Below are 115,343 nucleotides of genomic sequence, written 5' to 3' on the forward strand. Positions count from 1 at the left end.
GGTGCTTCGGTCTACATCGTCGCGTTCAATCAGGAGGAGGGCAGACCCGGGCTGCCATTCAGCGAGATCGGAGCATTCCTCGGTCGTCTGTCCTATTCGCTCTATCTTTGGCACTGGCCGGTTTTCGTCCTCGGCAGGGCCGCGCTGCCGCTGGATGTTGCGACCTCAGCCGCCGCTACGGCTGGACTCCTACTGTGCTCGCTGCTGCTGGCCTATTTCTCCTATGTCATCGTCGAGCGGCCGGCGCGCGCGCGAACCGTGTGGGTCGGCGTGCGTGGCTCACCGGTGATCGCGGGCGTTGCCGCCGTCCTGGTTGCGGTCGGAGTTCACGGCGTCGCGCATGACGGCTACGCCGATCGCTTCCCGCAATCACAGGCGCGAATGCTCCGGTACGATTCCCGGACGATGGAGCCGTTCTATCGGGCGCATAGCTGCTTCTTGCAGCCCGATGAGCCGGCATCGGCCTACGATTTCGAGGCGTGCCTGAAGCCGGCTGCAAACAAGCGCAACATTCTGCTCGCCGGCGACAGCCTTGCCGCGCATTATGCCTGGGCGTTGCGCAGCTACCTATCGTCCGATGCCTACCATCTTCTGCAGCTCACGTCAGGGGGCTGCCCGCCGTTTGTCGAGCTCAAGCTGCGCAACTCGCGAAACTGTAACGACGTCAATCAGCTGCTACGCGATCAGATCAGGGCGCACCGCTTTGACGCCATCATTCTTTCCGGCAATTGGCGCGCCTATCTCGAAACTTATGGCCAGCCCGCCGCACGGCGCGTCGACGGTTATTTGAACGCGCTGCTGGCGGTCGCTCAGGAAACGGGAGTTCCAGTTCTGCTCCTCGGTCCCTCGATCGAGTTTCCAGCTCCCTTGGCGTCGACGTTGTTCAACCATGAGCAGACGCACGTCCCGATCGGCAATTCGCTGATGCCGAAAGATGCGTCGTTCGAGGCGGACGATCGTCTGCGAGAGATCGCCCGCGCGTATCCGCTCGTTCAATACGTTTCCATTCTCGGCACGATTTGCAGCAAGAGGCGTTGTCCGCTGACGATCGACGCGGAAACACCGATCGTTTGGGATACCATCCATTTCACCCCGGAAGGCTCGAGGTTCGTCGTCTCGCAACTCGCTCCGCAACTGGATGCATTCTTGCAGAGACTGGAGCAGCCCTCCGGGGCCGGGACGAACGAGATCCTGGCGGGTGACGGCCCGACGGCAACCCGGAACCCCGCTCCGTCCCGGATTCAATGATGGGAAGCGACCGAGCACGGGACCTGCGGGAGCCATGAACTTCGGCGAGTGTCGTGCGTTCCCCTGCCGTTGATGTCGGACGTTGCCTTCGCGCGGCCGTGAAAGTGGTCCAACGTCATCGGTTTCTCAAGCCGTTCGGGACGACACACATGAATCCGATCATCAAGGCGATGGCAGTGCTTGCGTGCGCCGCCTGCTGGAGCACCGCCGCGACAGCCCAATCGGTGCGCTGGAACACCTACAGGATCCCGGAGACCGGCACCTCGCTCGACATTCCGGTCTCGATCTTCAGGGACACGGCGGGCCAACCCGAGGGCTACGGCCAACGCTTCCAGACTGCCGACGGCCGCGCCAATCTGACCGTGCAGTCGATATCCAACAACGCGCAGGAGTCACCTGCGCGGTTCCTCGCCAGGAAGAACCCGCCGCCGAACATCCAATACAAGCGCGTCACCTCGCGCTTCTTCGCGGTGTCGAGCTATAAGGGCGACTACGTCTGGTACAATCGCTGCAACTTCGTTGGGGGCTATGTGCACTGCGTGCTGATCAACTATCCCCGGGCCTGGGAACGCGATTGGGACGGCATCGTCACCCGTATCAGCCTGTCGCTGAACCGGAGCTGAGCGGGGCGCCTTTAACGAAGTCTTCGGCTGGCGGCTTTGATCCACCTCAATGATGCCGTCGGGCTCCTCTGAATAAGCTTCGGCTTCATTTCAGCCGCCGCTTACAGACGAGCCAGCCCTACATGGCCGCAGCGTCCTTCACCGTACGGGCCCAAAGCGCCAGCGCGATCGCCACCATCAGGTGCCGCAGCGCGCAGGACGCGCTGCTTACGGCCAACGCCTATCTGCGTCTCGGCGCCGCCTGCGTCAGCATTGAAACGCCGGGCGGACAAAGCATGAGCCCGGATCGGCTCGATGCGTTGCTCAACGAGGCCGGTGGGCGCATCGGCTTGTGAAGCCGGACGGTCCAGCGGCCACCAATTTTCCCTGACGTGATCGTGGCGCCTGCGGAGTGGGCTTCTGAGAGCCTGTCCAGGTCAGGACGAGGACGCCTCCATGCGGTCGTCGGGCAGCGCCGTCGGCCACGAGACGTCCGAGATGTAGGGGCCGTACAAAACGTCCTGGCGCCGCTGGTAGATGATCGTGAGGGCGACAACGGCAATGAAACAGATTGCGGTCAAAATGGCCAATTCAAACATGATGCAACTCCATCGCCCCAGACGTGGCGGATGAAGGGCGCCGGCGTCAAATGGAAGCCGGCGTTAAGCTGAAGAGGAAAGCTTAATGCGCGCGGATCATCCTGCGTCGCAGGCTGCAGGCGAACATCTAAAGCAGAACCGCTGGGCCCGCGCGGCGGAATCGCGGATCGCGAGTCCTGCCGTTTGGCGCGTACTACTCAGCGACGGTCGATTGATCGGTATCGAGCTCCGGAAACAATGCCCGGCAGCTCAGGCAATAGGACTCGAAAATGAAGCTCAGCAACGTGGACATCGGTAACCCCCATCAGTCGACGTGATGCTCGGCAACATGCCGGGGGTCTGTTTCAAGACGACTTCGTGCGCCCAGCGAAGTGGTTTCGATCGGAGCCAGGAAAGCTTCGCGGTCATAGGACATGGGCGCGCGCACGCTCCTGAAGATGAAGTTGTTGCAATAGTCCTTCCGCTTCCAGAACCATTCGCCATCGGCGCGCTGATGGATTTCCGGGTCGAAGGCAGACAACGGAAGCAATCTCCCGCGGCTCAGGAATTGGCCCTGATAGCCGAGACCCCGCAGGAACAAGAATGTCTCCTTCACCCTGTCGAGCGTCGCCAGGCGGCGGTCGCACTCGACCACGATCAACGGCCGGCATCGGCGCAAGGTGCGCTCGGCGCCGCGCAGCACGTCGAGTTCGGCGCCCTCGACGTCGATCTTGATCGCAGAGACGTTTCCGGTGTCAGGGAGATAGTCGTCCAGCGACGTCGTCTGCACCTGGATCGCCCTCGAGGTCTCGGCGGGCCGGAGCAGCGAGGCCCCGGGCTGATGCCCCTCGGGAACGAACAGGGTTTTCCTGCTGGAGCACGAATAGACGGCGCGCGGTTCGACCACGACATTGTCGAGCGAGAACCGGGAACAGAGCCGCGCCAATCGCTCGGCAAGATCCGGCTGGGGCTCGAAGGCGACGACCCGCCCCGGCGCCGACCACCGTGCCAGCCAGTAGAGAAAACTGCCCTTGTTGGCGCCGATGTCGCAAACGATGTCGCCGCGCCGGATGTGACGCCGCAACTCGGACAGCTCCGTCTTGTGGTCGCGGAATCGGGACCGCAGGATTCTGACCAGAAACCGGGATGCCTCATGCTTCGCCAACCGAGCCTCCCAACGCCATGGCCACGCGCCCGGCAAACGAAGGCAAGCCTAGTGGCGCACGCCCTGTCGCTCACGGCGATGCTTCGAAATGAACGAGCGGCGGGGCGCCACGATGGCGCTGGCGTGGCGATTGGCGATCCCAGCAGGACTCGAACCTGCAACCCGCGGAGTAGAAATCCGCTACTCTATCCAGTTGAGCTATGGGACCGTCGTCGCGAGACGAGCATCGCCAGGTGACCATCCCAAGATGAACGTCCGGAGGATGAGCGTCATGGGATGGGTGCCGGAGGGCGACGTCCGGCCAGCGCGCTTTCCATAGCACGGGTCATATGAAAAATCTTCCGTTTCGCCAAGAGCGGCCGAACCCGACGGAGGCCCGGGGAGACCAAGCGGAGGCGGAGGTGGGTCTATCGCCCCATTTGCGCGTCAGCGGCGTCGGATCAGCGGCCGCCGCGGCTTGTCTGTATGCCATGTCCCGTGAATTGCACGTCGATGAACAGATTTTCCTGTCGTATTTGCATGCCGATGATCGCGCCTGCGACGGGCCGCTCAGCGGTCCACTGCAACCTTTGCCATCAGTCCGTCACCATTTCGCGTCCATTCTCGCCACGAATCGGCCAAACACGGACATCCCTCCGCGTGTCCCGAACAGCCGCCGAAATCGCCGTCCAAGGAGCTGCCCCATGATCGGTCTGGTCCGCGCCGCCGTCCTCTGCGCCATCATGGCGCTCGGTCTTGCTTCTGCCCACGCCGCCGACAAGGCGTTCAAGCGCGACGACCTGGCGGATGCCGCAATCAAGCTGGAGGCGCAGATCAAGAGCGAGGCGGGGGCGGTGAACAAGCCGCTGGCGACCTTGCGCACGGACGCCGACGCGGCGCTTCGCCGGAACGACCTGCGCACCGGGCTGCAGATCCTCGGGCAGATCGCCACCGCGGCGCCGGATGATTCCGGCAACTGGCTGCGGCTGGCGCGCACTGTGTTGAACCAGATCAAGCCGGCCAACTCGTCGGAGCAGACTTTCCTGCTCGAGCGCGCCTCGACGGCGGCCTACATCGCCTATCAGCGCGCCGGCAATGCCGGGGAGGAGGCCGACGCGCTCGCGGTGCTCGGAAAGACCATGGCCGAGCGCAAGCTGTGGCGTCCGGCGCTGGATACGCTCAGGATGTCGCTCGAGCTCCGTGAGGTCGCCGACGTCCGCGGCCAGTATGAGCGGATGCGCGACGAGCACGGCTTCAGGCTGCTCGACTATACCGTGGATTCGGACTCGGCGAGCCCGCGCGCCTGCTTCCAGTTCTCCGAGGATCTGGCCAAGCGCACCGACTTTTCGCCCTTCGTGGCACAGGCCGGCAATGACAAGCCGGCGCTGACCTCGGAGGACAAGCAGCTCTGCGTCGAGGGACTCAAGCATGGCGAGCGCTACAACATCAATCTGCGCGCCGGCCTGCCCTCTAGCGTCAAGGAGAGCCTGCCGAAATCGGCCGAGTTCAATATCTATGTCCGCGACCGCAAGCCGTTCGTGCGCTTCACCGGCAAGGCCTATGTGCTGCCGCGCACCGGGCAGAAGGGCATTCCGCTGGTCAGCGTCAACACGCCCGCGGTCAATATCAACGTGTTCCGGATCGGCGACCGCAACCTGATCAACACCGTCATCGACAGCGACTTCCAGCGTCCGCTGTCGAGCTACCAGCTCACCGATCTCGGCAACGAGCGCGGCATGAAGGTGTGGAGCGGCGAGCTGTCGACCGCGATGACCCTGAACCAGGACGTCACCACTGCCTTCCCGGTCGACCAGGCGCTGAGCGACATGCAGCCGGGCGTCTATGTGATGACGGCCGCGCCGAAGGGCCCGACCAGCGGCAACAGTGACGAGGACAGCGGCGGCCAGCTCGCGACGCAATGGTTCATCGTCTCCGATCTCGGCGTCGCCGCGTTCTCCGGCAATGACGGCATTCACGTGTTCGTCAATTCGCTGGCCTCGACCGATCCGGTCGCGCGCGCCGAGGTGCGGCTGGTGGCACGCAACAACGAGATCCTGGCGACGCGCAAGACCGACGACGCCGGCCACGTGCTGTTCGAGACGGGCCTGGCGCGTGGCGAGGGGGGGCTGTCGCCGGCGATGCTGACCGTATCGGGCGAGAAGACCGACTATGCCTTCCTCAGCCTGAAGACGTCCGCCTTCGACCTGTCCGATCGCGGCGTCGCCGGGCGCGAGGCGCCCACGGGGCCCGACGCTTTCGTCTATTCCGAGCGCGGCGTCTACCGCTCCAACGAGACGGTCTACCTCACCGCGCTGCTGCGCGACGGCAAGGGCAACGCCATGACCGGCACGCCGCTGACGCTCGTCGTCGAGCGTCCCGATGGCGTCGAGTTCCGCCGCGCCGTGCTGCCGGATCAGGGCGCCGGCGGCCGTTCGTTCAGCGTGGCGCTAAACTCGGCAGTGCCGACCGGGACCTATCGCGTCCGCGCCTTCACCGATCCGAAGGGGACGGCGGTCGGCGAGACCACGTTCATGGTCGAGGACTACGTCCCCGAGCGGCTGGAATTCGACTTGTCCTCCAAGGACAAGCAGATCAAGGCTGAGACTCCGGTGGAGGTGAAGGTCGACGGCCATTTCCTCTATGGTGCGCCGGCCTCCGGCCTGCAGCTTGAAGGCGACCTGCTGGTGACCACGGCCTCGGAGCGGCCGGGCTTCCTCGGCTATCAGTTCGGCGTCGCCGACGAGGAGAGCGCCTCCAACGAGCGCACGCCGATCGAGGGGCTGCCCGAGACCGACGACAAGGGCGCGGCGACCTTCCCGGTCAGCCTGCCGAAGCCGCCGTCGTCGAGCCGGCCGCAGGAGGCGCAGATCTTCGTGCGCATGGCCGAGACCGGCGGCCGCGCCGTCGAGCGCAAGCTGGTGCTCCCCGTGGCGCCCAAGGCGGCGCAGATCGGCATCAAGCCGTCGTTTTCCGGCAAGAGTGTCGGCGAGGGCGACAAGGCCGAGTTCGAAATCGTGTTCGTCTCGCCCGAGGGGAAGACGCTAGCGCGCAATGGCCTGCGCTATGAGCTCCTGAAGATCGAGTCGCGCTATCAATGGTACCGGCAGAACTCCTATTGGGAGTATGAGCCGGTGAAGTCGACCAAACGCGTCGGTGACGGCGACGTCGCAATCGCCGCCAACAAGCCGGCGCGGCTGAGCTTCCAGCCGGAGGCCGGACGCTATCGGCTCGACGTCAAGTCGGCCGAGGCCGACGGTCCGGTGACGTCGCTGCAGTTCGACGTCGGCTGGTACACCGAGGGCAGCGCCGATACGCCTGACCTCCTGGAGACCTCGCTCGACAAGCCGCAGTACCAGTCGGGCGACACCATGGTGGTGACGGTGAATGCGCGCACCGCTGGCAAGCTCACGGTCAACGTGCTTGGCGACCGGCTGCTGACGACGCAGACCACCGAGGTCAAGGAAGGCACCAACCAGGTCAAGCTCGCGGTCGGCAGGGACTGGGGCACGGGCGCCTATGTCGTGACGACCTTGCGCCGTCCGCTCGATGCGGCCGCGCAGCGTATGCCGGGCCGCGCGCTCGGCGTTGCCTGGTTCGGCATCGACAAGTCGGCGCGCACGTTGAATGTCGCGCTGACACCTCCGGCACTGGTGCGGCCGGGCTCGGCGTTGAAGATCCCGGTCAAGATCGGCGGCCTCAATCCCGGCGAGGACGCCAAGATCGTCATCGCGGCGGTCGATGTCGGCATTCTCAACCTCACCAACTATAAGCCGCCCGCGCCGGACGAGTATTATCTCGGCCAGCGCCAGCTCTCGGCCGAGATCCGCGATCTCTATGGCCAGCTGATCGACGGCATGCAGGGCACGCGCGGCCAGATCCGGTCCGGCGGTGACTCCGGCGGCGCCGAGCTGCAGGGCTCGCCGCCGACGCAGAAACCGCTGGCGCTGTATTCGGGCATCGTCACCGTCGGACCGGACGGCACGGCTGAGGTCAGCTTCGACATTCCGGAGTTCGCGGGCACGGCGCGCGTGATGGCGGTGGCGTGGAGCGCGACCAAGGTCGGCCGTGCCAACATCGATGTCACCGTGCGCGATCCCGTGGTGTTGACCGCGACCTTGCCGCGCTTCCTGCTGTCGGGCGACCGCGGCACGCTGTCATTCGACGTCGACAATGTCGAGGGCGCGCCCGGAGACTATGTCGTGGCCGTGAAGGCGAGCGGTCCGGTGAAGGTCTCCGGAAATGCCAATGTGACGTTGAAGCTCGCGGCCAAGCAGCGGGGCTCATCGACCCTGCCGCTGGACGCCTCGGGCACCGGCACGGCGCAGCTCGACGTCGACATCAAGGGGCCGAACGGGCTGAGCCTCGCGCGGCATTATCAGCTCGACGTCAAGCCGGCGACGCAGGTGCTGGCGCGGCGCTCGATCCGGACGCTGGCCAAGGGCGAGAGCCTGACGCTGACGTCGGACATGTTCTCCGACCTCGTGGCGGGCACCGGCACGGTGTCGCTGTCGGCGGGACTGTCGACCGCGCTCGACGCGGCGACGATCCTCAAGGCGCTCGACCGCTACCCGCACGGCTGCTCGGAGCAGATCACCAGCCGGGCGATGCCGCTGCTCTATGTCAATGAGCTCGCGGCCGGCGCGCATCTGGCGATGGACACCGAGGTCGATCAGCGCATCCGCGACTCGATCGATCGCTTGCTGGCGCGGCAGGGCTCGAACGGCTCGTTCGGCCTCTGGTCAGCCGGCGGCGATGATCCCTGGCTCGACGCCTACGTGACGGACTTCCTGACCCGCGCCCGCGAAAAGGGCTTTGCGGTGCCCGACGTGCTGTTCAAGAGCGCGCTGGATCGCGTCAGGAACTCGGTGGTCAATGCCGAGGAGCCGGAGAAGACAGGAGGCCGCGATCTTGCCTATGGCCTCTACGTGCTGGCGCGCAACGGCGCGGCGCCGATCGGCGACCTGCGCTATCTCGCCGACACCAAGCTCGGCAATCTGGCAACTCCAATTGCCAAGGCGCAACTCGCCGCCGCGCTCGCGCTGGTCGGCGATCGCGCCCGCGCCGAGCGGGTCTATGGTGCCGCAGCCGACAGCCTCGCGCCGAAGCCGGTGCTGGTGTTCGGCCGCACCGACTACGGCTCCGACCTGCGCGATGCCGCGGCGCTGGTGTCGCTGGCGGGCGAGGGCAATGCGCCGCGCGCGACGCTGACGCAGGCGGTGGCCCGCGTCGAGGCCGCGCGCGGGCTGACGCCCTACACCTCGACGCAGGAAAATGCGTGGATGGTGCTGGCGGCGCGGGCGCTCGCCAAGGAGACCTTGACGCTCGACGTGAACGGCCAGGCGGTGAAGCAGGCGCTGTACCGTAGCTACAAGGCGGCTGAGCTCTCAGGCCAGCCGCTGAAGATCACCAATACCGGCGATGCGCCGGTGCAGGCGGTGGTCTCGGTGTCCGGCTCGCCGCTGACGCCGGAGCCCGCGGCGTCCAACGGCTTCAAGATCGAGCGCGGCTACTACACGCTCGACGGCAAGCCGGCGGATATCAGAACCGCGAAGCAGAACGACCGTTTCGCTGTCGTGCTGAAGGTCACCGAGGCCAAGCCGGAATATGGGCACATCATGGTGTCGGACTATCTGCCGGCGGGGCTGGAGATCGACAATCCGCATCTGGTGTCGTCGGGAGACAGCGGAACGCTCGACTGGATCGAGGACGGCCAGGAACCGGTCAATACCGAGTTCCGCGACGACCGCTTCACCGCCGCGCTCGACCGCGCCGCGGATTCCAAGTCCGTGTTCACGGTCGCTTACGTCGTGCGCGCGGTGTCGCCCGGCAAATACGTGCTGCCGCAGGCCTATGTCGAGGACATGTACAATCCGTCGCGCTATGGTCGGACCGGGACGGGGTCCGTGGAGGTCCGCGCGGCGAAATGAGCGAGGCTGGAACGAGCGGTGATGGGCGCAGGACGGAGCCACATACTCCGTCATGCCCGGGCTTGTCCCGGGCACCCACGCTGCCTCCGCACGACGTGGATGGCCGGGACAAGCCCGGCCATGACGGGAGGAGGGGGCGGGGCGTCAAACGGCTGTTGGTGTGTACGCTCCTGTCGATCGTTGCAATCGTTCTCGCACTCACCGCCTACGCCATCTCCCTCGGCCCGCTGCCGTTGCGCGAGGCCGAGGCGCTGTCCACCACCGTCGTCGACCGCCACGGCAAGCTCTTGCGCGCCTATGCGATGGCGGACGGGCGCTGGCGGCTGCCGGTCAGCGCGAAGAAGGACGTCGATCCGACCTATCTGAAGCTGCTGTTCGCCTATGAGGACCAGCGCTTCTACGACCACCACGGCGTCGATCCACGCGCGCTGGCGCGGGCCGCGATCCAACTCGGCTCGCATGGCCATATCGTCTCCGGCGGCTCGACCATCACGATGCAGCTGGCGCGGCTGCTGGAGCCGCGACGGCAGCGTTCGCTGCACGCCAAGCTCAGGCAGATCGTGCGCGCGCTCGAGCTCGAGCATCAGAAGAGCAAGGACGAGATCCTTGATCTTTATCTGACGCTCGCGCCCTATGGCGGCAATCTCGAAGGCATCCGCGCCGCCTCGATCGCATATTTCGGCAAGGAGCCGAAGCGGCTGTCGCTGGCAGAAGCGGCCCTCTTGGTGGCGCTGCCGCAGTCACCGGAGACGCGCCGGCTCGACCGCCATCCCGAGGCCGCTCGACGCGGCCGGGACCGCGTGCTCGACCGCATGGTGTCGGAGAACGTGATCTCCGCCGAGGACGCGGCGCAGGCGAAGGCGCAAGCCGTGCCTACCTTCCGCAAGCCGATGCCGATCCTGGCGCCGCATGCCGCCGACCAGGCCTCGGCGGCCGTCAAGGGTCAGCCGATGATCCGCCTTACGCTGGATGCCTCGCTGCAGAAGGTGCTGGAGCCGCTGGCGCGCGATCGCGCCATCGCATTGGGACCAAACGTCTCGGTCGGCATCATCGTGGTCGACAATGACAGCGGCGACGTGCTCGCCCATGTCGGATCGGCCGACTATTTCGACGAGAAGCGGGCAGGGCAGGTCGACATGACTCGCGCGGTGCGCTCGCCCGGCTCGACCTTGAAGCCGTTCATCTACGGGCTCGCCTTCGAGGACGGCTTCGTGCACCCGGAGAGCCTGATCGAGGACCGCCCGGTGCGCTTCGGCTCCTATGCGCCGGAGAATTTCGACATGACGTTCCAGGGCACGGTGCCGGTGCGCAAGGCGCTGCAACTGTCGCTGAACGTACCGGCGATCGTGCTGCTGGACCGCGTCGGCGCCAGCCGGCTGTCGTCGCGGCTGAAGCAGGCGGGCGGCAATCTGGTGCTGCCGAAGGACGAGGCCCCGGGCCTCGCCATGGGCCTTGGCGGCGTCGGTGTGACCCTGCAGGACCTCGCCCAGCTCTATACCGGCTTTCCGCGGCTCGGCACCACCAGGCCGCTGCGCGAGATCATGACGGCTGACGGTGCGCAGGATAACGCCCGCGAGCCGATGCGGCTGATGGACTCGGCGGCCGCCTGGCAGGTCGGCAACGTGCTGCTGGGGACGCCGCCGCCGGAAAACGCAGCCCGGAACCGGATCGCCTTCAAGACCGGCACCAGCTACGGCTATCGTGACGCCTGGTCGGTCGGCTTCGACGGCCGCATCACGATCGGCGTTTGGGTCGGCCGGCCCGATGGTGCGCCGGTGCCCGGCCTGATCGGCCGCGTCGCCGCGGCGCCGATCCTGTTCGACGCTTTTGCCCGCAGCGGCAAGCTGCCGGCGACACTGCCAAAGGCGCCCAAAGGGGCGCTTGTCGCCAGCAATTCAAAGTTGCCAATGCCCCTTCGCCGGTTCCGGCCGGTCGGGGAATTGGTGCGGACCGGCGCAGAGCAGGCGCCGCACATTCAGTTCCCGCTGAACGGCTCCCGGATCGATGTCGACCGATCCGCGGGACGCGAGGCGTCGGTGATGCCGGTGAAAGTGTCCGGGGGCGTGCTGCCGCTGACCATGCTGGTCAATGGACTGGCCGTCGGCGAGATCGACGGCCGGCGCCAGCGCCTGATCGATCCGCCCGGGCCGGGCTTTGCCCGCCTCACCGTGATCGATGCCACGGGCGCTGCGGACACAGTTGTGGTCAGAATCCAGTGAGGGTTCGCTAAGCGGTTGTCGGCATGGCGGTTTCAGCGTATTCGGAACCCCATGGTCGAGACCTATGCCCGCCCCCGTTTTGGAGAGCCGCGCGAGCCGAAGAACCTGGTCAATCCAGGCAATCGGCTGGTGCGGATGATCGATGCCGTCACCGTGAGCCACACCAGGGCGGTGGCGTTCCTGCTCGTCTGCGGGCTGCTGTTGTTCCTGCCGGGCTTCTTCACCATCCCGCCGATCGATCGTGACGAGGCGCGCTTCGCCCAGGCGACCAAGCAGATGGTCGAGAGCGGCGATTATGTCGACATCCGCTTCCAGGACGACGTGCGCTACAAGAAGCCAGTCGGCATCTACTGGTTGCAATCGGCTGCGGTCGAGACGGCGTCGGCGATCGGGCTGCCGCGTGCGCAGCTCCGCATCTGGGTCTACCGCATTCCCTCGCTGATCGGCGCGATCGGCGCGGTGCTGCTGACCTATTGGACCGCGCTCTCCTTCGTGACACGGCGCGGCGCGGTGTTCTCCGCCCTGCTGATGTGCTGCTCGGTCCTGCTTGGGGTGGAAGCCCGGCTCGCCAAGACCGACGCGATGCTGCTGTTCACCGTGGTGGCCGCGATGGGCGCGCTGGCGCGCGTCTATCTGTCGTGGCAGCGCGGCGAGGATCCGGTGCATCCGCCGTGGGGACCGCCTGCGATCTTCTGGACGGCGCTCGCCGGCGGCATCCTGATCAAGGGCCCGCTGATCCTGATGTTCGCAGGACTGACGATCTTGGCTTTGGCGATCATGGATCGCGGCGCCGGCTGGCTGTCGCGTCTGCGCCCTCTGTGGGGGCTGATGTGGATGCTGGTGCTGGTGCTGCCCTGGTTCGTGCTGATCTTCCTGCGCGCCGGCGACACCTTCTTTGCCGATTCCGTCGGCGGCGACATGCTGAGCAAGATCGGCGCCCAGGAGTCGCATGGCGCACCGCCGGGACTTTATCTGCTGCTGCTGTTCATCACCTTCTGGCCGGGCGCGCCGCTGGCCGCAATGGCAGCCCCCGCGGTGTGGCGCGCGCGGCGCGAGCCCGGGGCGCAGTTCCTCCTGGCCTGGCTGGTGCCGTCCTGGATCGTTTTCGAGGCGGTGCTGACCAAGCTGCCGCACTACGTGCTGCCGCTGTATCCGGCGATCGCCATCCTGACCGTGGGCGCGCTGGAGCGGCGGGTGCTGTCGCGCTCGTGGCTGCGCCGCGGCGCCGCCTGGTGGTTCGCGATTCCCGCCATCACCTCGGTGGTGGCCGTGATCGGCGCCATCATCGTGACGCACCAGCCGGTGTTCCTGGCCTGGCCATTCGTGGCGGCGTCGCTGATCTTCGGCCTGTTCGCCTGGTGGCTCTATGACGACGGCCGTGCCGAGCGCTCGCTCTTGAATGCCGGCGTGGCGGCGATGTTCCTGGCGTTCGTGGTGTATGGCGCCGTGCTGCCGGCGCTGACGCCGCTTTTTCCCAGCGCGGAGATTGCGCGCGCGCTGCGCAACGTGGTCTGCGTCGGGCCAAAGGCGGCAGCGGCAGGTTTCCACGAGCCGAGCCTGGTGTTCATGACGGGAACCTCGACCCAGCTCACCGACGGCTCGGGGGCGGCCGACTTCCTCAACCAGGGCACGTGCCGCTTCGCGCTTGTCGAGCAGCGCACCGAGCGGGCGTTCGTGCAGCGCGCCGAGGCGATCGGGCTGCGCTACAACGTCGCCAAGCGGATCGACGGCTACAACATCTCGCAGGGCCGCCCGGTCTCGATCGCGATCTATCGCTCGGAGGGCACCGAATAGATGTCGGCGCCCGACACCTCTCCGTCTTCCTCAGGCTATGTCTCGCAGCTCGCGCTGGTCGGCAAATTCTCGCTGGGACGGCTGGTGCGCCGGCCTCAGACGGCGCCCGATGCAGCAAGCCGGCAGCGTCTGTGGCGCGAACTTCTCCTGCTGATTGGCATCGGTTTGGGCGCGATCGTGATCCTGATGGTTGCCTTCGATGCCTATGAGATCGGGTTGATGCCCGCCCGCGGCACCCCCAGCATGTGGCCATGGCGCATCGTCACCGAGTTCGGCCAGGATGAATACGTGCTGGGTCTGCTGGCAGTCGGCGTCATCGTGACGATCCTGATCGCGCCGCTATGGCCCGAGGCCACGCGCAGCCGCCTGCTGAATTTCGCCACCCACGTTCAGTACGCCTTCTTCGCGGTGCTGGGCTCGGTGCTCGTGGCTCAGGTGCTGAAATACATCATCGGCCGCGGCCGCCCCTTCGTCGGCGGCAAGGCGAATGCCTTCAACTTCGACCCGTTCAACGGCACACCTGCCTATTTCAGCATGCCCTCCGCGCATGCGGTGACGGCCTTCGCGCTGGCCTTCGCCGTTGCCGCCGTCTGGCCGCGATGGCGCGTTCCCGCGTTCATCTATGCCGTCGTGATCGCCCTGAGCCGGCTGGTGCTGCTGGCCCATCATCCAAGCGATGTGGTCGCCGGCGCCGTGGTCGGATTGGCCTGCGCCATGCTGGTCCGCTACTGGTTCGCAGCCCGGCGGCTGGGTTTCCGCCTGGGCAAGGACGGCCAAATCGTACCGCGCTAAAGGGGTTGATAGGCGGCCCCAAGCCCCATAAGAAGCCTCCGCCGCAGCGCCCGGGGCAGCAACCGGTCCAGTCACGCCATTACGAGTTCTCATCTTGTCGACCGAAACCCCCGTTGCCGTCTCCATCGTCGTTCCCGTGCGCAACGAGGCCGGCAATATCGTTCCGCTGATCACCGAGATCGCGGCGGCGCTCGATGGTCTGTGGTCCTACGAGATCATCTACGTCAACGATGGCTCGACCGATGACACCGCGCAGCGGCTCGCCGAGGAAATGGCACGGCGGCCGAACCTGCGTGTGCTGCAGCATGAGAAATCGACCGGCCAATCGGCTGCGGTTCGTAGCGGCATCCGCGCGGCCCATGGCGCCATGGTGGCCACGCTGGATGGCGATGGCCAGAACAATCCCGCGTTCTTGCCCGACCTCATTGCCGCGCTCGAAAAGGGCGGTGCAGGCGTCGGCCTCGTCGCAGGGCAGCGCGTCGGCCGCAAGGATACCGGCTTCAAGAAGCTACAGTCGCGGCTGGCCAACAAGATCCGCAATGCGGTGCTGCATGACGGCACCCGCGATACCGGCTGCGGCCTCAAGGCGGTCCGTCGCGACGTGTTCCTGATGATGCCGTATTTCGATGGTCTGCACCGCTTCCTTCCCGCCCTGGTGCGGCGCGAGGGCTACGACATCGCCTATATCGACGTGATCGATCGTCCCCGGCATTCGGGCGTGTCGAACTACGGGTTCTTCGACCGGCTGTGGATCGGGATCATGGATCTCGCCGGCGTGTGGTGGCTGATCCGCCGCAAGAAGCCGACGCCGGTTGCGATCGAGGTGAAGTCATGCTGATTCAATTCGGGCAGGCGTTCAGCAACTATCTCTATGACATCTTCGTCGCCAGATTCGATTTCTGGCTGGTGTTCGGCCTTGCCGCCCAGCTGGCCTTCGCCGCGCGCTTCCTTGTGCAGTGGATCGCCAGCGAGCGCGCGGGCAAGAGCGTGGTGCCGATCGCCTTCTGGTTCTTCTCGATCGGGGGAGGGCTGATGACGCTGATCTACGGTCTCGTGAAGCGCGAGCCGGTCATCATCTTCGGCCAGCTGCTGTCGAACATCATCTACGTCCGCAACGTGATGTTGATCTTCAAGAACCGCCAGCGGGAATCCCAGACGCTGAGCAATTGATCGGGGCCGTCTTCAGGTTCACAGGGCGGATGTTCGCTGGCGCAGGACAGGTATTGCCTCTCCCATCGCAGTTCGCGCCCAGCTCTCTCCGCGCCGAAGGCGCTTCGGCCCCGGCGCGGGCATGCGGAACAACCGGTTCGTAGCGCCGTCCTACGCTCAGCGCGGCAGCGGCTTTGCAGAGGATGCGGGCAGGGCGACGGTGGCCCCGCTGTCTGCCGCCTCGCTGCGGCGGCTGGCCGCTTCGCCGGCCGCGTCCAGGACGGGATAGGCGACCGAGCAGATGTGGGAGTGGATACGCCTGAGGTCACGCAGCACGTCGAGATGCAGTGAGGTGGTTTCGAGCGTCTCCGAGCGGCCCTCGCGCAGACGTTCGAGGTGCCGCTCGGTCGCGCCGAGCTCTGCGTTGCGGAGCTCGGCTTTCTGATCGAGCAGTTGGTGGGCTTGCTGCGCATCGCCGGACATGAAGATGCCGAACGCGACGCGGAGCGCCTCCATGATCTGGCGGTGAAAGGCCTGCAGCTCGTCGGCGCCCTCCGCAGAGAACTGGAACCTGCGCTTGATCTTCTTGGTCGCGAGCTCGCTCAGGTTCTTGTCGATGATGTCGCCGATGTGTTCGAGGTTGATCGCGAAGGAGATGATCTCCATCGCGCGCTTGCCCTCACGGTCGTCCAGGCTGCCCCGCGTCAGCTTGGTGATGTAGAGCTTGATGGCTTCGTCGAGCCGGTCGACGACATTGTCCGCGCGTGACACCTGATCCACGAGGCCACGGTCGTTGGTCATCATCGCGGTCATGACATTGCGCAACATGGTCTCGACCAGATCGCCCATTCGCAGCGCCTCGCGCGCGGCGTCCGCAAGCGCCAGCGACGGTGTCTCCAGCGCGGTCTCGTCGAGATAGCGCGGTTTGGCCGGATCGACCTCCGCCGGGCGGTCGGGGAACAGGCTGACGAGCAGCTTCTCCATGACGCCGAGCAGGCCGATGAACACCACGGCCGTGCCGAGATTGAAAGCCATGTGGAACTGGGCCGTCAGCTTCGACAGATCGGGCTGAAATTGCTGCAATTGCGCTGCGAGCGGATGCAGGAACGGCGCGATCAGCGCGACTCCGATGACACGGTTGAGGAGATTGCCGACGGGCAGGCGATAGCTCGCCGGGTTGTCACGGCGCGCGCCCTCGAACACCGGATTGACGGCGCTGCCGAGATTGGCGCCAAGCACGAGCGCCAACGCGGCATCGGCCGTGATGAAGTGCGCATAGGCCAGCGACATCACCAGCAGCACGCTGGCGACGCTGGAATGCACGATCCAGGTGACGACGGCGCCGAAGATGATGCACAGCGTGACATCGGCCGTGATCGCCTGCATGAACACGCGCATCGCCGGCGCTTCTTCAGCGGGCGCCAGGGTGTCGATCAGGATGTGCAGCGACAGCAGCATCAGGCCGAGGCCAATCGACACCCGCCCCAGGTCCTTGATGCGCGATCGCGGCCCGCTGCGGAACGCCACCAGGCCGAGCACGAACAGGATGGGGGCGACCGCCGCCACGTTGAACGACAGGACCTGCACGATCAGCGTGGTGCCGATATTGGCGCCGAGCATGATCGCCAGCGCCGGGATCAGGCCGACCAGGCCTTCCGCCGCGAAGGAGGTCGTGATCAGCGCGGTCGCCGTGCTGCTCTGGAGCAGAGCGGTCAGACCGAGTCCGGCGGCGAGCGCGCTGAAGCGGTTACGCAGCGCCCGCGATAGCAGCAGCCGGAGATCCGGGCCGAAGGCGCGAAGAATGCCGCTGTGGACCATGTGAAGGCCCCACAGCAGCAACGCCACGCCGCCCATCAGATCGAGCAGAACCATGATTTCCGTTCGTTCCAGCTTTCCTTGCCGCGCAGGCTACCCCCAATCGGCGGGACATCAACGCCAATTTGTCAGCCCAGGCTGCCCGATCGCGCGACGCTCCGCTTGCTGCGGGCGTGCTTAAGCTGCGTTGAACGCCGCAAAGCCTCGGTCGAGATCCTCCTTGAGATCCTCTACATTCTCCAGGCCAATATGCAGACGCAGCGTGGGGCCGCCGGGCGCCCAGGTGGTGGCCGTGCGATAGCTCGCGCAGTCGAACGGAATCGCCAGGCTCTCGAAGCCGCCCCAGGAATAGCCCATTCCGAACAGCGTCAGCGTGTCGAGCATCGCATCAACCGCGGCTTGCGGCTTTGGTTGCAGCACGATGCTGAACAGGCCGGAGGCGCCGGTGAAGTCCCGCTTCCAGATCGCATGCCCCGGATGGCTCTCCAGCGCAGGATGCAGGACCTCGATCACCTCGGGGCGGGCGGCGAGCCAGCGTGCCATCTCCAGGCCGGACCGATGATGCTGCGCCAGCCGCACGCCGAGCGTCCGCACGCCGCGCAGCGCCAGGAAGACGTCGTCCGGCCCGGCGCAGACGCCGAGCAGGCGGATGCCTTCGGAGATCAGCGGCCACGCCTTCGCATTGGCCGAAATCGTCCCGAACATGATGTCGGAGTGGCCGCCGATATATTTGGTGGCCGCCTGCATGCTGACGTCGACGCCCTGGTCGAGGGAGCGGTGGTAGAGCGGCGTCGCCCAGGTGTTGTCGTCGATGACGAGTGCGCCATGCGCATGCGCAACCGCCGCAATGGCGGGGATGTCCGGCATTTCGAACGACTGCGAGCCGGGCGCCTCGACCACTACCGCGCGTGTATTTGGTTTGAGCAGTTGCTCAATTCCTGTGCCGATCAATGGGTCGAAATAGGTCGTCTCGACGCCGTAGCGCGCCAGCATGCCGTTGCAGAAATTGCGGGTCGGGCGATAGATGCTGTCGCAGACCAGCACGTGGTCGCCGGCCTTGAGCACCGACAGCAGGGTCGTCGAGATCGCCCCGAGACCTGACGGCGCGATGCCGACGCCGGCGCATTGCGGGCCCTCCAACGCCATCAGCGCCTGCTGCAACGCCTTCGTGGTCGGCGTGCCGTGGCGGCCATATTGGAATTCGCCGCGGTGTGCATGCAGATCTTCAGCCGTTGGATACAGGACCGTCGACCCATGAACGACCGGAGGATTCACGAATCCGTGCTGCGCTTTCGTGTCCCGCCCCGCCGTGACCAGCCGTGTCTCGACGTTTTGTCGCACCGCCGCGGCGGGGTCGTTCGATAATGCCATTCGCGTGTCTTTTCTCTTTGAACCTGCCGGGAAAGCTGAAAATCAGGCCGCACTGCGGTCGTTAATAACAGAATGCAGAACAGGCCCGTCAACCCCTTGACCCGGACCGCCAGTCGTTCTGTGATGCCGGCGCAATTCGATCGCTGCACGTTGAGGGGCTTGCCGCGATTCCCGCTTCATCTCGCATGCACGGCTCCGTTGTGCATTGCGTGCGCCATATTCTTGGTATGGCGTTTGCAAAGGCGGATTCAGGTCGGCCCCATCTTCGCGCTGAGATTTCATCGCTCCCCAAGGACGACCGCGAAAGGCTGTATTTATGAAACGCGTCACTCTGGCTCTCACTCTTGCTCTCGCCCCGATGCTGGCGAGCGTCGGCGCCCAGGCCGAAACGCTCAAGACCGTCAAGGATCGCGGCATGCTCGCCTGCGGCGTCAGCCAGGGCCTGCCCGGTTTCTCGAACCCGGACGACAAGGGCAACTGGACCGGGCTCGACGTCGACGTCTGCCGCGCCATTGCCGCCGCGATCTTCAACGATCCGACCAAGGTCAAGTTCGTGCCGCTCTCCGCCAAGGATCGCTTCACCGCGCTGCAATCGGGCGAAGTCGACGTGCTGTCGCGCAACACCACCTGGACCCTGTCGCGTGACACCTCGCTCGGCGCGAACTTCGCCGGAATTACCTATTATGACGGCCAGGGCTTCATGGTGAAGAAGGCCCTCAAGGTCAACTCGGCGCTGGAGCTGAACAGCGCTTCGGTTTGCGTGCAGACTGGCACCACGACCGAGCAAAACCTCGCCGACTACTTCAAGGCCAACAAGATGAAGTACGAGGTGATCGCGTTCGCCGGCGCCGACGAGACCGTGAAAGCCTATGAATCCGGCCGCTGCGACGTGTTCACCACCGACGTCTCCGGCCTCTATGCCGAGCGCCTGAAGCTCTCCAATCCGGCCGACCATGTTGTGCTGCCCGAGGTGATCTCGAAGGAACCGCTCGGCCCAATGGTGCGCCACGGCGACGACCAGTGGTTCGACATCGTGAAGTGGACGTTGTTCGGGCTGATCACGGCCGAGGAAATGGGCGTCACCCAGGCGAACGTGGACGAGATGGCCAAGTCGGACAAGCCTGATTTCAAGCGCGCCTTCGGCACCGATGGCAATCTCGGCGAGCAGCTCGGCCTCACCAAGGACTGGTTCTCCCGGATCGTGAAAGCGGTCGGAAACTACGGCGAGATGTATGACCGCAACGTCGGCGCGGGCTCCAAGCTGCAGATCGCGCGCGGTCTGAACCAGCTCTGGAACAAGGGCGGCCTGCAGTACGCGCCGCCGATCCGCTGATCACTGCACGATAGCGGGGCTGCGGCGAATGAGTATCGAAGCGAGGTTACCGCCTGCGCAATATGGGCTTCGGCTGAAGCGCATGCTGGGTGGCAAGGCAGGATGGAACGGCATCATCCTGCAGATCCTGTTCGTCGCAGTCCTGGTGTGGGTTGGCTACGAGATCGTGGCCAACGCACGCAGCAACCTCGCCGCCCAGCGCATCACGTCGGGCTTCGGTTTCCTCAACAACACGGCCGGCTTCGACGTCAACCAGACCCTGATCAGCTACTCCGGCTCCGACAGCTACAGTCGCGTGCTGATCGTCGGCGTGCTGAACACGCTGCTGGTCTCCGTCATAGGTATCGTGCTGGCGACCATCCTTGGCTTTCTGGTTGCGCTTGGCCGCTTGTCACCGAACGCATTGCTGTCGCGAGTCTCCGGCGCCTATGTCGAGCTGATCCGCAACCTGCCGCTGCTGTTTCAGATCCTGTTCTGGTATCTTGCGGTGTTGGCGGCTCTGCCCGGACCGCGACAGAGCATCTCTCTTTTCTCGACCTTCTTTCTCAACAACCGCGGCTTCATCGTTCCGCGCCCGATTGAGGAGCCCGGCTTCATGCCGTTCGTGATCGCGCTCGGTGTGGCGATCGTGGTCTCGGTCGGTCTGCACCATTACGCGCGGCGCGAGCTGTTCCTCCGCGGCCATGTGATGCGGATCTGGCCCTGGGTGCTGGGGCTGCTGATCGGCCTGCCGCTGATTGCAGCGCTCGTGTTCGGCGTGCCGATTTCGTTCGAGGTACCGGCGCTCAAGGGATTCAACTTCGCCGGCGGTTCGCGCATCATTCCAGAGCTCGTCGCGCTGACCCTGGCGCTGACCATGTACACGGCGTCGTTCATCGCCGAGGTCGTGCGCGCCGGCATTCTCTCGGTCCACAAAGGACAGATGGAAGCGGGGCTCTCGCTTGGACTGAGCCGTGGCACCGTGCTGCGCTTGATCGTCGTGCCGCAGGCGCTTCGCGTCATCCTGCCGCCGCTGACGAACCAGTATTTGAACCTGACCAAGAACTCCTCGCTCGCGGTCGCTATCGGTTATCCCGATCTCGTGTCGGTGTTCGCGGGCACGACGATGAGCCAGACGGGTCAGGCCATCGAGATCATCGGAATCACGATGGGCGTCTATCTGGCGCTGTCGCTGATCACGAGCGCGATGATGAGCTTCTACAGCTGGCGGCTTGGGAAGAGACTTGGCGCATGAAGAGACTTGGCGCATGACCGACATCACGGCCTCAACCTTCATCCGTCAGGACATGGCCGGAGAACGCCCGGCGCCCATCAAGACGACGGGTTTCGTCGGCTTCGTCCGCACGAGGCTGTTGAACTCGCCGACCAATATCCTGCTCACGCTGGTGAGCGCGCTGTTGATCTGGTTCACCGTGATCCCGGCGGTCAAGTTCCTGCTGGTCGACGCGGTGTGGGTCGGCAAGGACCGCGAAGCATGCCTGGCGCAGAACGCCGGCCATCCGGTCGGCGCCTGTTGGCCCTACATTTCGGCGAAGTTCGGCCAGTTCATGTACGGCTTCTACCCGGAGGCCGACCGCTGGCGCGTCAATCTGACCTATGTGCTGGCGGTGGTGCTGCTGGTGCCGCTGCTGATTCCGCGCCTGCCTGCCAAAGGATTGAACGCGGGCCTGTTCTTCTTCGCGCTGCCGGTGGTCGCGTTCTTCCTGCTCTATGGCGGTGGGCTGGAGGGCTTCGGCGTGAGCTGGACCACAGGCGCCCTCCAGGTGTTCGTCGAGAGCATCGATACGGCCGGCAACGCGCTGATGCGCGCCGGCGACAACGTGCCGGTGGTCGGCATGCTGCTGTGGCTGCTCGGCAAGCTGGTCGTTCTGATCGGAACGCTCGCATCGCTCGTGATCTGGCCACTGGTCTGGATCCGCAACGAACTGCAGCAATCTCACCAGCCCGTGTGGAATGATCTCGCGCTCTCGGCGATCATTGTCACCGCGCTGGTGTTCATCGTCGGCGGCGGGAGCAGGGCGCTGCGCAGCGTCATCGCCACGGCCGCGACCTTCGCTGGCATTGCCGTCGTCATTGCGATCATGGGCCTCGATCGCGGCGGCCTTCCCATCGTCGACACAAGGCTGTGGGGCGGAATGCTGGTGACGCTGGTCGTCTCGGTGATCGGCATCGTTGCGTCGATGCCGATCGGCATTGCGCTGGCGCTCGGCCGCCGCTCGACCATTCCACTGATCCGCATCTTTTCGATCGCCTTCATCGAACTGGTGCGCGGCGTGCCGCTGATCACCGTGCTGTTCTTCGCCACCTACATGCTGCCGCTGTTCCTGCCCGGCAATGCCAGGGTCGATGGCCTGGTACGGGCGCTGATCGGCGTTGCGCTGTTCTCCGGCGCCTACATGGCCGAGGTGATCCGCGGCGGTCTGCAGGCCATTCCGCGCGGCCAGGCGGAGGCGTCGAGCGCGCTCGGCCTGTCCTGGTGGAAGACGACGAGCTTCATCGTGCTGCCGCAGGCGCTGCGCCACGTGATCCCCGGCATCGTCAACAGCTTCATCTCGCTGTTCAAGGACACCTCGCTGGTGTCCATCGTGGCGCTGTTCGACCTGCTCGGCAGCCTCAAGGCCTCGTTTGCCGATCCGGTCTGGGCGACGCCGACCACGGCCTTCACCGGCTTTGCCTTCACGGGGCTGATCTACTTCGCCTTCTGCTTCGGCATGTCACGCTACTCCCTGCTGGTCGAGCGCCGCGTCAACGCGCACCGGCGCCATTGAGCCAGAGATCATCGAGAGATCCATGACTGCAAATTCGATCGTCAGCATTTCCGCCCTCAACAAGTGGTACGGCGAATTCCACGTCTTGCGCGACATCAATCTCTCGGTCGGGAAGGGTGAGCGCATCGTGATCTGCGGGCCTTCGGGCTCAGGCAAGTCGACCTTGATCCGCTGCATCAACGCGCTCGAGGAATTCCAGGAGGGCGAGATCAATGTCGACGGCATCGACCTCGGTCCGAACCTCAAGCGCGTGGACGAGGTTCGCCGCGAGGTCGGCATGGTGTTCCAGAGCTTCAACCTGTTTCCGCACCTGACCGTGCTGGAGAACTGCACCCTGGCGCCGATCTGGGTGCGCAACATCCCGCAGAAGGAAGCCGAGGCGACCGCGATGAAGTTCCTGGAGCGGGTCAAGATCCCGCATCAGGCGCAGAAATACCCGGGCCAGATGTCGGGCGGTCAGCAGCAGCGTGTCGCCATCGCGCGCGCGCTGACGATGAACCCCAAGGTCATGCTGTTCGACGAGCCGACCTCGGCGCTCGATCCGGAGATGGTGAAGGAGGTGCTCGACACCATGGTCGATCTCGCGAAGGAGGGCATGACCATGCTGGTCGTGACCCACGAGATGGGCTTCGCGCGCGAGGTCGCCAACCGCGTCGTGTTCATGGACGCCGGCCAGATCATCGAATCGAACACGCCGCAGGAGTTCTTCGCCAATCCGCAGCATGCGCGCAGCAAGCTGTTCCTGAGCCAGATCCTGCGGCATTGATGGCGGCGAATAGGGAGATGCGAATAGCGAATAGAGTTCGTTTCTCGTTCGCTACTCGCCTTTCGCGTCCTACATGAACGGCGGCTTGATCCCGCTGCGCTTCTCGAGCCAAGCCGGCACCGGCAGGTTCTTCGAACGCATGAACTCTGGATTGTACAGCTTCGACTGATAGCGCGTGCCGGAGTCGCACAGGATGGTCACGATGGTGTGGCCGGGGCCGAGCTTCCGGGCGAGCTGCACCGCGCCGGCGACGTTGACGCCGGTCGAGCCGCCCAGGCACAGGCCTTCATGCTGCACGAGGTCGTAGATCGTGTTGACGGCATCCTCGTCGGACACCAGGAACGCGTCGTCGACCTTGGCGGTCTCGATCACGGGCGTCACGCGACCGATGCCGATGCCTTCGGTGATGGAGTCGCCGGGCGTCGACTTGACGACGCCGTTCTTGAACCATTCGTACATGGCGAAGCCGTGCGGATCGGCGCAGGCGGTGACGATATCCTTGTTCCTGTCCTTCAAATAGCGGCTGGTGCCGGCAATCGTGCCGCCGGTGCCGACCGCGCAGATGAAGCCGTCGACCTTGCCGTTGGTCTGCTCCCAGATCTCGGGTCCCGTGGACTCATAATGCGCCTTGGCGTTGTCGAGGTTGTTCCACTGGTCGGCGAACAGCACGCCGTTCGGCTCGGTCTTGCGCAGTTCGTCGGCGAGCCTGCGGCCGACATGCTGATAGTTGTTGGGATTGCTGAACGGCAACGCCGGCACCTCGACCAGCTCCGCGCCGCACAGCCGTAGCATGTCCTTCTTTTCCTGGCTCTGCGTCTCCGGAATCACGATCAGCGTGCGATAACCGCGCGCGCTGGCGACCACGGCCAGACCGATGCCGGTGTTGCCGGCAGTGGCCTCCACCACGAGGCCGCCCGGCTTGAGATCGCCACGTCTCTCGGCCTCCAGGATCATCCACTTGCCGGCACGGTCCTTGACCGACTGGCCCGGGTTCATGAACTCGGCCTTGCCGAGAATGGTGCAGCCCGTCGCCTCCGAGGCGCGCTTGAGCTTGATCAGCGGCGTATTGCCGATCGCCGCGACGACGTCGTTATGAATGGTCATTTTGCAGATACCGTAGGAGTTTCCTCGAGCACACTTAAGAGGACCCTAGCCTGATATCCAGGGGAGCGTAAGCCGGCTGGATCAGCCCCCTGATTTCGCAAAGACCACCTGGCGAACATCGATGTTCCCAGAGAGGAAACCTGCTTCGCAGTAGGACAGATAATATTCCCAGAGCCGCCTGAAGCGCTCGTCGAATCCGGCGGGCGTGAGGTCAGGCCAAGCCTCTCGGAAGTTATTTCGCCAGATCGCCAGCGTCCTGGCATAATCTTCCCCGAAGATGCGCTCGCGGATGACGGGTATGCCAAAGCGGTCGCCGAGCGACTTCAGGATCTGCGGTGTTGGCAACATGCCCCCCGGGAAAACGTAGCGCTGGATGAAGTCGACCTCGCGGCGATAGTGCTGGAACAGGCTGTCCTGGATGGTAATGGCCTGGACACCGGCCAGTCCGCCCGGCAGCAGACGGTCTCGCAGTTGCGAGAAATACTTCGGCCAGAACTGCTCGCCGACCGCCTCGATCATCTCGATCGAGGCGATACGGTCGTAGCGGTCGCGCTCGTCGCGATAGTCCTGCAGGCGGATCTCGACTTTCTCGGCGAGCCCGGCCTCGTGGATGCGGCGCTGTGCAAAATCGCGTTGCTGCTGGCTGATCGTCAGCCCAACGACCTTGGTGCCGAACGTCTTGGCGGCATATTCGGCAAAGCCGCCCCAGCCGCAGCCGATCTCGAGCAGCTTCTGCCCGGGCTTGAGATCGATCGCCTCGGCCAGCCGCTTGTACTTGTTGGTCTGCGCAGCGGTGAGGTCGGTGGTGTGCTCCTCGAACAAGGCCGAGGAATAGGTCATGCTCGGATCGAGCCAGGCCGAGTAGAACGAATTCCCGATGTCGTAATGGGCGTAGATGTTGCGCTTCGCCTGACGTTTGGTGTTGCGGTTGAACCAGTGCCGGACCAGCTGGGCAAACCGGATCAGCGGCTTGTCTTCCAGCATCGACTGCAGCAGGTGCTGGTTGACGCAGAACAGATAGAGAAACTGCGTCAGGTCCGGCGTATCCCAGTCGCCGTTCAGATAGGCTTCGGCGATGCCGATGTCGCCGCCATTGAGAAGGCGCGATGCGAAGCCGTAATTGGCCAGGATCATTGCGGCGGCCGGCCCGGGCTCAACGCCGCCGAGCCGGATCACCCGTCCGTCCGGCAGGGTCACGTCGAGCGTGCCTTTTCGCAACCGCGATCCGAAGCCGAGGGCAAGGCGGGGCAGGCGGGGAAGATCGGCAAGCACCTTGTCGATGGTATCAGGGGTGACTGGGATGACGTCCGGCATGGCAGGTCCACTCACGCAAACGGCTCCAGCCCACGTCCCCGTCGGCTGGCCGGTGTGGCACCTGTGCGGGCAGGGAATCACGGACGCAGAGCGAGCCGGCCGTTTCCGGTCAGCGTCGTGATATATAAGCGTGGCTGCCGTTCCCCGCCAAGCCGGTATTGGTTCCAGGGCCTGCAATGATTTCGCCGCGCGGCACGAGCCGGACGCCTTTGGCCCACAGCCGCAGTGCCTCCCAATGGATCGCGGCGAAGATTTTGACAGTCACCAGCGGGAGCGAGACGAAGGCAGCGAGCAGGGAGCCGGACGTCAGCCCGCGACGACGGCCGGAGAAGGTTGCAGCGAGCAGGGGACCGTCGGCGCCAGTTTCCAGAATCCGCAACTTGACCTCGTCGCCCGGCGGCATGATGCGGAAATGGTAGCGCATCGCCATGTCGATGAACGGCGAGACGTAGAAGGTCTTGTCCTGCGTCTGGCGCAGCCCTGCCGCGGACAGCTCATTGGGCCTGACCGGCAGCACATAGGGCTTGATCTCGCCGAAGGTGTTGCGGACCTCGTAGATCATCAGCGCCAGGGTGCCGTTGCTGCGATAACAGAAATAGACCGACAGCGGATTGAACACGTAGCCGAGCAGCCGCGGATAGCACAGCAGCAGCACGCGTCCGCCGCTGAGATCGATCCCCTGATCCGCCGCACAGGTCTGCGCATAGGCCAGCAGCGACGAGCCGTCGCGCGGACCATGGTCGGCCTCGTGGAAGCTGTAGAGCGCGCGCCGATTGACCCCGAACAGCGGTGTCTGCCGGTCCGCCTGGTCGAGCCGGCCGAGATCGATCAGCAGGCTCATCACGCGATACTGGAATCGATGCGTGGTCGGCCGCATGCGGGCATGCATGACATCTCCGACATAGAGCGCGGCCGCTTCCGTTCGATCATCCGGTCCCGAGTGATCCATGCCCATATCGCGCCTATTCCGCAGCCTCGGCGAGCTCGGTTGGAAACCCGCGCCATGGCACGCTCGCGCCGAGCGCCTCTGCCACGGCGAGACCCGAGCGCAGCCCGTCCTCATGGAAGCCATAGCCGGTCCAGGCCCCGCAGAACCAAGTATGGCGCTGCCCCTGAATCGCTGCCAGACGCTTCTGCGCCGCAAAGGCGGCAGCCGTATATTGTGGGTGCTCACAGATATATTTGCCAAAGGTTAGCTCCGGAGCCGGAGCGAAGGGTGGGTTGAGGCTGACGAACAGCGGCCTGGCGTCGTCGATGTCCTGCAGGTTGTTCATCCAATAGGTGACGGCGACATCGTTCATGGGAACGCCCTCACGCTGCCAGCGCAGGAAATTCCACGAAGCCCAGGCGCGGCGGCGCTTCGGCATCAGCCTGCTGTCACGGTGCAGATAGATCGTGTTGGGCGAATATTTGATCGCACCGAGGATGCCGCGCTCCCGCTCGTCCGCGTCGGCGAGCATCGACAAAGCCTGGTCGCTGTGAGCGGCAATCACCACATGATCGTAGCTGTCCCGACGCCCGCTGCTATCTTGAACGATGACGCCGTGGGCGGTGCGTTCGATGCGGGTCACAGCGCTGCCGAGCCTGATCTGGTTGCGGAAGCTTGACGTGAGCTTCTCCACGTAGCGGCGGCTGCCGCCCTTGACGGTGCGCCAGACCGGGCGGTCATATTGCAGCAACCTGTGATTGCTGAAGAACGCGACGAAGTTCTCGGCCGGAAAGTCCAGCATCTCGGATGCCGGGGCCGACCAGATTGCGGCCCCCATCGGCGCCAGATAGTCGGTGAGCAGTCGCGGCGCGAAATGGTTGCGCCGGAAATAGTCCCCGAGCGTCAGGCCATGCAGGCGGCCGGCCTTGAAGTCCGCTGTACTCTTTTCATTGAAGGTCAGGATGTCCCTGAGCATCCAGAGATAGGATGTCGACAGCAGGTTGCTCGGCTGCGCGAACAGCCCCTTGGCGGTGTCGAGCCAGGTGTTTCCGCCACCTTTCCATTCGAAGCGACCGGCATCCGCGGTGACGGCAAAGCTCATGCTGCTGTCGACCGTCTCGACCCCCAGATGATCGAACAAGGCGGTGAGCTCAGGATAGTTCAGCTCGTTGTAGACGATGAAGCCGATGTCGACGGAGACCGGAGCGCCGTCATAGTCGATCGTCACGGTGTGGCTGTGGCCGCCCGGACGGAGATCGCGCTCGTAGACGGTGATCGGATAACGCTTCGCCAGGGACCAGGCCGCGGCGTTACCCGCAATACCCGTTCCGACCACCGCAACTCGCATGAATGCCCCCTGAAGTTCACGTGCAAGTTACGGAGTCCCCGCCAAAGGGTTTCACGGGCGCGCTCGCCGCGTCACACCCCGCGCAAAACGGCATTCGGCAGATGAAATCTTGGTAAGGCGGCAGCCGGTGGCCCCTGGCCAGGCCTGCACGAAACTCCGCTGATTTACGGGAGATCTGTCGATTCGGCGGACTTTATCGGCACCATCGCTGCTGGGGGGGACGTGGGCTGCAGGGCTGTCCGGCGCCGTGGGCTGCGGCTAGAATGATTCCCCAAGACTACAGGGAAGCATCACGCCAGTGTCCACCGTGCCGATCGCCGTCGACGAGCCTTGCCGCGCGTCCGCTGACCCGCGGATCGTTGCCGGGACGCGGGAGAATCGCGCTCCGGCGGGCCTGCGGCATTTCGTCCGCTGGATCGCGGCGATCGGCTTGGCGGTAAGCTCGGCCGGCTGCCTGCTGACGCAGGATATTCCCGACCCGGCCCTCGACATGCCCCGGCGCTACAAGGCGGCGTCCGGTTCCGAATTGGCGGCGCCACCGCCGCTCGATTGGTGGCGCGGCTTCGGATCACGCGAGCTGACCCAGCTGATGGAGGAGGCGCAGAGCGTCAACCTCGATATTGCCGCTGCTGTGGCCAGGTTCAGGCAGGCCGATGCGCTGGCGCGGCAGGCCGGCGCGGCGCTGCTGCCGAGCCTGTCGAGCACGGGGCAGGAGACCTATTCGCGCACGTCCGGGTCGAGCTCCAGCGGGCTCACCAATGGCGGCCGTGAGGTCGTCAATTACCAGGCCTCGCTCTCTGCGAGCTACCAGCTCGACTTCTTCGGCCAGAATCGTGACGCGCTGCAGGCGGCCGAGGAAACCGCATTGGCCAACCGCTTCGACCGCGACGTCACGCAGTTAACGACGCTCGCCACCGTCGCAAATGCCTATTTCCAGGTGCTGGCCGCGCAGGATCGGATTCGGACGGCGGAGCGCAACATCGCCAGCGCCACGCGTGTGCTCGATGCCATCCGCGAACGGCAGAAGGCGGGCACCGGCAATGATCTCGACGTCGCGCAGCAGGAGAGCGTGCTCGCCAATCAGAAGGCGGCGGTGCCGCCGCTGCGCCAGACGCTCGATCAGAACGTCAATGCCCTGGCTGTGCTGGTCGCGCGATCGCCCGAAGGCATTCGGGTCATTGGCGGCTCGCTCGACCAGATCAGGACTCCGCGGGTCACGCCTGGTCTGCCGTCGGAGATCCTGACGCAGCGTCCGGACATCCGCCGGCAGGAGGCCCAATTGGCGTCAGCCACCGCCAATGTCGGCAGCGCGCGGGCGCAATTCTTTCCGAGCATCCAGTTGACCGGAAACGGAGGCTATCAGAGTGCAGCGCTGACCTCGCTGTTTCAGCCGCATGCGGCGTTTTTCAGCCTGGCCGGCAGCCTGACCCAGCCGATCTTCGACGGCGGCCGGATTCTCGGCAATTTCGAGAATGCCAAAGCGCGCCAGGATGAGCTGCTGCAGACCTACCGCAAGACCGTGATCCAGGCCTTCACCGACGTCGACAATGCGCTGTTCTCGATCAAGCAGACCACGATCAGGCTTCAACTGCAGCGCCAGGTCGTTACCGCCTCGCGTCGTGCGTTCGAATTGTCCGAGCAGCAACTGCGCGCGGGAACTGCCGACATCGTGACAGTCTTGAATACGCAATTGACGCTGTTCCAGGCCGAGGACGCGCTATGGCAGGCGCAACTGGCGCGCCTGCAGGCGTTCGTGAGCCTCTATCAGGCGCTCGGCGGCGGCTGGGAGCCGCGCATGGAGAAGTCGGCCGATGCTCTTTAAACCGGACGAGAAGGGAGCAGTGAAGCGCGCGCGGTCCAGCGTGGCGCGGCGGCTGGTGTCGATCACGATCACGCTGCTGATCCTAGGCGGCCTCGGCTATATCGGCTGGTCGGCGATGCAGCAGAAGCAGCAGGCCAATAACCGCTTCGCGCGGCCCGACCTTCCCGTTCCGGTCCTGGCCGCCTCGCCTGCCATCAAGGACGTGCCGGTCTATCTCGACGGCGTCGGCTCGGTCCGCGCGCTCAATACCGTCACGGTTCGCTCCCAGGTCGACGGCAAGCTGATCGCGGTCAATTTCGTCGAAGGGCAGGACGTCAAGAAGGGCGACGTGCTCGCCGAGATCGATCCGGCGATCTATCAGGCGCAGTACGACCAGGCCGTCGCCAAGAAGGCGCAGGACGAGGCGCAGCTCGCCAACCAGAAGCTCGACCTCGCCCGCTACGAGCAGCTCGCCGCCAGCAATGCCGGCACCAAGCAGCAGGCCGACACGCAGCGCGCGGTGGTGGCGCAGCAGCAGGCGCTGATCAAGGCGGATCAGGCCGCGATCGACAACGCGGCGACGACCTTGAGCTACACCAAGATCGTGGCGCCGCTCTCCGGCCGCGCCGGTCTGCGCCAGGTCGACCAGGGCAACGTCGTTCATGCCTCTGACGCGACCGGCCTCGTCGTCATCACGCAGCTGCAGCCGATTGCGGTTCAGTTCAGCCTGCCCCAACAGCAGATCATGCGCGTCAATGCGGCCGCCGCCAACGGACCGCTCGCCGTCGACGTGTTCGGCAATGACGGCGTCACCGTCATCGACACCGGCACGTTGCGGGGCATCGACAACCAGGTCGATCAGACGACGGGCACGCTGAAGCTGAAAGCCGAATTCCCCAACGGCAAATTCCAGCTCTGGCCAGGACAGTTCGTCAATGTCCGGCTCAAGGTCGAGACCCTGTCGCAGGCGATCACGGTGCCGACGTCGGCCGTACAGCGTGGGCCGGCAGGTACGTTCAGCTACGTGATTGGCGAGGGCGACATCGTCTCCGCGCATCCGGTGGCGGTCGTGCAGCAGAATGAGAGCGAGGCCGTGATCGCGAGCGGCTTGAGCCCCTCGGACCGTGTGGTGACGACAGGTTTTGCCAACCTCGCCGAGGGCGTCAAAGTGGTGGTCGGGCGCGCCGAGCAGACGCCGCAGGCCGATCTGGCGCCTCGCAAACGCGGCCGCAATCCGCAAGCAAAGGATCAAGGCAAGGACCAGGCGAAGGAGGGCGGAGCGCCGCCTGACGGCGCGCCGAAGGACGGCGAGCGGCGTCGCAGGCCTCAGGCCGCGGGCCAGACCGATGCCGGTGCAGCGCCCCAGGGAGGGAGTGAGGCAGGTCGCGGCGCGAAGGCGCAGCCATGACGCGACCGCAAGAGTGACGAGCAGTCGCGATGAGCGTCTCCGAACCCTTCATCCGCCGTCCTATCGCGACCTCGCTGCTCGGCGTCGCGCTGCTGATCGGCGGCCTGCTCGGCTATCTCGCGCTGCCGGTCTCGGCGCTGCCGCAGGTCGACTTCCCGACCGTCCAGGTGACGACGCAACTGCCGGGCGCCAGCCCCGATGTGATCGCCTCGCTGATCACGGCGCCGCTGGAGCGCCAGCTTGGGCAGATCCCGTCGCTCTCGGCGATGAACTCGACGAGCTCGTTCGGCGTCAGCCAGATCTCGTTGCAGTTCGATCTCGGACGCGACATCGATGGCGCCACGCAGGACGTCCAGGCGGCAATCAATGCCGCCGCCGGCGTCTTGCCGAAGTCGCTGCCCTATCCGCCGACCTACGCCAAGGTCAATCCGGCCGACGCACCGGTCATGACGCTCGCGCTGACCTCGGACACGATCTCCCTGCGCGCGATGAGTGACATGGCGGACACGATCATGGCCCAGCGGCTGAGCCAGGTCTCGGGCGTCGGCCGTGTCTCGGTGCTCGGCGGGCTCAAGCCCGCGGTGCGCGTGCAGGCCGACCTGGCGCGGCTCGCCGCCTATGGCATCTCGATGGAGGACCTGCGCGCCGCCATCGCAGGCGCAAACGTCTCCGGTCCCAAGGGATCGCTCGACGGGGCGCAGCAGGCCTATCTGATCACGGCCAACGACCAGATCGCGGCCGCCGACGCCTACAAGCCGATCATCATTGCCTACCGCAACGGCTCGCCGGTCACGATCGGCGATGTCGCGACGATTATCGATGGTTTGGAGAACGATCGGACCGGCGGCTGGTACCAGGGTGTCCCTGCGGTCATCCTCGACATCCAGCGCCAGCCGGGTGCCAACGTCATCGAGGTCGTCAAGCAGATCCGTGCCGAGATCCCGAAGCTGCAGCGCACGCTTCCCGCCGGCGTGAAGCTCGCCATCGTCAGCGATCGCACCGTGACCATCCGCGCCTCGGTGCACGACGTGCAGTTCACGCTGGTGCTCAGCGTGGTGCTGGTGACGCTGGTCGTGCTGCTGTTTCTGCGCTCGCTGCGGGCCACGATCATCGCCGGCGTCGCGCTGCCGCTGTCGCTGATCACGAGCTTCGGCGTGATGTACTTTGCCGGCTTCAGTCTCGACAATCTCTCGCTGATGGCACTCACCATCGGCACCGGCTTCGTCGTCGACGACGCCATCGTGATGATCGAGAACATCGTGCGCCACATGGAGAATGGCGAGAGCGCGATGAATGCTTCGTTGCGCGGTGCGCGCGAGATCGGCTTCACAGTGATCTCGCTGACCGTGTCGCTGATCGCGGTGTTCATTCCGCTGCTGTTCATGTCGGGGCTTGTCGGCCGCATGTTCCGCGAGTTCGCTTTGACCTTGACGATCGCAGTGGTGACGTCGGCGGTGGTCTCGCTGACCTTGACGCCGATGATGTGCTCGCGGCTGTTGAAGCATGCCAGTGAGGAATGGGTGCTGCCGGGACTGAACGCCATCAGCCGCTTCATCGACCGCACGGTGGCGGTCTATCACCGCAGCCTGCTCTGGGTGCTGGACCGCCAGACCGAGACGCTCGTCGTGACCTTCGCGACCTTGGCGGCGACCTTGGCGCTCTACGTCGTCGCGCCCAAGGGCTTCCTGCCGCTGCAGGATACCGGCTCGATCACGGCGGTGACCGAAGCCGGCCCTGACGTGTCGTTCGCCGAAATGAAGAAGCGCCAGGCGGATGTCGCCGCCGCGATCCGGGCCGATCCCGACGTCGTCGGCGTCGTCTCGGTGATCGGCGCCGGATCGGTCAACCCGACCACCAATGTCGGCCGTCTCGTCATGACCTTGAAGCCGCTTGGCGACCGGCAGGATGGCGTCGCCGAGGTGATCGACCGCCTGAAGCAGAAGACCTCGGGCGTGCCCGGCATGACCGTGTACTTCCAGCCGGTCCAGGACGTGCAGATCTCGACTCAGGCGAGCCGCTCGCAGTACCAGTACACGCTGACCGGCTCCGATGCCGCCGAGGTGTCGAAATGGGCGAGGCAGCTTGTCGGAGAAATGCGTCGCGACCCTCTGTTCCGCGACGTCTCCTCCGAAGCCCAGGAGGGCGGCCTGCGCGCGGAGTTGACCATCGACCGTCAGCGCGCCGGCCAGCTCGGCGTCAACCTGCAGGGCGTCACCGACACGCTCAATGACGCCTTTGCGCAGCGGCAGATCTCGACGATCTATGGCCAGGCCAACCAGTACCGCGTCGTGCTGGAGGCGCTGCCGATGTATCAGCGCGATCCCTCGATCCTGTCGAAGCTCTATCTGCCTGGCGCCGGCGGCCAAGTGCCGCTCTCGGCGGTGGCAAGCCTGAAGCGCACCACCGCGCCGCTGGCAATCTCGCACCAGGCGCAGTTTCCGGCGGTGTCGCTGAGCTTCAATCTCGCGCCCGGCGTGGCGCTGAGCGAGGCCGTCGACGCGCTCCATGCGACCGAGAACCGCATCGGCATGCCCGGCAGCATCATCGGCGTGTACTCGGGTGATGCCGCCGAATTCGCCAAGTCGCTGGCCGGCCAGCCCTGGCTGCTGCTGGCGGCCGTGGTCACGATCTACATCGTGCTCGGCGTGCTCTATGAGAGCTACATCCATCCGATCACGATCCTGTCGACCTTGCCGTCGGCGGGCGTCGGCGCCATCCTGGCCCTGATGCTGTTCGGCCAGGATCTCTCGGTCATCGGCTTGATCGGCATCATCCTCCTGATGGGCATCGTCAAGAAGAACGCGATCATGATGATCGACTTCGCGCTCGAGGCGGAGCGTCACGAGAACCGCACGCCTTACGACGCCATCGTGCAGGCGTGTCTCCTGCGCTTCCGCCCGATCATGATGACGACCCTGGCCGCGCTGTTCGGTGCGCTGCCGCTGGCGATCGAGAGCGGCACCGGCTCGGAGCTGCGCTTTCCGCTCGGCATCTCCATCATCGGCGGCCTGCTGCTCAGCCAATTGCTGACCCTGTACACGACGCCGGTCATCTATCTCGCGCTCGACCGCATCAATCGTCGCTTCGAGCGCGCGTTGCCGCCGGCGCCGAACCTGCCGTCGCCGCCGCTCGCAGGTGCGACCGAAGGCGTCCAGTGATGGCCTCGATCTCCGAGCCGTTCATTCGCCGGCCGGTCGGCACCACACTGCTCTCGATCGGCCTGTTCCTGGTCGGGATCGTCGCCTACATCTTCCTTCCGGTCGCGCCGGTGCCGAACGTCGATTTCCCGGCGATCTTCGTCAGCGCGTCGCGCCCGGGCGCGGACCCGTCCGTCATGGCGGGGACGGTCGCGGCGCCGCTGGAGCGGCGACTCGGCGAGATCGCGGGCGTCAACCAGATCACCTCGACGAGCTCGCTCGGCACCACCAACATCCAGATCCAATTCTCGATCGGCCGCGACATCGACAAGGCCGCGCGCGACGTGCAGGCGGCCATCAATGCCTCGCTGTCGGACCTTCCGAGCGACCTTCCGGCGCTGCCGCGGTTCCGCAAGGCGAACACGGCCGCGGCTCCCGTATTCGTTCTGGCGCTGACCTCGAAGACGATGACGACGAGCGCGATGTATGACGTCGCCGACACCGTGCTCGCGCAGCGGCTGTTCCAGGTACCCGGCGTCGGTAACGTCACGGTCAGCGGCGCCGATCAACCCGCCGTGCGCATCGCGCTCAATCCGGTCTCGCTCGCCAATGCCGGCATCTCGACCGACGATGTCCGGACGGCGATCATCAATGCCAATCCGATCGGGCCTGTCGGCATCTTCGAGGGCGGCCGCCAGAGCGAGACCATCGCCATCAACCGGCAGATGCGCAGCGCGGCCGAATTCCGCGACATCCTGATCAAGAGCAGCAATGGCAGCTTCGTACGGTTGTCGGATGTCGCCGACGTCGAGGATTCCGTGCGCAACGTGCGTTCGATCGCCTGGTTCAACAAGCAGCCGGCGGTGCTGATCCAGATCGCCAAGCAGGGCGATGCCAACGTGATCGAGACGGTCGACCGGGTGAAGGCGCTGATCCCGGAGCTCAAGCAATGGCTGCCGGCGGGGATCGATATCTCCACGCTGGTCGACCGCACCGGGACCATTCGCGCCTCGGTCGATGACATGCAGTGGACCTTGCTCGCGACCGCCGTGCTGGTGATGATCGTCGTGTTCCTGTTCCTTCGCCGTCTGGTGCCGACGGTCGCGGCCGGCGTCTCGGTGCCGCTGGCGCTTGCCGGTACCTGCGCGGCGATGTGGCTCGCAGGCTTCTCGATCGACAATCTGTCACTGATGGCGCTCGCGATCTCCGTCGGCTTCGTCGTCGACGACGCTATCGTCATGATCGAGAACATGTACCGCAATCTCGAGCATGGCCTGTCGCCGATGCGCGCCGCGCTCGATGGCGCCCGCCAGATCGGCTTTACCGTGTTGTCGATCAGCCTTTCTCTGATTGCAGCCTTCGTGCCCTTGATCTTCATGGACGGCGTCGTCGGCCGTCTCCTGCGTGAGTTCTCGCTGACGCTGACCTTCGCGATCGTCGTGTCGACATTGGTATCGCTGACGGTGACGCCGATGATCTGCGCGCATTACATCAAGGAGACGCTGTCCGATCGTGCCACCTGGTTCGACCGTATCGTCGAAGGCGCGCTGTCCGGCATGGTCCGCTTCTATGCCTGGACGCTGCGCGGCGTGCTGGTTTATCCGTTTCTCACCCTGATCGTGTTCTTCGCCACCATCGCGCTCACGGTGACGCTCTACATCAAGGTGCCCAAGGGCTACTTCCCGACCGACGATTCCGGCTTCGTCATCGGTGCGACGCGCGCCTCGGCCGACATTTCGTTCCAGTCCATGCTGGGCCTGCAGCAGCGGCTTGCCGACATCGTGATGGCCGATCCCGCCGTGGCCGGCATCGGCTCGACGGTCGGGGGTGGCGGCGGGCCGGGCGGCGCGACGTCCAACCGCGGCACCATGTTCATCAACCTCAAGCCCCCGGCGGAGCGCGAGGGCGTCTCGACTGAGCTCGTGATCAACCGCCTCAGGCGGAGCCTCGCGATGGTCCCCGGCATTCGGCTCTTCATGTTCGCCGCGCAGGACGTTCGCACCGGCGGCCGCCAGAGCGATTCCGACTACCAGTACACGTTGAGCAGCCCCGATCTCGACCTTCTGCAGAAATGGGCGCCGATTGTCGCCAAGCGCCTGGAGTCGGTCGACGGCATCACCGACATTTCAAGCGACCGCGATCCCGGTGGCCTGCAGCTTGCGCTGCGGATCGACCGACAAACGGCGGCGAGCCTCGGCGTCCGCGTCCAGGATATCGACAACGCGCTCAACAACGCCTTCGCGCAACGCCAGATCTCGATCGTCTACAGCCAGCGCAACCAATACATGGTCGTGCTGGAGATCGACCCGAAGTTCCAGACCGATCCCTCCAATCTCGACCGCATCTATGTGGCCGGGGCAGGGGACGCGCAGGTGCCGTTGTCGGCGCTGGTCAAGGCCGAGCGCGGTCTGTCACCGCTGGCGGTGTATCATTCACAATCGTTCCCTTCGACCACCGTCTCGTTCAACCTGCTGCCGGACGTGCCCTTGCAGACCGCGACCGCCAACATCCAGCGCGCCGTCGACGAGCTGCACATGCCGGAGGGCATCCGCGGCAGCTTCGACGGCAATGCCGGGGACTTCAACAAGAGCAGCGGCCGCCAGCCTCTCTTGATCCTGTTCGCCCTGGCCGCGATGTATATCGTGCTCGGCGTGCTCTATGAGAGCCTGGCGCATCCGCTGACGATCATCTCGACCTTGCCGTCGGCCGGGCTCGGCGCGCTGCTCGCCTTGCAGGTTACCAACACGCCGCTGACGGTGATCGCCTTCGTCGGCATCATCCTGCTGATCGGGATCGTCAAGAAGAACGGCATCATGCTGGTCGATTTCGCGCTGGAAGCCGAGCGGCAGCGCGGCATGTCATCGGCCGATGCGATCTTCGAGGCCTGCCGGGTGCGATTCCGCCCGATCCTGATGACGACCCTCGCCGCGCTGTTCGCCGGCCTGCCGCTGGTGATCGCGACCGGTCCCGGCACTGAGCTGCGCCGCCCGCTCGGCATCACCATCATCGGTGGGCTGCTGGTGTCGCAGATCCTCACCCTCTACACCACGCCGGTGATCTATCTGCTGATCGACCGGCTGCGCCGCCGCTCGGCGCCGGAGCCGCTCGCAGCTCCTGCCGAATGAGCCGTTGTCGCGACGTTCAGCGGCGCGTATAGGCGCGGCATGCCAGAGACACACAACCATCCGCCGCTTGCCACCGAGGCGCCACCCGACTGCCCGCGCTGCCAGAAGCCGCTGCCGCTGTGCATCTGCGACAGCGTCACGCCGCTGGAAAGCCGGCTGGGGCTCCTGATCCTGCAGCACCCGCAGGAGCAGGACCGCGCGCTCGGCACCGCGCGGCTCGCCGCCCAGCATTTCAAGAACGCGGTGGTCAAGGTCGGGCTGTCCTGGCCGAGCCTCGCCAGGGCGCTGGGACGGCCGGTTGCCGATCCCGCGCGCTGGGCCATTCTCTATCTCGGCTCGGCCAAGGCGGCCGAGCTCGATCCTGAGACCGAGGTGGTCGCGCTGACCCGCAAGGGCGAGGTGGCCGACAACCAGCGCGCCATCCTCAAGTCGATCGAGGGCGTGATCCTGCTCGACGGCACCTGGAGCCAGGCCAAGGCGCTGTGGTGGCGCAATCCGTGGATGCTGAAGTGCCAGCGCGTGATCCTCGGGCCGCGGCAGCCGTCGCGCTACGGCCGGCTGCGCCGCGAGCCGCGCCGCGACGGGCTGTCGACCATCGAGGCGGCGGGGATGCTGATGGCCGCGCTGGAACGCCGGCCGGAGATCGCCACGACCCTCGACGCCAGCTTCGAGCGCATGCTGGCGCGGTATCGGGAGGTCGAAAAAGAGCAACCGGAGCTCACGCCCCGCCCAAAGGCCCGCAAGCCGGATTGGCGCAACCGTAAACGGCGGGTTTAGGAACCGGGGGTACGCTTCTTGCATTGCAGCATGGAACGAGGATCAGAGCCATGCAGGAAGCAGAAAAATCCAATGTGGTGCAGTTCCGGGATTACGCGCCCCGGCTGGCCGGCAGGTCCGGCTCGGATCGGGGCGGCGTCTCGGCCGGTGAACGAGGGGCAATTCTGACCTGGCCGCGCGCGCAGGTCAGCTATCCCGGCGGCATCGACGATCTGCCCATCTAGCGCCGGCCGCGGCCAATGGGTGGTCCAACCCGCTTGATCTTGATTGAGTGGAGGCCACGACCAGAATTGAACTGGTGTAAACGGTTTTGCAGACCGCTGCGTAACCACTCCGCCACGTGGCCCCTGTGGGCGGAGCAATATAGGCAATCGGTCGCTTAGGCAACCACTCTCGTCGCGAAGCCGACGCCATCGATCCGGGCCCTCAGCCAGCCGGACGTTCGATCCGCCGAGCCGCGTTTCGAACTGGTCGGCATCGAGCTCGGCAGCGCGTAGGGGTGTTGTCGCGCCGTTCTCATCCCGACCCAGGTCCACATCTCGCGTGGTCGAAAATTCCAGACGGAGCTGGCGATGCGGCCGCTGCCGATCACCAGCAGCTTTCGCCGAACTGTTGCATCGGCAATGACGCGCAGCAGCGACGATAGTTGAAAACATCGCGGCGAAATCGCGCAACGCGCCTTGATTTCGTCAGGTTGTGTTGTTCTAATTGTTCTATGTCAGGGTGCGCTGCGGGACGCCGGACTTCAGAGCAGCATTCCCACGACTCACGCACACAACTTCACACGCAAAGATCTGTCATGGATGATCACCCGACACGCCGCTCGGTGGTTTTCGGTACGCTTGCCGCATGCGCAACAGTCGCCAGCGCAGCGGCCGACGACGATGATCCTCGCAAGGAGAAGCGGCCGCAGAAAGGCGACCTGATCGTGTTCTCGGAAGGGGAGCGCGAAGGGCAGACGATCACGCCTGACGACTTGAAGCTCGGCGAGCCACCGGTTCACGCATGGCCGAAGGATCCAGCGAATGCGATCGTGCGTGACGGATCGCGATTGAACGAAGTGGTGCTCGTCAGGCTCGATCCAAACGAACTCGACGACGACACGCGTCAGCGCGCGGCCGAAGGCATCGTGGCCTACTCGGCCATCTGCTCGCATGCGGGATGCCCGGTCACGGCCTGGATCAAGGCGACCGAGGGCAACGACGATGTCTTCAAATGCATGTGCCACAATTCCGAGTACGACCCGAGGCGCGGGGCGCAGGTCGTGTTCGGCCCCGCGCCGCGGCGGCTTGCCGCGCTTCCCCTCGCGATCAAGGACGGCACGCTCCTGATCGCCGGGCCCTTCATTGGGAAGGTGGGTGGCCAACAGGGCTGATGAGATCCCATGTCCCTATCGGAACTCGCATCGTCTCGACACCCGTCACGACAACAAGTGAATCGAAAAACGAAGCAGGGGAGGTTTGTCCATGTCCATCACGTCCACCGCGATCAAGCAATGGCTGCTATCGAGCACCGTGGCGTTCACCTGTCTCGCCGCACCGGCAGCCGTGGCCGGCCCGATCGACAACTATAGTCCCGTTACGCCCGCGCGGCTCGAAAATCCCGAACCGGGCAACTGGATGCTCTACCGCCGGACCTATGATGGCCAGGGGTATAGTCCGCTCGACCAGATCAACACCACGAACGTCAAGGACATGGTGCCGGTCTGGACCTTTGCCACCGGCGTGGTCGAGGGGCACGAAGCGCCGCCGCTGGTCAACAACGGCGTCATGTTCATCACGACGCCGATGGGGCAGGTCATCGCGCTGAATGCCAAGACCGGCGATCAGTACTGGCGCTACAAGCGCGAGCTCCCCGAGGATCTGTTCCAGCTGCATCCGACCAATCGTGGCGTCGGCCTCTGGCAGGACAAGCTCTACCTCGCCACGACGGACGATCATCTGGTCGCGCTCGACGCCAAGACCGGCAAGGTGCTGTGGGACAAGAAGGTCCAGGACTACAGGAAGGGACAATATCTCACGCTGATGCCGCTGATCGTCGACGGCAAGGTGATGGTCGGCGGCTCCGGCGGCGAGTTCGGCGTCCGCGGCTACGTTGCCGCTTATGACGCCGAGGACGGCAAGGAGCTTTGGCGCACCTTCACGATCCCGGCCGAAGGCGAGCCCGGGCATGACACCTGGAGCGGCGACGACTGGAAGAACGGCGGCGGCTCGGCCTGGATGACCGGCACCTACGACAAGGACACCAAGACGGTGTATTGGGGCGTCGGCAACGCCGCGCCCTGGCCAGGGGGCCTGCACCCCGGCGACAATCTCTACACCAGCTCGGTGATCGCGCTGGATCCTGCGACCGGAAAGATCAAGACGCATTTCCAGTATCACCAGAACGACTCGTGGGACTGGGACGAGGTCGATGCGCCGATGCTGGTCGACCTGCAGCGCGACGGCCGCAGCTTCAAGAGCCTGATCCATCCCGGACGCGACGCCATCTTCTGGGTGCTCGAGCGCACGCCGGAGCGCATCAACTACGTCAATGGCTGGAACTTCGTCCACACCGATGTCTGGAAGGGCATCGAGCCCGAGACGGGACGGCCGATCGTCGATCCCGCGCACAAGCCGACGCTCGGCAAGCGTGTCGACTTCTGTCCCTCGTTGTGGGGCGGCAAGGACTGGCCGTCCGCGGCCTACAGCCAGAAGACGCGCTTCGTCTACGTGCCGGCGAACGAGAATTTCTGCGGCGGCTTCACCGGGGAAAAGCTGCCGCTCGTTCCCGGCCAGCTCTGGCTCGGCACCAAGGCCGAGGACATCGGGCTCACGGTGCGGCCCGGTGCCGATCATTTCGGGGAGCTGCAGGCCTGGGATCCCGCGACAGGCAAGAAGGTGTGGTCGCACAATTTCCCGAAATCCCAGCTGTTCGGGTCGGTGACCGCGACGGCGGGCGATCTCGTTCTGGTCGGCGGCACCAACGACCGGATGTTCCGGGCCTTCCATGCCAAGACCGGCGAGCTGCTGTGGGAGCAGAAGACGAACTCGGGGATCATGGGCATGCCCGTCGCCTATGAGGTCGATGGCACGCAGTACATCGCCGTGCAGTCCGGCTGGGGCGTCGATGCGCAACGCATCCAGGATGCGCTCTCGAAAGGCAACATCGGTCTGGAGGACAACGTCCCGCAAGGCGGCGTCGTCTGGGTGTTCGCAGTCAAGAAGTAGCGCCGGCGATCTGAGGGGCGGCGGCCTCCGCCGTCGCCATCTCAGAAAATGAAGACCGCAGCAGTGTTCCGGCAAAGACGTGCCGATCCACTGGCTTGCATGACGACAGAAGATCGCGCGTCAACAGGCCGCGAACCAGCCGTCCGGAAACGGGATCAGCGGCCAGGCGCCCTGGTTGTCGTTGGCTGCCGCGGGGAAATGCAGAATCGCGAACAAACGGGCCATGGAATCGGTCTCGGTCTCGGGCGCAATAGCGGTTCTCACAACATCCATCAACAACTCGTATTCGGCTTCGCTCATCTCGCCCTCGCACAAACTGCGAGCCACGATGGCAAAATTCCACTTTGTTCAAATTGAGCGGATCGCTCAAATTCTAACGATCGGGCACGAAGGACCTAATTGGTTACCGGTGCCCTTCGTTCCAAAAGATACCGCGGTCCGCGCCGTTCCAGTGTGAACGGGCTCACATCCCAAGGCTTCTCGTCGTCCGTCGACCCGTCTGCCCGTGCGGCAGGTGATGCCCTGCAGCGATCACGAGTCCGCCCGTAGCCGACCGCGAGCAAGAGATCCAGAACGTCTGCCGCGCGTCGCAAGCTGCCTTGCCGGAGAGAGGCGACCCGCTCCAAACGCCCGGCTCGACGCAAGCAGCAGAATCGCTGGCGGTCAGACCGCCACGGCGAGAAGCTCGGTGTCCTGCGCCAGAATGTCACGCATCAGCTGCGACAGGTCTTTCGGCTTGAACGGCTTCGCCAAACGATGAAGGCCGACCACTTTGGGCGAGGGGGAGAGCAAGTCAGGCGCCCCCTGTCCTGACTCGAGCACCATGCCCGACATCATCACGATCGGCATCGTGGGCCGGGCCGCGCGCGCAGCCCGGATGACGTCGTTGCCGTCCATGTCGGCCAGGTTGAGATCGATCAGGGCCGCAGCGAAATCGTCGCGGGACACGGCATCCATGGCCAGCCGACCGTCGGTGACGGCCGTGACCGCGTAGCCCTCGCGAACCAGAAGATGCTGGATGACACAGCAAACGCCGACTTCGTCATCAACGACCAGGATGTTCATCATGAGCCCTTCCTGACAGACGTGGATGAGGAGCCACGCGCCGCGCCTCGGTCAGAAGTCGTTGCCGCACCTCGATCGCACGATCGACCGCTTCGAGCAGATCGAGGATGTCGAACGGCTTCTGCAACGCTGCCGTTGCTCCGAGCTTGATTGCCATACCGAGGAAGTCTGGAGCTCCCAGTTTCTTGTCGGTGAACGCGTAGCCGGAGATTGCGATGAACGGGACCGTGGGATCGAGCTTGATGAGCTCGCGAATGGTTGCGATGCCGTCCATGCCCGGCATGAACATGTCGACCACGACGGCATCGAAGGACACGCTGCCGATCAATCGAATGCCGGTCGGACCATCCGGCGCGAGAAACACGCAGAACCGCTTCTTCTTCAATAATGTTTCCAGCGCAGCGCGCGTGGCACAATCATCGTCAATAATGAGGACAGTAGGCATGGGCCACCTCAGTATCAGCGGGACTGAAGGACTCTCACGCTACAAGGACAATAGGCTGAGGCTCAAAAATGGCAAAGTAGTTAACACTGAATTAGTTGCTGCGATTCTGCAACCAGGAGTTTTACGGAACTTCCCTGTCCGGACCGCAGGCAGATCTTCTGTTGTGCATCATGCGATGAAGATGGAACTATGATGTCCGGGTCGATGGCTCCGGCTGTTTGACGAATCTCAATCCGGCTTGAGCAAGGCGACGATGACCAGCCCGACTGCGATCAGCGCCGCGCAGCAAAGCCGTTGCGGCGTTGCACGCTCTTTCAGGAACAGCACGCCGATCAGCGTCGCAAACAGGACGCTGCATTCGCGAAACGCGACCACATTGGCGATCGGATTGCGGCTCAAGGCCCAAAGGAATACCACGAATGACGTCAGCCCTAGGGTGCCTGCGATCAGCACCGGAGTCCGGGCGTCTCGGATCTCCAACACCAGCGCAGGTCCTCGCAACATCATTGCGACGAGAAAGAACACGACACTGTCGAGCACGATCATCCAGACCGTGAACGAAGCCCAGCCTTCGGTCTGCCGAGTGCCTGCCGCATCGACGACCGAATAGCCGGCGACCAGTGCGGCGGCGCAGACCGCAGCCCAGAACGCGCGGCGGTCGATCGGACCGTGGATGCGGTCGCGCGCCAGGCCGGTGATTCCGAGGACGATGACGGCAATTCCGATCAACTGCCCGCTCCGTGGCAGTTGCTGCAGACCCAGCGAGGCAAATAGCGTTGCGAACAGCGGAACGGTGCCACGCGCGATCGGGTAGGAACGTCCAAGCTCGGCCGAACGGTAGGCCATTGCGAGGCTCGCCTTGTAGCCCGCGTGCAAGACCAGCGAGGCCACGATGAGCGGCCAGGTCGAGAGCGCCGGAACGGGAACGAGAAACATGAAGGGCAGGATCAGGGCGCTGCTCACCAGACCCATGCCAGCCAGAAGGGAGAGGCTGCTGCCGGTCTTGACGATGGCATGCCAGCTCGCATGAAGCAGACCGGCCATCAGCATGAGAATTGCGGCGACAGGATCCAAGGACTCGAGTCCGGTTCAGCTCTCGGGCCGCCAGCTCGCGGCAGCGAAGTAGGGGACCGGGTCGTGCTGGAGCGCCTGACGCGAGATGATCCGGCTCGATGGCGACACCGGGAGCTGGTCCCATTCCCCACGATCGACGAATCGGAGGCTCGCGATCTCCTCGCCGTCAGGCGCAAGCGCGCCGCCTTCGATGACGGCTTCGAAGGCGATGACCGTATAGTAGGTCAGATCACCGTTGGGATAGCGGATGAGGAACTCCGGGCCGCCGAACACCCCGAGCAGACGTTTCGGGCGGACCACGAGGCCGGTCTCCTCAAAGCATTCGCGGGTGGCGGCGTCGGCCGGATGCTCATTCGGATCGATGGCGCCGCCGGGCAACGTCCAGAGGCCCGTCTCCGCGTCGCGCCCGAGCAGAATGCGGCCCTGGTCGTCGAACACGGAGATGGAAACCGCCGTGGTCGCCAACAGATCATGGCCGATCTTGCTGCGGACGGCTCTCAGATGATCGGAAATCGGCATCGCTGGTCGTCACTGCAGAAGGAGTGCCCCCGCTTGCCCGACGCCCCATGCGCGGTCAAGGGAAGACAGTGAAGATCGGCGAACGTTCGCCGCCAATCGGCGGATGTCCCGCGTCACAAGAAAGAAGGATTGGGAGGATAAAGAACCATTCGGCATGGCCAGAATGGCTCCCCGGGCTGGATTCGAACCAGCGACCATTCGATTAACAGTCGAATGCTCTACCGCTGAGCTACCGAGGAACAGGCGAAGCAATGTTCGCGAATGCGGCTGCGTATAACAAAGCCGTTTCGCCTTGCATAGAACGAAATCGCATCTTTGCGACGATTGCGGGCTCAGGAATAAAATACCGAAATTTCATATGGTTAGATTGATTTTGAACGCTTGCTGGGCAGCGGCCGCCCACAGTTCGATGACAGGAAATTCACTTGGAGGGGAGCAAACCGGCCCCGATAGTTTGCTGGAACCGGCCAGTCCCCCGCGGTCATGGAGTGTCGTAGATGCCAAACACCGTCATCCCATTCGCTGAAGAAGTCTCCGCGCCCTCGTTGATTCCCGACCAGGTCGAGCGTCTCAGCGACGACGAATGTCTCACGCGGTTGGCCGACATGATGACGCGCGGTGATTCCGAACATATTGACGAGATCGTGCAGTTGCTCGGGCGACTGGCCGTGGTGATCGAGTAGCCGGCGGTCGGCGTCCTCACAGGCGGTGTCCCAGCGGCTCCGTTGAAACCCGCATGTTGCCTTTTCGAGGGCCTTGTACCAAAAGATTGCGCAGATCGTCCGCGGTCCATCCGCTTTGCTTGCAGGTCTGCTCATGTCTTCATTCGCGACGGCGCGCCAGAAAATGGTCGATGGTCAGGTCCGGACCAACGACGTCACCGATCACCGCGTGCTGGATGCGTTGTTGACCGTGCCGCGGGAAGCCTACGTTCCCACAGATCGGCAGGCGCTGGCCTATCTCGACCTGGATCTCGACGTCTCCGAATCCGCTTCGACCAAGCGGTATCTGATCAAACCGATGCTGACGGGAAAACTGCTGCAGGCTGCCGAGATCAAGCCGACCGACAGCGTGCTGGTGGTCGGATGTGCGACGGGCTATCTCGCTGCGTTGGCCGCCCGGCTTGCGGGCAACGTGACGGCGACCGAGGTCGATTCGGCGGTCGAAGGTCGCGCCAAGCATCTGCTTGCCGCCGTCGATGGCTGCCCGGTTACGATTCGAGTCGCGCCGGCTGCGGAGGGTGATCCGGCGGACGGCCGCTTCGACGTGATTCTCCTCAATGGAGCGACCGAGGTCGCTGTTGACGGTCTTTGCCGTCAATTGAAAGAGGGCGGCCGCCTGGTCGGCGTCTTCGCCACCTCGCGACCCGCCCGCGCCATGATCTTTACGCGATCGCATGGTGATATCGGCAGCAGGGTTCTGTTCGATGCCGCGGCGCCGGTCATTTCCGGCCTCGAACGGGTCCCCGAGTTCGTTTTTTAAGTCGTCAGACGAAGTTCTTGGCGACCCCTCTGAACTGCCGGCATCCCGTCGCGCAGTACGGCTTGGTGCGTTGTCTTCGCGGCTGCGGGCGGGCAAAATTCTGTTTTAAATCAGAAGTGTGGCCTGGATGCTGCACGTTGACAGTTTTCGATACGGGTTCCAGGCTTGGGTGGTTCCGTTGCGCTTGCATGGGGAATAAGGTGCGAGGTGCGCGGGAGTCTCTTCAACAGGTTACGGCCCGGCTCTGGCGTTCGAGCCGGTAACAAATGAATGGAACAGGGATGTTTGGGGTGAAGCTCGTCACCGCAGCGGCGGCTGTGGTCCTCGTGATGGCTTGTGCAGGCCCGACGCCTGCGCTGGCCGACACGATCGAGGCTGCGCTGGTGCGCGCCTATCAGAACAACCCGCAACTGAACGCGTCGCGGGCCCAGGCTCGTGCGGTCGACGAAGGCGTTCCGCAGGCACTCTCGGGGTATCGGCCGAAGGTCAATCTGACTGCGACGGCGGGCATTCAGTATACGGATTTGCAAGCGGCACCCGCGACGCCGGCCGTCAGCGGCGTGCAGAGGCCGCGAAGCGTCGGCCTGACGGTCAACCAGAATCTGTATAACGGTCAGCAGACGGCAAACGGCGTGCGCAAGGCCGAGGCGAACGTCTCGGCGCAACGAGAGGCTCTCCGCATTCTCGAGCAGCAGGTGCTGCTAGCCGCGGCCACGATCTATATGGACTATCTGCGCGATGCGGCGATCGTCGAGGTCCAGCGCAGCAACACGCGAGTGCTGGAGCAGACGCTCAAGCAGACTCGGGATCGGTTCAACGTCGGCGAGGTCACCCGCACCGACGTCGCGCAATCCGAGGCTCAGCTCGCCGCCGGCCGCACGCAGCAGCTCACAGCAGAGGCCCAGCTGACGGCGACCCGCTCGAACTTCCGCCGAATCATCGGCAACGATCCCCAGAATCTGGCGCCGGGCTCTCCTGTTGATCGTTACTTGCCGCCGAGCCTCCAGCAGTCGGTCGAAACGGCCCTGACGGAAAACCCGAGCGTGACCGCGGCGATGTACGGCATCGACGTCCAGTATCTTGACACGAAGATCAAGGAAGGTGCGCTGCTGCCGTCCGTAAACGTCCAGGCTCAGGCTCAGCAGGGCTATGAGTCGAGCCTGCAATCCTATCGTGGGTTCAGCGCGTCGGCTGTCGCCTCGCTGAACGTTCCGATCTACAACGGAGGGGCGGAATATTCGCTGATCCGGCAGTCCAAGGAGTCGCTGGCACAGCAGCGTCTGGTCCTGGAGCAGACGCGTGATCAGGCTCGCTCCGACGTGGTATCTGCCTGGGGCAAGCTGCTCGCGGGCAAGGCTCAGGTGCAGTCGGCGCAGGCCCAGGTGGCGGCCTCCGAGATCGCCTTGAACGGCGTGCGCGAGGAAGCCAAGGCGGGCCAGCGGACCACGCTGGATGTCCTCAACGCTCAGCAGGCGCTGGTCAATGCGCGGAACTCGCTGGTGAACGCACAGCACGATCGTGTGGTCGCATCCTACTCGGTACTTCAGACCGTCGGGCGGCTGTCGCCGCAGGTGCTGAACCTGCCGACGACCACCTACGATCCCAGCGTTCACTACCAGCAGGTCCGGGATAACTGGGCGGGTGTACGGACGCCGGATGGTCGTTAGTATATTCTTAATATCGACCCTGATCCCTCGGTCCTTGGCCGGGGGATTTTTTTGTGGCACATGCTGTGGTTGTGACGAATGGGCGACGCTTGACAGGCGACCTCCGTGCTCCACCGGGTTCGCGGCCGGCGTTGCTTGCATTCATTTGTTGCCATGACATAGCCTCAAAATGGCCGCCGAACGATTCGGACTGCGTCGGAAGTTCTTCCAAGAATAGTCTCCGACATGGGCAGTATCGTTCTGTTGTTTTGCATCGATCAGGCCTTGTCCGGAGACAAGTTGGCATGTCCGTTGAGAAGTCCAAGCCTCTTGGATCCGGCGCCCGGGACTTTTGCGCCGCGCCGATACGTAGGGCGGCGTTGCTGATTTGGAGTCGGAAATGACGCAGCCTGCGAAGGTCCAAGAACCCTCCATGGAGGAGATTCTGGCGTCGATCCGGCGTATCATTGCCGACGACGAGGGCAAGCCGCCGGCGGCGGACAAGGCTGCCGCGCCGGAGCCGGTGAAGGCCGAGAAGCCGGCGGCCCCGGCCGCGAAGCCGGTGATGAACGACATCCCGCCTTCGAAGATCGCTGCTGCGGCCCCCGCCAAGCCCGCGCCACCACCACCTGCGCCGCCGCCCGCGGCGGCTGCGGCGCCCAACAGTCAGGATGACATTGACGCATTGCTGGCGGGTTTGGATGAAACGACTCCGGCGGCAGAGGTCAGGCCGGCCGAACCCGAGCCGGATCCAGAACCTGAAGTACTCGAGTTGACGGACGACATGGCAGTGGCCCCACCGACTCCCGCTCCAGCGCCAGCCCCCGCCGCGGCATCCTTCCGAAAGGTGGATCCGCAGAACGATATCGAGTTCATCGAGTCCGGGCGGCTCAACCAGAAGGCCGCGAGCTTCGAGTCGTCTTTCGAGCAGGCCACGCCGAAGCAGCCGATCCTGGCGCCGTCCACGGTCAACGCCGTCGAATCGGCATTCAATGCGCTGGCCAACACGGTGCTGAGCAACAACGCCCGGACGCTTGAGGACCTCGTCAAGGAGATGCTGCGTCCGATGCTGAAATCGTGGTTGGATGACAATCTTCCGGCCCTGGTGGAGCGCATCGTCAAGGCCGAGATCGAGCGCGTCTCGCGCGGCCGCTGACGCCGAGAGGGGGCACGAACTCGCATTCCGTTCTGGAGCGAGCCGCGGCGGGCGGTAGGCCCTTTCCGTCAATGTTCGCCGCTGCTGTTGACTTGGCGCGCCGCGGCGGCTTTCTAGCCCTGTCAAGCTGATCCCTGCCGGACGGATCGAGAGGGCTCCTCCGGGAGCACGGTCCGCGGTCGGACATCAGTCCGAAAACAGCCCAAGCACCAACAGCTTGCGTGAGCTTTTTCAGGTCATGTCACAAAAGGCCCGGACGAGTTCCGCGACATCCCGAATTGGACAGCCGGCCCCACGCCGCTGGAAATGCCATGATCGATAAGAATTATCAGCCCACCGATCTCGAAGGTCGCATGTCCCTGGTCTGGGAGGATGCCCGGGCGTTCTCCGCCGGTCGCCCCGATCGCCGCGATGCCGATCCCTTCACCATCGTGATTCCGCCGCCGAACGTCACCGGCTCGCTGCACATGGGGCACGCGCTCAACAACACGCTGCAGGACATCCTGTGCCGTTTCGAGCGCATGCGCGGCCGCGACGTGCTGTGGCAGCCAGGCACGGATCACGCGGGCATCGCGACCCAGATGGTGGTCGAGCGCCAGCTGATGGAGCGCCAGCAGCCCGGTCGCCGCGAGATGGGCCGCGAGAAGTTCCTCGCGCGCGTCTGGCAGTGGAAGGACGAGAGCGGCGGCACCATCATCAACCAGTTGAAGCGTCTCGGCGCCTCCTGCGACTGGGGCCGCGAGCGCTTCACGATGGACGAGGGCCTGTCCAAGGCCGTCGTCAAGGTGTTCGTCGAGTTGCACCGTGCCGGCCTGATCTACAAGGACAAGCGCCTGGTCAACTGGGACCCGAAGCTGTTGACGGCGATCTCGGACCTCGAGGTCCAGCAGATCGAGGTCAAGGGCAACCTCTGGTACCTGCGCTATCCGATCGAGGGCAAGACGTTCAGCCCGGAGGATCCCGCCAGCTTCATCGTCGTCGCGACGACGCGTCCCGAGACCATGCTGGGCGACAGCGCGGTCGCCGTGCATCCGGATGATGAGCGTTATCAGCACCTGGTCGGCAAGCGCGTGATCCTGCCGCTGGTCGGCCGGGAGATCCCGATCGTCGCGGACACTTATTCCGATCCGGAGAAGGGCACCGGCGCGGTCAAGATCACACCGGCGCACGACTTCAACGACTTCGAGGTCGGCCGCCGCCACAGCCTGCCGCAGATCAGCATCCTCGACCGCGAGGGCTGCGTGACCCTCGTCGACAACGAGGACTATCTGCGCGGGCTTCCCGAAGGCTCCGAAGAGTTCGCCCGTGAGTTCCACGGCGTCGAGCGCTTTGCGGCGCGCAAGAAGATCCTGGAGCGGCTGGAATCCTTCGGCTTCCTCGAGCGGGTCGAGCCGAACACGCACATGGTGCCGCATGGCGACCGCTCCGGCGTCGTGATCGAGCCTTACCTGACCGACCAGTGGTATGTCGACGCCAAGACCCTGGCGCAGCCGGCGATCGCGGCGGTCAGGTCGGGCGCGACGACGTTCGTGCCGCGCAATTGGGAGAAGACCTATTTCGACTGGATGGAGAACATCCAGCCCTGGTGCATCTCGCGCCAGCTGTGGTGGGGCCATCAGATCCCGGCTTGGTACGGCCCCGACGGCAAGGTGTTCGTCGCCGAGACCGAGGAGGAGGCCGTCGGCCACGCCATCGGCTACTACGTCGAGCAGGAGGTCATCACGGCGGAGCAGGGGCGCGAGATGGCGCTCGACCGCAACAAGCGCGAGGGCTTCATCACGCGCGACGAGGACGTGCTCGACACCTGGTTCTCCTCCGCGCTGTGGCCGTTCTCGACGCTCGGCTGGCCCGACGACACGCCCGAGGTGAAGCGCTACTACCCGACCAACGTGCTGGTCACCGGCTTCGACATCATCTTCTTCTGGGTCGCCCGCATGATGATGATGGGCATCCACTTCATGAAGGAGGTGCCGTTCTCGACCGTCTACATCCATGCGCTCGTCCGCGACGAGAAGGGCGCCAAGATGTCGAAGTCGAAGGGCAACGTCATCGATCCGCTGGCGCTGATCGACGAGCACGGCGCCGACGCGCTGCGTTTCACCCTGGCGGCGATGGCAGCCCAAGGCCGCGACATCAAGCTGTCGACGCAGCGCGTCGACGGCTACCGCAAGTTCGCCAACAAGCTCTGGAACGCCAGCCGCTTCGCCGAGATGAACGGCTGCACGGTGCCCGAGGGCTTCGACCCGGGCTCCGCGAAGGAGACCCTGAACCGCTGGATCGCGCATGAGGCGGCCGCGGCGACGCGCGAGGTCACCGAGGCGCTCGAGGCCTATCGCTTCAACGACGCGGCCAACGCGATCTACCGTTTCGTCTGGGACGTCTATTGCGACTGGTATGTCGAGCTCTCCAAGCCGACCCTGCTCGGCGAGGACGGGCCCGCCAAGGCCGAGACCCGCGCGATGGTGGCCTGGGCGCGCGACGAGATCCTCAAGCTCCTGCATCCCTTCATGCCCTTCATCACCGAGGCGCTGTGGGAGTCCACCGCCAAGCGCGACAGTCTGCTGACCCTGTCACCCTGGCCGCACCGCTCCGACAGGCCGACGGTGGCCGAGATCGCCGCGCTGTCCGCGGCCAGCTTCGGCGATCCCCTGGTGCCGCCGCTGCTGATCTCGTTCGACGCCGCCAGCTTCAAGGACGAGGCGGCCGAGGCCGAGATTGGCTGGGTGGTCGATCTCGTTACCGCGATCCGCTCGGTCCGCGCCGAGATGAACATTCCGCCGGCGACTCTGATGCCGCTCGCGCTCGTCGGGGCCTCCGCCGAGACGAGGGAGCGCGCACCGCGCTGGGCCGAGGTCATCAAGCGCCTCGCGCGGCTCTCCGACATCAGCTTCGCCGACGCCGCGCCTGACGGCTCCGCCCAGCTCGTCGTGCGCGGCGAGGTCGCCGCGCTGCCGCTCAAGGGCGTCGTCGATCTCGCCGCCGAGCGCACCCGCCTTGGCAAGGAGATCGCCAAGGCCGAGGCCGACATCGAGCGCGTCGACAAGAAGCTCGGCAACGAGAAGTTCGTCGCCAACGCACCCGAGGAGCTGGTCGAGGAGGAGAAGGAGAAGCGCGAGGCGGCGCTGGCGCGCAAGGCCAAGTTCCAAGAGGCGCTGTCGCGGCTGCAGGGCGTCTGACACGACGCTCTCTCCTCCGTCATTGCAAGCGAAGCGAAGCAATCCCGAGTCCCACGCGCAGCCCTGGATCGCTTCGCCGCTTACGTTCCTCGCGATGACGGCGGAAATGGCTTGCTCAGGAACCGCGAGCCTTTCAGGCCGAAGCGCCAGGGCAGCTCGACGGCCTTGGTGATCCCGATGCGGATGCCGGTGACGACCTCGACATCGCCTGTTCGCGCGAACAGCTCGATCGGCGGAGCATCGAGCGGCAGCGCGTTATGCGCGATCGTGATGCCCATCGCCTCCGTCAGCTTGCCTGGCCCCGAGCACAGTGCACGGACGTCCTCGAGCCCACGCCGCCGCTGCATCTCCTCCATCCCCATCGTCGGCTCGATCGCCCGGATCAGCACAGCGCTGGCCGAGCCCTGGGCCTCGCAGACGAAGTTCACGCACCAATGAATGCCGTAGGAGCGGTAGACATAGGCGAAGCCGGGCGGGCCGAACATCACCTGGTTGCGCGGTGTCGGTCCCCGGAAGGAATGTGCCGCCGGATCGGTGTGGTGATACGCCTCGACCTCGACGATGATCCCGCCGACGCCGTCGACCAGAAACGTCGCCCCGATCAGCTCCGGCGCCACGGCAAGCACCTCGCGGGCAAAGAACGCCCGCGTCAGCCGCTTGGCCGCAGCATTGCGCCGGAGCCGTGAAACCCCGGGGATTTTTGCCGGTTTTTGCGCCATTCTCAAGGAAATCCGCCGTGGTGCGCGCTGTTCCGCGCTGCCCATATCTGCCATGCCCTGGTATCCTCGGCCAGCCGGTTGCGGTGCGCCGCGGCACGGAATAGCTAGGGCGCAACAGAGGTTTGTGCGAATCCCATGGTCACCATCGTCGACATCAACGCGAACACGCCGCTGCGCCCCCGCCACCCCGAAAAGGCGAACCGGCCGGATTCCATCTCGCCGGCCAAGCCGGCTTGGATCCGGGTCAAGGCGCCGACCACCCGCGGCTATGCCGACACCCGCAACATCGTGCGCGAGAACGGCCTCGTCACCGTATGCGAGGAGGCCGGCTGCCCGAACATCGGCGAGTGCTGGGATAAGAAGCACGCCACCTTCATGATCATGGGCGACACCTGCACGCGGGCCTGCGCCTTCTGCAACGTCAAGACCGGCCTTCCCGCCGCGCTCGACGCCGGCGAGCCCGAGCACGTGGCGGAGGCGACCTTCAAGCTCGGCCTGACCCATGTCGTGGTCACCTCGGTCGATCGCGACGATCTCGCCGACGGCGGCGCCGCCCATATCGCCGCGACCATCCGCGCCATCCGCGCGAAATGCCCGACCACCACGATCGAGGTGCTGACGCCCGACTTCCTGCGCAAGGACGGCGCGCTGGAGCAGGTCGTCGCGGCCAAGCCCGACGTCTTCAACCACAATCTCGAGACCGTGCCGTCGCGCTACCTCTCGGTCCGCCCCGGCGCGCGCTACTTCCACTCGATCCGGCTGCTGCAGCGGGTCAAGGAGATCGATCCCACCATCTTCACCAAGTCCGGCATCATGGTCGGCCTCGGCGAGGAGCGCCACGAGGTGCTGCAGGTGATGGACGACCTGCGTTCGGCCGAGGTCGATTTCCTCACCATCGGCCAGTATCTGCAGCCGACCAGGAAGCATCACGCCGTGATGCGCTTCGTCACGCCGGAGGAATTCTCCGGCTATGAGACCGTCGCCTACACCAAGGGCTTCCTGATGGTGTCGGCGAGCCCGCTCACGCGCTCCTCGCACCATGCCGGCGAGGATTTTGCCAGACTGAAGGCCGCGCGCGACGCGCTCGCGCGCTGATCGAGACCAGATGCCGAGATTTTCCAACAAGCGCCGCGTCGCGCACACGGCTGACCAGATGTTCGACCTCGTCGCCGATGTCGAGCGCTATCCGGAGTTCGTGCCGCTGTGCGAGAAGCTGGTGGTGCGCCAGCGCAACCCGAAGCCTGACGGCACTGAGGTCGTCGTCGCCGACATGACGGTGTCGTTCAAGCTGGTCAAGGAGACCTTCACCAGCCGCGTCACGCTCGATCGCGCCAACCGCAAGATCCTGGTCGAATATGTGAGCGGGCCGTTCTCAAGCCTGGAGAACCGCTGGAGCTTCGAGTCACGCGAGCAGGGCGCCTGCGAGGTGACGTTCTTCATCGCCTACGAGTTCAAGAGCCGCATGCTGGCGATGCTGATGGGCTCGATGTTCGACACGATCTTCGCGCGCATGTCGGCGGCGTTCGAGAAGCGCGCCGACGCGATCTACGGCCGCAAGCCCGCGGTGTCGTCGACATAGCGCTTTTTTGATCACGCCAATGATCAACCACTGACGGCGCTCCACTCTCCGCTGTCGTCCCCGCGAACGCGGGGACCCATAGCCACAGAGGGCCGTGTGGCCGCACGCGCGCCACTCCGATCTCGTTTCACCACATCTGCTGCGGGGTATGGGTCCCGGGTCGGCGCCTCCACGGCGCTCCGCGCCGCTCCGGCTTGCCCGGGACGACAGCGGAGGGCGCGGTTGGCCGCGTGCCTCTCACCGCAGAGACGGCAGCGTGCAAGTTCCTTCCTATCCACGTCTTCAAACAGCTGCTCCGCGACATGGTCGCGGAGCCGTCCTGATCGCCGGCGTCAACTGCTGCGATCGAACCTACGCCGCCTGCACGGCGGTCAAAAAGTCCTTCACCTTGCCGCGCAGCTCGTCGGCATGCTTGGCGAGCTGGCCGGCTGCACCCAGCATCTGCCGCGCGGCGCCGCCGGCCGATTCCACCGTCTGGCTGACCGAGCCGATGTTGGTGGCGACCTCGCGGGTGCCGCTGGCGGCCTGGCTGACCGAGCGGGCGATCTCCTGCGTCGCATGGCCCTGCTGGTCGACCGCGGTGGCGATCGTCTTGGCGATCTCGCTGATCTGGCCGATGGTGCCGCCGATGCCCTGGATCGCCGCGACCGTATCGCTGGTGGCGCGCTGCATCGCGCTGATGTGGGCGCTGATCTCGTCGGTCGCCTTTGCGGTCTGGCTCGACAGGCTCTTCACCTCCGAGGCGACCACGGCGAAGCCGCGGCCGGCATCGCCGGCGCGGGCGGCCTCGATGGTGGCGTTCAGCGCCAGCAGGTTGGTCTGGCTCGCGATCGCGTTGATCATGTCGGTGACGGCGCCGATCTTGGCCGCAGCGTCCGCGAGGCTGTTGACGAGGTCGTTGGTGCGCGAGGACGCCTCGACGGCCTCGGCGGCGATGGTCGAGGAGGTCGCAACCTGGCGGTTGATCTCGCTGACCGAGGTCGAGAGCTCCTCGGTGGCGCCGGCCACCGACTGCACGTTGGAGGAGGCGGAGTTGGACGCCGACGCCACCAGCGCCACGCGCTGCGCGGCCTGATCCGCGGTCGTGGTCAGCGAGGCCGCCGTGGTCTCGACCTCGCGCGAGGCGCCGGAGATCGCATTGGCGATGGCGCCGACCGAGGTCTCGAAATCCTTGGCGATCCGGTCGAGCGCGCGCTTCTTCTCCTCGCGCGCGGCAATGAGGTCGGAGAGATCGCGGCGGAAGCTGATGACATAGGTCTGGCCCTCGACCTGGGTCGGCACCAGCGTGATCTGCACCAGCGCCGGGCTGCCGTCGGCGCGCTTGGTGGTCCACTCGAACGTCGCGTGGCCCTCGCGCCTCGCCTTGGCATCCATCTCCTTCACGACATCGGCGGAACGCTTGCCGCTGGGCTGGAACTCCGGCGCCATGGTCGCCGGCGAACGCGACAGCAGGTCCTGCTTGCTGCGGAAGCCGCCGAAGCGGACCGCGGTCTCGTTGCAGGCGATGATCTTGCCGTCGGACATCACCAGGATGGCGTCGCGATGGCGTTCGAACAGCTCCGTCATCAGGAGGTTATGCGTGCGATCAGCCGACTTGCCGGAGAAGAAAGCCATGGGGTCCCGAATCCACTGTCAGAGAAGAATGCGCGAGACGTAGCAGGACAAAATTAACCAAAACCTTTAGGCCGTGGCGGCGCGTGCGATAATCGTCGGCGATCGCGATCCGGACGGTGAGGGACGGCATCGAGCGGACGAGCAGCCGCATCCTCCGCGGCGCAATCGCGCCCGGGCTGTGCCTGTCGATGGCCCCTCTGAAATCACGAGGGCGCAGGGAATGCCGGGAGCTCGCCGCCCCCATGGCCCGCCTGCGGAAAAAAATGCAGGCGGCAGGTACCACAGGTGCAGCCGAGACATCCCGGCATTCCCCGCGCGACGGTCTTCACGCTTATACGCAGTCTCCCCGGGGACCGGCTGTCTTGCCCCCGTGACCGGCGGATCATCATCTCCACCGGCGTGACACCAGCTTCGGGGTGTCAGGACGCTGCGACTTCACGTCCGCCAGGAGCCGTTCGTCCGCACGTCCAAGACGCGCTGCGGCAATCAGCGGCCATCGCCTCCCCACCTCGCGTGTCGTGACGATCGCGAAACGCCCCTCGTGTCGAGGCGGGATGAGCGGAGGGAAACACGGATTCCGGAAAAGCGAAAGAAGATTATTTTCACGGTGAGGACTGGACAGTGAGTCGGACGTTGAAAGCCCTCAAGAAATTCGTCGCGTGGCGCATGGCTTGGATGCGCCTTCGGCGGTTGGAAGGGACTAGGCAACCCGCCGGGCGCAAACCCGCAAGAGGGCTGATTTGCCCGACGGGTCAGCTATCATGATGCTCAAGGGACAATCTGAAGAAGAAAGCAGGCTGATGTCACTCTCTCAACGCTACGACGGCGCGCTGGTCTATGCGGCGCAGCTGCACCGCACCCAAGTCCGCAAGGGCAGCAACGTGCCCTACATCGCGCATCTGCTGAGCGTCTCCAGCCGCGTGCTGTCGGCGGGCGGCAGCGAGGTGCAGGCCATCGCCGGCCTGCTGCACGACGCCGCCGAGGACCAGGGCGGACAGGCCACGCTGGATGAGATCCGGCGGCTGTTCGGCGATGGCGTCGCCGAGATCGTCGCAGACTGCACCGATAGCTGGGCGGAACAGAAGCCGGAATGGCGTCCACGCAAGGAAGCCTATCTCACGCAGCTGCCGTACAAGCCGGCGTCGTCGCTGCTGGTCTCGCTCGCGGACAAGGTCGACAATGCTGAGGCGATCGCGCGCGATCTCGATGAGGTCGGCGAGATGGTGTGGCAGCGCTTCACCGGCAAGAAAGACGGGACGATCTGGTACTACCGCACACTGAGCAGCATCTTTGACCAGGCCCTGCCGGGACCGTTGGCGCGCCAGCTTGCGCAGACGGTGGGCGCTTTTCCGTCCTGACACGTTGGACAGGGCGGGCGCTGATCTTTCACCGGGTTGGCAGATGACAACTTCAGATCTAGCAGCTATAGACCAGCCATGATCACCGTCGCCACCCATCGTTTTGGTCGTTGGACGCACCGTAGCTTGCGGGCGGCGGGAGGATCACGCGCAATCTGATGATGTGCAGTCTTTGATCCGAACAGCCGCCAGGAACCTGGCGGCTTTTTTATTGCCGGCAGGTTCTTTCTTTTCAAGGGAGCCCGCCATGCCGAGCACGACCGACGAGCAGAGTGTCAGCGCCATCGGGGCGCGTGGATTGCGTGGTGTCGCGCATGCGCCGCGGATCTTCGAGCGCGGTCGCGATCACTCGGCGCGACGTCCTGCTCCGCCGAAGCCTGGGGCAAACGTCTACTACTTGCCGCAGTCAATTACCGAGCGCGGCGGCGTTGCGCCCGAATCAAAATCGCTGCTTCGGCTCTGGTGGGCGCGCTGGCGCGAGCGGCGCAGCTTCGCCAGGGAGCTGCCCTGGCTCGCCGACGAAGTGCTGGAGGACTACGGCCTCACGCGCGACGAAGCGCGACGGTCGTGCCGGCGGCCGTTCTGGCGGGCATGAAGACTATTGGGACCGAGGCGTCGGCCCACCCACAACTGTCATCCCGGGCAAGCCGGAACGGCGCAAGGCGCCGTGGAGGCGCCGACCCGGGATCCATACTCCGCAGCAGGTGTGGTGGAATGAGATCCGAGCCACCGACGTGCCGCTACACGACGTGCTGTGGCTATGGATCCCCGCTTTCGCGGGGATGACGACTGAGGGTGAGGCGGCGAGGGAGCTTGAAAATGCTCTCGACTATATCGCCGCTCAGTCTCCAAGTGGCGCTCGGCGGGGTGACGTTCGGATCAGATCCGTTCTTGGATTTGCCGCGTAGTATTGTCTGGCGTTGAGCAGTGCCCGCCGCTCATCAGCCGTCATCCGACCCGCCTCAGAATCCGCGGACGTGCGGCAGCGTCGATCGTAGCTGAGCAACGTGTCGCAAATGCTCTCCGGAAGCGGTGCGACCGAGTCGATCGTGCAGACGGCGCCATCGGCTTCAGGAGGGATGCTCACACCGCTGCTCCGGTCGAAGCGGAATACTTCCTGGGTCGTCAGCGCTCGTGCTGTCAGGCTGCTGTCATCCAGCGATGTCACGATGCAAATGCGGACAGCGTCGTTCGGAAACGCTGCGTGGAATAAATCGTTGACCACCAGGTCGGAGACAGATGTCCTGCGCTCTTTCACTACGATTAGGCCGGGACGTTCATTTGAATGAGATCTACCACTTTATCTCAGACTGGATCCATTCGCTCGCGGTGTGGTGAGAGCAGAAGCATCGAGATCAATTAAGTCGGCGGCCGGCGTGGCGGCCTTTTCACCGGATGCAGCCTTGGCGCCCGTACCGCGCGCCGGCGCAATCGCGTCGCCGCCGCGCGCTTCGGCTTGGCCGGCACTTGCGGCCTTGCCAGCTCCATCAGCATTCGCAACGCCTCCAGCACCGAACGTGTCCGCACCGTGCTGCGGCCGATGGCGCCGAAGCGGTGTTCGCGATGGGTGATGCGGCCGTCGCGAGCGGCGACGGCGAAATGGACCAGGCCGACCGGCTTGCCGGGGGTGGCGCCGCCGGGGCCGGCGATGCCGGTGATGGCCACCGCGAGATCGACGTCGGCGCGTTCGAGTGCGCCGACCGCCATCTGGATCGCGGTCTCCTTGGAGACGGCGCCGAAGGTCTGAAGCGTCGAGGCCTCGACGCCGAGCATCGCGCGCTTGGCCTCGTTGGAGTAGGTGACGAAGCCGCGGTCGATGACATCGGAGGAGCCGGGGATGTCGGTCAGGGCCGCGGCGACCAGGCCGCCGGTGCAGGACTCCGCAGTCGCGATCATCAGCTTGCGCGACCGGCAGAGGTCGAGCAGCGAGCGGGCCAGCGCGCTGGTAGAGCCGATTTGACGTTCGCTCGCCATGGCTGCGTTGTCCTCATCCGACCGTCAGATCGAAAGCTCCATGAGCGGTGACAGGGTGGTGCGCCTCTAGGCGTTCCACGGCAGCCGGATCGTCGCGCTTGCGGTGGCCGCGATGCCTTCCTCGCGGCCGGTGAAGCCGAGCCGCTCGCTGGTGGTGGCCTTCACGGCGATGCGCGAGATGTCGACGCCGGTGATCTCGGCGATGCGGGCGCGCATCTGGTCGCGCAGCGGGCCGATCTTCGGCCGCTCGCAGATCATCGTCACTTCGAGATTGGCGATGCGGCCGCCGCGCGCGGTGACGCGCTCGATGGCGTATTTGAGGAACTGGTCGGAGGCCGCGCCCTTCCACTTCATTTCCGAGGGCGGGAAGTGCGAGCCGATGTCGCCATCGGCCAGGGCGCCCAAAATTGCATCAACCAGAGCGTGCAAACCGACGTCGCCGTCGGAGTGGGCCAGGAAGCCCTTGCTATGCGGCACACGCAGGCCGCACAGCCAGACATGGTCGCCTTCGCCGAAGGCGTGCACGTCGTAGCCGGTGCCGGTCCGGATGTCGCCGAGCTGCGCGGCAAGGCGCGCTTCCTCGCGCACGAAATCTTCCGGTGTGGTGAGCTTCATGTTGGCAACATCGCCCTCAAAGGTCGCGACGGTCAATCCCGCCCATTCCGCAATCGCCGCATCATCTGTGAACTCGGTGAGGCCCTCGCGCGCGGCGCGGCGATGCGCCTCGAGGATCGTCTCGAACTTGAAGGTCTGTGGCGTCTGCGCGATGCGCAGCTTCGCGCGCTCCGGCGTCGCGGTGATGTCGCCGCCCGTTCCGACCTCCTTGATGGTGTCGGTCACCGGCACGACGGGAATCGCCGCACCGGTCTTGCCGGCCGCGACAATCGCGCGCGAGATCACGGCCGGCGTGACGAACGGACGCGCGGCATCGTGGATCAGCACGATGTCGGGCTTGTGCGGCGCCAGCGCTTCCAGGCCTGCCAGCACCGAGGCCTGGCGCGTTGCGCCACCATGTGCGGGGACCTCGTGGCGCAGGCCTGATACGGCAGCATTGAAGATGTCGATGTCATCGGGATTCACCACCGGCTGGACCACCGCCACCTCGGGATGATCGGCGAAGGCGGCGAGCGCGCGATGGATGACGGTACGGCCGCCAATCGTGCGGTACTGCTTCGGACCACCGGCGCCGGCGCGCAGGCCGCGTCCGGCCGCGACGAGGATGGCTGCAGTCCGCTGAGAAGTCGTCATGGGAACAGGATATCGATGCTGATGAATGACCAGGGTGAGGAGATTTGCCGGCTTCTTACATCTGCAGAGGATGTTAAGCGAGCGGGATCACACATGACTCGAGCGGCGACTGCGACCGCGACGCGTTCGTAAGGCGCCGTGAGGCACTTGAAGGCCGATCCGCTGCTGCGAACCGCCGTGGAGCCATGCAAAAATCCGGCGGCTCAAGGGTTTACCATGACTGCCGAACAAGCATATTTTGCTGCACTGCACTTGAAATACTGATCGTTTTGGCTAAAGTGTAGGCATGACGCTTGACTGCCCAAGATTTGTGCTTGAGAGTGCAGCGCAGACGCGATGATGCGTCCAAAGAGCTTTAAGAGTCGTTCGTGACCGGTCCGGCCAAACCACCAGCCAAAGCCTTGAAGATAGGCGACGTTTCGCTCGCCAACCGGGCCATTCTGGCGCCGATGTCGGGCATCACCGACGCGCCGTTCCGCCGACTCGCGGCCGAGCTCGGCGCCGGTCTGGTGGTGTCCGAGATGACCGCGAGCGACGATCTCGTGCGCGGGCGGTGGATATCCCGGTTGCGCTGCGAGGCCAGCGGCATCGGGCCACATGTCGTGCAGCTCGCCGGCTGCCAGGCGCATTGGATGGCGGAGGGCGCCAGGGTCGCCGAGGACGGCGGCGCCGATATCATCGACATCAACATGGGTTGCCCGGCGCGGCATGTCACCGGCGGCCAGTCCGGCTCGGCCCTGATGCGCGATCTCGATCATGCGCTGACCTTGATCGAGGCGACGGTCGAGGCCGTCGATGTGCCCGTGACCCTGAAGATGCGGCTCGGCTGGGACGAGCGCAGCCTGAACGCGCCGGAGCTGGCGCGCCGCGCGCAGGCCGCGGGCGTGCAGCTGATCACGGTGCATGGCCGCACCCGGCAGCAGTTCTACAAGGGCGAGGCCGACTGGAGCGCGGTGCGCGCGGTGAAGGACGCCGTCGATCTGCCGGTCGTCGTCAACGGCGACATCACCACCTACGAAGACGCGCGCAAGGCGCTCGACGCCTCCGGCGCGGATGCCGTGATGATCGGCCGCGGCGCGCAGGGGCAGCCCTGGCTGCCGGGCCAGATCGGCCGCCGGCTCGACGGCGGTGCCGAAGAGGGTGCGCCCGAGCTGGCGCAGCAGCTCGCACTGCTCACGGCGCTCTATGACGAGATCTGCCGCCACTATGGCGCGCGTGTCGGCCTGCGCCACGCCCGCAAGCATCTCAGTTGGGGGCTCGACGTCGCCGCCGAGCATGCCCGCGCGCCGGCCGAAAAACTGAAGGCCTGGCGCGACCGTATCCTGACGTCCGAGCAGCCGTCTTTGGTGCATCGGGCGCTGCGTGACGCTTTCGACGATTTTGCCTGGAGTGCAGCCGCATGAGCTCAGCCGCAGAACAGCGCAAGCGACTTCCGTCGGATGGCGACGCCATCCTCAACGCCTTGCCCAATCCGGTTCTCGTCATCGGCCCGGACGGCATGATCATGGACGCCAACATGGCGGCGGAATCGTTCTTCGATTCCTCGACGCAGTTTTTGCAGCGGCAATCGCTGAAGAAGCTGGTGCCGTTCGGCAGCCCCTTGCTGGCGCTGATCGACCAGGTCCGAACCACGAGCGCGCCGGTCAACGAGTACAAGGTCGATCTGGGCACGCCGCGCACCGGCGCCGATCGCCTCGTCGACCTCCACGTCGCGCCGCTGCCGGAGCGGCCCGGCCACATCGTGGTGATGCTGCAGGAGCGCACCATCGCCGACAAGATGGACCGCCAGCTTACCCATCGCAGCGCCGCGCGCTCGGTGATCGCGCTGGCCGCGATGCTGGCGCACGAGATCAAGAATCCGCTGTCGGGCATCCGCGGCGCCGCGCAGCTCCTGGAGCAGCAGGCCTCCTCGGAGGACCGCATGCTGACCCGGCTGATCTGCGACGAGGCCGACCGCATCGTCACTTTGGTCGACCGCATGGAGGTGTTCGGCGACGACCGCCCGGTGGCGCGCGGGCCGGTGAACATCCACTCCGTGCTCGACCACGTGAAGCGGCTGGCGCAATCCGGCTTTGCCCGCAACATCCGCTTCGTCGAGGATTACGATCCATCGCTGCCGCCGGTGCTCGCCAACCAGGACCAGTTGATCCAGGTGTTTCTCAACCTGGTCAAGAATGCCGCCGAAGCGGTCGTCGACCTCGGCTCGGATGCGGAGATCCAGCTCACCACCGCGTTCCGCCCGGGCGTGCGACTGTCGGTGCCCGGCAAGAAGTCGCGGGTGTCGCTGCCGCTGGAGTTCTGCGTCAGGGACAACGGCCCCGGCGTGCCGGAAGACCTGATGCCCAACCTGTTCGATCCGTTCGTGACCACCAAGCCGACCGGAAGCGGCCTCGGACTTGCATTGGTCGCGAAGATCGTCGGCGACCATGGCGGGATCATCGAGTGCGAGTCGCAGCCGCGCAAGACGACCTTCCGGGTGCTGATGCCGATGTACAGCGCAACCAAACAACCAGACCAAAGCAATCGCGATGACGTTTCGGGGACGCCGTTGCATGCCTCACAGGGATCAAATTGAGGACCACCTATGCCTGCAGGTAGCATTCTCGTTGCCGATGACGATACGGCCATCCGCACGGTCCTGAACCAGGCGCTGTCACGCGCCGGCTATGAGGTGCGGCTGACCGGCAATGCCGCCACCTTGTGGCGCTGGGTGAGCCAGGGCGAGGGCGATCTCGTCATCACCGACGTGGTGATGCCGGACGAGAACGCGTTCGACCTCTTGCCGCGCATCAAGAAGATGCGGCCGAACCTGCCGGTCATCGTGATGAGCGCGCAGAACACCTTCATGACCGCGATCAAGGCCTCGGAGCGCGGCGCCTATGAGTATCTGCCGAAGCCGTTCGACCTGAAGGAGCTGATCGCGATCGTCGGCCGCGCCCTGGCCGAGCCGAAGGAGCGGGCGGCGAGCCAGCCCGACGACGGCGAGTTCGAATCGATCCCGCTGGTCGGCCGCTCGCCGGCAATGCAGGACATCTACCGCGTGCTGGCGCGGCTGATGCAGACCGATCTGACCGTGATGATCTCTGGCGAGAGCGGCACCGGCAAGGAGCTGGTGGCGCGCGCGCTGCACGACTACGGCAAGCGCCGCAACGGCCCGTTCGTCGCGGTCAACATGGCGGCGATCCCGCGCGACCTCATCGAGTCCGAGTTGTTCGGCCATGAGCGCGGCGCCTTCACCGGCGCCAACACCCGCGCCTCGGGCCGCTTCGAGCAGGCCGAGGGCGGCACCTTGTTCCTCGACGAAATCGGCGACATGCCGATGGAGGCGCAGACGCGGCTTTTGCGCGTGCTGCAGCAGGGCGAGTACACCACCGTCGGCGGCCGTACCCCGATCAAGACCGACGTGCGCATCGTCGCGGCCTCCAACAAGGATCTGCGCATCCTGATCCAGCAGGGGCTGTTCCGGGAAGACCTGTTCTTCCGCCTCAACGTCGTGCCGCTGCGGCTGCCGCCATTGCGCGAGCGCATTGAGGACCTGCCGGATCTGGTCCGGCACTTCTTCGCGCTGGCTGAGAAGGACGGGCTGCCGCCGAAGAAGCTCGATGCCGCCGCGTTGGAGCGGCTCAAGCAGCACCGCTGGCCGGGCAACGTCCGCGAGCTGGAGAACCTCGCGCGGCGCCTGGCGGCGCTGTATCCGCAGGACGTCATCACCGCCTCGGTCATCGACGGCGAGCTGGCCCCGCCCGCGGTGACCACCGGCTCCAACGCGCCGACCTCGATCGACAATCTGGGTGGTGCCGTGGAGGCCTATCTGTCCTCGCACTTCCAGGGCTTTCCAAACGGCGTGCCGCCGCCGGGCCTCTATCACCGCATTCTCAAGGAGATCGAGATTCCGCTGCTGACGGCAGCGCTCGCAGCGACGCGCGGCAACCAGATCCGCGCCGCCGATCTGCTCGGTCTCAACCGCAACACGCTGCGGAAGAAGATTCGCGACCTCGACATCCAGGTGTACCGCAGCGGCGGCTGACGGTGCTTTGATACCTTCGCGGCTGGCTCAAGCCCGCCTCAGGTGAGAATTATTGTAGACAAATCCGCGTCGCGCTTCCGCGCCGCGGATTTGTCGCAATTTGGCAACAGCGTGGTAGGAATGCATCAGTCCGATTCCCGGACGTGCCGCGTTCAGCATCACCCACCTTGCCGGAATGACCAGCGCAGAGACCTCGGCCACCCCCTTCGATTCCTCGTCCGCCGACGGCCGGCGCTGGACCTGGCGCACCTGGCTCGCGCCGGTCGCGGTTGCGCTGGCGCTGCTGTCGGCCTTCCTCACCTTCATTGTGCTGGTCGGGCTGACCCCGGTTGAGCCGACGACGGACGTCGTCAAGACCTTCTACTTGATCGATGCCGGAACGATCCTGGTCCTGGTCGGGATCATCATCCGCGAGGTCTGGCAGGTGGTGCAGGCCCGCCGCCGCGGCCGGGCGGCGGCACGGCTGCACGTGCAGATCGTCAGCCTGTTCTCGGTGATCGCGGTCCTGCCGGCGGTGCTGGTCGCGGTGGCCGCCAACGTCACCATCGATCGCGGCCTCGACCGGCTGTTCTCCGGACCGGCCAAGGTCGCGATCCAGAACTCGCTGACCATCGCGCGCGCCTACATGCAGGAGCACGCGCAGTTCATCCGCGGCGACATCATCGGCATGGCCAATGACATCGCCCGTGCGCGGCCGCTGTTCGATCAGGATCGCGCCAGCTTCCGCGATCTGCTGACCACCAGCGCCGCCTCGCGCAATCTGCCGGGCGCGATGATCATCGACAAGAACACCAATCCGATCGTCTGGGCCGAGTCCGGCGGGGTGCAACTGGCCTATTCGCCGCCGGCACCCGACTTCCTGAACAATGTCCGGGAGGAGGAACCCGAGATCGCGGTGCTGCCGGAGTCGAACTACGTCGCTGCGGTGATCCGGCTGCGCGCGTTTAACGACACCTTCCTCTACGTCGCGCGTCCGCTCGATCCGCAGGTCGTCGAGCAGCTCAAGCAGACCGAGCTGTCGGTCGCCGAATACGCCCAGGTCGAGGCGCGCCGCTTTGGCATCCAGATCGCGTTCGCGCTGATGTTCGCGGTGATCGCGCTGACCATCCTGATGGCCTCGGTGCTGATCGGGCTGAACTTCGCCAACTGGCTGGTGGCACCGATCCGGCAATTGATGAATGCGGCCAACACCGTGTCGACCGGCGATCTCAACGTCCAGGTGCCGGTGCATCGCTCGGAGGGCGATCTCGCCCAGCTCGGCCAGACCTTCAACAAGATGACGCAGGAGCTGCGCACGCAGCGCGACGAGCTGGTCAGCGCCAGCGATTTGATCGACAGCCGGCGCCGCTTCATCGAGGCGGTGCTGTCGTCGGCCTCCGCCGGCATCATCGGTGTCGATGCCTCCGGCAGCGTCGGCATCCTCAACCGCTCGGCCGAGAAGCTGATCGGACATGCCGAGCAGGAGGTGCTCGATCATCCGCTCTCCGACGTGCTGCCCGAGCTCGACGACATGATGAAGACCGCGCGCGAGGGCAAGCAGCGGCTGGTGCAGGGCCAGATCACGATCCAGCGCGACGGCCATGAGCGCAATCTGTCGGTGCGCGTCACCGCCGAGCAGACCAACCAGGCGCGCGACAGCTACATCATCACGCTCGACGACATCACCGAGCTGGTGTCGGCGCAGCGCACCTCGGCGTGGGGCGACGTCGCGCGCCGCATCGCACACGAGATCAAGAATCCGCTGACGCCGATTCAACTCTCGGCTGAACGCATCCGCCGCAAATTCGGCAAGGTCATCACCGAGGACAAGGCGGTATTTGAGCAATGTACCGAGACGATCGTGCGGCAGGTCGACGACATCAGGCGAATGGTCGACGAGTTCTCGCGGTTCGCGCGGATGCCGAAGCCGGTGATGGAAGGCGAGGACGTCGCCGACACCGTGCGGCAGGCCGTGTTCCTGATGAAGGTCGCGCATCCCGAGATCGACATCGAGACCGAGATCAAGCAGGACCCCTTGCGCGCGCAGTTCGATCGCCGCCTGATCTCGCAGGCGCTGACCAACATCATCAAGAACGCCACCGAGGCGATCGAGGTGGTGCCCGAGGCGGAGCTCGGCAAGGGCCGAATCGATGTCGTCGCCTCGCGCGAGGGTGAGGACGTGCTGATCGACGTCATCGACAACGGCATCGGCCTGCCGAAGGTGGCGCGGCAGCGGCTGCTCGAGCCCTACGTCACGACGCGCGCCAAGGGCACCGGCCTCGGGCTCGCGATCGTCGGCCGCGTGCTGGAAGACCATGGCGGCAAGCTCGAGCTGAAGGACGCATCCGATTTTCGTCCCGGCCAGCGTGGCGCCTGGATGCGGCTGCGCTTTGCCGTCTCCGGCCAGGCCGCCAAGACGGGCGCGAAGGAGCAGGCGGCGGCGTCTGACAATGCGCAGAAGACCGAGGCCGGCGGCGAAACCGCCGACACGGTTCAAACGACCAATGATGAACCAAAAATCCAAGCCGCAACCGGCAGCTGACGAGACAGGCGTGACCCATGGCGAGTGATATTCTGATTGTCGACGATGAAGCCGATATCCGGGAGCTGGTCGCCGGCATCCTGGACGACGAAGGCTTCACGACGCGAACCGCGCGCGACAGCGATTCGGCGCTCGCGGAGATCACGAGCCGCCGTCCCAACCTGGTGTTCCTGGACATCTGGCTGCAAGGCTCCAAGTTGGACGGTCTGCAGCTGCTCGAGCAGATCAAGAAGGACCATCCCGACCTGCCGGTGGTGATGATCTCCGGCCACGGCAACATCGAAACGGCGGTCGCCGCGATCAAGCGCGGCGCCTATGACTTCATCGAGAAGCCGTTCAAGTCCGACCGCCTGATTCTGGTCGCGACGCGTGCGTTGGAGAATTCGCGGCTCAAGCGCGAGGTGCGCGAGCTGAAGCAGCTGGCGCCGACCGCGAGCACCATGACCGGTCGCTCGCCATCGATGAACCAGCTGCGCCAGACCATCGAGCGCGCCGCCAAGGCCAACAGCCGGATCCTGATCGTCGGCCCTCCCGGCTCGGGCAAGGAGCTCGCCGCGCGGTCGCTGCACGCGCAGTCGCCGCGCTCCGAAGGCCCGTTCGTCGTCATCAACGCCGCCGCGATCACGCCGGAGCGGATGGAGGAGGAGCTGTTCGGCATCGAGCAGTCCAATGGCGAGCAGGCGCGCAAGACCGGCGCGCTCGAAGAGGCCCACGGCGGCACGCTGTTCGTCGACGAGATCGCCGACATGCCACGCGAAACGCAGAACAAGATCCTGCGCGTGCTGGTCGACCAGACGTTTCAGCGCGCCGGCGGCACCACCAAGGTGCACGTCGACGTGCGCATCATCTCCTCGACCGCTCGGAATCTCGAGGAGGAGATTGCCGCCGGCCGTTTCCGCGAGGATCTGTATCACCGTCTGTCGGTGGTGCCGATCCGGGTTCCGCCGCTGTCGGAGCGCCGCGAGGACATTCCCGAGCTGATCGACTATTTCATGGACCAGATCTCGGTCACGACCGGCCTGCCGAAGCGGCAGATCGGCCAGGACGCCATGGCCGTGCTGCAGTCGCATGTGTGGCCCGGCAACGTCCGTCAGCTCCGCAACAATGTCGAGCGCGTGATGATTCTGGCCGCCGGTGGACCGGAGGTGATCATCACCGCGGACATGCTGCCGCCGGATGTGGGATCGATGGTGCCGGCGATGCCGACCAGCAACAATGGCGAGCACATCATGGGACTGCCGTTGCGCGAGGCACGCGAGGTGTTCGAGCGGGACTATCTGATCGCCCAGATCAGCCGCTTCTCCGGCAACATCTCGCGCACCGCCGAGTTCGTGGGCATGGAGCGGTCCGCCCTGCATCGCAAGCTGAAGGCGCTCGGCGTCGGCTGAGGCCTTCGGCTCGGCCAAACTTGCCGACTGGACGAATTTACATTGGAAAATTCGGCGAGTTCCGGAATTTTACGGATGAATCCGGGTCTTTTGGAACCGGCTTCCCTGCAAGCGGCTTGCCTAATATGCTCGCCTGTCTTCTAATCCGGCATCCCGTGGTCCCTCGAGGGGGATCTCAATGGACCATGGGTCACCTCGATGAATCCGGGGCCTGCGATCGGGTCATCGAAGGTTCAATAAGAAAAAGCACAAGACTGCGAGATAACAACAATGGCGGCCGACCGCGCACAAAACCTACAAGACACCTTTCTCAACCATGTCCGCAAAACCAAGACGCCGCTCACGATCTTCCTGGTCAATGGCGTGAAACTGCAGGGGATTGTCACATGGTTCGACAATTTCTGCCTGCTGCTCCGGCGCGACGGTCACTCGCAGCTCGTCTACAAGCATGCGATCTCCACCATCATGCCGGGAGCGCCGATCCAGCTGTTCGAGGGTGGCGAGGACGCGTCTGCGTGAGTCTGACCTGACGTGAGAGTGACCTGATTGGAACCCCGCGATCGCGAAGGGACCATCGGCCTGTCGAGGCCGGATGACAACAAGGGGACCGGGCTCGTCATCGTGGTCGGCCCCTACTTGCGAGCGCGCCGCGGCGACGATGGCGCGCAAGCAGGCCAATCCGACATGCGTGATTTCGAGGCGCGGATCGACGAGGCCGCCGGCCTCGCGCGGGCCATCGAGCTGACCGTGGCCGAGGCCATTCTCGCGCCGATCGGGCAGATCCGCCCCGCGACCTATCTCGGCAAGGGCAAGGTCGAAGAGATTGCCGGCGTGATCGCCGGCCATGGCGTCGAGCTGGTGGTGATGGATTGCGCGCTCTCGCCGATCCAGCAGCGCAACCTGGAGAAGGCCTGGAACACCAAGGTGCTCGATCGCACCGGCCTGATCCTCGAGATCTTCGGCCGCCGCGCCAAGACGAAGGAGGGCGCGCTGCAGGTCGAGCTCGCGCATCTCAACTATCAGCGCAGCCGTCTGGTGCGGTCCTGGACCCATCTCGAACGCCAGCGCGGCGGCTTCGGCTTCATGGGCGGTCCCGGTGAGACCCAGATCGAGGCCGACCGCCGGCTGATCGGCGACCGCATCACGCGGCTCGAGAACGAGCTGAAGAAGGTCCAGGCGACGCGGCGGCTGCATCGCGCCGGACGCCAGCGCGTGCCGTATCGCGTCGTGGCGCTGGTCGGCTACACCAATGCCGGCAAGTCGACGCTGTTCAATCGCCTGACGCGCGCCGACGTCCAGGCCGCCGACATGCTGTTCGCGACGCTCGATCCGACCCTGCGCGCGATCACGCTGCCGCATGGCGGCAAGGCAATGCTGTCGGATACCGTGGGCTTCATCTCCAACCTGCCGACGCAGCTCGTCGCCGCCTTCCGCGCCACGCTCGAGGAGGTGCTGGAGGCCGACGTGATCCTGCACGTCCGCGACATGTCGCACGAGGATGCCGAGGCGCAGCAGCACGACGTCGAACTGGTGCTGAGCCAGCTCGGCATCGATCCCGAAGCCACCGACACCATCATCGAGGTCTGGAACAAGATCGACCGGCTCGACGCGGCTGCGCGCGAGAACCTCGCCAACATCGCCGCGCGGCGTCCGCCGGAGCGGCCCTGCCTGCTGGTCTCGGCCGAAACCGGGGAGGGCGTCGACGCGCTGCTGCAGACCATCGAGGACCGGCTCGCGGCGGCGCGCACCACGTTGGACCTCACCATCGACGCCGCCGACGGCGCCGGCATCTCCTGGCTGCACCGCAATGCCGAGGTGCTGGCCAAGGAGCTGCACGAGGGCCATTACGACATGACCGTGCGCGTCGACGCCACCAAGCGCGACATCGTGGTGGAGCGCTATCACGGCGTGCCCCGGGTTGCGTAGAATAGTAAAGGTATCCAACCACTATCGATTGCCACTCGATCGAGTGCGCAACCATCCAAATCAACTGATTTGAGCGCTTATTCGCTATATTCTTTGAGCGTCTCCGGCGGCCGCTTAGTGGGCCACCATCAGCTTCATCGCGCAGCAAAATCAAGCAGATGCAGCCGATTCAACGGCTCTAACAGCCATCTCGGCTCACAGATGCGGATGACTTTACAGACAAAAAACTTACAACTAAAACGTGTCAATCATAATATTGATTTGTATCAATAGCGGCCGACGGCCACGCCGTTCAGAAGTGCCTTTCGTTCAAATGAGATTATTTTGTCGAGCGACATGCGGGTTGCGCGTATGGCCTCAAGAGAAAAAATCCGACAGAGTGTCCGAACCTCGATCTTTCTGAGATCGATTGGTCACTGTGAGTACGGTGCTTGTGGGGAAATCGCTGCAAGATGGTCCAATGGGCACATCGAGATGATCGGCGAACTCTGCCACATCCTGCCGGTGAATGATGGCAGTCGATCCGAATTCAAAGCATCGTTTCCGCACGTCGATCTCGATTCTGAAAACAACTTGATGCTGCTTTGCCGAAAGCACCATCACCTGATCGATCAGGAAAAACCGAGCGAATACCCGCCGGCGATCCTCTTCCAGATGGTCATGAACAAAGCTCGTCACGTCGCTAGATTCGTAGATGACTTGTTTCAGAGCAGTCCATTCAGGTTCGACCACCACGAGTTGGCGCAAGATGTCAGGGTCGGTCGAATCTATGACCTGATGAATGAGGCGACCCTGAGCGGACCAAAAGAGGGGCGCAGTCTTCTCCGGGAGGCAGAGCGTGTTCTAGGCGATATTGCGCTCAACCCGTTGGTCGAAACTGCCGTGCAATGGGTGGAGTTGGCGCGACTTGAACTCAAGACGACGTCGTTGGAGAACGACTATTCTTCGTCTCGATGGGAGAAGGGTCTGCAGGCGAGCACCGCTCTACTGAGAAAGATAGCAGACGCGCGAAAGGTGCCCGTCGCGGTTTCGCTTATGCTGCTTTTCTTAAGGGATGAGTACAGCGTATTCGATACGCAAAAGAAGCTCACATTGGCAAAGGCTCTGAACGACAAGCTCGATTCAGTTAGTGCTTCAGCTGAAGATCAGGACGCCTTGGCCTATATCTTAATAGTGAAGTCAGCCGTCGTCAGGTGGCGAGGCCGCTTGCAGCGACTTCAATCACACCAAGAGAGTTCGTTCAGCGAAGCTGAACGCTGCGCGAAACGTAGCCTGTCTCTCGTCAGATCCTCGTCGGCGTTGCTGCAGTCTTTGCTCGTGGAATACTCGAAGGCAAGATTGCTCCCGCTGAGGTCGGTTGCGGAGTATGATGAACGGATAGCCGCTATAGGCCAGAGTTTGGAGGGCCCCGAACTTCTAGAATACGGCGCGTCTGCAAAATATCGTCCAATCTTCTATCGGCAGACATTTCAATATACCAAGTCGATAGACGCATTTTGGAAGGGCATCGATTTCGGATTTCGTCCTGCGTTGAGCCGAGTGGCGTACATCATAGGCGAGGCGTCGACTGCTGCATATTCGCAAGATCGAAGCAGGGGATTGACCATTGTGAATGACGCGCTCTCGTTTCTTTCGGAGTCATTGCGTCAGGGCTTCGACCATGCCCACAATTTCAAGGCTTGGATTGCTTGCAGGTCCATCGTGGATGAAGAGTGGTTCGATGTTAACCTGTTATCCAAGTTTGAGACTGACCTCGAAGCTCCAAACCAACTCGCAAACATCTTGACTGATGCGCGACGGCGTTTTTTCGGGCAAGACGCATTCGGCCACGACGTGCTCTTCGGTGTTGATGAAGCGGAGTTCTGGACGATGCTAGGTACCTTAACTGCTCGTTGTAGATCTGATCTGGATCTCGCAATGCGGTTTTTCGAACGCGCCAATCGCTATGGAGGGCATAAGTTTCCGATACATGCTGCACGTGTGCGGGCCTGCTTGCATGTAAAGCGTCTGGAGGAAGCACGGGCGCACCTAGTTAGGGCACGGAGCGTGGCAGGCGCGCGATATGGGAGCGCGATCGCCGATCTGGAAGCGTCCCTCGCCAGATTGGAAGATTTACCGGGTCTGTCCCGAAGCTCGGCATGATTCATTTGATACCTCATGTTCGACTGGCCTTCTCCGTGTTGTTCCATAGCTGTCGACATCTTCAGGCAAGGACCACTTCCAGAGTGGCCCCGTCAGCAGGGACGAGCTCGATGTAGGCAAAGAGAACTGACCGCCGCGCCGGGGCAGACCGCGCCGTTTGGTCGCGCCCGATCGAACTAAAGCGGCGTGATGTCCACATGCAGCACCGCGGCGCGACCGCCATCGACAGCTGCGACGCAGCGCTCGATCGCCGCATCGAGGGCATCGGGATCGTCGACCCGCTCGCCATGGGCCCCAAATGCGCTGGCGATGTCGGCGAGACGGCGCTGCTCGTCCTGACGGCCGGTGCAGAGCCGGGACAGAAACGAGTCCGTCCGCTGGGCCGTGCCATCGGGATAGACGCGCTGAACCGACGCCTTCACCGCCTGCCATCCGTTGTTGTCGAGGATCACGGTCAGGATCGGGAGCTGGTATTGCTGCGCTACGGCGTAGACGGAATCCGGTGCGGCGAAATGGTAGGCGCCGTCGCCGACGATCTGCACCACGCGTGTCGAGGGATTGGCGAGCTTGAGCCCGAGCGCCATGCCGCCGCTGAAGCCGAGGCCGCCGCCAGCGAGGCCCACATAGGTCATCGGCCTGGTGCGGCGAAGCTGCTGCTGCAGGAGCGGCGCATTGCGGACCGCCTCGTTGACGACGATGTCGTCCTCCGACAGATGCGCCTGCAGCCGGGCGAACAGATAGGCCGGGTTGATCGCGCCGGTCCGGCCCTTCTGGCCCGCCGCGGACGTGCGTTTCGCCTGTGCCGCCTCGCGGGCCAGCTGCCAGCTCGCGATCCGATCGCGCACTTTTCTCAGATACGCATCGTCGGCACGGGCGACGACGATCTCCAGGACCTGGCGGAGAATGACGGCCGAATCGCCCTGAATGCGAAGGTCGGTGGCAAATCCCCACATCGGGATGTCCGCCTTCAGGGCGTCGATGTCGATCTGGATCCAGCGCAGCCGATCGGCCGCCTTCAGCATCTGTGGAATGAAGGGCACGTCGATGTCGATGAGCAGTCCGAGGTCGGCGCCTGCGATGAGCGCGGCGGGGTCGGCGCCCGCAAAGCAGGGGGAGTCCTGGCAGATGTTCATCGTGACCGGATTGAACTCGGCGACGCGGATGCCGCACACCAGCGCCAGCCGCTCCATGACGGAAACCGCCTCGGCGCTGCGGCCGAGATAGGCGGTCAGCGCGATCGGATTGTCCGCCTTCATCAGCGCGTCCGCGATCGCCTGCGCCCGTTCCGGCTCGATGCCTCCCGCTTTGACGCTGCCATAGCGCGCGGCCGGGTAGGCCGGCATCGCCTGCTCGTCCCAGCTCTCGGCCAGGGTTTCCCGCGGCAGCATCATGTAGACCGGGCCGGGCGGATCACTGTGCATGAATGCGGCGGCGCGGGCCACCGCCTCCTTGACGACGACGCCCGACGGCAGCGTGTATTCCCATTTGACATAGGGCCTGATGACGCTGCCCTGATCGAAACTCTCCTGCACGAAGTGGACGTAGGTGTCACGTCCTCCCGGCAGCTCGCCATGCAGCGCGAACGGAGCCCGCCCCGCGAACAGCAGCACCGGCAGCCGGTAGCGAAAGGCATTCTGAATGGCCATGCACGCGTTTGCCGTGCCGGCATCGACGTGGACGAACACGGCCTGGCCGCGGCCGGTCGCGCTCGCATAGCCCATCGCCATGTGCACCGCGACCACCTCGTGGGGGCACAGGATCACCTCGGGGTGCCGTCGGCCTTCGCTGTCCCAGCGCGCAAGTTCCTCGATCAGCGAGACATGATCGGTGCCGAGATTGGCAAAGATGTAGTCGACGCCGATCTCGACGAGCGCCTCGAGGAAGTAGTGCGCGGTGGTGTGGCGGGTCATGGCGCGATGACGCGGATCAGGCGACGACGGCATTGTCACGGCGCACGGCCTCAGGCTGGGTTGTGAGGCCGCGCAGGCGGTCCAACAGGTCGTCGGGCTCTTTCGGTGCGGCCATGCCACGCCAGGCGATGTGGGAATCCGGCCGCACCAGCAGCAGGCTTTCGGCAAAGCCATAGCCGGCCGCGGCCCGGTCGACGTCGACCACAGTCAGGGGAACGCCATGCCGAGCTGCGGCCTCGACGAGCGCCGTGACATCGACGGCCGGATCGAACCGGACCAGCGTGTAGGCCGGGCCGAGCGCATCCAGCAGCGATCGGCCATCGGCGAGCCACACATGAGGGGCGCGTGCGCCCGGCACCGTGGACGCAGTGAAATGGCCCATGCCGTAGGGCGGCGGCGTCTCGCCATCGTACGAAATGGCCGGTGACCGGTCATAGTAGTAGCCGAAATTCAAGCCGGCGCAGCAATATTGCTGCACGTTGAGATCATAGGCGGCCTTGCCGACCTTGCTACGCGCCGCGTCGCCGACGGGGCCGTCCATTTCGACCTCGGCAGGCACGGCGCGTCGCTGGCTCATCACTGCGAGCGCATGGTTCATCGCGAAGTGCGACACCTGCTCGGTAATCGGCTGACGCTCCGCCTCATAGGCGTCCAGCAGGGCAGGGGCAGCCCAGCCGTGCAGCACGCCGGCGAGCATCCAGCACAGGTCGACCGCATCGGCGATCCCCGCATTCATGCCGTAGCCGGCATAGGGAATCCACAGATGCGCGGCATCGCCACAGATGAAGGCGCGGCGATCGCGGAAGCGGTCCGCCACCAGGCGGCGTCCGATCCAGTCCTCCTTGCTGATGATCTCATACTGGAAACGGTCGTCGACGCCGAGAATGGTGCGCAGCGCCCAGTCGCGATCGACACTGTCGAATTCGACTTCCTCGGCCGCGAGGTGGTTGTGGATCAGCCAGTTGTCGCGGCCGTCGATGGAGACAGTGGTGCCGCAGCGCCGCGGGTTGAGCGACATCGTCATCCAGGCCGGCTTCTGGGTGATCAGGTCCTTCAGCGCGGGGGCACGGATGTAGGTCGACTGCACCCGCTGTACGACATCGGTGCCGCCGAGCCGTGCGCCGATCAGCTTGCGCACCGCCGAGCGGCCGCCATCGCAGCCGATCAGATAATCGGCCGAAATGGTGATGTCCTGGCCGGTGTCGAGATCGTGCGCCCGCGCGACCACGCCGTCTTCATCCTGGTCGAACCGATCGACCTCGACCTGGTTGAGAATCGTGATGCCGCGTTGCGCCTCGGCGCAAGCGAACAGGATGGGCTCGAGATAGATCTGGTTGATGCGATGGGGCGGCTCGGGCGTCGGCCAATCGGTGTCGGGTCCACCGGTCGCCGTATAGCGATCCTGGCGGGACGGAATCGGAATGCGGGTCAGCTCGCGGCCGACGACCGCGGTGCGATAGGCGCAGTCGTTGGGAAAGTCGGCCGGCAGGCCGCCTTCGCGCACGTGTTGGACGATGCCAAGGCGGCGGAACACCTCCATGGACCGCGCGGAAACGTGGTTGCACTTCACGTTGGGCGGCTCTCCGGCGCGCCTGATCTCGGCGACGACGACGTCGATGCCGCGCGAGGCAAGGTCCATGGCGGCGGTCAGCCCGACCGGGCCGGCACCCACGATGAGCACCTGGGTTTGAATCGTCTTCATTTCAGTTCTCTTTTTGCTTTGAACCTAGGCACGCTCGGCTGTCGAAAGCGCGTCCCGCTGCGCGTCGCCGGCGCTCGGAAGACTGCCGCGCATGCCAAGGACGGCAAGGCCGAGGATCACCAGTGCCGAGAACAGCTGCGGCACCGCGCTCGCCTGAAACAGCGAGGACACGTCCCATTTCGCCGCGAGCATCAGCCCGCCGAGCGTGACGCCGAGGATCGAGCCGAAGCGGCCGATGCCGAGCGCCCAGCCGATGCCGGTGCCACGGATGTAGGTCGGATAGATACGCGCCGCGTAGGCGTTGCAGCCGATCTGTCCGCCGATCACGGCGACGCCGGCGATGAAGACCGCGGGCACCAGGATCGGCAACGAGGCGCCGGCGATGCCGATGGTGACGATCGAGAGGAAGCCGGCGACGTAGGTCACGAACAGGACGCGATCGAAGCCGAACCGTTCGATCAGCAGGCCGAGCCCGACGGTGCCGAGCATGCCGCCGAGCTGAAAGGCGACGCCGACCGCGATCGCCGCCTGGACGTCGAGGCCGACACCATGCGTCAGCGTCGGCAGCCAGCTGTTGAGGAAATAGATGTCCATCATGTTCATGAAGAACATCACCCACAGCAGCAGGGTCGGGAGCAGGCGCCGCTTGGTGAACAACTGCGGCAGCAGGAAGCCCTTGCCGCTCTCCTCGACGATGGTGAACCGCGCATCGGCCGGAAGCTGGGCCGTGGGATCGATGCGCGCCAGCAACGTGCGCACGCGTTCGCTCCTGCGCGGATCGAGCGCCATCAGCGAGAGCGATTCCGGCAGCCAGACGATCAGGACCGGACAGAGGATGAGCGGCAGAGCGCCGCCAATGAGAAAGATGATCTGCCAGCCATAGGCGGTGATGAGCTTGGCCGCGACCGCTCCGCCGATCGCCGACCCCAGCGACACGGTCATGAACATCAGCATGATCAGCAAGGTTCGGCGACGCTGCGGGGAATATTCGCCGGTCAGCGCGATGGTGTTGGGCAGGACGCCGCCGAGCCCGATTCCGGTTGCGAAGCGGAGGACGACGAGGTCGGATATGCTGGTGGCCTGCGTCGTCGCCAGCGAGCCGAGCGCGAATACGAGAACGCCGGCCACCACCAGCCATTTGCGTCCGAGATAGTCGGCCAGCGCGCCGAACACCAGCGAGCCGATCATCACGCCGAACAGGGACGCACCGAACACGGGCCCCAACGCGCCCGGCGCCAGATGCAAATCCTTGCTGAGGGCAGGGGCGACGAAGCCGAGCGCCTGGGCATCGAAGCCGTCGAGCCCGACGACCAGCGCGCACAGGCAGATCACCCGGATCTGGAATCCCGACAGCGGCCGCTCGTCGACGTAGCGCGTGAGATTGATCGCCTGCGTCAAATGTCCCTCCCCATGTGCTTGTTGTTGCCGGGCCGCTTCGCCGCTCCGGCTGTTTGCAAATATGTTGCATGATCAAACTCTTTCGATTAGCCACAAAATTCTCATTCATTCATGAGGAAAGCTAATGCCCCCGACCCTGCGGCAATTGGAGGCCCTGGTCCTGGTGTATCGGCTCGGCAGCATCACCCGGGCGGCCGCCGAACTGCGCGTCACGCAGTCGGCGATCAGCCTCTTGATCCGGCAGATCGAGGAGAACTTTCAGCTCAAGCTGTTCGATCGGACGACGCGGGCGCTGCATCCGACGGCGGCCTGCCGCGAGGCGATCACCGCCGCCGAGCGCATCCTGGCGGGAGCGCAGGGGCTGTCGCAGCGGATGCGCGACCTTGCCGAGATCAAGGCCGGCCGGATTTCCATCGCGGTCTCAGCGGGCGTGGCGTCGGCGCTGCTGCCACGCGTGTTCGCGACCTTCCGGTCGCGCCATCCCGAGGTGAGGATCGACCTGCGTGATGTCGCGCCTGACGAGCTGCTCGCGATCGTGATGGCCGGGCAGGCGGAGTTCGGCCTCGGCAGCGTCGAGGACGAGGGCGTGCCGGAGGTCCGGATCGACACACTGATGCAGAGTCCGCTGTCGGCCATCGGCATCAAGGACGGCCGGTTCGAGAAGCACCGCCGCCTGACGTGGGACGGCATCATGAGCTCCGAGCTGATCACGATGCGTCACGGCACGCGGATCCGCAGTCAGATCGACGAGGCGCTGGCGCAGACGGGGCGGGCGCTGAAGCCGGCCTGGGAGGTGTCGCTGATCACCACCGCGCTGGCGCTCACGGCGGAGGGCGCAGGCCTGAGCATCCTGCCCGCGCACATGCTGCCGAAGGCACAATTTCCGACGCTCGTTGCCATCCCCCTGTCGCAGCCGACGATCCATCGGCACGTCTCGCTCTTGAGCCGCGCCGATTTCGGATTGTCGCCCGCCGCGCAGCGCTTCGTCGAGATCGCGAAGGCCGTGCTGTCGCGCAAGGGCGGCTGATCACGGCTTCGGAGACGGGGGACGCTCCTTCTCCAGTCGCTTCGCCTCGTTCCACAATTCGTCCATCTCGTCGAGCGAGGCTTCTTCGAGGCTGCGGCCCTTGGCCGTCAGCGCCTGTTCGATGTGCGCGAAGCGGCGCTCGAACTTGGCGTTGGTGCCGCGCAACGCGGTCTCCGGATCGACATCGGCATGGCGGGCGAGATTGACCAGCGCGAACAGGAGATCGCCGGTCTCTTCGGTCAGCTCGGTCGCATCTCTGTTGTCGAGGGCGGCCTCGATCTCGTCGGCCTCCTCGCGGATCTTCTGCAACACGGCACGCGGATCGTTCCAGTCGAAGCCGACGGTCGCGGCCTTGCGCTGCAGCTCCATCGCGCGCACCAGCGCCGGCTGTCCGGCCTTGATCCCTGCCAGCAGCGAGGACTTGCTCGTCCGCTCCTCGGGCGGGCGGCGCGCGGCGCGCTCGGCCTTCTCCTCGGCCTTGATGCGGTCCCAGGTGCCCTTGGTGGGCTGGGTGACGTTGCCGTCCTTGTCCGGGAACACATGCGGATGGCGGCGGATCATCTTCTTCGTGATGCCCTCGACGACGTCGCCGAACGCGAACGCGCCTTGCTCCTCGGCGATGCGGGCGTGATAGACCACCTGCAGCAGGAGATCGCCGAGCTCCTCGCGCAGATCGTCGATGTCGTCGCGCGTGATCGCGTCGGCCACCTCATAGGCTTCCTCGATGGTGTAGGGCGCGATCGTCTGGAAGGTCTGCTCGACGTCCCACGGACAGCCGGTGACCGGCGTGCGCAGCGCCGCCATGATCTCGATCAGGCGGGAGATGTCGCGGGAAGGGATCATGGGCAGGTCCTGACAGCATCGTTCGATCCTGTCCTGTATGCCCCAAGCGGCGCGCGGCTCCCAGCAAAAAGGCCATGACGCGGGATCGCTCCGCAGGTTGGCCCGACCCGTCGATGATGCTAAGCGGGAGCCATGAATGAGCAGGACACGACGGCCCTGGTGCTGTTCTCGGGCGGGCAGGATTCCACGACGTGCCTGGCCTGGGCGCTCGACCGCTTCGCGCGCGTTGAGACGATCGGATTCGCCTACGGCCAGCGCCATGCGATCGAACTCGCCTGTCGCGACCGGCTGGTCGAGGGCATCGTGCGCCTGCGTCCCGACTGGGCGGTCAAGCTCGGTGACAGCCACACGCTGGACATTCCGACGCTGGCTGCGATCTCGGAGACGGCGCTGACGCGCGACGTCGCGATCGAGATGGGCGCCGACGGCCTGCCCAACACCTTCGTGCCGGGCCGCAACCTGGTGTTCCTGACCTTCGCGGCGGCGCTCGCCTATCGCCGCGGCATCCGCCACATCGTCGGCGGCATGTGCGAGACGGACTATTCGGGCTATCCGGACTGCCGCGACGAAACCATCAAGGCGCTGCAGAACGCGCTGAGCCTGGGCATGGCGCGCGCGTTCGAGCTGCACACGCCGCTGATGTGGCTGTCGAAGGCCGCGACCTGGCAATTGGCGCACGATCTCGGCGGCACCGGCCTCGTCGACCTGATCCGCGACCAGTCGCACACCTGCTATCTCGGCGAGCGGGGGGCGCGGCACGATTGGGGCCATGGCTGCGGGCAGTGTCCCGCCTGCGAGCTGCGCGCCAAGGGATGGCGCGAGTACATCGCGGCGGGCGGGCCATCCTGAATCGGAAGCGGGGCCCTCGAGCCCCGCGGAGAGTTGCGCGACAGACGAGCGCTCAGGCGGCTTCGGTGTCCGACGGCTCGCGCTGGCTGACGATGACGAGATCGGCATCGGCGACGTCGTGGCCGTCATCGGCCTGGTTAGCGGCAGCGGAGGCCGCCTGCGCAACGAGACGCGCGGTGATCTCGTCCTTGGCGTCCTTGCCGCTCTTCTCCCAGGCGGGTGCGTTCAGCACCACGATGTCGTCGTCCTCCGCGGCATCATCCTGATCGGCGGGCACGATCGATGGCGACTTCGCCGGAGTATCGACGACACGCAGGGTGGGGGCCCCGGCTTCGACCGGCTCGTCCTCGGCTGAAGCCGTTTCGTCTTCGGCCATTTCGGGCTGGGCCGGCTCGACGGGCGCGGTCTCTTCGGCGGAGGCGTCGGTTTCGGCGCTCGCCATTGCCTCAGCAGCTTCGGCGGGCTGCTCGGCGGCCGCGGCGGGGCTCTCTGCGGCAGGCGCCTCATCAGCCGGCGTGAGGCCGAGATGCTGCGAGATCTCCTTGATCACGCGGTCGATCGCCACCAGCACGCGATATTCCGGGATCGAGGCCATGTGCTGCTCGAACCGGTTGCGCGCATATTGCAGCGAGTCGATCACGTCGGTGGCGATGGAGGAGCCCGACGCCTCGGTGCCGTGCAGGGCGCCCGCGGCCTTCTCGGTCGAGCTTTCGATCAGCAGGAAGGCCTCGTATTGCGGAATCGATTTGAGCTTCTCGTGATAGTCCTGGCGCACGCCGGCGAGCGTGTCGACGATGGTGGCGAACTCTGGCGCGGGCATTTCGACGTCCCCCTCAACTTCAGCAAAGAAGATGCGGGACGCTACGGACGCACTGATGAATGTTCAATTTCGAACGAATACGGCTGTTCACGGCATGAATAGCCGGCCGTTAAGACCGGCCCACAAAAAGCAGGATCGCCCGCTCACCGGGCATTAAGCATTCTTACGACGCGCACGAAGGGCTCAACCGACGAAATCCTCGGGCTTGAGCTCGATCGGCCTGCCATGCGGGGTGCGATCAGCAGCGTGATCCCAGGCATCGCGGTAACGCGTCAGCGCGTCCGCGGAGGTGACGCCCTTCTCGGCGACGAGCCGCTCGAGCGTCGCCAGCCAGTGCCGGTAATAGGTATCGCCGCAATCGGGATCACCAGACGCTTGCGCGCGCGAAATCTCCTCGGCGAGCGCAGCCGCCCATTCGGGCCAGGTGAAGAGGCCGCGGGCGTGCAGCGTGACGGCCATCGCGAAGGCGTGCGCTTCCCACGGCTCGCGAAACACGGGCCCACTGTCATCGACGGGAATGCCGGGCAGGGCGCGCGTCGCCGCGACCGCCGCCTCACGGTCCGGTGTCATCGGGCTGGCTCCAGATAGGGCTCGAAGGCGTCGACCGTCACCTCCAGCAGCGGATCGGGCGCGTCGGCCCACAGCTCGGCGCCGCTGAACGACACCGTGTAGAGCCATTGCGGGTCTTCGCCGCCGCCATGGGCGTTGCTGTCGGGAAACACGTGCACGCCCCGGATCGCCTCGATGCGGCCGAGATGGCCGCGCACATAGCGCGGCAGCCGCGTATGCGTCGCCGGATGGATGTCCTTGGCGCGCACGCGGTCGCCGACGGCGAACCGCGCCGGCTTGGTTTCCGCGCGTTCGGTCGGACCGCCGCGACGCAGGGTCGCCGCGACGGCATCTGCAGTGAGGATCCTGGCGACGGGCCTGGCCGGATGCAGCGCCTCGCCGGCGGCGATCTCATCGGCGTCGACCAGATGCCGCTCCTGCATCAGCCGTTCGATGCCCGCGAGCCAGATCTGGTAGTAGCTCATGCCGAGGTAATCGTCCGGCGGACGGTTCTCGCGCGCGAAGCGCGACATGTCGATGTTCCAGCCGCCGGGCGTCGCCATGGCCAGCGTCATGGCGAACGCACGACGCTCCCATTCGGCGTGAAACACCGGCTCGTTCGGCTCGGGGCGGACCGGACCGAAGCCGGCGACGCCGCCCATGTCATGCGCGCCATCCATCAGCTACCGACCTCATGCGGTTGCTTCGGCAGCCCGGTGCCGATCATGCTGTCGCGCGTGACGAGTTCGGCGAGCTGCTCCGCGCTCCAGCCGTCGGTCCCCGCGGGACGCATCGGCAGCACGAAATAGCGGACCTCGGCGGTCGAATCCCACACCCGGATCTTCGTCGTCGGCGGCAGCTCGCAGCCGAAATCCTTCAGGACGCCGCGCGGATCCTTCACCGCCTTGGCGCGATAGGGCGCCGATTTGTACCAGACCGGCGGCAGGCCGAGCACGGGCCACGGGTAGCAGGAGCACAGCGTGCACACGACCATGTTGTGCAGATCCGGCGTGTTCTCGACCGCCACGATGTGCTCGCCCTGGCGGCCGGCATAGCCGAGCTCACCGATCGCCGGCGTGGCCTCGGCAAGAAGGCGCGCCCGATAGGCGGGATCGGTCCAGGCCCGCGCCACGACCTGGGCGCCGTTGCGGGGACCGACCTTGCTCTCATAGGTCTCGATGAGCACGTCGAGCGCAGCAGGATCGATATACCCCTTCTCGGTCAGGATGCTTTCGAGCGCGCGAACGCGCAGATCGGTCTCGGACAGGTCCGAGTGATCGTGCGGATGGTCGTGATGGTGATCGTGATCCGTCATGACTCAACCATAGGCGTAATCGGGCACCGCTGTCGAGCCGAGGTGGCTCCCTCGGTGCGTGCCGCTGTGTTCAACGGCCGCCGCAGCCGTGCGGCGGTCAAAATGCCGAGCGCTGCGTCCTCGGCCGTTGACGCGACGGCGCGGGACGCAGATGTGATCGGGGTCGCTCCATTGCCGCCATCCCGGGCTGTTCAAATCGGGGCCCAGATATGGTTCGTAGGGCCTACGTTGTCCCGATCGGGCGCGAAAGCGACGGAGGTTTGAGGTTCATCAATGCCGAACGACGTCTCCCGCCGTGATCTTGCAAAGCTGGCCGGGCTGGCTGCCCTTGGGGCGGCCAATGGCCCGGCGCAGGCGGAGGAGAGCGCGGTGAAGGAGGATGCCGGGCGGCGGTTTCCCGCCGATTTCGTGTGGGGGACGGCGACGTCGTCGTATCAGATCGAGGGCGGGGCCACGGCCGATGGCCGCGGACCGTCGATCTGGGATGTGTTCACGCATCTGCAGGGCAACATCGAGGACGGCAGCACCGGCGACGTCGCCTGTGATCACTACAACCGCTACAAGGGCGACGTGCGGCTGATCAAGGAGCTCGGCTGCCGGGCCTATCGGTTCTCGATCGCCTGGCCCCGGCTGTTTCCCGACGGCGGGCTGACGCCCAATCTGAAGGGCCTCGACTTCTACAACCGCCTCGTCGACGAGCTCCTGGCCAACGGCATCACGCCGTACGCAACGCTGTATCATTGGGATCTGCCGCAGGCGCTGCAGGACCGGGTCGGCGGCTGGCTGTCGGCCGACACGGCCAGGGCCTTTGCGCATTATGCGGGCTACGTCGCGCAGCATCTCGGCGACCGTGTGAAGACCATCTTCACGATCAACGAATGCGGCCGCTTCATCCCGTTCGGCTATGGCCTCGGCGTCGACGCGCCCGGGCTGAAGCTGCCGCAGCAGCAGGTCAACCAGGCGCGCCATCACGTGGCTCTGGCGCACGGTCTCGCCGTCCAGGCCATCCGCGCCGGCGGGCAAACCGGCATGCGCGTCGGCATGGCCGAGAACATCACGGCCTGCCTGCCGGCGATCGACACGCCGGAGAACATCCGCGCCGCCGAGATCGCGACGCGCGAATTGAATGCGGGCTTCCTCAACGTCATCCTCGAGGGGCGCTACACGGACGGTTTCCTGGCGTGGTCCGGCAAGGATGCCCCGAAATTCACCGCCGACGAACTGAAGATCATTTCGGCGCCGGTCGATTTCGTCGGCCTCAACATCTACGCGCCGCAAGCCTATGTGGTCGCGTCGGACCGCGCGGCCGGGTTCGACGTGCTGCCGATGCCGTCCTCGTTCCCGCATATGAGCTCCCCCTGGCTGCAGGTCGGTCCGGAGACGGCCTATTGGGTGCCGAAGCTCGCCGCCAAGATCTGGAATCTCCAGACCATCTACATCACCGAGAACGGCACCTCATCGGACGACAAGCTGACCGCCGACGGCAAGGTCCACGACCTCGACCGCGTGATGTATCTGCGCAATTATCTCGCCCAGCTGCAGCGCGCAACGTCCGAGGGCGTGCCCGTGAAGGGCTACTTCCTGTGGAGCCTGCTGGACAATTTCGAGTGGGTGTTCGGCTACAAGCAGCGTTTCGGCATCTATTACGTCGACTTCGACACCCAGGTGCGCACGCCCAAGCTCAGCGCGTCGTACTACCATCACGTGATCAGCCGCAACGCCGTGAGCGCGTGAAGCGCCGCGACGTCACCCGGGGGTCCAGCCGGACCCAGTCCACGCCATTCAGGCGGCCAATGTGCCCTCGGCACCCGACGCATTGAGTGTCCGCGCGCCGGACTTCACGCCGCGATTGCAAATCCATGATGCGGAAAGCACACCTTGTGCGACTCTTTTGCGCGCACGCAGTTTTCGTGGCGAAAGCTGGCTGCAGATGACTTAAACCGGCAATCTGCCGGCCCCTCAAGCGAGTTTTCCAGCATGCAAGTTTCCGTTGTCTGTCCGCCAGCCGTCCGCGCGGGCGTTCTGTTGTGCGTCCTCGGAGTGATCGCTGGCTCCAGCGCCTGGGCCCAGGGAGCCGCGAACGATGCGGCCAAGCCCGCCACGGAGCAGTCTGCCGCGCCGACGGCCGACAAGCCCGCAGAGCAGCCCTCGGACGCCGGCAAGCCGGCGGCCGCGGCCGAGCCTGAGAAGACGGCCGAGAAGCCCGCCGAGCCGGCCGCTGTGGACACCAAGCCCGTTCAGTCCACTGACAGCGCCAGCCCGCAGCCGGCGGACAAAGTATCGACCGAAAAAACCGCGACGGATGTTGCGGCCGAGAGCAAGCCGGCCGAGGCCAAATCCGAGACCAAGGTCGAACCGAACTCCGCCACCGACGTCGGCCAGAAGCCGGCCGTGACCGAGTCGAAACCGGCAGAGCCCGCTCCGGCCGTTCAGCCCGCCGCCGTCGCCAAGGACGCGCCCGCACCGGAGAAGCTCGAAGGGAAGGCCGAGGAGAAGGCGGCGGAGAGCAAGCCGGCGGCCGCTGCGCCGGCGGAACAGCCGGCCACCGCTGCCGAGGCGAAGCCTGCGGTAGCGCCGGCCGAGCCCAAGACATCCGAGCCGCCGGCCGCGGCGCCTTCAGCGGCGGTACCGCAGAAGGCGGCTGTGAAGCAGGATACCGCAGCCCCGTCAGCCAAGCCCGAACGGCACGGCAAAGCGAACGCGCATGCTCATCACGCCGAGGACGACGCCAAGCCGGCCAAGCGCAAGCTCCGCGCCCGCAGCAAGCCCGAGAGCGAAGCGAAGAGGGGTGGTGTCAATTGCAAGAGCTTCCGTACCTACGATGCGGAGAAGGGCACCTATCGCGGCTACGACGGGCGCGTTCACACCTGCTCGTAAGGACCGGTCGGCAAATGGGCGCATCGGCAGCGCAAAGGCCGCTACCGATGGCCGCTGCCGATCACACCATCAACGCGGCATCGGCGGCTGAATGCCCGAGGTGTTGCGGGTAAAGAGTGTCCCGAACGTCGAACCCTGCGGCTGCGCCGGCTGCGGCCGGGCCATTCCCGTCGTGGTCCGCTGCTGCGGCGTGACGATGATCTGCTGGGGCGGGCCTGGGGGGACCGTGCCGCGTGCCTGCACCGCCTGGTTGGACATTCGTGACACCAGTCGCATCAGCTGATCCTGGCCGGCCTGTAGCTGCTCGATGGCGCGGGTGTGATCGCGGCTGGCCTGATCCTGTGTGGACTTGATCTGTTCGATGCCCTGCTGCAGATCGGCGATGTCGCGCGCCATCCTCTGCATCAACGTCGCGGGCTCGCGGGAGCCGGTGGTGTCTTCCGCTCCCCTCAGCGAGGCATTCGACATCATGGCATCCTCGCTGCCCTGCTGAGCCGTCGCCTCGTCCTGCGTCGCTTCGCTGGCGCCCGGCATCCAGCGGTCCATCAGTGACGTGCCGACGTCGCGCTGCGACCAGGCGACCGAGCCGCCGACCAGCACGACCAGCAGCGCGAGACCCACGGCGTTGCGCCCGCGCAGCCTGCCGAGGGGGGCCTTCACCCGCGCCCAGCGGCTGGCCCCGGCGTCTGCCGCCCCGCTCGTGCTCGCTGCCGCCGCGGCATCCGCCGCCATGCCGGGCTTCTCGATCGCCGCGAGCCGCGTATCGATCCGGGTCAGCACCTCGCGCAGGACCCGCCGGTACAGTTGATCGTAGCCTGCCTTCTCGGGCTTCTCAGGGGCGAGGCCGATCTCGCTCTGATCAATCTGTTGCACGTTCTGTGTGGACTGCATTGCTGATCCCCAAACCCTTGGCCCGCCGCCGACGCCGATGTTCTCTTTGAATTTTCAAACGTGACTCGACCCGCCGCTTTGGCCGAAAGCAAGACAGCGTCGTGACGAGGAGGGGGCCTTTTCGGACCATCTCTCCCTCGCTGCAGCGCCAGTCGATCGCTTCGAGAGGCCTCAATCGGCCTTTGGTTGCGCGCTGCCGAGCCTTCGAGGTACTATCCGACCGATGTTTTTGGGGGATTGGGGCCGGTGCAAAGCTTGATTGTCATTGCGCGCGCAGTGTTGTGCGCAGCGTTCGTCGTTCTGTCTGCTCACGCGCAGGCCGTGCCCTTGGATGAGGCCACGCGCAAGGCTGAACTGATGGCCGCCTGGCAGGCAGCGAGCCAAGCGGGCACCGACGGACCAAGCGACATCGTGCTGATCGACCAGGGCACGCTGAAGCTTCCGGCCGACTACTTCTACGTCCCGAAGAACGAAGGCCTGCGGGTCCTTCGCGCGCTCGGCAACGTCGTCAACGACGCGACCTTCGTCGGGCTGGTCGTCGGCAGGCGCCAGAACGACGACTGGATGGTGGTCATCAAGCACATCAAGGAAGGCTACATCAAAGACGACGACGCCAAGAGCTGGAACGCGGACGATCTCCTGAGCAACCTCCGCGCCGGCGCCGAAGAGGCGAACAAGGACCGTGCGGCGCGCGGATTTCCGGAAATGGCCGTGGTCGGCTGGGTCGAGCCGCCGGCCTACGATGCCACGACGCATCGTCTCGTCTGGTCGCTGCTCGCCAAGGAGAAGGGTCAGCCCGACGACGCGCCGAAGAACGTCAACTACAACACCTACGCGCTCGGGCGTGACGGCTATTTCAGCCTGAACCTGCTGTCCGGCTCGGAGCGGATCGCGGGCGACAAGGCTGTCGCGCACGAGCTGCTGTCCGATCTCTCCTACAATGCCGGCAAGCGCTATGAGGATTTCAGCGCCGGCACGGATCGGATCGCCGAATATGGCTTGCTGGCGCTGGTCGGCGGCGTTGCCGCGAAGAAGCTCGGGCTGCTGGCGCTGGCCGGTGCGTTCGTCCTGAAGTTCGCCAAGATCATCATCTTCGCCGTCGTCGGCGCCGGGGCCGCGGTCATGAACTTCCTGCGCCGCAAGCCGCGCGGCGACAACGCGGGCGGACCCGCGTGAAGGCTCTCCTGCTGATCCTGTTCTCCGGCCTGAAATGGGGGAAGCTCGCCATGAGCGGCGGCACGATGCTGCTGTCGCTGGTCGTGTATGCGGGCATCTGGGGCTGGCGCTACGCGGCCGGCTTCATCGCGCTGCTGTTTGCTCATGAGATGGGGCACTACGTCGCCGCGCGCCAGCGCGGTCTCGACGTCGGCGCTCCCGCCTTCATCCCGTTCGTCGGCGCCTGGATCGCGCTCAAGGAGCAGCCGGTCGACGTCGAGACGGAGGCCTATGTGGCACTCGCCGGTCCGCTGGTCGGGACCGCCGCGGCGCTCGCGGTCTATTTGTTGGCAAGATCGGAAGACAGCAATCTGCTGCTCGCGATCGCCTATTCCGGCCTGTTCCTGAACCTGTTCAACCTGCTGCCGATCTCGCCGCTGGACGGCGGCCGCATCACCAGCGTGCTGAGCCCGCGCATCTGGCTGCTCGGCGTTCCCTTGCTGCTGGCCTTGATGCTCTATCGGCCGAGCCCGATGCTGTTCATCATCGCCATCCTCGCAGCCCCGCAACTGATGAAGGCCTGGCGCTACGATCCCGGCGCGCCCGAGACGTTGCTTATTATGGCACGACACTGCAGACGAAGCTCGAATATGCCGGGACGTATCTCGCGCTCGCGGCGCTGCTCGCCGTCATGACCTACGACGTGCACGAGATGCTTGGACACTTGCGCCAGTTTGGCTGAGTTGAGGTCGCCGCTTCAGACGAGAAGCTTCATGTAGATCGAGGGCACCGGCACCGCCTGGTCGTAAGGACGTGGGCCTTCTGCGACTCGGAATATCCGTTGCTGCAATGCAGCGGATGTGTCTGGGCGGCGCGCAGGAACGAGGCAGTCTTGCAAGATGTTCCATGAGCCATGAGCGCGGCGCGCTATCACAATGCGCTGAGCGCAGAGCACGTTGCCGGATGTTCCCTTGCCCACTGGCATATCGGAGACCAAAGTTGGGCCTGCCCGTCAGAGGCATAAGGATTCGGGAGGTTTCATGATTTCGCTCAAGTCCATCTTGCTTGCGAGCTGCGCGACTGCGCTCGTCTCCTCGGCCGCCATGGCCGCCGATCCCATCAAGATCGGCGTCATCGCCGAAGCCCAGGCCGTCGCAGGCTCGTCGATCGCTCCCGCGGCGCAATTGGCCGCCGAGGAGATCAATGCTAAGGGCGGCGTCGACGGGCGCAAGATCGAGATCGTCGTCTACGACAATCACTCCTCCTCGGCGGAATCGGTGCGTGCCTTCCAGCGGGCCGTCAGCGAGGACAAGGTCAACGCCGTCATTGCGAGCTACATCTCCGAGGTCGTGCTCGCCCTGGAGCCGTGGGCAGGGCGCCTCAAGACGCTGATGATCACGCCCGGCGCCGCCTCCGACGTCATCACCCAGAACATCGCCAAGAACTACGACCAGCTCAAATACACCTTCCATGGCTATCTGACCTCGACCTCGCTGGCCGGCCTCGTCTGCGACGCCGCCAAGGACCTGCTGGTCGAGCCCTACAAGATGAAGACCGCGGTGATCATGAGCGAGGATGCGGCGTGGACGACGCCGCTCGACGCGGGCTACGAGAAGTGCCTGCCGGAGATCGGGCTGAAGGTCGTCGACCATATCCGCATGTCGCCTGATACCACCGACTTCACACCGATCTTCAACAAGATCGAAGGCCTGAAGCCGGACGTCATGATCACCGGCATCTCGCATGTCGGCACCCAGCCGACCGTGCAGTGGAAGAGCCAGCAGGTGCCGATCCCGATGTTCGGCATCTCCTCGCAGGCGACCAACTCGACCTTCTGGAAGGACACCAACGGCGCCGTCGAGGGCGTCATGTACAATGCCGTATCGGGGCCGGGCGTCGCGGTGACGCCGAAGACACTGCCGTTCGTGGATGCCTATCAGAAGAAGTTCGGAAACTTCCCATCCTATGCCGGCTACACCTCCTACGACGAAGTCTACATGATCGCGGACGCGATCCATCGGGCCGGCGGCACCGATCCCGACAAGATGGTCGAGGCGATGGAAGCGACCGACTATGTCGGCACGATTGGCCGCATCGCCTTCAAGCCGAAGGGCGATCCGAACCCCCATGCGCTGCGGACCGGCAAGGGCTACATCACCGGGCTGATGCTGCAATGGCAGAGCGGCAAGCAGGTCAATGTCTGGCCCAAGGAGCTCGCCGCCGGCTCCGCCACGTGGCCGTCCTTCATCAAGCTCAAGGCGGCCAGCAACTGACGCATCGCGGGGCCGCTCCTTCAAGGAGCGGCCCATTTTCTTGGTGCCTCAGTCTGACGTTGCAGGTCGATTTTCAATGCTTTTCTGGCAGATCTTGATCGATGGCTTTGCCATCAGCGCGCTGTATGCCCTCGGCGCGACAGGTTTCACGCTGATCTTCGGTGTCTCGGGCGTACTCAACCTTTCCCACGGCGCCATCATGGTTGGCGCTGCGGTCGCCGCCTGGGCCGCCGCCAGCGAGCTGGGCGTCGGGCCCTATACGGGAGCGCTGATCGGCGTCCTCGCCGGCTTCATCCTGGCGTTTGCCACCTACTTCATCGCCGTCAGGCCGATCCAGCGATCGAAGGTCATCGCCGAGTCCGAGAAGGAGATCTTCATCCTGACCGCGACGCTGCTGTGGGGCATCATCATCCAGGAGGCGATCGCGTATCTGTTTACCAACAACGCCAAGACCGTGCTGCCCATCGTCGAGGGCGTGACCACGGTGTTCGGCGTGCGTACGCCGAAGAACGAGTATTTCACCGCCGTGATCTGCTGGGTCGCGATCGGGCTGCTGTGGTTCCTGGTCAACCGCACCAGGCGCGGCAAGGCCGTGATGGCGGCGTCGATGAACCCGCGCGGCGTCACCTTGCTCGGCATCGAGCTGTCGTCGATCTATCTCACCGTCTGGGCGATCTACGGCTTGCTGGCGGGCGTTGCCGGCATCCTGCTCGGCATGTTCCTGGGCGTCAGCTCCTACAGCGTCGGACCGCTGACGGCGAGCGCGTTCTCGATCGTCGTGCTCGGCGGCCTCGGCAGCGTGTCAGGCTCGCTGATCGCGGCCTATGTCGTCGGCTATCTCGAGACCGGAACGGCCTATCTGATCTCGCCGGCCTACCGGACGATCCCGGCGCTGCTGCTGCTCGTCATCGTCATGTATCTGCGCCCGCAAGGGCTGTTCGGACGGAGGTGAGCATGCCTGCATTCGTTATGTCGCGGCTGTTCTGGATCGCGCTCCTGACGGTGATCGTGGCTCTGATTCTGCCAACCTACGTCTCAGGCTACGTCCTCGGGCTGCTGACGGTCGCGTACTACACGGCCGTGTTCGCGATGTCCTGGGACCTGCTGTTCGGCTTCGCCGGCGAGGTCAATTTCGGACCGACCTTCCTGATCGGCGTCGGCGCCTATACGGCCGGCATTCTCGACGCGCATTTCTCGCCCGGCCTGTCGATCTGGCTGTGCATCGCCGCCGGCGCACTGGCGGCGGTCGTCGGCGGCGTCGTGCTGGCGCTGCCGGCGCTGCGCGTCAGCGGGCCTTATTTCGGCCTGACCACGCTGGTGGCCGTGCTGATGCTGCAGAACTTCATCGTCGTCGCCGCGGGGCTGACCGGCGGCGAGATCGGCCTCGCCGTGCCGGACGTGATCTCGATCGACGCCAGGACCAACTACTGGATCGCGCTCGGTTTCATGCTGGTGTCAGGTGCCATCCTGTTCGGCCTGTCGCGCAGCGCCATCGGCCTGATCCTGCAGGCGAGCGGGCAGGACAAGATCCAGGCCGGCGCCCTCGGCTTCAACGTCACCAAGCACAAGCTCGCCGCCTTCGTCGTCAGCGCATTTTTCTCCGGGCTCGCCGGCGCGCTGATGGTGTTCTACATGGGCACCGCCTCGGTCTCGACCTTCGTCGATGTCGGCGTCGGCGTGCAGATCATCATCGCCGCCGTGCTCGGCGGCCGGCGCACCGTCATCGGCGCCGCGATCGGCGCGATCTTCCTGATCGGCATGGGTGAGCTGCTGCGGCCGCTCGGCGAGCTCGCGACCCTCATCGTCTCGGTGATCGCGCTCGTGGTCATCCTGTTCTTCCCCGACGGCTTCCTCGGCATGATCAGGGGAGGGGCCAAGGCATGACGCAAGCCATGAGCGGCGCTCCGATGCTGGAGGTCAACGGCCTCACCAAACGGTTCGGCGGCCTCGTCGCCGTCAAGAATTTGAGCTTCTCGATCCGGCCCGGTGAGATCCTCGGCCTGATCGGGCCGAACGGCTCGGGCAAATCGACCGCGATGAAGAGCGTCATGGGCGTCGAGCGGCCGACCGCGGGCTCGGTCAGGCTCGACGGCGTCGAGCTCGCGGGCCTGCCGTCGCATCGCATCGCGCGCATGGGCGTCGGGCTGGTGTTCCAGCATTCGCGGCCGCTGGCGCGCCAGACCGTGCTGGAGAACATCAAGGTCGCGCTGCTGCCGGACAAGCTGACGCGGCTGTTCGCCGACAAGGACGTCGATGCGCGCGCACGGGCCATTGCGGAGCGCGTCGGCCTCGGCGGCGTCATCGACCGTCGGCCGCCGACACTGGCGTTTGCCGATCTGCGCCGGCTCGAGCTTGCGAAGGCGGTGGCGCGCAGCCCGAAGCTGGTGCTGGTGGACGAGCCTTTCGCCGGCCTCACGGCGTCCGAGGTCGCCGACTTCTCCGAGCTCATCCGCGAATTCCGCGACGACGGCCACGCCGTGCTGCTGGTCGACCACAACGTCAAGAGCGTGTCGGCGCTGGTCGACCGCGTGCTGGCGATGTATCTCGGCGAGAAGATCGCCGAGGGCAGGGCGACCGAGGTGATGCAGGACGAGACGGTCCGGCGCGTCTATCTCGGCGGCGCGCTGGTCTCGACCGCGCGGCCGGAGGCGAGCTTCAAGGACGTCACGCCGGCGCTGCAGGTCGACAAGGTCGGCGTGCTCTACGGCAAGGCGCAGGCGCTCCAGGACGTGTCGCTGCACGTCCATGAGGGCGAGTTCGTCTCGGTCGTCGGCCTCAACGGCGCCGGCAAGACGACGCTGTTCAACGCCATCTCGGGCCTGGTGCCGTATTCGGGCGAGGTGAAGTGGGCAGGGCGCAGCCTTGCCGGCGGCACGGCGGCGCAGATCGCCCGCTCAGGCATCGTGCAATGTCCGGAGACGCGCGAGTTGTTCGGCGACATGAGCGTGCGCGAAAATCTCGAGCTCGGCGGCAATGCGCTGGCCGACACCGAGCGTGCCGAGCGGCTCGAATGGCTGTTCGGGCTGTTTCCGATCCTCAAGTCGCGGCAGCCGCAGCTGGCGCGCACGCTGTCCGGCGGCGAGCAGCAGATGCTGGCGATCGCGCGGGCGCTGATGATGAAGCCGAAGCTCTTGATCCTCGACGAGCCGACGCTCGGGCTCGCGCCGGTCATCCTGGAGACGCTCTCGAAGGCGCTCGACCGACTGCGCGAGACCACCAAGATCACGGTGCTGCTCGGCGAGCAGAACGTCACCTTCGCGCTCCCGCACGCCGACCGCGTCTACGTGCTGGATCATGCCAAGATCGTCTGGGAAGGCCCGCCGGACCGCTTCGAGGCCGAGGCTGCGGCGAACTATCTGTGAGGGGTGAGCGGAGAGTGTGGGGGTGAAGCGGGGGGACCACGCACCAGCCGCTGACGTCGCGGCCTATCGCGCCGTCGAGCTGATCTCTCACTCCTACCTGACCGGCCTCATCCTGTTGCTGTCCTCGCGAGCCGGCGCACAGCGTGCCGCGGAGATCGTCTTCCGGACCTTCCGCCGCCAGCAACTGGCTCGCTTCCTGCCGGGGTTGACCAAGCTCGGTCTCGACGGTCTGCCGCACGCGGTGGCATGCGCGCAGTACCATTACCTGTCCAATCAGGTCGGCGGCGTGAAGGTCGAATACGTCTACGAAAACGATCGCAAGGCGTGGGTGCGCTATCCGCCGCCGCGCTGGATCTGGTCGGGGACGGCGATCTGCGGCATTCCCTCCGAGGTGTCGCGCGCGATGCTGCGCGGATGGCACGCCAACAACGGCGTCGTCCTCGGCAATCCCAGGCTCGGCTTCGTCTGCACCGGGCAGACCGTCGACGGCCAGCCCGGCCTCGAAGGCTACTACAAGGAATGGGATCACGATCTCGCGCCGGACGAACGTCTTCAGTTCTCGCCGGGCGAGCGTTGCCCGGCTTTCGATCCGGCCCGCGCTCCCAAGCTCGCGGAGAATGCCTGGCCCGAAGAACGGCTCCTCAAGGTGCTCCGCAACTATGCGATGGAGTATATCACCTCGATCGTGCCGGAGACGGTGGCCGTGCTCGGCCCGGAGGAAGGCGGCCATCTGGCCGGCGCCGCGGCGAGGCTGATCGGCATGCATACGTTCGACGAGGTCGCAGCGCTTCTTGGCGGCGTCGAGCCTGGCGCTGCAGGGTTCGCAAAGGCGTTCGCGCGACTGGCCCGCGGCCAAGGCGACGACGCAGAGCTGTCGCCGGATCGCGACTCGATCCTCGTACGCCAGACGTCCTGGCGTCTGATGTCCGAGCGGGACAACCTCCCGCCAGCCGTGTTCGAGGCCTGGAGCGAACTCTGGGTCGGCACGGCGCTCGCGCACGACCGATTCATGAGGATCGACATCGTCGAGCGGCGCGACCGGGGCGACGCGCACTGGGCCTGGCGATTTCGCTGATCGCAAAGTCCGCACATGCCTGCGCGTCCGGGAGAACCGAGCAACTTCTTAGAAGCGAGGCGGGCGGGCCTGAGGCGGCCGGGGTGGGAGGCGCACGGCTGCGCCAACCGTCGTGGCCTCGGTCTTCGCCCCCCGGACCGCGCGCACCAGCTGGTCCTGGCTTGCCTGCAGCTGTTCGATCGCCCTGGCCTGATCGCGGTTGGCTTGCTCCTGGCTGGACTTGAACTCCTGGAACCCGCTCTGCAGTTCGGCGACATCATGCGCGATCTTCTCGATCAGAGGCATAACGTCCCGGTCGGGAGCGGGCGGCATGTCACGCTCCGGCGTTGCCTCCGCCATCGCGGAGGATGGATCGCTGGAGCGCGTTGATGATGCTGACGGTGACGTCTCCGGTGTTGGCGAAACGGATGGTGATGGTGAGGCAGGGGCCGTCTCGGCCACACTCGATCCGTTCGCCGCCGTCTCCAGCGTCACGGCTGGATTCGCCGTCTGAGCGTTCTCGCGCCGGATGGATTGAACCGCCGCTTCGATCCGATCGGTGACGGAGGTGATGGTCTCGGTATGGTCCCGCGCCAGGGTGATGGCCGCGCCGACGAGCCCGGCCGACGCCATCAGCGTGATCATGGCCCGCAATACGGGCCGGCGCCGGGCCGGAGGAGGCGTTTCCAGGTGCTCGATGCCTGCAGCGGGTTCGGCAGCCTCGACAGCATCTGCGGCGGCCTGGGCCTCGATGGCGGCGATCCGCTGATCGATACGTGCGCGCACCTCGGCCAGCACCCGCTGATAGATCTCCTCGCAGACAGCGTCGTCAGGCGGCAGCGCGACATCACCCGGATCAACTTCCTTCGACGTCGACTGAACTGGCATGTCTTCGGATCCCATTCACGATACGCCCGTGCCCAATCCTGAAGGATGCGGTTTTGACCTCTGGGCTTTGACCAAACGAAGACTGCGCCGTGACGAGGCGGGGGCGATTTCGCACAGGCGCCGACGTGCGCTGGGCGGGCCGATGTGCGGCTTCCACCGTCAGGCAACCGCCCATAGCCAATTCGCATAAGGTATATTATGGAATATTTATATGCTGAGGGAGTTCAATGGCTTGGCGCCGAATCCTCGAATTTACGGCAGCCGCGGGCCCTTCAGACCCCCCGGCCAGCCCAAGCTGATGGGCGCTCGCCATCGCCGAGACTCGCGCTGCGCATGGGGCCTGCTGCGAACGCCGATATTGCTGCTGCGGCCCATCGCTGCAATAAGCGCAGGCGACGTCACTGATGTCGCTGGATTCGTCCGGCGATGCTTGCGGCGGCGCGATGCAACGAGAAGAAGCTTCTCCAGGGAGAAACGAGAATGAGCCTGTCACGACGCGCGCTGTTGAAGGCCTCCGCGGCGACAGCCGTACTGGGTGGAATTGGCGCCGTCGCAGCGCCGCATGTGGTGCGCGCTGAGAGCGCCGAGTTCACGTACAAATACGCCAACAACCTGCCCGACTCCCATCCGCTCAACGTCCGCGCCAAGGAGATGGCGGCGGCGATCAAGGCCGAGACCAACGGCAAGTTCGACCTGCAGATCTTCCCGAACAACCAGCTCGGTTCCGACACGGACATGCTGAGCCAGATCCGCTCCGGCGGCGTCGAGTTCTTCACGCTCTCGGGCCTGATCCTGGCGACCTTGGTGCCAGCCGCGTCGATCAATGGCATCGGCTTCGCGTTCCCGGACTACGACACGGTCTGGAAGGCCATGGACGGCGATCTCGGCGCCTATGTGCGCGGCCAGATCAACAAGGCCGGCCTGGTGGTCATGGACAAGATCTGGGACAACGGCTTCCGCCAGACGACGTCGTCGACCAAGCCGATCAACGGTCCGGATGACCTCAAGGGCTTCAAGATCCGCGTGCCGGTGTCACCGCTGTGGACCTCGATGTTCAAGGCATTCGAGGCGGCGCCCGCCTCGATCAATTTCAGCGAGGTCTATTCGGCGCTGCAGACCAAGGTGGTCGAGGGCCAGGAAAACCCGCTGGCGATCATCTCCACCGCCAAGCTCTACGAGGTGCAGAAGTACTGCTCGCTGACCAATCACATGTGGGACGGCTTCTGGTTCCTGGCGAACCGCCGTGCCTGGGAGGCCGTGCCGGCCGACATGCGCACGATCGTCGCCAAGCACATCAACGCGGCCGCCGTGAAGGAGCGCGAGGACGTCGCCAAGCTCAATGCCGGCCTGCAGGCAGAGCTCGCGTCGAAGGGCCTGACCTTCAATCAGCCGACCGTCGCGCCGTTCCGCGACAAGCTGCGCACCGCCGGCTTCTATGCCGAGTGGAAGGGCAAATACGGCGACGAGGCCTGGGCGCTGCTCGAAAAGGCCGTCGGCAAGCTGTCGTAGCCCCGAGCATGATCCGGAAAAGTGGAGACCGGTTTTCCGAAAAGATCATGCTCAAAACAAGAATGGCGTAGGGCGCGTTCGGGTGACGTCATGGCGCATGCCGAGTTCACGGAAATTGCGATCAGCGAGGTGATCATCGAGACCCCTCGCCGCCGGTCCTGGCTCGACGGCCTGGAGGCCCTGCTCGGCCTCCTCGTCGAGATCCCCGCCGCGCTGCTCGTCGTGGCCGAGATCGTCATCCTGTTCGCGGGCGTCGTGGCGCGCTACGTCCTGCACCAGCCGCTGATCTGGTCGGACGAGCTGGCCTCGATCCTGTTCCTGTGGCTCGCAATGCTCGGCGCCGCGGTGGCGTTCCGCCGCGGCGAGCACATGCGGATGACGGCAATGGTGGCGCGCGCCAGCCCCGGCTTACGCGCCTATCTCGATCTGGTCGCGACGAGCGCGGCGCTGGCGTTCCTGGTCATGATCGCCTGGCCGTCCTGGGAGTACGCCTACGAGGAAAGCTTCATCACCACGCCGGCGCTGCAGATCGAAAACATCTGGCGCGCCGCCGCACTGCCGGTCGGCGTCGGACTGATGGCGCTGTTCGCCCTCATCCGTCTCGCCCGCACGGCCAGCGTCAGGACGATGCTGCTGGCCGTCGTCTCCGTCGTAGCCATCATCGCGCTGTTCTGGGTGGCGCAGCCGCTGCTGAAGCCGCTCGGCAACATCAACCTCGTGATCTTCTTCGTCGGCGTGGTCGGCTTGTGCGTCTTCGCCGGCGTGCCGATCGCGTTCGCTTTCGGGCTCGCGATCTTCGGCTATCTGGCGCTGACGACGCGCACGCCGCTGATGGTGCTGGTCGGGCGTATGGACGAGGGCATGAGCCACCTCATCCTGCTGTCGGTGCCGCTGTTCGTCTTTCTCGGATTGCTGATCGAGATGACCGGCATGGCCCGCGCCATGGTCGCGTTCCTGGCAAGCCTCTTGGGGCACGTCCGCGGCGGGCTGCATTACGTGCTGGTCGGCGCGATGTACCTCGTCTCGGGCATTTCCGGCGCCAAGGCCGCCGATATGGCCGCGGTCGCGCCGGTGCTGTTTCCGGAGATGAAGGCGCGCGGCGCCAGGCCCGGCGATCTCGTCGCCCTGCTCGCCGCCACCGGCGCGCAAACCGAGACCATTCCGCCGAGCCTGGTGCTGATCACGATCGGCTCCGTCACCGGCGTGTCGATCGCGGCGCTGTTCACCGGCGGCCTGCTGCCGGGCGTGGTGCTGGCGATCACGCTGTGCACGCTGGTGTGGTGGCGCTACCGCAACGAGGACATGAGCGGCGTCCGCCGCGCCACCGGAGCCGAGATCGGCAAGGCCTTCATCGTCTCGCTCCCTGCCCTGGCCCTGCCCTTCGTGATCCGCGCGGCCGTCGTCGAGGGCGTCGCGACGGCGACGGAGGTCTCGACCATCGGCATCGTCTATGGCGTGCTGGCGGGCCTGCTGGTCTATCGCCGTTTCGACTGGCGCCGGCTGATGCCGATGCTGATTGAGACGGCGGCGCTGTCCGGCGCCATCCTGCTGATCATCGGCACCGCCACCGGCATGGCCTGGGGCCTGACGCAGTCCGGCTTCTCACGCGCGCTGGCGGCCGCGATGACCGGGCTGCCGGGCGGCCCGGCGACGTTCATCGCGGTCTCGATCGTCGCCTTCACGATCCTCGGCAGCGTGCTCGAGGGCATTCCGGCAATCGTGCTGTTCGGGCCGCTGCTGTTTCCGATCGCGCGTGCCGTCGGCGTGCACGAGGTGCATTATGCCATGGTGATCATCCTGGCGATGGGCATTGGCCTGTTCGCACCGCCGTTCGGGGTTGGATATTACGCCGCCTGCGCGATCGGTCGGGTCGATCCCGCCGAGGGCATCCGCCCGATCTGGGGCTACCTGCTGGCGCTTCTCATCGGCCTCATCGTGGTTGCGATTTTTCCGTGGATTTCGATCGGGTTCCTGTAAACTCTTCAGATGACGAGGGAGGGTGGTGATGAGCACGAACCAGTACAAGCTCGGCCTGGACAAGACGCCGGCCAACTACGTGCCGCTGACCCCGCTCAGCTTCCTGGCGCGCAGCGCGGCCGTCTATCCCGACCACGTCAGCACGGTCTATGAAGGCCGCAGCTTCACCTGGCGCCAGACCTATGAGCGCTGCCGGCGCTTCGCGTCCTATCTCGCGGGACGCGGCATCGGCGAGGGCGACACCGTGGCTGCGATGCTGCCGAACATCCCGGCGATGAACGAGGCGCATTTCGCCGTGCCGATGGCCGGCGCGGTGCTCAACACCCTCAACATCCGCCTCGATGCATCCTCGATCGCGTTTCAGCTCGATCACGGCCAGGCCAGGATCATCCTGGTCGATCCCGAATTCTCTGCCGTGATCAGCGAGGCGCTGAAGCTGATGAGCGGCGCCAAGCCGTTCGTGATCGACGTCGATGACGCCTCCTATGCCGGCGGCAGCCGCATCGGCGAGATCGAGTACGAAGCCGCGGTCGCATCCGGTGATCCGAGTTTCGAGCCGCGCCGTCCCACTGATGAGTGGGACGCGATCGCGATGAGCTACACCTCGGGCACCACGGGCAATCCCAAGGGCGTCGTGACGCATCATCGCGGCGCCTATCTGAATGCCGTCAGCAACATTCTCGCCGGCGGCCTGGGCCAGCATCCGGTCTATCTCTGGACTCTGCCGATGTTCCACTGCAACGGCTGGTGCTTCCCCTGGACCATGGCGGCCGCCGCCGGCGTCAATGTCTGCCTGCGCAAGGTCGAGCCGACCAAGATCTTTGAGCTGATCAAGACCCACGGCGTCACCCACATGTGCGGCGCGCCGATCGTCTACAACGTGCTGATCAACGCGCCGGACGCGCCCAAGGGCAGGCGCGACAAGCCGGTCGTCGGCCTGATCGCCGGCGCCGCGCCGCCGGTCGCCGTGCTCGAAGGCGCCGAGAGCATCGGCATCAAGCTGACGCATGTCTACGGCCTCACCGAGGTCTACGGCCCCGCCTCCGTCTGCGCCGAGCAGCCCGGCTGGGATGACCTGCCGGCGCCGGAGCGCGCGCGGCTGAAGCGTCGGCAGGGCGTGCCTTATCCGTTGCAGGAAGCCGTCACGGTGCTCAATCCCGAGACGATGCAGGAGGTGCCGCGCGATGGCGAGACCATCGGCGAGGTCATGTTCCGCGGCAACATCGTGATGAAGGGCTACCTCAAGAACGAGAAGGCGACGCAGGAAGCCTTCGCCGGCGGTTGGTTCCATACCGGCGACCTCGGCGTGCTCGACGAGCACGGCTACGTCATCATCAAGGACCGCTCCAAGGACATCATCATCTCCGGCGGCGAGAACATCTCCTCGGTCGAGGTCGAGGACATCCTCTACAAGCACCCCGCCGTTTTGTTTGCCGCCGTCGTCGCCAAGCCCGATCCGAAATGGGGCGAGGTGCCCTGCGCCTTCATCGAGCTCAAGGACGGTGCTGAAGCCACCGAAGCCGAGATCATCGCCTATTGTCGCAGCCACATGTCCGGCTTCAAGACGCCGAAGGTCGTCGTGTTCGGCCCGATCCCGAAGACCTCGACCGGCAAGATCCAGAAGTTTTTGCTGCGCAACGAGGTCAACTCGGCCAAGGCGATCTCCGCGTAGGTGCCTCTGAGTAGGGCGGGTTAGCCGCAGGCGTAACCCGCCGCACCAGTGCTGGAGGCTATGGCGGATTACGCTGCGCTAATCCGCCCTACGCGCGGCCAATGAACTGATGAGCTGCATCGACACGCGCGGTGCACCCTCTCCCCTTGTGGGAGAGGGCGGTTTCGATGCAAAGCATCGAAACCGGGTGAGGGGTTGCCACGAACTCAGAGCGGAATGTGCGGCACGAACCCCTCACCCGAGTGAGGACGTAGTCAGCACCTTTGAGCCCTCTCCCACAAGGGGCGAGGGCGCATTCATGAGCACCGCGATGACGATGGTCTTTCCTCGCTCGGGCGTCGAAGGTCAGTTTGCCGCCGCGTCGCCCCTGCTCTTCTCCGGATAATACTGCGGCGCTTCGCGGCGATCGTACATGCCGTAGTCTCTGCTGACTTCGACGACGCGGATGTTGTCGGCGCCGGGGTCGGCGAGCAGGCGCACACTCAGCGCCACGCCGGTCGCCTCGTCCGGCAAGTCGATCAGATGCGCGAAGCGGCCCTTGCGATAGACGCTGGAGAAGGTCGCGACCGGCAGATCCGTCGCGATGCTCAGCTGCGGCGCAGCCGTCTCCACCGCCAGCACATAGGTCGGCGCACGCCGTTTCGGATCGTTGTACGTCCCCCGCCGCTCCGGCTGCCAAGCCGCCTGCCCCGGCCTGATCTCGTGCACCAGCTCGGCGACGCGCAGGCGATAGTCGGAGAACACCTTGTCGCGGCCGAGCGTCTGGATGTCGTGGTGATGGGCGTGCACGCGCCAGGCGGTCATGGCGCCCTCGTCCTGCCAGATCTGGTAGGACAGGATCAGGTTATCGCGCGACAGGCTCCTGAAGCGGTCGAGGAACAGGCAGCCGCCAAGGGCGTCGAGCTCGGGCCGCAGCGCGGCAGCGAGCTGCAGATACTGGTCGAGATGGCCGGGCTTGACCTCGACCTCGAAGAACAGCGACAGCATGGTAGCGTCTCCATGTATTCGGCCGCAGGCTGCTACAGCTTCGTGGCCCTTGCGGTCGCCCGCCCCTGCCCGTCATTGCGAGCGAAGCGAAGCGATCCAGAGTCATTGCTATAACTCTGGATTGCTTCGTCGCCTTCGGCTCCTCGCAATGACGGCCTTAGCCGGCCAACGAACAATCAGCCGACCTCCAGCCGCATGCCATCATACGCCGGCACCACACCGGCCGGCAGGCTCTGGCGCAGCACCTCGTAGTCGAGATCGGCGGTCATGTTGGTGATGACGGCGCGTCGGGGCTTGAAGCGCTCGATCCAGGCCAGCGCGTCGTTGACCGAGAAATGGCTCGGGTGTGACGCCGGGCGCAGGCCGTCGACAATCCAGAGGTCGAGATCCTCCAGTGCGCCCCAGCTCTCCTCTGGGATGTCGTTGAGGTCAGGCGTGTAGGCGGCATTGCCGATGCGGTAGCCGAGCGCGGGGATGTTGCCGTGCTGGACGAGGAACGCGGTCAGCCTCAGCTCGCCGCCCTTGCCTTCCACCGCCTGGGTCTCGCCGGCCTCGATCGCGTGCTGGGTCAGGATCGGCGGATAGTCGCTTCCCGGTGGCGAGATGAAGCAATAGGAGAACCGGTGCATGATGTCCTTGGCGGTCGACTGGTTCAAATAGACCGGAATCCGCCGCCGCTGATGCATGACCACCGAGCGCAGGTCGTCGATGCCGTGGGTCTGGTCGGCGTGCTCATGCGTCAGGAACACCGCGTCGATGTGGTCGACATTGGTATCGATCAGTTGTTCGCGTAGATCCGGCGAGGTGTCGATCACGACGCGCGTCACGCCGTGCGCGGCGCGGCGCTCCACCAGCAGCGAGCAGCGCCGGCGACGGTTTTTCGGGTTGTTCGGATCGCAGGCGCCCCACCCCAGCGCCGGGCGCGGCACGCCGGCCGAGGAGCCGCAGCCGAGAATGGTGAGCGTCAGCGTCATGCAGCCTCCCTTGGCCGCGGCACCTTCGAGAACAGCTTGAAGAAGGTCTCGGTGGTCTGCTGCGAGAATTCCTCGAGCGAGACGCCGCGGGTCTCCGCCAGAACCTTCGCGGTCTCGACGACATAGGCCGGCTCGTTGCGCTTGCCGCGGAACTTGCCGGGCGCGAGATATGGCGCGTCGGTCTCGACCATGATGCGGTCGGCCGGCACCTCGGCGGCGAGCGCGCGCAAGGCCTCGGACTTCTTGAAGGTCACGATGCCCGTGAACGAGATGTGCAGTCCGAGATCGATCGCCTTCATCGCCAGCTCGCGTCCGCCGGTGTAGCAATGCAGCACGGCGTTGAAAGGTCCGCGCGCCATCTCCTCCTCGAGGATGCGGCCGCACTGAGCGTCGGCCTCGCGGGTGTGGATGACGAGCGGCAGGCCGGTGTCGCGGGCGGCCGCGATATGCGCGCGGAACCCGCGCTCCTGGGCATCCTTCGAGCCGTGATCGTAGAAATTGTCGAGCCCGGCCTCGCCGAGCGCGACGACCTTGGGATGGCGAGTCAGCGCAATCAGCTCCGCGGCCGGAATGCCGTCCTCCTCGTCCGCGTTGTGCGGATGGGTGCCGACCGAGCAGAACACGTTCTCGAACCGCTCGGCGATCGCGAGCAACTCGGGCAAGCGCCGCACCCGCGTCGAGATCGTCACCATCCGGTCGACGCCCGCGGCGGCGGCGCGCGCGACGATGCCATCCAGATCCTCGGCGAAATCCGGAAAGTCGAGATGGCAATGGCTGTCGACCAGCATCACGCGGCCGTCGGCTCGATGTAGCGCGGGAACACCGCCTGTGGCGCTGGCAGCTGCGTGCCCGCAGCAATCCGGAGCTCTCCGCCAAGCCGCGCGAACGTTCGCTCGTCCTCGGGAATGCCGAGGCTGTCGAGCAGCTTTGCCGACGCGGCCGGCATCACCGGCTGGGTCAGGATCGCGACCTGACGGATCACCTCGGCGGTGACGTAGAGCACGGTGTGCTGGCGCGCCGGATCGGTCTTGGCCAGCGCCCAGGGCGCCTCGCCCGCGAAATAGCGGTTGGCCTCGGCCACGACCGACCACACGGCGTTGAGCCATTGGTGGATCTGCTGCGTCGCCATGGCTTTGCGCGCCGCGCCGATCATCGCGTCGGCCTCGGCCAGAATCGCCTTGTCATTGGCCGAGAACTCGCCGGGCTCCGGCAGCACGCCGCCGAGCTGTTTCGAGATCATCGACAGCGAGCGCTGTGCGAGATTGCCGAGGTCGTTGGCGAGATCGGCGTTGATGCGCGCGACGATCGCCTCGTGATTGTAGTTACCGTCCTGGCCGAATGGCACCTCGCGCAGGAAGAAGTAGCGGAGCTGGTCGACGCCATACTGGTCGGCGAGATTGAACGGATCGACGACGTTGCCGACCGACTTCGACATCTTCTCGCCCCTGTTGAACAGGAAGCCGTGGGCATAGACCCGCTTCGGCACAGGGACGCCGGCCGACAGCAGGAACGCCGGCCAGTACACCGCATGGAAGCGGATGATGTCCTTGCCGATGACGTGGACGTCGGCCGGCCAATACTTCCAGTTCGGATCCCTCTCGTCGGGAAAGCCGACGCCGGTGATGTAGTTGGTGAGCGCGTCGACCCAGACATACATCACGTGCTCGTCGTCGTGGGGCACGCGGACGCCCCAGTCGAACGTGGTGCGCGAGATCGAGAGGTCCTTCAGACCGCCCTTGACGAAGCTGATGATCTCGTTGCGCCGCGCATCCGGCCCGATGAAATCCGGCTGGCTCTCATAGAGCGCGAGCAGCCTGTCCTGATAGGCCGACAGGCGGAAGAAATAGCTCTTCTCCTCGACCCACTCCACCGGCGTGCCCTGCGGTCCGCGGCGGACATTGTCCTCGCCGACGACGGTCTCGTCCTCGGCGTAATAGGCCTCGTCGCGCACCGAGTACCACCCCGCATAGGTGTCGGCGTAGATGTCGCCGTTCTCGCGCATGCGAGTCCAGATCGCCTGCACCGAGTTGTGATGCGCGGGCTCGGTGGTGCGGATGAAGCGGTCGAACGAGACGTTCAGCCGCTCGTCCATCTCGCGGAAGCGGCCGGCATTGCGGGTCGCGAGCTCCGACGGCGTCAGGCCCTCGTTCTGCGCGGTCTGCACCATCTTCAGGCCGTGCTCGTCGGTGCCGGTGAGGAAGAAGACGTCCTTGCCGTCGAGCCGCGCAAAGCGTGCGATGGCGTCGGTCGCGATCGCCTCATAGGCGTGGCCGATATGTGGGTTGCCGTTGGGATAGGCGATCGCCGTCGTGACGTAGAAGGTGTTCTTGTCGACCGGAGGTGCGGCGACCTGCGCTACGATCTCGTCGATTTCGACGACGACAGCGGCCTCGACCTTCGGCTTGCGCGGCGCCTTCGGCTTGGCGGCGCGCGGCGGCTTCGGGGCTTCAACGATGGCCGGCGCGACCTTCTTCGGTGCGGCCGGCTGTTTCGGAGCGGCGGGCTTCCTCGCTGCCGCAGGCTTTTTCGTTGCTGCCGCAGGCTTGGCGGCGGTCTTCTTGGCCGGCGGTGTGGCGGGCTTTGCCACGGCCTTCCTGGCTGGCGCCTTCACAGCTTTCTTGACCGCTTTCTTGGCGGCGCTCTTCGAAGCTTTCTTGGCCGCGGTCGCCGCCGGAGCTTTGCTCTTGGCTTTCGCGGGGGCCGTCTTGGATGTGGCGGTCTTTTTCTTGGCGTCCTTGTCCTTCGCCGCCTTCGCCTTGGCCGCGCTGACCTTGCCCTTCGCGGGCGCGTTGCGGGCAGCCTTCTTCGCGCCGCTCTTGCTCGCGGGCTTGCCCTTTTTCACGGTTGTCTTGCTGGCCTTGGCCACGGCAGATTCCTCTTTGACGACGTCGGTCGACGGATTGATCCTGATGATCCCGGGATGATGGTCGCGCGGTTACCGCGTGGCTTCGGCAAGCATCCCGAACACCGAGAAAACCAGCGGTTTTCGTTCCAGATTATAGGATTCGGTGTCGCGCGCGGCGCGGACGATCTTTTCCCATACCTCCGCCAGCCGTGCAAGGCGCGGCAGTTCCGCGTTGGCATCGCCAGCGCGCAGCCGCTCCGCCACCCAGCGCTCGATGCTGTCGAGGAAGCTCGCCAGCGCGACGCGGTCGCTGGTGCCGAGCGCATCACCCAGGGCATGCAGCTCGCCGGCGTCGATTCGCGGCAGGCTCGCGAGCAGCGCCGCGGTCCGGGTCTGCAGCTGCAGCCCGTCGCCGCCCAGCAGCATCAGGGTGCGCGCGACGCTGCCCTCGGAGGCCCTGGCCGCCTCGCGCAGCGCCGGCTCGGCTCCGTTCATGCCGGTGGCCTCGGCCGCGGCGCTGATGACGTCGTCGGTCGCCAAGGCCCGCAGCGCCAGCCGGCGGCAGCGCGATTTGATGGTGGCCAGCACCCGCGCCGGCGCGTGGCTGACCAGCAGGAACAGCGACTGCTGCGGCGGCTCCTCGAGGATCTTCAGCAGCGCGTTGGCGGCGTTGGGATTGAGCTCGTCGACGGTGTCGACGATGCAGACCCGCCAGCCCTCGACCGCCGCCGTCGAGCCGAAGAACGAGATCGTCTCGCGGGTTTCGTCCACGGTGATGACGGTGCGCAGCACGCCCTTGTCGTTGGCCGAGCGCTCCAAGGTGAGCAGCCCGCCATGGGCCTCGGAGGCGATCAGCCGGGCCACGTGATCATCCGGGTCCACGTACAGCGAGCCGGCGGTACGTACCGCGTCCGACGCAGGATCACGGTGGGTCAGCACGAAGCGCGCCATGCGGTAGGCCAAGGTGGCCTTGCCGATGCCTTGCGGGCCGCCGATCAGCCAGGCATGCGCCATCCGGCCGCTGCGATAGGCTGACAGCAGCGCGGCCTCGGCCTCGCGATGGCCGAACAAGGCGCTGGTCTCGCGGGGATGGCGGACCGCGATCTCCGGCTCGACCTTGCGTGCGCTCATGAGGCGGCCGCCACTTCCGCGAACAGCCGCTCGCGCACGGCGTCCCAAACGAGTTGCGAGACCGTATCCGCGCTCGCCGTGGCGTCGACCAGCACGCAGCGCCGGGGATCCTCGGCGGCGATCTTGTGAAAGGCGTCGCGCAGCCCCTTGTGGAACTTGATGTCCTCGCCTTCGAACCGGTCCGGCGCGCCGCTGCCGCGCCGCGCCGCGGCGCGCTGCAGGCCGACCTCGACGGGCACGTCGAGGATCAGCGTCAGGTCCGGCTTGAGGTCGCCGATCGTGACCCGCTGCATCGCATTGAGCACATCGGGCGCGACCTTGCCCTGGCTGCCCTGGTAGGCCCGGGTCGAATCGAAAAAGCGATCGCACAACACCCAGCTTCCCTGGTTCAGCGCCGGGAGAATCACGTTGCGCACATGGTCGTCGCGTGCGGCGGCGAACAGCAGCGTCTCGGCCTCCGGCCCCAGCAGCTTGCCCATGCCCGACAGCACGAGGTGGCGCATGATCTCCGCGCCCGGCGATCCCCCGGGCTCGCGGGTCAGGACGACGCGCACACCCTCCTTCTGCAGACGGTCCGCCAACATCTTGATCTGCGTGGATTTTCCGGCGCCCTCGCCACCCTCGAAGGTGACGAATCGGCCGCGGCCCGGACCACGTTTCAAAGCTGAATCCGCCATGTCTCTAGAGCTTCTCGGCCCCGGCGCGGAACATCCCGATCACGAGCTCGCTGACCCCATCGATCGCACGCCGCATCGTGGATCCCCTGCCCACCGCCTCCGCAGCATAGACAGGGGCCTCCATGGCGATATTGGGGCCGCGCCAGACCCTGACAACCCCGACCTTCTGCCCGGGCTCGATGGGAGCCCTGACCGGGCCACTGTAGATGATGCGGGCGATCAGCTTGTCGCCGCCGTTCTTCTGCACCATGACCTTGACCGGCACCGGGCTCGACAGCTTGACCGAGCGGCTCTCGCCGCCGAACACCTTGGCGTAGCCGATCGGCTGCTCCGCCGCGAACAGGGTGCGGGTCTCGAAATTGCGGAAGCCCCATTCCAGCATCTTCTTGGCCTCGGTGGCGCGGTCCTCGGAATCCTCCAGGCCATTGACGACCACGATCAGTCGGGTGCCGTTCTGCACGGCCGAGCCGACCATGCCGTAGCCGCCTTCCTTGGTGTAGCCGGTCTTGAGGCCGTCGGCGCCTTCCATCGCGTTCAGCAGCGGGTTGCGGTTCTGCTGCCGGATCTTGTTCCAGGTGAATTCCTTCTCGCCGAAGATCTTATAGAACTCCGGGAAATCCAGGATGATGTGCCGGGCGAGCATGGCGAGCTCGCGCACCGTCATCTTGTTGCCGGGATCCGGCAGCCCGTTGGAATTGGCGAAGGTCGATCTGGTGAGGCCGAGCTCGCGCGCCCGCTTGGTCATGTAGTCGGCGGCGAAGATCTTCTCGTTGCCGGCCATGCCCTCGGCGAGCGCAATGCAGGCGTCGTTGCCGCTCTGGATGATGGCGCCGTGCAGGAGGTCGCTCACCGACACCTTGCTGTTGAGCGCGGCGAACATCGTCGAGGTGCCGGAGGGCGCCCCGCCCCGGCGCCAGGCGTTCTCGCTGATGCGGTATTCGTCGTTGAGCTTGATCGTGCCGTCCTTGACCGCGTTGAAGACCACCTCGGCGGTCATCAGCTTCATCATGCTGGAAGGCGCCCGCAGCTCGTCCGCATTCTTCTCGAACAGCACGCTGCCGCTGTTGGCCTCCACCAGGATCGCGGTCGGCGCATCGCCGTCGAAGCCGCCATCCTCCTTGCGCGCGCCCTGGACGCTCTGGTTGGCGGCGTAGAGCACGCCGCTCCAGCCGACGGCGAACGCCGCGGCCAAGGCGATGAGCGCACGCGTCACCCGTCCGGACGTGAAACCGGAGCGACGCGGCGGTAAGGTCATGACATTCATCGGCTAAGCTCTGGAGCGCACTGAGATTCTAGCAGTTGCGGGGGGTGCAAACAACTCGGCAATCCGCGGATCCGTCCGCTGTCCCGGGATTTGCACGGCTCATCGCGCGGTGCGATACGTCCAGGGCCGGCAATCACAAGTCGAGCAACCAAGGGGGAAACGGTGTCATCGACGCGGACCATCAAGGCCAACGGAATCGAGCTGTTCGTGCGCGAACAGGGCGAAGGCCCGCTTGTCGTGCTGTGCCACGGCTGGCCCGAACTGTCCTATTCGTGGCGGCACCAGATCGTGGCGCTGGCCGAGGCCGGCTATCGGGTGGTCGCGCCCGACATGCGCGGGTTCGGCCGCTCGCAGGCGCCAGCAGACATCGCCGCCTACTCGATCTTCGACACCGTCGGCGACATGGTGGCACTGGTCGAGGCGCTCGGCGAGGACACCGCCGTCATCATCGGCCACGACTGGGGCGCGCCGGTGGCCTGGCATGCGGCGCTGTTCCGGCCGGACCTGTTCACGGCCGTCGCCGGACTGAGCGTGCCGCCGCCGCTTCGCGGCCGCGGCCGGCCGCTCGACACGCTCCGCGCCGGCGGCATCGAGAACTTCTACTGGCAGTATTTTCAGACGCCGGGCGTCGCCGAGGCCGAACTCGAGCGTGACGTCGCGCTGACGATGCGCACGATGCTGGCGCGTGGCTTCTCCGACCCGCAGTCGCTGTTCGTCGCGCCGGACAAGGGCTTCCTCGGTGCGGCGAACCCCGCCCTGCCTCTGCCGGCGTGGCTGAGCGAAGCAGACCTCGCCGAGTTCATCGCAGCCTATCGCACCTCCGGCTTTCGCGGTGGCCTAAACTGGTATCGCAACATCGACCGCAACTGGGAGCTGACCGCGCCATGGCAGGACGCCCAGATCCGCCAGCCGTCGCTGTTCATCGCGGGCAGCGCGGACGCGGTGGTGACGGGGCTGATCGGCGCCAAGCGCGTTCAGGACATGGCGCGCGTGCTGCCGGATCTCCGGCGCAAGCTGATCATCGACGGCGCCGGCCACTGGATCCAGCAGGAATGCGCCGCCGAGGTGAACGCGGCGCTGATCGCGTTCCTGCGCGAGGTGGCTCCGGCTCGTTAGCGCGCGAGCGGCAGCTCCATCATGCGATGCGACGCTGTCGCGTTGTCCGCCACGTCGCGGAAGCCCAGTCGGACGTAGAACCTTATCGCGTCGTCATTCGTGGTTGCGACCGCGAGCGAAAGCACCGCGGCGCCCTGCTCCCGTGCGGCGGTGGCGACCGCCTGCATGATCTCGCGCCCGACACCCGCGTTGCGCGCGCCAGGCAGCAGCGCGAGATCCACCACGTGCCATTGTGACGCCGCGCGGTCGAGCAGCAGCCGCCCGACCGGCGCGGCGTCGCGGAGAATGATCAGCGACTGCGCCGCCGGACACTGCGCCGCATGGCTTGCGAGCTGGGCGCGATACTGCTGCGCCAGCACGAGATCGAGCATCGCCGGCGGCAGACCGGCCGCGGCGAGCTGCGCACCTTTGACGGAACCAAAGAGGTCACGCAGGAACGGCTCGTCGGCCGTCTCGGCCGACCGCAGCCGCAAGCGAACGTCCGGTGAGACGACGTCGATCCCGAGCGTCACTCCGAGCCTGCTCGGCTCAGGAGTTGTTGAATGACGGGAAGATGCCCGCATAGCAGATGCACCAGATCAGCGCCTGGGTCGGCTGCATGTTGTCGTGCGGAATGCTCTGCCCGTTCGGTGTGACCGCATTGACCGCGAGCGTCGTATTGCCCGGCGGCGCAAGGAACCCGTTGAAGCTGGGATCGATCGCCACGATGCCCACGCCCGTGCCCGGCCCTGGCGTGGCATTCGCGGCCGCCTTGCTGCCGAGCTGCAAGGTATGGGTGTGCGCGGGCATCTCGGCCGTGGTCAGAAAGGCGGTGCTGGTCCCCATCGCCTCACCGATGACGCGCGGCTGCAGACCGGGGCCGTCGCCCTGCCCGTTGGTGATCGCGCCGCTCAGATTCGGCAGGGCGAAATTGGTGGTGCCGTTGCCGCCGTAATAGGTGCCGATCAGCGCGAACAACGGCGTATACCGCTGGATCGGAAGCAACTGGCCGAAGCACGGCAGCCACGCGCTGTTGAAGCCGTCGGCTGCAAAGGTGAACGGAAAGGCCTGGATTTCGCCGACGAAGGGGTCTGACACGACGTCTCTCCTGAGGAATGCGCAATAGAGCCGATCGAACGCGAAGGCGTCAGCCCGGCGACGGGAAGATGCCGTTGATGCAGATGCAGTAATTGCCGACGACGGTCGGCATGATGTTGTTGTGAGCGACGCCCTGCCCCGACGGCCCGACGCAGGCCGCCATCACTTCGTAGGTCCCGGCGTCAGCACTGGGCGCGTAGAGATTGCCCGCTGTCGCGGTTCCCAGGAGGGTACTGGTCCCCGGCTGTGCCGTGTCGGCGACGGTGGTCGACGCCAACAAAGCGTGGCTGTGCGTGGGCATCTCGGTCGTGATCAAGGTGTGCTCGTCCTCACCGTCCAGTTGCCCCAGCAGATAGGATGCGCCGCCGGGCGGCGTGCCCTGCCCGATCGGAACGCGGCCGCGCAGGTCCGGCAGATTGAAGGTCTGGACCCCGTCGCCACCAAACGTCGTCCCGATGACCGCATAGAGCGCATCATAGTTGGCGATGGACAATGCGCTTCCGTCGCAGGCCAGCCAGCCATCCGGTATGCGCGGAAAGCCGAACAGCCTGATCTCGCCGAGAAACGGGTCTGACATCCCGACATCCTTTCAAGTGCGGTGGGCGCCGCGAAGCGGGCGCGATGCGGCGGATTGCGACGATGGTGAGAAACGTGAGCGCCGAGCCGTCTCAGTTGCGCGAAGGGTAAACCCCATTCAGGGCGATCAGATAATTGATCACCAGATAGGGCTGCATGTTGTTGTGGGGCTGCCCGCCGCCGATATCGACGATGTTGGTGCTGAGCGACAGCGGCACCGCGTTCGTCCCAGCGGTGGTGAAGATCAGCTTGGGATTGTCTGGCGGGAGCTTGTTTGTCGCGAACACGTTGTTGGCCGCCGACGCTCCACGCCCAGTACCATCGTTGCTGGACGCCTGGATCTGGTGATTATGGGTCGGCATCTGCGCCGTCGTGAGCGTCACCGTGGTCTCGCCGCTGACCGTGCCAGCGGGAAACTGGCCGCTGCCGCCGGTCGAGCCGAGGATAGCCCGTCCGCGAAGATCAGGCAGTGCGAACGTCGTGACACCATTGCCGCCGTAATAGGTGCCGAGCAGGGAGAACAATGCCTGATTCGTCTGGATCGCCAACAGCGCACCGTTGCAGAACGCCCACCCCCTCGGTGGCTGGCTTCCAGCAAATGGCATGATTTGCCCGAGCACAGGCGTAACCGGCATGCGTTCCTCCAAATGATTTTGTGCAATTCAACCAGACAACAAAGCGCGTCGCGACGAAACGCGGACAACCGACGCGTCCAGTATTCGTCATGTGCAATTCGAAAGTGTCACGCATCCAACGGGAACAGTCAAGCATGAACCCGCAGGGGATGTGGGGGGATTTTCGCGAGACCTGCCCCGAATCAGCACGCGGAAAGGTCGCAGTGTTGCGGGCGCGCAACTAAGTTCGGGAAAGGCCGCGCGCGTGCAGCGGTTCCGTGCATCACTGGCTTGCGGCACAGGGGAAACAAAGCTTAATCAACGGTAAGTTTTCGGTAATCTTTATTGCAGTCGCAGAATATTTGGGACCGCGGCCGAGGTCGACCCGCGGTCTCGGGGAAGCGCAGGGGCAAGGTGCAGCTTTTCGCGATCATGATTGGCGCGTGGAGGACGTCGTTTCAGCGGTTTCTGACTCGCTGGTCGTCGGCCGTCAGCAACGTCAGAACGTTGGCGGTGACGACCTTTGTCGTTCTCGCGGCCATGGGCGCGTCGATCTCATCGGCGCAGGCGGTCTGCGATCTGACCGTCAATTCGACCACCGGGGCCACGATCACATTCAATTCCGTGTCACAGGTCTATCACCTGTGTCTCACCGTGGTTGGCACTCCCAACACCGGAGACGATGCCGTTGTCTACGGCTTGTACTCCGTATCCGGCACGAATGCGAACACCCAGCTGCCCATCGCCGGCACGAGCTCGAGTGCCTATTCCGACTACAGCCCGACCACGAGCAAAGCCAATTACACCCTGCATCCAAGCAGTGGAAACGACAATGGGCAGAGCGCGAATACTGGTCAGGCTCAGATCAACATCACTCTGAACAGCCTGACGGGCGGCGGCCAGGATACGATCACGCTGTTTTATGCGTCAGACTGTAGCGACTTTCTCGTAACCTGCTCAGGCTCTGGAACGGCGCTCACCTCTTGGACCATTACGGTCAACCTGCCCGGCCCGACCGCGACACAGTCCATCGCGTCGAAAGCGCTGACCGTCAACACCGCGACGACCTCGTTCACGCCGGTCACCGGCTCCGGCGGCACCGCGCCGCTCAGCTATGGCATCGCGCCGTCGCTGCCGACCGGTCTTTCGTTCAACACGTCCACGGGTGCGATCACCGGCACGCCCACGATCACCAGCACCGCGACCACCTATACGGTCACCGTCACCGATGCCAACAGCGCCACCGCCAGCAACACGTTCAGCCTGACGGTCAACGGCGCGGTCACGGCGACGCAGGCGGTCGCCTCGAAGACGTTGACGCAGAACCACGCGACGACCTCGTTCACGCCGGTCACCGGCGGCGGCGGCACGACGCCCTACACCTATAGCATCTTGCCGTCGCTGCCCTCCGGTCTCTCGCTCAATACGTCGACCGGCGCGATCACGGGCACGCCGACGGCCACGAGCGGATCGACGACGTACACGGTCACCGTCACGGACGCGAACAGCGCGACGGCCTCGAACACCTTCAGTCTCGCCGTCAATGCGGCCGTGACCGCGACCCAGTCGGTCGCATCGAAGATATTGACGCAGAATGCGGCTGCGACCTCCTTCACGCCCGTGATCGGCGGCAACGGCACCCCGCCGCTCACCTACGGCGTGTCGCCGACGCTGCCCTCGGGCCTCTCGCTCGACACCAATACCGGCGCGATCACGGGCACGCCGACCGTGAGCAGCGGTGCAACCACCTATACGGTCACCGTCACCGACGCCAACAGCGCCACGGCCAGCAATACCTTCAGCCTCACGGTGAACACCGCCGTCACCGCGACGCAGTCGGTGAGCTCGGCCACCGTCACCGTGAACACGGCCATCACGCCATTCACACCGGTCACCGGCGGCGGCGGCACGACGCCGCGGACCTATGCGATCGCGCCGACCTTGCCGACCGGTCTCAGCTTCAACACCAGCACCGGCCAGGTCAGCGGCACGCCGACCGTGACCAGCAGCACGACCACCTATACGGTGACCGTGACGGATGCCAACAACGGGACCGCCACCAACACCTTCCAGCTGACCGTCAATGGTCCCGTGAGCGCGACGCAGGCGATCGCCTCCAAGGCGCTGACACAGAATACAGCAGCGACCTCGTTCACGCCGGTCACCGGATCGGGCGGCACGCCGCCGCTCTCCTACGCCGTTGCCCCCGGTCTGCCGACGGGCCTGACGCTCAACACCTCGAGCGGCGCGATCACGGGCACGCCAACCGTGACCAGCGGCGCGACCACCTACACGGTCACGGTGACGGATGCCAACAGTGCCACGGCCAGCAACACGTTCAGCCTGACGGTGAACAGCGCGGTGACCGCAACGCAGGCCATCGCCTCGCGGACGTTTACCGCCAACCAGGCGATCACCGCCTTCACGCCGGTCACGGGCGGCGGCGGCACGGGCGCATTGTCTTATTCAATCTCGCCGAGTCTGCCCGCCGGGCTGAGCATCAACACTTCCACCGGTGCGATCTCGGGCACGCCCTCGACCAGCGCGGCGACGGCGACCTACACCGTGACCGTCACCGACACCAACAACGGGACCGCGACGAACACCTTCAGCCTGACCGTCAACGGCGCCGTCAGCGCGACGCAGTCGATCGCGGCGAAGTCCCTGACCGTGAATGTCGCCGCGACATCCTTCACCCCGGTGACCGGGGGCGGCGGCACGTCGCCGCTGACTTATGCCATCGCACCGACCCTGCCCGCCGGTCTCAGCTTCAACACCTCGACCGGTGCGATCACGGGAACGCCGACGGCGATCAGCTCGGCCACGACCTATACGGTCACCGTGAGCGATGCCAACAGCGCCAGCGCCAGCAACACGTTCAGCCTCACGATCAATGGCGCGGTGACCGCGACGCAGGCCATCGCGTCCAAAGGCCTGACCGTGAATACGCCGGTGGCGTCCTTCACGCCGGTGACCGGCGCCGGGGGCACGTCGCCGCTGAGCTATGGCATCGCGCCGGCGCTGCCCGCGGGTCTCACCTTCAATACGTCCTCGGGCGCGATCACGGGCACGCCGACCGCGACCAGCGGCGCGACGACCTATACGGTCACGGTGACCGACGCCAACAGCGCCACGGCGACCAACACGTTCAGCCTCGCGGTCAACGGCGCCGTCAGCGCGACGCAGGCGATCGCCGCGACGACGCTGACCGCGAACCACGCCGTCACGCCATTCACGCCGGTCACGGGCGGCGGCGGCACCGCGCCGCTCACCTACTCCGTCGCGCCGACGCTTC

Annotated in this window: 92 protein-coding genes and 3 tRNA genes (2 of these 95 running past the window's edge); 54 read left to right on the top strand and 41 right to left on the bottom strand. The window is 65.4% G+C overall.

Annotated elements, in window-relative coordinates; translation table 11 throughout:
* From QX010_RS07675 to QX010_RS07685, 3 genes are all read left to right on the top strand, one after another.
* Positions 1-1,248 carry the 3' portion of an acyltransferase family protein gene (locus QX010_RS07675; protein WP_316178655.1) on the top strand. Its footprint begins 789 nt before the window's first position, so only the last 1,248 of its 2,037 coding nucleotides appear in the window; its start codon lies off the left edge, out of view; the stop codon is at positions 1,246-1,248.
* Positions 1,249-1,397: 149 nt separating this feature from the next.
* The gene (locus tag QX010_RS07680) at positions 1,398-1,871 is read left to right on the top strand and encodes a hypothetical protein (RefSeq protein WP_316178657.1); all 474 of its coding nucleotides are present in this window, start codon (positions 1,398-1,400) and stop codon (positions 1,869-1,871) included.
* A gap of 122 nt (positions 1,872-1,993) precedes the next feature.
* Positions 1,994-2,206: a hypothetical protein gene (locus QX010_RS07685; protein ID WP_315799901.1), complete on the top strand. Its 213-nt coding sequence runs from the start codon at positions 1,994-1,996 to the stop codon at positions 2,204-2,206.
* 81 nt (positions 2,207-2,287) lie between these two features.
* Here the strand turns inward: QX010_RS07685 and QX010_RS07690 are convergent, their stop codons facing one another.
* The 3 genes from QX010_RS07690 to QX010_RS07700 form a co-directional block, all read right to left on the bottom strand.
* Positions 2,288-2,449, bottom strand: coding sequence for a hypothetical protein (locus QX010_RS07690; protein ID WP_315799902.1), 162 nt, complete (start codon positions 2,447-2,449; stop codon positions 2,288-2,290).
* Positions 2,450-2,753: 304 nt separating this feature from the next.
* Entirely contained in the window at positions 2,754-3,593 is an 840-nt protein-coding gene (locus QX010_RS07695) for an FkbM family methyltransferase (RefSeq protein ID WP_316178951.1), read from the bottom strand.
* A 131-nt stretch (positions 3,594-3,724) separates the two neighbouring features.
* Positions 3,725-3,801: transfer RNA gene (locus QX010_RS07700), tRNA-Arg, on the bottom strand.
* 475 nt (positions 3,802-4,276) lie between these two features.
* Here QX010_RS07700 and QX010_RS07705 point away from each other — a divergent pair.
* The 6 genes from QX010_RS07705 to QX010_RS07730 all read left to right on the top strand — a co-directional run bounded on the left by QX010_RS07705 (position 4,277) and on the right by QX010_RS07730 (position 15,474).
* Complete coding sequence (locus QX010_RS07705) at positions 4,277-9,499, top strand: alpha-2-macroglobulin (RefSeq protein ID WP_316178658.1); 5,223 nt, start codon at positions 4,277-4,279, stop codon at positions 9,497-9,499.
* Positions 9,496-11,718 (top strand): penicillin-binding protein 1C, encoded by a 2,223-nt coding sequence (pbpC, locus tag QX010_RS07710; protein ID WP_315799904.1) that lies wholly within the window; start codon positions 9,496-9,498, stop codon positions 11,716-11,718. Before QX010_RS07705 ends, pbpC begins: the two co-directional genes overlap by 4 nt.
* Positions 11,719-11,769: 51 nt before the next feature.
* Positions 11,770-13,512: a glycosyltransferase family 39 protein gene (locus QX010_RS07715; RefSeq protein ID WP_316178661.1), complete on the top strand. Its 1,743-nt coding sequence runs from the start codon at positions 11,770-11,772 to the stop codon at positions 13,510-13,512.
* Positions 13,513-14,304 (top strand): phosphatase PAP2 family protein, encoded by a 792-nt coding sequence (locus QX010_RS07720; protein ID WP_315799906.1) that lies wholly within the window; start codon positions 13,513-13,515, stop codon positions 14,302-14,304.
* Positions 14,305-14,398: 94 nt separating this feature from the next.
* Positions 14,399-15,142: a glycosyltransferase family 2 protein gene (locus QX010_RS07725; RefSeq protein WP_316178663.1), complete on the top strand. Its 744-nt coding sequence runs from the start codon at positions 14,399-14,401 to the stop codon at positions 15,140-15,142.
* Positions 15,136-15,474: a lipid-A-disaccharide synthase N-terminal domain-containing protein gene (locus tag QX010_RS07730; protein ID WP_316178664.1), complete on the top strand. Its 339-nt coding sequence runs from the start codon at positions 15,136-15,138 to the stop codon at positions 15,472-15,474. The genes QX010_RS07725 and QX010_RS07730 overlap by 7 nt, the downstream gene beginning before the upstream one ends.
* A 156-nt stretch (positions 15,475-15,630) precedes the next feature.
* On the opposite strand, the gene QX010_RS07735 is transcribed toward QX010_RS07730, so the two are convergent.
* Both QX010_RS07735 and metC read right to left on the bottom strand, forming a co-directional pair.
* A complete protein-coding gene (locus QX010_RS07735; protein WP_316178666.1) occupies positions 15,631-17,325 on the bottom strand; it encodes a Na/Pi cotransporter family protein in 1,695 nt (564 codons plus the stop codon).
* A 120-nt stretch (positions 17,326-17,445) separates the two neighbouring features.
* Positions 17,446-18,639, bottom strand: coding sequence for a cystathionine beta-lyase (gene metC, locus QX010_RS07740; protein ID WP_316178668.1), 1,194 nt, complete (start codon positions 18,637-18,639; stop codon positions 17,446-17,448).
* 316 nt (positions 18,640-18,955) lie between these two features.
* Here metC and QX010_RS07745 point away from each other — a divergent pair, with 316 nt between their 5' ends.
* Genes QX010_RS07745 through QX010_RS07760 form a run of 4 tightly spaced genes read left to right on the top strand, consistent with a single transcriptional unit; the run spans position 18,956 to position 23,506 of the window.
* Entirely contained in the window at positions 18,956-19,972 is a 1,017-nt protein-coding gene (locus tag QX010_RS07745; RefSeq protein ID WP_315799911.1) for an amino acid ABC transporter substrate-binding protein, read from the top strand.
* Between the two features lie 28 nt (positions 19,973-20,000).
* Complete coding sequence (locus tag QX010_RS07750) at positions 20,001-21,206, top strand: ABC transporter permease subunit (protein WP_316178670.1); 1,206 nt, start codon at positions 20,001-20,003, stop codon at positions 21,204-21,206.
* Positions 21,207-21,219: 13 nt separating this feature from the next.
* A complete protein-coding gene (locus QX010_RS07755; RefSeq protein WP_315799913.1) occupies positions 21,220-22,740 on the top strand; it encodes an amino acid ABC transporter permease in 1,521 nt (506 codons plus the stop codon).
* Between the two features lie 22 nt (positions 22,741-22,762).
* Entirely contained in the window at positions 22,763-23,506 is a 744-nt protein-coding gene (locus QX010_RS07760) for an amino acid ABC transporter ATP-binding protein (RefSeq protein WP_315799914.1), read from the top strand.
* A 69-nt stretch (positions 23,507-23,575) separates the two neighbouring features.
* On the opposite strand, the gene QX010_RS07765 is transcribed toward QX010_RS07760, so the two are convergent.
* The 4 genes from QX010_RS07765 to QX010_RS07780 form a co-directional block, all read right to left on the bottom strand.
* Positions 23,576-24,610, bottom strand: coding sequence for a cysteine synthase A (locus tag QX010_RS07765; protein ID WP_316178672.1), 1,035 nt, complete (start codon positions 24,608-24,610; stop codon positions 23,576-23,578).
* Positions 24,611-24,691: 81 nt separating this feature from the next.
* Positions 24,692-25,924 (bottom strand): cyclopropane-fatty-acyl-phospholipid synthase family protein, encoded by a 1,233-nt coding sequence (locus QX010_RS07770; protein WP_316178952.1) that lies wholly within the window; start codon positions 25,922-25,924, stop codon positions 24,692-24,694.
* 109 nt (positions 25,925-26,033) lie between these two features.
* The gene (locus tag QX010_RS07775) at positions 26,034-26,879 is read right to left on the bottom strand and encodes a DUF1365 domain-containing protein (RefSeq protein WP_316178674.1); all 846 of its coding nucleotides are present in this window, start codon (positions 26,877-26,879) and stop codon (positions 26,034-26,036) included.
* A gap of 7 nt (positions 26,880-26,886) precedes the next feature.
* The gene (locus QX010_RS07780; RefSeq protein ID WP_316178676.1) at positions 26,887-28,200 is read right to left on the bottom strand and encodes an NAD(P)/FAD-dependent oxidoreductase; all 1,314 of its coding nucleotides are present in this window, start codon (positions 28,198-28,200) and stop codon (positions 26,887-26,889) included.
* Positions 28,201-28,498: 298 nt separating this feature from the next.
* Between QX010_RS07780 and QX010_RS07785 the strand changes: the two genes are divergently transcribed.
* The 6 genes from QX010_RS07785 to QX010_RS07810 are packed head-to-tail and all read left to right on the top strand — an operon-like array spanning position 28,499 to position 38,672.
* A complete protein-coding gene (locus tag QX010_RS07785) occupies positions 28,499-30,022 on the top strand; it encodes an efflux transporter outer membrane subunit (RefSeq protein ID WP_316178677.1) in 1,524 nt (507 codons plus the stop codon).
* Positions 30,012-31,409 (top strand): efflux RND transporter periplasmic adaptor subunit, encoded by a 1,398-nt coding sequence (locus QX010_RS07790; protein ID WP_316178679.1) that lies wholly within the window; start codon positions 30,012-30,014, stop codon positions 31,407-31,409. Before QX010_RS07785 ends, QX010_RS07790 begins: the two co-directional genes overlap by 11 nt.
* A 29-nt stretch (positions 31,410-31,438) precedes the next feature.
* Positions 31,439-34,567: an efflux RND transporter permease subunit gene (locus tag QX010_RS07795; RefSeq protein ID WP_316178681.1), complete on the top strand. Its 3,129-nt coding sequence runs from the start codon at positions 31,439-31,441 to the stop codon at positions 34,565-34,567.
* Positions 34,567-37,671: an efflux RND transporter permease subunit gene (locus QX010_RS07800; protein WP_316178682.1), complete on the top strand. Its 3,105-nt coding sequence runs from the start codon at positions 34,567-34,569 to the stop codon at positions 37,669-37,671. The genes QX010_RS07795 and QX010_RS07800 overlap by 1 nt, the downstream gene beginning before the upstream one ends.
* A 39-nt stretch (positions 37,672-37,710) precedes the next feature.
* Positions 37,711-38,448, top strand: a complete 738-nt coding sequence (locus QX010_RS07805) for a tRNA-uridine aminocarboxypropyltransferase (RefSeq protein ID WP_316178683.1) — start codon at positions 37,711-37,713, stop codon at positions 38,446-38,448.
* A gap of 50 nt (positions 38,449-38,498) precedes the next feature.
* The gene (locus QX010_RS07810; RefSeq protein ID WP_315799923.1) at positions 38,499-38,672 is read left to right on the top strand and encodes a hypothetical protein; all 174 of its coding nucleotides are present in this window, start codon (positions 38,499-38,501) and stop codon (positions 38,670-38,672) included.
* 48 nt (positions 38,673-38,720) lie between these two features.
* Here the strand turns inward: QX010_RS07810 and QX010_RS07815 are convergent.
* A tRNA-Cys gene (locus QX010_RS07815) sits at positions 38,721-38,794 on the bottom strand.
* Between the two features lie 453 nt (positions 38,795-39,247).
* Here QX010_RS07815 and QX010_RS07820 point away from each other — a divergent pair.
* Entirely contained in the window at positions 39,248-39,823 is a 576-nt protein-coding gene (locus tag QX010_RS07820) for a ubiquinol-cytochrome c reductase iron-sulfur subunit (RefSeq protein WP_316178685.1), read from the top strand.
* Positions 39,824-39,914: 91 nt separating this feature from the next.
* Complete coding sequence (locus QX010_RS07825) at positions 39,915-41,657, top strand: methanol/ethanol family PQQ-dependent dehydrogenase (protein ID WP_316178687.1); 1,743 nt, start codon at positions 39,915-39,917, stop codon at positions 41,655-41,657.
* A 120-nt stretch (positions 41,658-41,777) separates the two neighbouring features.
* Here the strand turns inward: QX010_RS07825 and QX010_RS07830 are convergent, their stop codons facing one another.
* The 6 genes from QX010_RS07830 to QX010_RS07855 all read right to left on the bottom strand — a co-directional run bounded on the left by QX010_RS07830 (position 41,778) and on the right by QX010_RS07855 (position 44,999).
* On the bottom strand, positions 41,778-41,957 hold the full coding sequence (locus QX010_RS07830) for a hypothetical protein (protein WP_316178689.1): 180 nt from the start codon (positions 41,955-41,957) through the stop codon (positions 41,778-41,780).
* Positions 41,958-42,320: 363 nt separating this feature from the next.
* Positions 42,321-42,725: a response regulator gene (locus tag QX010_RS07835; RefSeq protein WP_315799926.1), complete on the bottom strand. Its 405-nt coding sequence runs from the start codon at positions 42,723-42,725 to the stop codon at positions 42,321-42,323.
* The gene (locus QX010_RS07840; RefSeq protein WP_316178690.1) at positions 42,703-43,167 is read right to left on the bottom strand and encodes a response regulator; all 465 of its coding nucleotides are present in this window, start codon (positions 43,165-43,167) and stop codon (positions 42,703-42,705) included. The genes QX010_RS07835 and QX010_RS07840 overlap by 23 nt, the downstream gene beginning before the upstream one ends.
* 228 nt (positions 43,168-43,395) lie before the next feature.
* Entirely contained in the window at positions 43,396-44,241 is an 846-nt protein-coding gene (locus QX010_RS07845; RefSeq protein WP_316178691.1) for an EamA family transporter, read from the bottom strand.
* A 15-nt stretch (positions 44,242-44,256) separates the two neighbouring features.
* The gene (locus QX010_RS07850; protein WP_315799929.1) at positions 44,257-44,760 is read right to left on the bottom strand and encodes an NUDIX domain-containing protein; all 504 of its coding nucleotides are present in this window, start codon (positions 44,758-44,760) and stop codon (positions 44,257-44,259) included.
* Positions 44,761-44,924: 164 nt separating this feature from the next.
* Positions 44,925-44,999: transfer RNA gene (locus QX010_RS07855), tRNA-Asn, on the bottom strand.
* Between the two features lie 258 nt (positions 45,000-45,257).
* Here QX010_RS07855 and QX010_RS07860 point away from each other — a divergent pair.
* From QX010_RS07860 to QX010_RS07880, 5 genes are all read left to right on the top strand, one after another.
* Positions 45,258-45,443, top strand: a complete 186-nt coding sequence (locus tag QX010_RS07860) for a hypothetical protein (RefSeq protein ID WP_315799930.1) — start codon at positions 45,258-45,260, stop codon at positions 45,441-45,443.
* 133 nt (positions 45,444-45,576) lie between these two features.
* Positions 45,577-46,242, top strand: a complete 666-nt coding sequence (locus tag QX010_RS07865; RefSeq protein WP_315799931.1) for a protein-L-isoaspartate O-methyltransferase family protein — start codon at positions 45,577-45,579, stop codon at positions 46,240-46,242.
* A gap of 281 nt (positions 46,243-46,523) precedes the next feature.
* Positions 46,524-47,909, top strand: coding sequence for a TolC family outer membrane protein (locus QX010_RS07870; protein ID WP_315799932.1), 1,386 nt, complete (start codon positions 46,524-46,526; stop codon positions 47,907-47,909).
* A 379-nt stretch (positions 47,910-48,288) separates the two neighbouring features.
* On the top strand, positions 48,289-49,044 hold the full coding sequence (locus QX010_RS07875; protein ID WP_315799933.1) for a DUF2497 domain-containing protein: 756 nt from the start codon (positions 48,289-48,291) through the stop codon (positions 49,042-49,044).
* Between the two features lie 311 nt (positions 49,045-49,355).
* On the top strand, positions 49,356-52,220 hold the full coding sequence (locus QX010_RS07880) for a valine--tRNA ligase (RefSeq protein ID WP_316178693.1): 2,865 nt from the start codon (positions 49,356-49,358) through the stop codon (positions 52,218-52,220).
* Between the two features lie 80 nt (positions 52,221-52,300).
* Here the strand turns inward: QX010_RS07880 and QX010_RS07885 are convergent, their stop codons facing one another.
* Positions 52,301-52,939 (bottom strand): DNA-3-methyladenine glycosylase, encoded by a 639-nt coding sequence (locus tag QX010_RS07885; protein ID WP_316178695.1) that lies wholly within the window; start codon positions 52,937-52,939, stop codon positions 52,301-52,303.
* A gap of 135 nt (positions 52,940-53,074) precedes the next feature.
* Here QX010_RS07885 and lipA point away from each other — a divergent pair, with 135 nt between their 5' ends.
* On the top strand, positions 53,075-54,034 hold the full coding sequence (lipA, locus tag QX010_RS07890) for a lipoyl synthase (RefSeq protein WP_315799936.1): 960 nt from the start codon (positions 53,075-53,077) through the stop codon (positions 54,032-54,034).
* 10 nt (positions 54,035-54,044) lie between these two features.
* On the top strand, positions 54,045-54,518 hold the full coding sequence (locus QX010_RS07895; RefSeq protein ID WP_316178696.1) for a type II toxin-antitoxin system RatA family toxin: 474 nt from the start codon (positions 54,045-54,047) through the stop codon (positions 54,516-54,518).
* Positions 54,519-54,869: 351 nt separating this feature from the next.
* On the opposite strand, the gene QX010_RS07900 is transcribed toward QX010_RS07895, so the two are convergent.
* Positions 54,870-56,132 carry a methyl-accepting chemotaxis protein gene (locus QX010_RS07900; protein ID WP_315799938.1) on the bottom strand — a complete coding sequence of 421 codons (1,263 nt, stop codon included), beginning with the start codon at positions 56,130-56,132 and terminating at the stop codon, positions 54,870-54,872.
* A gap of 800 nt (positions 56,133-56,932) precedes the next feature.
* Between QX010_RS07900 and QX010_RS07905 the strand changes: the two genes are divergently transcribed.
* Positions 56,933-57,490 (top strand): HD domain-containing protein, encoded by a 558-nt coding sequence (locus tag QX010_RS07905; protein WP_316178698.1) that lies wholly within the window; start codon positions 56,933-56,935, stop codon positions 57,488-57,490.
* Between the two features lie 247 nt (positions 57,491-57,737).
* Complete coding sequence (locus QX010_RS07910; protein ID WP_316178700.1) at positions 57,738-58,085, top strand: DUF1127 domain-containing protein; 348 nt, start codon at positions 57,738-57,740, stop codon at positions 58,083-58,085.
* A gap of 764 nt (positions 58,086-58,849) precedes the next feature.
* Here QX010_RS07910 and QX010_RS07915 read toward each other — a convergent pair.
* Positions 58,850-59,464, bottom strand: coding sequence for a CinA family protein (locus QX010_RS07915; protein ID WP_316178702.1), 615 nt, complete (start codon positions 59,462-59,464; stop codon positions 58,850-58,852).
* Positions 59,465-59,530: 66 nt separating this feature from the next.
* A complete protein-coding gene (locus QX010_RS07920; protein ID WP_316178705.1) occupies positions 59,531-60,712 on the bottom strand; it encodes a bifunctional 2-C-methyl-D-erythritol 4-phosphate cytidylyltransferase/2-C-methyl-D-erythritol 2,4-cyclodiphosphate synthase in 1,182 nt (393 codons plus the stop codon).
* A 449-nt stretch (positions 60,713-61,161) separates the two neighbouring features.
* Between QX010_RS07920 and dusB the strand changes: the two genes are divergently transcribed.
* The 8 genes from dusB (at position 61,162) to QX010_RS07960 (ending at position 72,716) form a co-directional block, all read left to right on the top strand.
* On the top strand, positions 61,162-62,115 hold the full coding sequence (gene dusB, locus QX010_RS07925) for a tRNA dihydrouridine synthase DusB (RefSeq protein ID WP_316178954.1): 954 nt from the start codon (positions 61,162-61,164) through the stop codon (positions 62,113-62,115).
* Positions 62,112-63,287, top strand: a complete 1,176-nt coding sequence (locus QX010_RS07930) for a nitrogen regulation protein NR(II) (RefSeq protein WP_315799943.1) — start codon at positions 62,112-62,114, stop codon at positions 63,285-63,287. The genes dusB and QX010_RS07930 overlap by 4 nt, the downstream gene beginning before the upstream one ends.
* A gap of 9 nt (positions 63,288-63,296) precedes the next feature.
* Positions 63,297-64,739, top strand: coding sequence for a nitrogen regulation protein NR(I) (ntrC, locus tag QX010_RS07935; RefSeq protein WP_315799944.1), 1,443 nt, complete (start codon positions 63,297-63,299; stop codon positions 64,737-64,739).
* 175 nt (positions 64,740-64,914) lie between these two features.
* Entirely contained in the window at positions 64,915-67,260 is a 2,346-nt protein-coding gene (locus tag QX010_RS07940; protein WP_315799945.1) for a PAS domain-containing sensor histidine kinase, read from the top strand.
* A gap of 17 nt (positions 67,261-67,277) precedes the next feature.
* Positions 67,278-68,648: a sigma-54 dependent transcriptional regulator gene (locus QX010_RS07945; protein WP_315799946.1), complete on the top strand. Its 1,371-nt coding sequence runs from the start codon at positions 67,278-67,280 to the stop codon at positions 68,646-68,648.
* Positions 68,649-68,918: 270 nt separating this feature from the next.
* Entirely contained in the window at positions 68,919-69,167 is a 249-nt protein-coding gene (hfq, locus tag QX010_RS07950) for an RNA chaperone Hfq (protein WP_006613906.1), read from the top strand.
* A gap of 27 nt (positions 69,168-69,194) precedes the next feature.
* Entirely contained in the window at positions 69,195-70,574 is a 1,380-nt protein-coding gene (gene hflX / locus QX010_RS07955) for a GTPase HflX (RefSeq protein ID WP_315799947.1), read from the top strand.
* A gap of 474 nt (positions 70,575-71,048) precedes the next feature.
* Positions 71,049-72,716, top strand: coding sequence for an HNH endonuclease signature motif containing protein (locus QX010_RS07960; RefSeq protein WP_316178708.1), 1,668 nt, complete (start codon positions 71,049-71,051; stop codon positions 72,714-72,716).
* A gap of 176 nt (positions 72,717-72,892) precedes the next feature.
* On the opposite strand, the gene QX010_RS07965 is transcribed toward QX010_RS07960, so the two are convergent.
* Genes QX010_RS07965 through QX010_RS07975 form a run of 3 tightly spaced genes read right to left on the bottom strand, consistent with a single transcriptional unit; the run spans position 72,893 to position 77,726 of the window.
* On the bottom strand, positions 72,893-74,626 hold the full coding sequence (locus tag QX010_RS07965) for a thiamine pyrophosphate-requiring protein (protein WP_316178710.1): 1,734 nt from the start codon (positions 74,624-74,626) through the stop codon (positions 72,893-72,895).
* 16 nt (positions 74,627-74,642) lie between these two features.
* Complete coding sequence (locus tag QX010_RS07970) at positions 74,643-76,328, bottom strand: FAD-dependent oxidoreductase (protein ID WP_316178711.1); 1,686 nt, start codon at positions 76,326-76,328, stop codon at positions 74,643-74,645.
* A 24-nt stretch (positions 76,329-76,352) separates the two neighbouring features.
* Positions 76,353-77,726, bottom strand: a complete 1,374-nt coding sequence (locus tag QX010_RS07975; RefSeq protein WP_316178713.1) for an MFS transporter — start codon at positions 77,724-77,726, stop codon at positions 76,353-76,355.
* A 124-nt stretch (positions 77,727-77,850) separates the two neighbouring features.
* On the opposite strand from QX010_RS07975, the gene QX010_RS07980 reads away from it, so the two are divergent.
* Positions 77,851-78,753 carry a LysR family transcriptional regulator gene (locus QX010_RS07980; protein WP_316178715.1) on the top strand — a complete coding sequence of 301 codons (903 nt, stop codon included), beginning with the start codon at positions 77,851-77,853 and terminating at the stop codon, positions 78,751-78,753.
* Here QX010_RS07980 and mazG read toward each other — a convergent pair whose 3' ends face one another.
* Positions 78,754-79,596, bottom strand: coding sequence for a nucleoside triphosphate pyrophosphohydrolase (gene mazG, locus QX010_RS07985; RefSeq protein WP_316178717.1), 843 nt, complete (start codon positions 79,594-79,596; stop codon positions 78,754-78,756).
* Between the two features lie 132 nt (positions 79,597-79,728).
* Between mazG and queC the strand changes: the two genes are divergently transcribed.
* The gene (gene queC, locus QX010_RS07990) at positions 79,729-80,445 is read left to right on the top strand and encodes a 7-cyano-7-deazaguanine synthase QueC (RefSeq protein WP_316178718.1); all 717 of its coding nucleotides are present in this window, start codon (positions 79,729-79,731) and stop codon (positions 80,443-80,445) included.
* 52 nt (positions 80,446-80,497) lie between these two features.
* Here the strand turns inward: queC and QX010_RS07995 are convergent, their stop codons facing one another.
* From QX010_RS07995 to nthA, 4 genes are all read right to left on the bottom strand, one after another.
* Positions 80,498-81,265: a hypothetical protein gene (locus QX010_RS07995; RefSeq protein WP_316178719.1), complete on the bottom strand. Its 768-nt coding sequence runs from the start codon at positions 81,263-81,265 to the stop codon at positions 80,498-80,500.
* 183 nt (positions 81,266-81,448) lie between these two features.
* Complete coding sequence (locus tag QX010_RS08000; RefSeq protein WP_315799956.1) at positions 81,449-81,835, bottom strand: nitrile hydratase accessory protein; 387 nt, start codon at positions 81,833-81,835, stop codon at positions 81,449-81,451.
* Positions 81,832-82,494, bottom strand: a complete 663-nt coding sequence (nthB, locus tag QX010_RS08005; protein WP_315799957.1) for a nitrile hydratase subunit beta — start codon at positions 82,492-82,494, stop codon at positions 81,832-81,834. The genes QX010_RS08000 and nthB overlap by 4 nt, the downstream gene beginning before the upstream one ends.
* Positions 82,494-83,129, bottom strand: a complete 636-nt coding sequence (nthA, locus tag QX010_RS08010) for a nitrile hydratase subunit alpha (RefSeq protein WP_316178722.1) — start codon at positions 83,127-83,129, stop codon at positions 82,494-82,496. Before nthA ends, nthB begins: the two co-directional genes overlap by 1 nt.
* A 273-nt stretch (positions 83,130-83,402) precedes the next feature.
* Between nthA and QX010_RS08015 the strand changes: the two genes are divergently transcribed.
* Positions 83,403-84,863, top strand: a complete 1,461-nt coding sequence (locus QX010_RS08015; RefSeq protein WP_316178724.1) for a GH1 family beta-glucosidase — start codon at positions 83,403-83,405, stop codon at positions 84,861-84,863.
* Between the two features lie 243 nt (positions 84,864-85,106).
* Entirely contained in the window at positions 85,107-86,006 is a 900-nt protein-coding gene (locus QX010_RS08020) for a hypothetical protein (protein WP_316178726.1), read from the top strand.
* A gap of 69 nt (positions 86,007-86,075) precedes the next feature.
* Here the strand turns inward: QX010_RS08020 and QX010_RS08025 are convergent, their stop codons facing one another.
* Complete coding sequence (locus QX010_RS08025) at positions 86,076-86,897, bottom strand: hypothetical protein (protein ID WP_315799961.1); 822 nt, start codon at positions 86,895-86,897, stop codon at positions 86,076-86,078.
* A gap of 321 nt (positions 86,898-87,218) precedes the next feature.
* Between QX010_RS08025 and QX010_RS08030 the strand changes: the two genes are divergently transcribed.
* The 7 genes from QX010_RS08030 (at position 87,219) to QX010_RS08060 (ending at position 94,762) form a co-directional block, all read left to right on the top strand.
* Positions 87,219-88,073 carry a DUF2167 domain-containing protein gene (locus tag QX010_RS08030; RefSeq protein ID WP_315800426.1) on the top strand — a complete coding sequence of 285 codons (855 nt, stop codon included), beginning with the start codon at positions 87,219-87,221 and terminating at the stop codon, positions 88,071-88,073.
* Positions 88,070-88,747 (top strand): site-2 protease family protein, encoded by a 678-nt coding sequence (locus QX010_RS08035; RefSeq protein ID WP_316178728.1) that lies wholly within the window; start codon positions 88,070-88,072, stop codon positions 88,745-88,747. The genes QX010_RS08030 and QX010_RS08035 overlap by 4 nt, the downstream gene beginning before the upstream one ends.
* A 345-nt stretch (positions 88,748-89,092) precedes the next feature.
* Complete coding sequence (locus QX010_RS08040) at positions 89,093-90,325, top strand: ABC transporter substrate-binding protein (protein ID WP_316178730.1); 1,233 nt, start codon at positions 89,093-89,095, stop codon at positions 90,323-90,325.
* Positions 90,326-90,401: 76 nt separating this feature from the next.
* Positions 90,402-91,277: a branched-chain amino acid ABC transporter permease gene (locus tag QX010_RS08045; protein WP_315799964.1), complete on the top strand. Its 876-nt coding sequence runs from the start codon at positions 90,402-90,404 to the stop codon at positions 91,275-91,277.
* 2 nt (positions 91,278-91,279) lie between these two features.
* On the top strand, positions 91,280-92,209 hold the full coding sequence (locus tag QX010_RS08050) for a branched-chain amino acid ABC transporter permease (protein ID WP_315799965.1): 930 nt from the start codon (positions 91,280-91,282) through the stop codon (positions 92,207-92,209).
* A gap of 8 nt (positions 92,210-92,217) precedes the next feature.
* Positions 92,218-93,687 carry an ATP-binding cassette domain-containing protein gene (locus QX010_RS08055; RefSeq protein WP_409997866.1) on the top strand — a complete coding sequence of 490 codons (1,470 nt, stop codon included), beginning with the start codon at positions 92,218-92,220 and terminating at the stop codon, positions 93,685-93,687.
* Between the two features lie 22 nt (positions 93,688-93,709).
* Positions 93,710-94,762: a hypothetical protein gene (locus tag QX010_RS08060; RefSeq protein ID WP_316178732.1), complete on the top strand. Its 1,053-nt coding sequence runs from the start codon at positions 93,710-93,712 to the stop codon at positions 94,760-94,762.
* Positions 94,763-94,810: 48 nt separating this feature from the next.
* Here the strand turns inward: QX010_RS08060 and QX010_RS08065 are convergent, their stop codons facing one another.
* A complete protein-coding gene (locus QX010_RS08065) occupies positions 94,811-95,644 on the bottom strand; it encodes a hypothetical protein (protein WP_316178734.1) in 834 nt (277 codons plus the stop codon).
* A gap of 465 nt (positions 95,645-96,109) precedes the next feature.
* Between QX010_RS08065 and QX010_RS08070 the strand changes: the two genes are divergently transcribed.
* The 3 genes from QX010_RS08070 to QX010_RS08080 all read left to right on the top strand — a co-directional run bounded on the left by QX010_RS08070 (position 96,110) and on the right by QX010_RS08080 (position 100,787).
* Positions 96,110-97,138, top strand: coding sequence for a TRAP transporter substrate-binding protein (locus tag QX010_RS08070; RefSeq protein ID WP_316178736.1), 1,029 nt, complete (start codon positions 96,110-96,112; stop codon positions 97,136-97,138).
* Positions 97,139-97,228: 90 nt separating this feature from the next.
* The gene (locus QX010_RS08075) at positions 97,229-99,115 is read left to right on the top strand and encodes a TRAP transporter large permease subunit (RefSeq protein WP_315799970.1); all 1,887 of its coding nucleotides are present in this window, start codon (positions 97,229-97,231) and stop codon (positions 99,113-99,115) included.
* A 28-nt stretch (positions 99,116-99,143) separates the two neighbouring features.
* Positions 99,144-100,787: an acyl-CoA synthetase gene (locus QX010_RS08080; protein ID WP_316178738.1), complete on the top strand. Its 1,644-nt coding sequence runs from the start codon at positions 99,144-99,146 to the stop codon at positions 100,785-100,787.
* A gap of 345 nt (positions 100,788-101,132) precedes the next feature.
* On the opposite strand, the gene QX010_RS08085 is transcribed toward QX010_RS08080, so the two are convergent.
* The 7 genes from QX010_RS08085 to QX010_RS08115 form a co-directional block, all read right to left on the bottom strand.
* Entirely contained in the window at positions 101,133-101,774 is a 642-nt protein-coding gene (locus QX010_RS08085; protein WP_316178739.1) for an antibiotic biosynthesis monooxygenase family protein, read from the bottom strand.
* A 176-nt stretch (positions 101,775-101,950) separates the two neighbouring features.
* The gene (locus QX010_RS08090) at positions 101,951-102,748 is read right to left on the bottom strand and encodes an MBL fold metallo-hydrolase (RefSeq protein WP_316178740.1); all 798 of its coding nucleotides are present in this window, start codon (positions 102,746-102,748) and stop codon (positions 101,951-101,953) included.
* A complete protein-coding gene (locus QX010_RS08095; protein WP_316178741.1) occupies positions 102,745-103,536 on the bottom strand; it encodes a TatD family hydrolase in 792 nt (263 codons plus the stop codon). The genes QX010_RS08090 and QX010_RS08095 overlap by 4 nt, the downstream gene beginning before the upstream one ends.
* Positions 103,536-105,614 (bottom strand): methionine--tRNA ligase, encoded by a 2,079-nt coding sequence (gene metG / locus QX010_RS08100; protein WP_316178743.1) that lies wholly within the window; start codon positions 105,612-105,614, stop codon positions 103,536-103,538. Before metG ends, QX010_RS08095 begins: the two co-directional genes overlap by 1 nt.
* A gap of 69 nt (positions 105,615-105,683) precedes the next feature.
* The gene (locus QX010_RS08105) at positions 105,684-106,724 is read right to left on the bottom strand and encodes a DNA polymerase III subunit delta' (RefSeq protein ID WP_316178745.1); all 1,041 of its coding nucleotides are present in this window, start codon (positions 106,722-106,724) and stop codon (positions 105,684-105,686) included.
* Positions 106,721-107,401, bottom strand: a complete 681-nt coding sequence (gene tmk / locus QX010_RS08110; RefSeq protein WP_315799977.1) for a dTMP kinase — start codon at positions 107,399-107,401, stop codon at positions 106,721-106,723. Before tmk ends, QX010_RS08105 begins: the two co-directional genes overlap by 4 nt.
* 4 nt (positions 107,402-107,405) lie before the next feature.
* On the bottom strand, positions 107,406-108,665 hold the full coding sequence (locus QX010_RS08115; RefSeq protein WP_316178747.1) for a D-alanyl-D-alanine carboxypeptidase family protein: 1,260 nt from the start codon (positions 108,663-108,665) through the stop codon (positions 107,406-107,408).
* Between the two features lie 162 nt (positions 108,666-108,827).
* Between QX010_RS08115 and QX010_RS08120 the strand changes: the two genes are divergently transcribed.
* Entirely contained in the window at positions 108,828-109,781 is a 954-nt protein-coding gene (locus tag QX010_RS08120) for an alpha/beta hydrolase (RefSeq protein WP_316178749.1), read from the top strand.
* Here QX010_RS08120 and QX010_RS08125 read toward each other — a convergent pair.
* From QX010_RS08125 to QX010_RS08140, 4 genes are all read right to left on the bottom strand, one after another.
* The gene (locus QX010_RS08125; RefSeq protein WP_316178751.1) at positions 109,778-110,293 is read right to left on the bottom strand and encodes a GNAT family N-acetyltransferase; all 516 of its coding nucleotides are present in this window, start codon (positions 110,291-110,293) and stop codon (positions 109,778-109,780) included. The genes QX010_RS08120 and QX010_RS08125 overlap by 4 nt on opposite strands.
* Positions 110,294-110,309: 16 nt before the next feature.
* Positions 110,310-110,858 (bottom strand): phage tail protein, encoded by a 549-nt coding sequence (locus QX010_RS08130; protein WP_316178753.1) that lies wholly within the window; start codon positions 110,856-110,858, stop codon positions 110,310-110,312.
* Between the two features lie 49 nt (positions 110,859-110,907).
* Positions 110,908-111,435 carry a phage tail protein gene (locus QX010_RS08135; RefSeq protein WP_316178755.1) on the bottom strand — a complete coding sequence of 176 codons (528 nt, stop codon included), beginning with the start codon at positions 111,433-111,435 and terminating at the stop codon, positions 110,908-110,910.
* Between the two features lie 91 nt (positions 111,436-111,526).
* On the bottom strand, positions 111,527-112,069 hold the full coding sequence (locus QX010_RS08140) for a phage tail protein (protein ID WP_316178757.1): 543 nt from the start codon (positions 112,067-112,069) through the stop codon (positions 111,527-111,529).
* 492 nt (positions 112,070-112,561) lie between these two features.
* Between QX010_RS08140 and QX010_RS08145 the strand changes: the two genes are divergently transcribed.
* Positions 112,562-115,343, top strand: partial view of a beta strand repeat-containing protein gene (locus QX010_RS08145; RefSeq protein ID WP_316178759.1) — the 5' portion only. It continues 1,880 nt past the right edge of the window; only the first 2,782 of its 4,662 coding nucleotides appear in the window; it begins with the start codon at positions 112,562-112,564; the stop codon falls past the right edge of the window.

This window comes from Bradyrhizobium sp. SZCCHNRI1009 (assembly GCF_032487575.1).
In the GTDB taxonomy this organism is placed as follows: domain Bacteria; phylum Pseudomonadota; class Alphaproteobacteria; order Rhizobiales; family Xanthobacteraceae; genus Bradyrhizobium.

Bases quoted from the DNA above. Each gene is read 5' to 3' on its own strand.
- QX010_RS07680 (WP_316178657.1), top strand. From the start codon at position 1,398: ATGAATCCGATCATCAAGGCGATGGCAGTGCTTGCGTGCGCCGCCTGC.
- QX010_RS07685 (WP_315799901.1), top strand. From the start codon at position 1,994: ATGGCCGCAGCGTCCTTCACCGTACGGGCCCAAAGCGCCAGCGCGATC.
- QX010_RS07690 (WP_315799902.1), bottom strand. From the start codon at position 2,449: ATGTTTGAATTGGCCATTTTGACCGCAATCTGTTTCATTGCCGTTGTC.
- QX010_RS07705 (WP_316178658.1), top strand. From the start codon at position 4,277: ATGATCGGTCTGGTCCGCGCCGCCGTCCTCTGCGCCATCATGGCGCTC.
- pbpC (WP_315799904.1), top strand. From the start codon at position 9,496: ATGAGCGAGGCTGGAACGAGCGGTGATGGGCGCAGGACGGAGCCACAT.
- QX010_RS07715 (WP_316178661.1), top strand. From the start codon at position 11,770: ATGGTCGAGACCTATGCCCGCCCCCGTTTTGGAGAGCCGCGCGAGCCG.
- QX010_RS07720 (WP_315799906.1), top strand. From the start codon at position 13,513: ATGTCGGCGCCCGACACCTCTCCGTCTTCCTCAGGCTATGTCTCGCAG.
- QX010_RS07730 (WP_316178664.1), top strand. From the start codon at position 15,136: ATGCTGATTCAATTCGGGCAGGCGTTCAGCAACTATCTCTATGACATC.
- QX010_RS07735 (WP_316178666.1), bottom strand. From the start codon at position 17,325: ATGGTTCTGCTCGATCTGATGGGCGGCGTGGCGTTGCTGCTGTGGGGC.
- metC (WP_316178668.1), bottom strand. From the start codon at position 18,639: ATGGCATTATCGAACGACCCCGCCGCGGCGGTGCGACAAAACGTCGAG.
- QX010_RS07745 (WP_315799911.1), top strand. From the start codon at position 18,956: ATGAAACGCGTCACTCTGGCTCTCACTCTTGCTCTCGCCCCGATGCTG.
- QX010_RS07750 (WP_316178670.1), top strand. From the start codon at position 20,001: ATGAGTATCGAAGCGAGGTTACCGCCTGCGCAATATGGGCTTCGGCTG.
- QX010_RS07755 (WP_315799913.1), top strand. From the start codon at position 21,220: ATGACCGACATCACGGCCTCAACCTTCATCCGTCAGGACATGGCCGGA.
- QX010_RS07760 (WP_315799914.1), top strand. From the start codon at position 22,763: ATGACTGCAAATTCGATCGTCAGCATTTCCGCCCTCAACAAGTGGTAC.
- QX010_RS07765 (WP_316178672.1), bottom strand. From the start codon at position 24,610: ATGACCATTCATAACGACGTCGTCGCGGCGATCGGCAATACGCCGCTG.
- QX010_RS07770 (WP_316178952.1), bottom strand. From the start codon at position 25,924: ATGCCGGACGTCATCCCAGTCACCCCTGATACCATCGACAAGGTGCTT.
- QX010_RS07775 (WP_316178674.1), bottom strand. From the start codon at position 26,879: ATGGGCATGGATCACTCGGGACCGGATGATCGAACGGAAGCGGCCGCG.
- QX010_RS07780 (WP_316178676.1), bottom strand. From the start codon at position 28,200: ATGCGAGTTGCGGTGGTCGGAACGGGTATTGCGGGTAACGCCGCGGCC.
- QX010_RS07790 (WP_316178679.1), top strand. From the start codon at position 30,012: ATGCTCTTTAAACCGGACGAGAAGGGAGCAGTGAAGCGCGCGCGGTCC.
- QX010_RS07795 (WP_316178681.1), top strand. From the start codon at position 31,439: ATGAGCGTCTCCGAACCCTTCATCCGCCGTCCTATCGCGACCTCGCTG.
- QX010_RS07800 (WP_316178682.1), top strand. From the start codon at position 34,567: ATGGCCTCGATCTCCGAGCCGTTCATTCGCCGGCCGGTCGGCACCACA.
- QX010_RS07805 (WP_316178683.1), top strand. From the start codon at position 37,711: ATGCCAGAGACACACAACCATCCGCCGCTTGCCACCGAGGCGCCACCC.
- QX010_RS07810 (WP_315799923.1), top strand. From the start codon at position 38,499: ATGCAGGAAGCAGAAAAATCCAATGTGGTGCAGTTCCGGGATTACGCG.
- QX010_RS07820 (WP_316178685.1), top strand. From the start codon at position 39,248: ATGGATGATCACCCGACACGCCGCTCGGTGGTTTTCGGTACGCTTGCC.
- QX010_RS07825 (WP_316178687.1), top strand. From the start codon at position 39,915: ATGTCCATCACGTCCACCGCGATCAAGCAATGGCTGCTATCGAGCACC.
- QX010_RS07830 (WP_316178689.1), bottom strand. From the start codon at position 41,957: ATGAGCGAAGCCGAATACGAGTTGTTGATGGATGTTGTGAGAACCGCT.
- QX010_RS07835 (WP_315799926.1), bottom strand. From the start codon at position 42,725: ATGATGAACATCCTGGTCGTTGATGACGAAGTCGGCGTTTGCTGTGTC.
- QX010_RS07840 (WP_316178690.1), bottom strand. From the start codon at position 43,167: ATGCCTACTGTCCTCATTATTGACGATGATTGTGCCACGCGCGCTGCG.
- QX010_RS07850 (WP_315799929.1), bottom strand. From the start codon at position 44,760: ATGCCGATTTCCGATCATCTGAGAGCCGTCCGCAGCAAGATCGGCCAT.
- QX010_RS07860 (WP_315799930.1), top strand. From the start codon at position 45,258: ATGCCAAACACCGTCATCCCATTCGCTGAAGAAGTCTCCGCGCCCTCG.
- QX010_RS07865 (WP_315799931.1), top strand. From the start codon at position 45,577: ATGTCTTCATTCGCGACGGCGCGCCAGAAAATGGTCGATGGTCAGGTC.
- QX010_RS07870 (WP_315799932.1), top strand. From the start codon at position 46,524: ATGTTTGGGGTGAAGCTCGTCACCGCAGCGGCGGCTGTGGTCCTCGTG.
- QX010_RS07875 (WP_315799933.1), top strand. From the start codon at position 48,289: ATGACGCAGCCTGCGAAGGTCCAAGAACCCTCCATGGAGGAGATTCTG.
- QX010_RS07880 (WP_316178693.1), top strand. From the start codon at position 49,356: ATGATCGATAAGAATTATCAGCCCACCGATCTCGAAGGTCGCATGTCC.
- QX010_RS07885 (WP_316178695.1), bottom strand. From the start codon at position 52,939: ATGGCGCAAAAACCGGCAAAAATCCCCGGGGTTTCACGGCTCCGGCGC.
- lipA (WP_315799936.1), top strand. From the start codon at position 53,075: ATGGTCACCATCGTCGACATCAACGCGAACACGCCGCTGCGCCCCCGC.
- QX010_RS07895 (WP_316178696.1), top strand. From the start codon at position 54,045: ATGCCGAGATTTTCCAACAAGCGCCGCGTCGCGCACACGGCTGACCAG.
- QX010_RS07900 (WP_315799938.1), bottom strand. From the start codon at position 56,132: ATGGCTTTCTTCTCCGGCAAGTCGGCTGATCGCACGCATAACCTCCTG.
- QX010_RS07905 (WP_316178698.1), top strand. From the start codon at position 56,933: ATGTCACTCTCTCAACGCTACGACGGCGCGCTGGTCTATGCGGCGCAG.
- QX010_RS07910 (WP_316178700.1), top strand. From the start codon at position 57,738: ATGCCGAGCACGACCGACGAGCAGAGTGTCAGCGCCATCGGGGCGCGT.
- QX010_RS07915 (WP_316178702.1), bottom strand. From the start codon at position 59,464: ATGGCGAGCGAACGTCAAATCGGCTCTACCAGCGCGCTGGCCCGCTCG.
- QX010_RS07920 (WP_316178705.1), bottom strand. From the start codon at position 60,712: ATGACGACTTCTCAGCGGACTGCAGCCATCCTCGTCGCGGCCGGACGC.
- dusB (WP_316178954.1), top strand. From the start codon at position 61,162: ATGTCGGGCATCACCGACGCGCCGTTCCGCCGACTCGCGGCCGAGCTC.
- QX010_RS07930 (WP_315799943.1), top strand. From the start codon at position 62,112: ATGAGCTCAGCCGCAGAACAGCGCAAGCGACTTCCGTCGGATGGCGAC.
- ntrC (WP_315799944.1), top strand. From the start codon at position 63,297: ATGCCTGCAGGTAGCATTCTCGTTGCCGATGACGATACGGCCATCCGC.
- QX010_RS07940 (WP_315799945.1), top strand. From the start codon at position 64,915: ATGACCAGCGCAGAGACCTCGGCCACCCCCTTCGATTCCTCGTCCGCC.
- QX010_RS07945 (WP_315799946.1), top strand. From the start codon at position 67,278: ATGGCGAGTGATATTCTGATTGTCGACGATGAAGCCGATATCCGGGAG.
- hfq (WP_006613906.1), top strand. From the start codon at position 68,919: ATGGCGGCCGACCGCGCACAAAACCTACAAGACACCTTTCTCAACCAT.
- QX010_RS07960 (WP_316178708.1), top strand. From the start codon at position 71,049: ATGATCGGCGAACTCTGCCACATCCTGCCGGTGAATGATGGCAGTCGA.
- QX010_RS07965 (WP_316178710.1), bottom strand. From the start codon at position 74,626: ATGACCCGCCACACCACCGCGCACTACTTCCTCGAGGCGCTCGTCGAG.
- QX010_RS07970 (WP_316178711.1), bottom strand. From the start codon at position 76,328: ATGAAGACGATTCAAACCCAGGTGCTCATCGTGGGTGCCGGCCCGGTC.
- QX010_RS07980 (WP_316178715.1), top strand. From the start codon at position 77,851: ATGCCCCCGACCCTGCGGCAATTGGAGGCCCTGGTCCTGGTGTATCGG.
- mazG (WP_316178717.1), bottom strand. From the start codon at position 79,596: ATGATCCCTTCCCGCGACATCTCCCGCCTGATCGAGATCATGGCGGCG.
- queC (WP_316178718.1), top strand. From the start codon at position 79,729: ATGAATGAGCAGGACACGACGGCCCTGGTGCTGTTCTCGGGCGGGCAG.
- QX010_RS07995 (WP_316178719.1), bottom strand. From the start codon at position 81,265: ATGCCCGCGCCAGAGTTCGCCACCATCGTCGACACGCTCGCCGGCGTG.
- QX010_RS08000 (WP_315799956.1), bottom strand. From the start codon at position 81,835: ATGACACCGGACCGTGAGGCGGCGGTCGCGGCGACGCGCGCCCTGCCC.
- nthB (WP_315799957.1), bottom strand. From the start codon at position 82,494: ATGGATGGCGCGCATGACATGGGCGGCGTCGCCGGCTTCGGTCCGGTC.
- nthA (WP_316178722.1), bottom strand. From the start codon at position 83,129: ATGACGGATCACGATCACCATCACGACCATCCGCACGATCACTCGGAC.
- QX010_RS08015 (WP_316178724.1), top strand. From the start codon at position 83,403: ATGCCGAACGACGTCTCCCGCCGTGATCTTGCAAAGCTGGCCGGGCTG.
- QX010_RS08020 (WP_316178726.1), top strand. From the start codon at position 85,107: ATGCAAGTTTCCGTTGTCTGTCCGCCAGCCGTCCGCGCGGGCGTTCTG.
- QX010_RS08025 (WP_315799961.1), bottom strand. From the start codon at position 86,897: ATGCAGTCCACACAGAACGTGCAACAGATTGATCAGAGCGAGATCGGC.
- QX010_RS08040 (WP_316178730.1), top strand. From the start codon at position 89,093: ATGATTTCGCTCAAGTCCATCTTGCTTGCGAGCTGCGCGACTGCGCTC.
- QX010_RS08045 (WP_315799964.1), top strand. From the start codon at position 90,402: ATGCTTTTCTGGCAGATCTTGATCGATGGCTTTGCCATCAGCGCGCTG.
- QX010_RS08050 (WP_315799965.1), top strand. From the start codon at position 91,280: ATGCCTGCATTCGTTATGTCGCGGCTGTTCTGGATCGCGCTCCTGACG.
- QX010_RS08055 (WP_409997866.1), top strand. From the start codon at position 92,218: ATGAGCGGCGCTCCGATGCTGGAGGTCAACGGCCTCACCAAACGGTTC.
- QX010_RS08065 (WP_316178734.1), bottom strand. From the start codon at position 95,644: ATGGGATCCGAAGACATGCCAGTTCAGTCGACGTCGAAGGAAGTTGAT.
- QX010_RS08070 (WP_316178736.1), top strand. From the start codon at position 96,110: ATGAGCCTGTCACGACGCGCGCTGTTGAAGGCCTCCGCGGCGACAGCC.
- QX010_RS08075 (WP_315799970.1), top strand. From the start codon at position 97,229: ATGGCGCATGCCGAGTTCACGGAAATTGCGATCAGCGAGGTGATCATC.
- QX010_RS08080 (WP_316178738.1), top strand. From the start codon at position 99,144: ATGAGCACGAACCAGTACAAGCTCGGCCTGGACAAGACGCCGGCCAAC.
- QX010_RS08085 (WP_316178739.1), bottom strand. From the start codon at position 101,774: ATGCTGTCGCTGTTCTTCGAGGTCGAGGTCAAGCCCGGCCATCTCGAC.
- QX010_RS08090 (WP_316178740.1), bottom strand. From the start codon at position 102,748: ATGACGCTGACGCTCACCATTCTCGGCTGCGGCTCCTCGGCCGGCGTG.
- QX010_RS08095 (WP_316178741.1), bottom strand. From the start codon at position 103,536: ATGCTGGTCGACAGCCATTGCCATCTCGACTTTCCGGATTTCGCCGAG.
- QX010_RS08105 (WP_316178745.1), bottom strand. From the start codon at position 106,724: ATGAGCGCACGCAAGGTCGAGCCGGAGATCGCGGTCCGCCATCCCCGC.
- tmk (WP_315799977.1), bottom strand. From the start codon at position 107,401: ATGGCGGATTCAGCTTTGAAACGTGGTCCGGGCCGCGGCCGATTCGTC.
- QX010_RS08115 (WP_316178747.1), bottom strand. From the start codon at position 108,665: ATGAATGTCATGACCTTACCGCCGCGTCGCTCCGGTTTCACGTCCGGA.
- QX010_RS08135 (WP_316178755.1), bottom strand. From the start codon at position 111,435: ATGTCAGACCCGTTTCTCGGCGAGATCAGGCTGTTCGGCTTTCCGCGC.
- QX010_RS08140 (WP_316178757.1), bottom strand. From the start codon at position 112,069: ATGCCGGTTACGCCTGTGCTCGGGCAAATCATGCCATTTGCTGGAAGC.